This window comes from Blastococcus sp. SYSU DS0539 (assembly GCF_054050855.1).
In genome coordinates this window covers 114,261-223,962 of record NZ_JBJHAF010000007.1, presented here as the reverse complement: position 1 = coordinate 223,962, position 109,702 = coordinate 114,261, and the positions used below count along the sequence as shown (strand labels likewise).

Here is a 109,702-nt window from a genome sequence, read left to right as displayed (position 1 = left end):
ACGAGGGCATGGACCACGGCGGTGGTCACGAGGGCATGGACCACGGCGGTGGTCACGAGGGCATGGACCACGGCGGTGGTCACGAGGGCATGGACCACGGCGGTGGTCACGAGGGCATGGACCACGGCGGTGGTCACGAGGGCATGGACCACGGCGGTGGTCACGAGGGCATGGACCACGGCGGTGGTCACGAGGGCATGGACCACGGTGGTGAGGTGGCCGGGCTGCCGATGGCCTCGACCGGTCCGGATCGCGACGGGCTGGAGCTCGACGTCCTGAAGGTGGCGCTCGGGCCGGTGTTGCCAGGCTGGCCGACCGGTCTGGTGCTGCGGGGAGAACTGCAAGGGGACGTCCTCACCGCCGCCGAGTGCGCGTGGCTCGATGCCGACATGCTTCAGCCCCCGCGGCCGCACCCGGACGCCCAGGCGTCGGCGCTGGACTGCCTCGCCCGGTTCCTCGATGTCGCCGGCTGGCCGACGGCCGCCCGCGACGCGCGCCGCGCCCGGGACGGACTGCTCGCCGGGACAGACCCAGGCCAAGCGCAGCGGCTCGCCCAGGCCGTGGCGCGGCGGGTTCGCCGGTCGCAGACCCTGTCGTGGACGGCCGCTGGAATCGGGGGGATCGCGCCGAAGCACGGTGCCGGCGAGGGCGTCCTCGACCGCATCCGGCGCTGGTGCGACGTGGCGTCGGGGCACCCGGTCGACGACCGGCCCCTGACGTCGCTGGACGAGGTCGCGGCCCTCGTGGAAGGCACGGAGATCGGCAGCGCTCGGCTGATCCTGGCGAGCCTGGACGTCGTACCTGCGCCGGCCCCATGGGCGCCGGAGCACGCACATGCCTGAGCAGACCCTGGCGGACGCTTGGGGATTCGCGCCAGCCGTCCTCGGCGTCGTGGCGGTCGGCCTGCTACTGGGCATCGTGGTGGCGGGAGTCGACCGCGCTGTGGTGTCCGGCGCGCCCGGGAACGCTGTCGAGCCGGTCCGCTCGAGTGCGCGTCTGCTGGTCGAGCAGCGGCGGACCACACTGGCACCGGACCGGTTGCTGTGGCGACTCTCCTGTGGGGCAGTGCCGGCACTGGCTCTGCTGTCACTGGCCGTCGTCCCGATGGGCGGGCGGACGTTGTGGTCGACCAGTGCTGACCTCGTGTGGTTCAACGCCATGGAGGCCCTGCTGTGGGCCGCGGTCTGGCTGATCGGTTGGGGCCCGAACGCCGTCCACGCTCTGACCGGCGGCTACCGGTTCCTCGCCCAGGGGCTGGCCTACGAGCTACCGCTGATGTTCGCCCTCATCACGGCAGGCCTGGCAGCCGGCTCGCTGAGGACGACGGACATCGTCGCCGTTCAGCAGGACCTGTGGTTCGTGGTGACCATGCCCGTCGCCTTCGTGGTCTTCGTCGCGGGCGCCGCGGCCTTCGCCTTCTGGGGACCCTTCGCCGCGCCTGCTGCACCCGACATCGCCGGCGGGGTCACCTCGGAGTTGTCCGGGGTGGACCGGCTGCTGGTCGAGGTCGGCCGGGCGGTCTTCCTGGGCGCGAGTGCGGCCATGGCGGCCGCGTTGTTCCTCGGCGGTGACGCCGGGCCGTGGCTGCCCGGTCCGGTGTGGCACCTGCTCAAGACGCTTGCCGTCATCGGGGCGCTTGTGTGGCTGGGCCGGCGGCTACCCGTGCTCCGCCCGGACCGGACGGTCGAGGTCGGCTGGGTGGTGCTGGTGCCGCTCACGCTGGTGCAGGCGCTGGTCGTCGCCGTGCTCGTGCTGAACGGGTTCTACGCGTGAGGGGGGCACGATGCTGACTGACCTGTCGGGCTGGGCGACCGCCGTGGTGGGGCTGCTCGGCGTGGTGGCGGTCGCCGCGGGCATCGCGGTGTTCGTGGTGGATTCGATGGCCCGGGCGACGTTCGCGCTGCTGGGGTCGTTCCTGGCCACCGCCGGCGTGTTGCTGGCCTTCGGTCTGGTCTACCTGGCCGTGGTGACCGCGTTGATGATGACGATCGAGATGGCGATCATGGCCGTCTTCATGATCGCGTTCATGATGAACCCGGCCGGGCTCATGCCGATGACGATGGTGCATAACACCAAGGGCTCGGCCGTCGTTGGTGCCGGTGCCTTCGTCGTCCTCACCGCCGGGATCTGGACGATCGACTGGCCGACCCGCTCCGGACAGCTGCCCGCGGACAGCACCCGGCAGCTCGGCGAGGCGATCATGGGCAGCCACATGCTGGTCATGCTCCTGATCGGCATTGCGCTGTTCGCCACCATCCTGGCTGGCACCATCCTGGCCACCTCCCGCGGCCGCTACGACCGCTTCGGCGCCGACCTGGCTGCCTCGCGGCCGGACGACCCGGTGCCCGGAGGACTGCCCCGGTGAGCGCCGAACTGGTCCTGCAGATCGTGCTGACCGTCGCCGCCGGACTGATCGGGGTCGGGCTGTTCGGCGCGCTGTCCCAGCAGTCGATCGTCATGGTGATGATGGGCCTGGAGCTTGTCCTCAACGGCGTCCTGCTGGCCGGGGGAGCGGCCTGGTACTTCCTCGCACCCGAGCTGCCCGATGCCCAGGTGCTCGTCGTCGTCGCCCTGGTCGTCATGGCCGTGGAGATGGCGATGGGCTTCGCCGTCACCGTCGCTATCTACCGCGCCCGGCAGGTGGACATGGTTGACATGGCCACGGACCTGCGCGGATGACCGCCGCCCTCGCCGCCCTGGTCCTGCTGCCCGCCGTGGGCGGGGCCGGGCTCCTGATCAGCGGACGGGGGGCCGACCGCGTCGCCGGTCCGGTCGCCGCCGGTGTCACCGGCACCGCCGTCGTGCTCGCCGCCATGGTGGCGGCCGGGCGCCCGAACCTCTCGATGCCATTCCTGGGCATCGTCGAGGGCGGGGACCTGCGCCTGGTCATCGACGGCCTGTCTGCAGTGCTCGTGGTGCTGGTCGCGGGGATCGCCCTGCTGGTCACCGTCTTCGCCGTTGCGGACCTGTCGGGGGACGCGGCGCGGGCCCGCTTCTTCGGGTTCGTGCTGCTGTTCGTCGCCGCCATGCTGGCGACCGTCACCGCGGCCACGCTGCCGGCCCTGCTGCTGGCGTGGGAGGTGATGGGTGCGACGTCCTACGCGCTGATCGGCTTCCGGTGGAACGAGCCAGGCAAGCTCGCCGCCGGCACCCGGGCGTTCGTCACCACCCGGGCCGGCGACCTCGGGTTGTACGTGGCCGCCGGTGCGGCGCTGGCCGCCACCGGCAGCCTGGTGCTGGCCGACCTCGGCGCCGCGGACGGCGGCTGGGCGGACCTTGCCGCGGCCGGTGTGCTGCTCGCCGCACTCGGCAAGTCGGCGCAGCTGCCCTTCTCGGCCTGGCTCTCGGCCGCGATGCAGGGCCCCAGCCCGGTCAGCGCGCTGCTCCACTCAGCGACCATGGTCGCCGCCGGTGGCTACCTGCTGCTCCGCATGCAGCCGCTGCTCGCCGGGACCGGCTGGGCGGCGACGGCCGCGGCCTGGGTCGGCGCGCTCACCGCGCTGCTCCTGGGCGCGGTGGCCGTCGCGCAGACGGACCTCAAGCAGCTGCTGGCCGCCAGCACCGCTGCCCAGATCGGCTTCGTCGTCCTCGCCGCCGGGGTCGGCGCCACCGCCGGCGGCACCGCGCATTTGGTGGCGCACGCCGCGGTGAAGGCAGGGCTGTTCGTCGCCGCCGGCGCCTGGCTCACCGCGCTGGGCACCAAGCAGCTGTCCGGCCTGCGCGGAGCTGCGCGGCGCTACCCGGGCGTCGGCGCGGCGGCCACTGTGGCGGCGCTGGCCCTGGCCGGCGTGCCACCGCTCTCGCTGTGGGCGACGAAGGACGAGGTGCTCGCGGGCGTCGAGGGGACGGCGCTGACCGTCGTCGGAATGGCCGCCGCGGTGCTCTCCGCCGTCTACGCCGGGAAGATCCTGGCCGTCGTCCTGGCCCGGCCCACGGGGGAGGAGCCGCTCGACGAGGAGGAGGCGGGGATCCGCAGGATCCCGCTGCCGACTCGGGCGGCAGCCGGCGTCCTCGCGGTGTTCGCCGCGGGGCTCGGCGTCCTCGCGCTCCCGTCCGTGGCTGAGGCGCTGAAGACGGTGCTGGACGCGGAAGGCGAGGCCTCTCCCGGGCTCGGGGACCTGCTGCTCTCCGGTGCGCTGGCCGTGGTGGCCCTGGCGCTCACCGTGATGGTGAGCCAGGCCCGGCCGGCGCTCGGCCGGGCCGTCGAACGGAGCCCCTTGTCGTCCTGGGCCGGGCTCGGGCACCTGCTCTCCCCCCGGCCGGCCCTCGCGGTGGCCCGGGTGCTGGCCGCCGTCGAAGACCGCGGCATCGACCGCGCCGTTCATGCCGCCGGCTCCACGGCCCAGCAGGTGGCCCGCCTGGCCGCCCGGGCCGACGACGGCGGCATCGACCGGGCGGTCACCGCTGTCGCAGCCGGAACACGGTGGACGGCGGCGGCCTCCGCCCGCATCGACGCCGGGCTCGTGGACGGCGCCGTCCGGGCGACCGCGCGGGCGTTCCGCCGCGCCGGCAGCGCCGCCCGACGCCCGCAGACCGGCTTGCTGCACCAGTACTACGCCCAGGCCGCCGCCGGCCTCGGGTTCCTGCTCGTCCTCCTGCTGGTGGTGAGGTAGTCGTGCTGCTGACCGTCGTGATCTTCTTGCCGCTGCTGGCGGCGGGCGTGCTGCTGGCGGCACCCCGGCTGCGTGGCCGGGCCGCCATCGGGGTGTGGGTGGCCGCCTCCGCCGTCGACCTGGCGCTGGTGGCCTGGATGTGGTGGCGCTTCGAGGCGGGGGAGGGTGCCTCCGGCGTCGTCGACGGCCTCGCCTACGAGACGGACCTGCAGTGGATCCCCACGGTGGACGCGGGCTACCACGTCGGCGTCGACGGGCTGTCGCTGCCGCTGCTGGCGCTGACCGGCGTGCTCTTCCTGGCGTGCGCGGGCTACTCGCTGCGGGAGCCGGACCGGCCGCGGACGTACGCCGCGCTGTTCCTCTTCCTGCAGACCGCCTGCCTGGGCACGTTCGCGTCGCTGGACCTCATCCTGTTCTTCGTCTTCTTCGACCTGACGATCGTCGGGATGTACTTCGTCATCGCCGGCTGGGGGCACGGCAACGCCCGGCGCAGCGCGCTGAAGTTCTTCCTCTACACCTTCGTCGGCTCGCTGGCCCTGCTGGTCGGGTTCATCGGGCTGTTCCTCGGCAGCGAGGAGCGCACGTTCGACATGGTGGTGCTGGCGGCGAACCCGCCGCTGGCGGACTCCCCGGTGGCCGGTGGGCTCGTACTGCTGGCGATCGGGCTCGGTCTGGCGGTGAAGACGCCGCTGTTCCCCTTCCACACCTGGCTGCCCGACGCGCACACCGACGCCCCCGCCGCCGGCTCGGCCGTCCTCGCGGGGGTCCTGCTGAAGCTCGGCACGTACGGGTTCGTGCGGATCGCCATGCCGATCCTGCCCGAGGCCTGGCAGCGCTGGGCGATGGTCGTCGTCGTGGTCGGCGTGATCAGCGTGCTGTGGGGCGCCTTCGTGGCGCTGGCCCAGACCGACGTCAAGCGGATGATCGCCTACACCTCGGTGAACCACATGGGCTACGTCCTGCTCGGCCTGGGCGCGGCCGGCCTCGTCACCGCCGCCGACGAGGAGGCCCGGACCGTGGCCACGGTGGGGGCGATGTACCAGATGGTCAGCCACGGTCTCCTCACCGGCGCGCTGTTCCTCCTCAGCGGCTGGCTGTGGTCCCGCGGGCACAGCTATGCCTTCGACCGGTGGGGCGGGCTGGCCCGTCCGGCTCCGGTGTTCGCCGCTTGCTTCGCGGTGGCGGCGTTCGGATCCCTGGGCCTGCCCGGGTTCTCCGGGTTCATCGCCGAGTTCCAGGTCTTCACCGGGGCGCTGCAGGCCGCGCCGGTGGCCACGGTGATCGCCGTGGTCGGCATCCTGGTCACCGCCGGGTTGTTCCTGCTCGCACTGCAGCGGCTGCTCGCCGGCGACACCGTCGCCCCGGGCGAGGCGGACGCCGATGTCCACACGGGCGTCGACGGCCACGCGGGTACCGCCCGGGCGGGGGAGGGGTCGACCCCGCCGCGAGCGGCCGCCGCCACGGCGGTCGCCACCGAGGCCCGGACGCCGACCCGGCTCCGTGACCTGCGGGGCCACGAGCTGGTCTCGATCGTGCCGCTGCTCGGTCTCGCCGTGGTGCTCGGCCTGTTCCCCCGCGTCCTGCTCGACGTCCTCGAGCCCGCGGCGGCGGCGGTGGTGGAGCTGGTGGCCCGGTGACGGGCATGTCCGGCGGCACGGAGGCGTGGCCGGCGCTGCTGCCGGAGGGGCTGCTCCTGCTGGGGGCGGCGGGCGGGTTGCTGCTGGGGCTGTGGACGCCGCAGCGGGCGCAGTGGCGGGTGCGGCTCCTGGTCACCGCAGCCTGTCTGGGCAGCGCGGTGGCCGCAGCCGTTGCCATGTCGCGCCCCGCCGAGCGGATCTTCGAGGGCACCTGGGTCGTGGACACCACCACCGGCGTCGTCCGCATCGTCGTCGCCCTCGGGGTCGCCGTCCTCGTCTGGCTGGCCGCACCCTCGGTGGCCGGCCATCCGCGGGAGACCGAGGCCTACGTGCTGATGCTGCTCGGCGGGCTCGGCACCGTCGCGTTGGCGGCCAGCGGCGACCTGCTCCTCCTGGTGGCCGCCTACCTGCTGGCCAGCGTGCCGCTCTACGCGCTGGCCGGTTTCGCGAAGGATGCCGCCGGCACCGAGGCGACGATGAAGTACTACCTCATGGGCGCCTTCGTCGGCGTGCTGCTCCTGGTGGGCGTCGCCGCTCTGGTGCTGGCCTCCGGGACGACCGGGTACATGTCGATGGCCACGGCGCTCCCGGAGGCGTCACCGGCGCTGCTGGCCATCGGAGTCCTGGGCGTGCTCGCCGGGGTGGCCTTCAAGGCCGGCGCCGTCCCCGTCCACTTCTGGGTGCCCGACGTCACGGCCGGGACGACACCGCCGATGGCCGCCTACATCACCACGATCCCGAAGATCGGCGCCGTCGCGGCCGCCTTCCGACTGGTCGCCGAGCCGTTCGCCGATCTGCCCCTCGACGTCCCGCTGCTCGTGGCCGTCATCGCGGCGGCCAGCATGACCCTGGGCAACCTGGCCGCGTTCGCCCAGACCGACGTGCTGCGGCTGCTGGCCTACTCCACGGTCAGCCAGGTCGGCTACCTGTTCATGGTCGTCGCCGTGGCCGGCCGCAGCAGTCTCGCCATCCCCGCCCTGGCCCTCTACCTCGCCGGCTACGCGGTGACCAACATCGGCGCCTTCGCCGCAATCACCGCCACGCCGGCCGCCCGCACGATCACCGACTGGGCCACGGCCGTGGGGCGACGCCGGTGGCTGGTGGGCAGCCTCGTGGTGTGCCTGCTGGGCCTGGTCGGCACCCCACCGACGGCCATCTTCGTCGGCAAGCTCGCCGTCTTCGCTGCGGCCTGGGACGGCGGGCTGGCGTGGCTGGTCGTCGTGGCCGCGGTGAACACCGTCGCCAGCCTCTTCTACTACCTGCGCTGGATCGCCCCTGCGTTCGCCGGGGTGGCCGTGACACCGGCCCCGGCGGAGGGCCTGGGGGGCAGTGGCCCTCGCACGGCCGCCGGAACGGCGCAGGAGGTCCGGGCCGCACCTGCGGTGATCCTCCACGCCGCCGCGGTCGGATCGGTGCTGCTCGGCCTCGGCGCCGGAATGTGGCTCGGTGTGGCATCCGGCGCAGGCTGACGGGGTGTCTGCTCTGCCCCGCAGACCTGGATCACCGGAGCGAGCGGCAGCTGGTGGGAGATCGTGGGCGAGGCCCGCTAACATCGGCCCATTGCGATGAATGCGGTCGGTGCTGCTGCCCAGACCCCCGGAGTCTCCGCCAAGCCGGCTGGTGATGCGGCAGCAGTGTCCGCGGCCTCGTGCCTGTTTCGCAGCCTCGGGGACCCGACCCGTCTGGCGATCGTGTTGCACCTCGCCCGCGCCGGTGAACACAAGGTCGTGGACCTGACCGCCCACCTGGGGCTGGCGCAGAGCTCGGTCAGTGGGGCGCTGGCCTGCCTGCGGGACTGCGGGCTGGCCGAGTCCCGGCCGCAGGGCCGGGCGTCGCTGTGGTCGCTGACCGCCACGCCGCAGGTGCTGGAGCTGCTGGCGGCCGCCGAGCGGCTGCTGGCCGCGACCGGTGACCAGGTGCGGCTGTGCCCGACCTACGGCGACGCGGGCTCCCGATGAGCGCCCCGACGATGACGCCGGCCGCCCGCCGCGCGGTCCGGCTCGAGCAGCTGACGATCGGCTACAACGTCGTCGAGATGGTGATCGCCGTCGGCGCGGGCCTGGCGGCCGGGCTCATCTCGTTGATCGGGTTCGGCATCGACTCCGGCATCGAGGTCGCCGCCGCCACCGTCGTGCTCGTCCGCCTCTACGCCGAGGTGCACGGTGGGGACGTCGACGAGGCCAAGGAACGGAAGGCGCTGAGGTTCATCGCGCTGACCTTCTTCGCCCTGGCCGCCTACGTCACCTACGAGGGCATCAGGCGGCTGTTCAGCCACGAGATCCCCGATACCAGCCTGATCGGTGTGCTGCTGGTGGCCGTCTCCGTGGTGGTCATGCCGTGGCTGGCCCGGGCCAAGCGCCGCGCCGGTGAGGCACTGGGCTCCCGGCTGGTCATCGCCGACGCCGCCGAGACGCGGCTGTGCGCCTGGCTGTCGGTCAGCACGCTGGTCGGCCTGCTGGCGTTCACCGTGTTCGGCTGGACCTGGGTGGACGCGGTCGCGGGGTTCGTCATCGCCGGGTTCGCGGTGATGGAGGGGCGGGAGGCGTGGGAAGGCGAGCTGGGCTTCGAGGACGACGATGACTGCGACGACTGACGCCCCGGCCGCATCCAGCGCGGAGGTGCTGTCGTGACCGGCGTGGCGGTGGCCCTCTACGTCGTGGCGCTGGTCGTGCTGTTCGGCGTGCGCTCGTGGGTGCAGCGCCGCCGAACCGGCTCGGCCGGGTTCCACGGCATCTCCGGCACCCCGGCCGAGGCCGCTTGGTGGGGCGGGGTGCTGTTCGTCGCAGCGGTGGTCACCGGCCTCGCCGGCCCGCTGCTGGCCGTGTCCGGCGTCGTGACCGCCGACGCGCCGACCGGGGTGCAGCTGGCCGGGCTGGTGCTGGCACTGGCCGGGTTCGGCGCGACCTTGGCAGGGCAGACCGGCATGGGTGCCTCCTGGCGGATCGGTGTCGACCCGGCCGAGCGCACCGAACTGGTCACCACGGGGGTGTTCGCCCACGTCCGCAACCCGATCTTCACGGCGATGACCGTCGCCCAGCTCGGCGTGGTCCTCATGGTCCCGACCTGGGTGAGCGTCCTCGCCCTGGTTGCACTGGTGGCCGCGATCCAGCTGCAGGTTCGGGCCGTGGAGGAGCCCTACCTGCTCACCGTCCACGGCGGGACCTACGCCGCCTACGCCGAGCAGACAGGCCGGTTCCTGCCCGGCGTCGGACGCCTCACGGCCGCCGCTCGCGTCAGTGCCCAGGGAAGGAGAGCCAGATGACCGCCGGACACGACCACGAGCACGGCGGGGCCGGAGCCGACCGTCGCCGCCTGCTCATCGTGCTCGTCCTCACCGCCAGCGTGCTCGTCCTGCAGCTGGTCGGCGCGCTGGTCTCGGGATCCCTGGCGCTGGCCGCCGACGCCGCCCACGCCGCCACGGACGCGGCCGGCTTGGTCATTGCCCTGCTCGCCGCCACCCTGGCGTTGCGCCCGGCCACGGCCCGGCGCACCTGGGGGTACCGGAGAGCTGAGGTGCTCGGCGCGACCCTGCAGGCCGCCGTCCTGTTGGCGGTCGGCAGCTGGATCTGCATCGAGGCCGTCGGCCGGCTGTTCGACCCGGCCGACGTCGCCTCGACCTCCGTGCTGGTCTTCGGCGGGCTCGGCCTGGCCGCCAACATCATCGGCATCCTGGTGCTCACTCGCGGCGGCGCGCGCGACGGCAGCGTCAACATGCGTGCGGCGCTGCTCGAGGTCGTCAACGACGCCCTGGGCTCGGTCGCTGTGCTGGTCGCCGCCGCCGTCATCGCGCTCACCGGCTGGCAGCAGGCCGACGCGATCGCTTCCCTGGTCATCGTCGCGCTCATCGTGCCCCGCACGCTGAAGCTGCTGCGCGAGACGGTCTCGGTGCTGCTGGAGAGCACCCCACCTGGACTGGATCTGGACGCCGTGCGCACCCACCTGCTCGCCCAGCCCCGCGTGCTGGACGTCCACGACCTGCATGCGTCCCAGATCACCACCGGGCTTCCGGTGCTCACCGCGCACGTCGCGTCGAGGACGCCTGCTTCTACGACGGACACGCACCCCGGGTGCTCGACCGGCTGCAGGGCTGCCTCGCCGAGCACTTCGACATCAGCGTCGAGCACTCCACCTTCCAGTTGGAAGCCGCCACGCACGCCGACCACGAGCTCGCCGTCCACCGCTGACCGGGCGTACGCCGCCCCCAGGGCGGCCGACCGAGGGAGTAGCCGTGACCATCCGAACCATCCGCCGCCGGTACGACATGCTCGCTGCGGTTCGCCGACGGCGCGGTCGCCACGGGCTGAACCACAGCCTTGGGTGACTGGACGCCCACCTGACTACAGCGGCGACCTCGCCGTGCCGACGCACACGGGAAAGGCAGTGAACCACGCGGCGGCGCTGAAGAAGGGAGAGGCGTGGAGACGGACGGAAAGGTCATCAGGGGCCCGTGGGCGGGTGCCGGCGACACGGCGCCGAGGCCGAGGCCGGCGAACGTACACGGAGGGCGCGGCGACGCGTGAGCTACCGGTGCACCGATGGCCACCTCACCGAGGTGGCCGGGGCCGCGGGTTCGCTTCCTGCAGGCCGAGGAGACTCGTGTGCTGGGCTATCTGGGCAAGTTGACTCCGAGTCAGGTGGCGGGCCCCTCCGCGGCCCAGTACATCCGCTACCGGCTCTCCTACAAGACGCTCGTCTCGCCGGACAAGATCGACGATCTCTTCGTTGCCATCGGTCAGGATGCCGATGATTTGTGGTTGCAGGCAGCGATGAGCATGGGTTCCCGTCCTGAGAGGCTGAAGACCCAGACGCAACTGCAAGTCGACAGGCGCAATCAAATCGCTCACGAAGGCGACTGGGATTCCGTAGTTCTCGATTTTCGAGCGCTGGAGAACCCGCACCTCGACGACTGCGTCAACCACCTCAACGGCCTCGTCCACAGTTGGGACCGGCTTCTTCCCTGACGGCGGAGTCGCTGCCGGCGGCGACGCTCTTCCGCGTCGACTCCGCGCCGCCCGTCGTCCGGCAGCACACGCTGCGCTGCCTGCAGGCCGGTCAGCTCTAGGCGACCGAGACGTCCAAGACGCCCGTCGTCGAGCTCCGGGTGCACCGAGCCCTGCTCGGGTGGGCAGCGGCCTAGCCGTCGCGGTCGGTGTGGCCGTCAACCCGACGAAGGCCGTCTCCGACTACCTGCGGAGCCAGACCCTCCCCGTCGGCGAGCTGGTCAACATCCAGCCGGCTGGCGGCGCGGATGACCAGGCGCATCCGCGTGGCGCGAGGGATCAGACGATAGCCACCTGCCGGGCTCCGGACGTGCGTACCTCGGCCAGGAGGTCGACGAGGTCGGCCTCGGTGAGGACTTCGATGCGCTGCCCCTTGTCGCGGAGCTGCACCGCCTTCGCCGCCTTTCCTGTGGCGAAGTCCGCGGGGTCGCTGCCTGTGAAGCCGTCTCCGACGACCAGCATCGTGGTCCGCTTCGTCACGGTCATCTCCAGCACGGCACCGCAGCGAGCGGCAGCGTCCCAGGCGTCCTGCCGGCGGATGCTCAGCGCACCGGTGAAGACCAGGATCTGGCCGTACAGCGGGTGCTCGGGGTCGGCGTCGACGGCGGTCTCCGGGCGGATGAGCCCAGTGCCCCCGGAGCCGAGGGTGCTGTGGCAGCCGCGCCAGGCCGCGGCGTCCAGCCGGCCGGCCAGCACCTGCAGGTCGGTGAGGAGCTCGGCCAGGGTTTCGACGTTGCGGCGCCGCGCGATCTCGATGACGACCTGCGCGCACGCGCGCGCATCCGCACCGGCTTCGTGGTGGCGTCCGGCGTCGACACCGCACTCGGCAGCCACGATCGGCAGGCGGTAGGAGATCAGATCCAGCGCCCGCCGCGCCAGGATCAGCGAGCAGGCGTAGTCGGCGGTCGGCCACTCCTTGTCGGCGACCAAGCATGCCTCGCGCAGCGCGCCGACGTCGAAGGCCGCGTTGTGCGCGACCAGCGGCAGCCCCTGCGCAACCTCGACGAGCTGGTCCAGCCGCTCGGCGAAGGACGGCTGGTCGGCGACCATGTCCGCGGTGATGCCGTGCAGACGGACGTTGATCTTGTCGAAGGTGTCCAGGCCGGCGGACGGACGCACCAGCCACGAGTGGGTGGACACCACGACGCCGCCGCGGACGACGGCCGCTCCGATGGCGCAGATGGAGCCGCGGTGGGCATTGGCGGTCTCGACGTCGATGGCGACGAAGTCGAGGGCGTCGAGGGACACCGGGGCCGACGCTGCTGCGTCCTCCACCGACGCGCGCGGTGCCGGTACGAGGGCGGCGATCTCGGGCGCCTCCACCGACGGAGCCGGCTCGTGGCGGACCGGATCGGGCCACGTGCCGCGGTAGACGACGGGCAGCCCGCGGGTGGCGGGACCGCCGACCATGCGCATGTACGGGCGGGCGAGCCGCTGCTCCTCGATGGTGTCCCAAGCGGCGCACAGCGCGTGCAGCCATCGGGCGATGCCCAGGGCGCGAGAGGTGCGGGGGTCGCCACCGGGCGTGGACGCGGTCTCGGTGTCCAAGGGCTGCGGCAGGGTCGGCCAGCGCGGCGGCGTCAGGGTGGTCCTGCGGACCGCCTCGGCCTCTTCGTAGACGGCCTGCAGCTCGTCGCGCGTCGCGGCGGCTGCCCTGAGCGTTGCCTTGGCGTCGAGGACCCGGGCTGGAGCGATTTGTTGTGCGTCGAGCAGCGACTGCCCGGCCGTGGTGGCGACGATGGTCCGGGTGGCCGTCAGAGACCGCAGCGTCAGCTCATGACCGTCCCCGTCGAGGACCCAGGCCCCGCACAGTCGAGACATGCCGGCGATCCGCGGACCGATGTCGACCCACCAGACGACCGGAACGTTGTCGAACTGGTCGACGACCGCCAGCACCGCACTGCCCTCGTTCATGTGCCCCCCCACTCTCGGTAGCGCACCGTATCGCCGGGGTGACGGGGAGCTGGGACGTTGCGAGACGCGCGAGGCCTGATTGGCGGGTGGGTCAGACCGTCCGATCTCGATGCTCGGCCGCGTCGGGCAGTGCAGGGTGGCTCCTCAGCTCCCCGCCCGCCGTGGTCGTTCCGCCGGCGTGTTATGGCAGGTCTTCGGCTACGCGCGAACGCACATCGCCCCCCGGTCCAGAGGGACCGGGGGCGAGCGCGCGAGGCGTCAGGCTGCGACGTCGTCCTCGTCGTCGATGTCGAACTCCGGCAGCCGCTGCTCCGCTGCGGTGAGCTCGATGACGGTCGCGCCCGCGTCGTCGCGGGCGAGGACCTCGGGCAGTCGCCCGTCGACGATGTCGATCGCGCGGTCGTCGGCCTCGGTGGTGATGTGCCCGTAGACGTTCTGCGTGGTGGTGGCCGAGCTGTGACCCAGCCGGGCGGCCACCACCAGCGGGGCCACCCCGGCGGACAGCAGCCAGGCCGCGTGCGTGTGCCGCAGATCATGTACGCGCGTCCCCTTCGGCACGGTCGGCCGGCGTCCTTCACCGCCGCCTTCCAGTACCGGTTGAAGAAGTTGCCGTGGTGCAGCGGCCCGCCCTCGACCATCGTGAACACGTGGTCGTCGGCTCCCTTGTCGGCGACCAGCGGGCGCAGCACCTCTACCAGGCGGGACGGCAGCAGGATGCGGCGGATCGACGACCGGGTCTTCGGCCGGCCGAGCTTCCACTTCCTGCCGCGCCACTTCAACGCCAGCCGGATGTCGACGTACGGACGGGCGGCGTCCAGGTGCAGGTGGCGGACCATCAACCCGGCGGCCTCTCCGTAGCGGGCACCGGTGCCCACCAGGAAGTCGAGCAGGACCTGGAAGTGGCCGTGCATGGCGGCGCGGAGCGCGGCGTAGGCGGCGGCGTCGTTGAGGAAGTGCATGTCCCGGCGGTCGTGCTTGGGCAGCCGGATGCCGCGGGCGGGATTGTCGTTCGACAGCGGCGGCCGCTCGGCCACGGCCACGTCGAAGCACTGGCCGAGGACGTCGAGCACGTTGTTGATGAACTTGTGGCTGAGCACGGTACCGACGATCGGCCGGCCGACGTTGTTACGCCGCTGCTTCTTCAGCATCTCCTTGAGCCAGCCGTCTTCGACGTACACCGCGCCGGCCGGGACGTCCGCGGCGCGCAACGGCCTGGTCCGCAGGATGAGGCCGATGTCGGTGTCGGCGAAGAACGGCAAGGTGGTAGGTGCCGTAGCTGGTGTAGTCCGCGAGCGTGCCCTCCTCCACGTGGTGCTGGCGGTCGAGGAAGGTGTGCCACAGCGTCCGGAAGGTCACCCCGGTCAGTCCGGGGGTCGGCCGGTGCGGTGAGCAGCGGCGGGTTGGCCGGTCCCGCCGGCGGCGGCTCCGGCGCCGACAGCGGCATCGGGTCGGCCGGCGCGAGGCCCCGCTCGGCCAGCGCTGCCTGCAGCAGGGCGGCTGCCTCCTGTGGGTCCTCGGTGACGGTCACGCGCCGGGCGGTGTCCAGGCCGAGCCAGCTCACGAGGTCGATGAACTCCTCGGCCGCGGCGCGGCCGTAGAAGGGCAGGTAGGACCGGACGGGTGAGCCGGGAGCGCGGTTGCGCCAGTACACGCGGTGCTGGCGGCCGCGCTGCTCGATCCAGGGGCTGGGGGGCTCGAGGGACATGGTGGATGTGCTCCGTGCGGTTGGTCGGGAAGGACCAGCCGCACCGTCGGCAGGTGCGCGAGGTGCGCAGTCGCCCCGCCACTGCCCCCCAAAGTGCCCCCCAGCGAGGGGGCGCCGAGCGTGATGTTGCCCCCCAGCACGGGCCGAGGAACGGGAAAGGCCCTGGTCAGCGAACTGACCAGGGCCTCCACCGGATGGGGTGAGTGACGGGGCTCGAACCCGCGACACCCAGGATCACAACCTGGTGCTCTACCGACTGAGCTACACCCACCGTGCCTCCGCCCGGACGCAGGCGCCCGGAGGGAACGGGACAACGATACCGGAGCCCGTGCGGCGTTCCGCCGGGGGAGTCGGAGCGGTCAGGTGGTGCCGGAGTCCCCGGCCGACAGCAGCCCGGCGAACGAGCCGACCACCTGCTCGGCGGCCTTCTTCGCCTGGTCGCCGCTGGGCCCCGGCGCCGGCACGAAGAGCGTGCGCCGGTAGTAGGCCAGCTCCCGCACCGACTCGATGATGTCGGCCAGCGCGCGGTGGGCCAGCCCCTTGGGCGGCTGGGCGAAGTACACCCGCGGGAACCAGCGCCGGGCCAGCTCCTTGACCGACGAGACGTCGACCATCCGGTAGTGCAGGTGGTCGTCGAGCTCGGGCATGTCGCGGGCGAGGAAGCCGCGGTCGGTGCCGATCGAGTTGCCGCACAGCGGGGCGGTGCGCCGGTCGGGCACGAACCGCTTCACGTAGGCGAGGATCTGCTGCTCGGCCTCGGCGACGGTCAGGGTGGCACCGCGGACCTCGTCGGTGAGCCCGGACTTCGCGTGCATCTCGGCGACGAACTCCGTCATGCCGTCGAGGTCGGCGTCGTCGGCGGAGATGATGAGGTCCAGCCCCGGGTCCAGGACGTTGAGCTCGGAGTCGGTGATCAGCACCGCGACCTCGATCAGCTTGTCCTTGGTCAGGTCCAGCCCGGTCATCTCGCAGTCGATCCAGACCAGGTGCCCCGCGCTCTCCGCCACGTCGCCCGACAGTACGCACCGCGCGTCCCGGCCGCCCGGATCACCCCGCGGGTCCCCGTGTGTCCCGCGGTGCCCTCAGGGGCGACCGTCGTGGCGCGGAATCGGTGCAGATCACCGCTAGGGTCGCCGGAACGTCCTCCCGTCAGGAAGCTCTCCCGTGTCTTCTGCACCCGCCCCAGCCGCGCGTTCCGTCCCCGAGGCGCCGGGGACGCTCCGCGCCGGCCTGGCCCAGCCGATCTCCCTCGTGCGGTGGCTGTGGGCGGCGTACATGACCCCCGGCCGCCCGGGCCGGGCCACGGACCAGACCGAGCTGCGCTGGATCTACACCGCGTGGCTGGCGGCCTTCGCGCTGAAGATGCTCGGCTCCTCGTGGGACGTCTCCTGGCACTTCAAGTGGCTGCGTGACGACCTCGCGCCGCCGCACCTGCTGAACACCGTGGGCACCGCGGCCGTCGTCGTCCTGGTGCTGTTCCACAGCTACAGCGGCTACGGCGTCGACCGGCGCGCGCTGCGGCTGATGCAGGTCGGCATCGGCACCTTCCTGGTCGCCATCCCGATCGACATCGTCAACCACCGGGTCAACGGGCTGGACATCACCAGCTGGAGCCCCAGCCACGCCCTGCTCTACATCGGGACGGCGATCATGCTGGCCGGCGCGCTGCGCGGCTGGTGGCTCTCCGCGGCGCCGGGCCGTACCCGGGACCTGGTCTCGCTGGGCCTGTGGCTGTTCTTCGTGGAGAACGTCGTCTTCCCGAACCAGCACCAGGAGTACGGCGTGCTGTCGCTGGAGGCCTACGCCGCCGGGCGGACGACGGCCGAGGCCTCCCTGCTGGACTTCGCCGCCGCGCAGGGGCAGACCCCGACGATGTTCATGCTGCCGGTGCCCTCCTGGGTGCACCCGGCCTGGCTGATCTGCGCCGGCCTGCTCTCGCTCGTGCTGGCCCGCAAGACGGTCGGGCTGCGCTGGACGGCGTCGCTCCTCGCGATCGGCTACCTCGGCTACCGCGGCGTCATGTGGCTCGGGCTGGTCGCGACGGGGTTCCCGCCCTCGGTGCTGCCGGTCGTGCTGATCCTCGGGGCGGTGCTGATCGACGTCGCCGTCACCCGCCGCATCCCCGGCTGGGCGGCCGCCCTGCTCGTCACGGCGGCGGTGTACGCCGCGGCGTTCCCGCTGCACGTGCTGGGTCTGCTGCCGCCGTGGAACTGGTGGTCGGTGCTGCCGGTCGCCGTCGGGTTCGCCCTGCTGTGGGGGACGGTGGACGTGATCGAGCGCAGCGCCTGGCTGGCCCGCTGGCGCGCCGCAGATGAGCCCGACGTGGCGGTGGAGCGCGTCCCCGCCTGACCCGCCGCACCGGCGGGGACACCGGAGCCGCCCCGCCCGTGACGTAGCGTCAGGGGGCGGCTGCGCCACGGGGGCGCCTGCCGGACCCGGTGCCCGCGCCACGTCCGAGCCGGCGCAGCCCTGACCGCAGAACCCGATCGCCCCGGAGGACGACGTGCTGGCCCTGACCCCGGCGCCGCTGCAGACGGCGGGGGAGCGTGCCTTCTTCGGCGAGCTCGCGCGGTGGGACACCGGCGCGTCGGTGCGCGCCGCCGTGGTGGCCTCCCTGCCGCTGGTCGACGGCCGGCTCGGCCGGCGCCAGTCCGACGCCGTCCTGCTGGTGCCCGAGGGGATCGCGGTCATCCGCGTGGTCGAGGTGCTGCGGCAGTCCGGCGTGGTCACCGCGACGCCCGAGGGCGCCTGGACCATCGCCGCCGAGGGCGGGCCCAGCCAGGTGCTGCAGCTGGCCGGCGGCGGATCCACGCCGCTGGACGGGCTGATGCGGGCCGGCATGGACACCGCCGTCAAGCTGCGGCGGGCCGGCCTGGAACCCGGGCGGATCGCCCGGCTCACCGTGCTGGTCGGCGAGATCACCGGCTTGGTGCCGGCCGACGGCGACCTCGGCGAGGGGGACCAGGTGGCCACCCTGGACCCGCGCTCCCTGCTGCTGGCCTTCGCCCGGGCCAGCCGGCACGCCGGCGTCGACAACCCCCGGCTGTGGACCACCGCCGACGTGCGGGCCGCGCTCGAGGCGCTGGAACTGCCCGGCCGCGGTCCCACGGTCGAGGAGCTCAACGGCGAGGCGTTCCCCTACTCGCCCTACGTGCTGCGACGGCGGCAGCTGCTCACCCCGGCCGCGATGGCCGCCTCCCCGGCGGTCCCGCCGCCGGCCGGACACGACGAGGCGGCCCGCGGAGCCGCCGAGCCGGGCGCCGGGACGGATGCGCCGGCCGGCGCCGGCGACCCGCTGAGCCCCACCGACGTCTCCCGGGCCGTGGCGGCCTCGGTCGCCTCCGCCCAGGCGGCCGCGGTGGCGGCCGCCGCGCCGGCGTCCCCCGCGCCCGACCTGACGCGGCAGCGGGACACCGTCGAGGTGGACGGCACGCCGGCACCGCCGGGTGGCGATGCCGGCATCGGCGGCCTCTTCGGCGGAGCCGATCGCGACCGCGGCCGCGGCCCGGACGGCGGGGCGGCTCCGCCCGGCGGGCCCCGGACCGCCGTGCTGCCGGCGACGCCGCGAGCCGCCGACCCGCCGAGCCGGCCTCCGCTGTCCCCGGCCTGGGGCGCCACCGCCTCCGGACGGGGCGGTGGACCGCCGGCCGCGGATCGCCGCCGCTGGATCGCCGCCCTGGTCGTCGCCGCCGTCGTGCTGGTCGCGCTCCTCGGGGTCGGCGCCACGTTCCTCCTCGGCGACGGCTCCGACGACGACGTGCCCGGCAGCGGGGTCTCCCCGCCGGGCACCGCTGCGCCCGGGCCGGCGGAGGGGGACGTCCGGTCCGTCGACGGCACCGAGTTCACCGTCGAGGCGGTGCAGGTGGACGACACGTGCGCGGGCCACGCCTACGGGGCGGTGGCCGACTTCTTCGCCGGCACCGACTGCGTGGGGCTGTCCCGCGCGCTGTACTCGACCGAGCTCGACGGCGCGCCGGTCGTCGTCTCGGTGTCACGGGTGACCATGTCCGACGCCGCGGCGGCGCGGGAGCTGCGCGCGCTCACCGACCGCGACGGCAGCGGCAACGTCAACGACCTGCTGCGCGAGGGCATCGGCTACGACGGTGGCCCGGCGCAGCTGCGCTCGGCCCAGTACGCCAGCGCGGTCTCCGGGCCGACCGTGACCGTGGTGGAGAGCGCCTGGGCCGACCCGGGCGCGGCCGGCAGCGCGGCCGCGGTGGACGAGGTGGCCTCCGACGGCCTCGCCCTGCCGGTTCCGCCCCCGCCCGGGGGCTGAGACCCCCCGGCCGGTCAGCCGGTGGCGGCCGCCCACGCCATGCCGCGCAGCAGGTCGGCCATGGCGGCCCGGTCGAGCTGCCCGGCGCTGTGCGGGGTGGAGTTGATCAGCCCGAAGACGGCGTGCGCGCGGGCCCGGCAGGCGGCCGCCTCCGCGCCGGGGTGCAGCCGCGCGAGCACCGCCACCCACACCTCGACGTAGCGGCGCTGCAGCCGGCGCACCTGCCCGGCCTCGGCGTCCGGCAGGGAGGTGAGGTCCCGGTCGTGCACGACGATCAGGGCGGGGTTGTCCAGGGCGAACTCGACCTGGAAGTCGATGAGCGCGTGCAGCTGGGCCGCCGGCGCGGGGCCCGCGGCGGCCACCCGCGCCCGGCCGCCGTCGGCCAGCCGCTCGCTGATCCGCAGCAGCATCTCGGCGAGCATCGCGTCCTTGCTCGCGAAGTGCCGGTAGATCGCCGGCCCGGTGACCCCGACGGCCGCGCCGACGTCGTCCACGCCCACCGACCGCGAGCCCCGCTCGGCGAACAGCTGGGCCGCCGCCCGCAGGATCTGCTCCCGCCGGGACGGACGTCCGGCATCGGCGAGCAAGGCGGTGTCCTGGCCGGAGGGGCCCGGGTCCAGGCGCGTGCCGGCCGGCGTCATGCGAGGGATGCTAGCCCGCCGTGAACCACGGTTAACCCCTCGGACCTGTGGGCTGGACCGCCACGGTGAACGACCGTTAACCTCGGGCCCGTGGACGCACCGGTGCTTCCCCGAACCCCCTCGGCCGATCCCGGGGCGGCCGCCCGCCATGCCGCGGCGCACGCCGACCTGGTCGCCGATCTCGGCGGGCAGCTGCGGCGGGTGGCGCTCGGTGGTGGTGAGCGGGCCCGCGAACGGCACACCGCCCGCGGCAAGCTGCTGCCCCGCGAGCGGGTCGACGCGCTGCTGGATCCGGGCAGCCCGTTCCTGGAGCTGTCCCCGCTGGCCGCGCACGGCATGTACGACGGCGAGGCGCCGGCCGCCGGGATCATCACCGGCATCGGCCGGGTGTCCGGGCGCGAGTGCGTGATCGTGGCCAACGACGCCACCGTCAAGGGCGGCACCTACTACCCGATGACGGTGAAGAAGCACCTGCGCGCCCAGGAGGTCGCGCTGCAGAACCGGCTGCCGTGCATCTACCTGGTCGACTCCGGCGGCGCCTTCCTGCCGATGCAGGACGAGGTGTTCCCCGACCGCGAGCACTTCGGCCGGATCTTCTACAACCAGGCCAACCTCTCCAAGGCCGGGATCGCGCAGATCGCCGCCGTCCTCGGGTCGTGCACCGCCGGCGGGGCGTACGTGCCGGCGATGAGCGACGAGTGCGTCATCGTCCGCGACCAGGGCACGATCTTCCTGGGCGGCCCGCCGCTGGTGAAGGCCGCGACCGGGGAGGTCGTCACCGCCGAGGAGCTGGGCGGCGGCGACCTGCACTCCCGGACCAGCGGGGTCACCGACCACCTGGCCGACGACGACGCGCACGCCCTGCAGATCGTCCGCCAGATCGTGTCGACGCTCGGCCCGCGCGAGGCGCGGCCGTGGGACGTCGAGCCCGTCGAGGAGCCGCTGCACGCCCCGGAGTCGGTGTACGAGGTCGTGCCCCCGGACCCGCGCACGCCCTACGACGTCCGCGACGTCATCGCCCGGCTGGTCGACGGCTCCCGGTTCGCCGAGTTCAAGCCCCTCTACGGGCAGACGCTGGTCACCGGCTTCGCCCGCCTCCACGGCCACCCGGTCGGGATCATCGCCAACAACGGCGTGCTGTTCGCCGAGTCCGCGCTCAAGGGTGCGCACTTCATCGAGCTCTGCGACAAGCGCAGGATCCCGCTGCTGTTCCTGCAGAACATCTCCGGGTTCATGGTGGGGCGGGACTACGAGGCCGGCGGCATCGCCAAGCACGGCGCGAAGATGGTCACCGCGGTGGCCTGCGCCCGGGTGCCGAAGCTGACCGTGGTCATCGGCGGCTCGTTCGGCGCGGGCAACTACTCGATGTGCGGCCGGGCGTACTTGCCCCGGTTCCTCTTCACCTGGCCCAACGCCCGCATCTCGGTGATGGGCGGGGAGCAGGCGGCCTCGGTGCTGGCCACCGTCCGCCGCGACGGCATCGAGGCCCGTGGCCAGGAGTGGCCGGCCGAGGACGAGGAGGCCTTCAAGGCGCCCATCCGCGAGCAGTACGAGGCCCAGGGCCACCCCTACTACGCCACCGCCCGGCTCTGGGACGACGGCGTCATCGACCCCGCCGACACCCGCACCGTGCTCGGCCTCGCCCTGTCCGCCTGCGCCAATGCGCCCCTCGAGGAGGTCGGCTATGGCGTCTTCCGCATGTGACCCGGTGCTTTATCGCGATAAAGCGCGAAGGGCTCTCGGCGCAGCCGGGGCTCTCGGCGCCGGAAGTCCCTCGGGGGCGGGGGAGTGAGCGCGATGTTCTCCACCGTCCTCGTGGCCAACCGGGGTGAGATCGCCGTCCGGGTGATCCGCACCCTCCGGGGGATGGGCATCCGGTCGGTCGCCGTGTACAGCGACGCCGACGCCGGTGCGCTGCACACCCGGCTGGCCGACGTCGCCGTGCCGATCGGACCCGCCCCCGCCGCGCAGAGCTACCTGTCCATCGAGCGGGTGATCGAGGCCGCCGTCGGCACCGGCGCCGAGGCGATCCACCCCGGCTACGGCTTCCTCTCCGAGAACGTCGAGTTCGCCCGGGCCTGCGCGGCGGCCGGGATCGTCTTCATCGGCCCGCCGGTCGCCGCGATCGAGGCGATGGGCGACAAGATCCGCGCCAAGCAGACGGTGATGGCCGCCGGCGTGCCCGTCGTCCCCGGTCGCACCGAGCCGGGGATGACCGACGCCGAGGTGGCCGACGCCGCGGTCGCCGTCGGGTTCCCCGTGCTGCTCAAGCCGAGCGCCGGTGGCGGGGGCAAGGGCATGCGCGTCGTCCGGGGCAAGGACGAGCTGCCCGAGGCGATCGCCGGGGCCCGGCGGGAGGCCCGCGGCTCCTTCGGCGACGACACCCTGCTCGTCGAGCGCTACGTCGGGAACTCCCGGCACATCGAGGTGCAGGTCCTCGGCGACGCGCACGGCAACGTCATCCACCTCGGGGAGCGGGAGTGCAGCCTCCAGCGGCGCCACCAGAAGGTGATCGAGGAGGCGCCCTCCCCGCTGCTGGACACGTCGATGCGCGCCGCGATGGGCCGCGCCGCGGTCGAGGCGGCCCGGGCCGTCGGGTACACCGGGGCCGGCACGGTCGAGTTCATCGTCGACGCCGACCGGCCGCGAGACTTCTTCTTCCTGGAGATGAACACCCGGCTGCAGGTCGAGCACCCGGTCACCGAGTGCGTCACCGGGCTGGACCTGGTCGAGCAGCAGGTGCGGATCGCCGCGGGGCAGCGGCTGCCGATCGACCAGGGGGACGTGTCGCTGGACGGGCACGCGATCGAGGCCCGGCTCTACGCCGAGGACCCGGCCCGGGGCTTCCTCCCGCAGGCCGGGACGGTGCTGGGCCTGGTCGAGCCGTCGGGCCCGGGTGTCCGGCTGGACAGCTCGCTGGCCGTCGGCTCCGTCGTGGGCACCGACTACGACCCGATGCTGGCCAAGGTCATCGCGTGGGGGCCGGACCGGGAGACCGCCCGGGCCCGGCTGGTGGGCGCCCTCGGGCAGACGGCCGTGCTCGGGGTCGCCACGAACGCGGCCTTCCTGCGGGCGCTGCTCACCGACGCCGACGTCGTCGCCGGAACGCTCGACACCGGGCTGATCGAGCGCCGGGGGGACGAGCTGACGGCGGTCGAGGAGCCGGCGGCGCACGTCTACGCCGCGGCGGCCCTCGCCCTCCTGGTGGAGGCGGAGCCGGCCGGCCCCGTCGTCGACCGCTGGGCCGTGCCCGACGGCTGGCGGCTCGGCGAGCCCGCCTGGACGGTGCGCCGGCTGCAGCTGCCCGGTGCCGACCCGGTGACGGTGCGGGTGCGCGGGCGCTCGACCGACGCCGAGGTGGCGGTGGGGGACGCCGCGCCGTCGCCGGCCCGGGCGGTCCGCGACGGCGACCGGCTGACGGTCACCTACGACGGGTCCACGTCGTCGTACGCGCTGGTGCACGACGGCGGCACCGTCTGGCTGGCCGCCGACGGGCACGTCACCGCGCTGCGCGAGCACGAGCGGCTGTCGGCCGCGGCCGGGTCGGCCGCGGGCGACGGCGTCGTCACCTCGCCCATGCCGGGCACGGTGACGGTGGTGCAGGCCGCGGTCGGCGACGAGGTCGCGGCGGGCACCCCGCTGCTCGTCGTCGAGGCGATGAAGATGGAGCACGTGCTCACCGCCCCCGTCGCGGGGACGGTGACCGAGCTCGGTGTGACGGCGGGCCAGACGGTCGCGCTGGACGAGCGGCTGGCGCTGGTGACCCCGGCGGCCGAGCCCGAGCAGCAGGAGAACTGATGTTGGACTACCGGCTCAGCGACGAGACCGAGGCGCTGCGGACGACGGTGCGGGAGTTCGCCCGCGAGGTGATCGCCCCGCAGATCGGGGAGTTCTACGAGCGCGACGAGTTCCCGACCGAGATCGTCCGGCAGATGGGGCAGCTCGGACTGTTCGGCCTGCCGTTCCCCGAGGAGTACGGCGGCTCGGGCGGCACCTACTTCGACCTCTGCGTGGCGCTGGAGGAGCTGGCCCGGGTCGACAGCTCGATGGCGATCACCGTGGAGGCCGGCGTCTCGCTCGGCGCGATGCCGATCTTCCGGTTCGGCACCGAGGAGCAGAAGCGGGAATGGCTGCCCCGGCTGTGCACCGGTGAGATGCTCGGCGCCTTCGGCCTCACCGAGCCCGGGGGCGGCTCGGACGCCGGCGCCACGCGGACCACCGCGCGCCTGGAGGACGGGCACTGGGTGATCAACGGCTCGAAGGCGTTCATCACCAACTCCGGCACCGACCTGACCGGCCTGGTAACCGTCACCGCGGTCACCGGCACGCGGGCCGACGGCGGCAAGGAGATCTCCGCGATCCTGGTGCCGTCGGGGACGCCGGGCTTCGTCGTCGGCCAGCGGTACTCGAAGGTCGGCTGGAACGCCTCGGACACCCGGGAGTTGTCGTTCACTGACGTCCGCGTGCCCGAGGAGAACCTGGTGGGGGAGCGCGGCCGCGGCTACGCGCAGTTCCTCTCCATCCTCGACGAGGGGCGGATCGCGATCTCGGCGCTCTCGGTCGGGCTCGCGCAGGGCTGCGTGGACGAGTCGGTGAAGTACGCCGGCGAGCGCGAGGCGTTCGGGCAGGCGATCGGGAAGAACCAGGCGATCCAGTTCATGATCGCCGACATGGAGGTGCGGGCCTCCACCGCGCGGCTGGCCTACTACCGGGCGGCGGAGAAGATGCTGCGCGGCGAGCCGTTCAAGCGCGAGGCCTCCATCGCCAAGCTGTACAGCTCCGAGGTGGCGATGGACAACGCCCGCTACGCGACCCAGGTGCACGGCGGCTACGGGTTCATGAACGAGTTCCCGGTCGGCCGGTTCTACCGCGACGCCAAGATCCTCGAGATCGGCGAGGGCACCAGCGAGGTGCAGCGGATGCTCATCGCCCGCGACCTCGGCGTCGGCTGACGCCGCCGGCCCCCGGTCCGCCGGATGTGCACGTTCCGTCGTACCGCGGGCCGGGACACGACGGTTCGTGCACGACCAGCGCCGGGGGCGGTCAGTCCGCTACCGGCGCGCGCTGGGGGACGGCGACGCTGAGCAGGACGACGGAGTCCTCGTCGGCGTGCAGGCTGTGCCGCCGGTCCGGGATCGGGCTGATCTCGTGCGCCGCGAGGCTCACCGTCTGCTCGCCGGCGACCAGGCGCACCCGGCCCCGGATCACCAGGATCGTGGCCGCTCCGGGGCTCTCGTGCTCGCTGAGCTCGGCGTCCGCCCGGAGCGCGATCACGGTCTGGCGCAGCCCGTCCACCGGGTGCGGCAGCGTGCGGCCGGCGCGGCCGACGTCCTCCGAGGTGGCCTTCTCCAGCAGTTCGCCGGCGAGTGCGTGCAGGTCGATGGGGGCGTCGGTCGTCATGCCACCCGACACTAGGGCCGCACGGCTCACCCGGTGACGTCGACGAGCACCTTGCCGACGGCGCCCTCCTGCACCGCCTGGTGCGCCTGCGCCGTCTCGGCCAGGCCGAACACGTGCAGCGGCAGGCCGGCGTCATCCCCGACCCGGACGGCGCCGTCGGCGACCGCGGTGGCGACGTCCTCGATGCCGAGCACCTTGGCGCGCTCGGGCTCGGTGTAGACCAGCACGAACTGCCAGCGGGCGTTGGGCCCCATCTGCGCCCGCACCGGCACGGTCACCTCGGCACCGCCGTCGTCGGCGTACATGGCGACCGCCCCGTGCATGCCGATCACCTGGGCGTCGATGCCGGCGTTGACGGCCGCGGAGACCTCGACGATCGCGTCCACGCCCTGGGGCGCGACCTTCCGCACCTCGGCGACGACGTCCTGCTCCCGGTAGTTCACGACGTGGTCGGCGCCGGCGGCGGCCGCCAGCCGGGCCTTGCGCGGGCTGCTGACCGTGGCGACGATCGTCGCGTCGGCCCAGCGGGCGAGCTGGATCGCCGCGTTGCCCACGGCTCCGGCGCCGCCTTGCACCAGGACCGTGGAGCCGGTGAGCGCGCCGGTGCCCAGCCGGTCGGGGAGCGACTCGGCGACGGTGAGGCAGCGGTGCGCGGTCAGGAACGGGATGCCCAGCGCCGCGCCGAGCTCGAAGGAGGTGCTCTCCCCCAGGAGGACGACGTGCCGCGCCGGGACGACGGTGTACTCGGCGGCGGTGCCCCACGGCCGCTGCCAGGCGGCCTCCCAGATCCACACCCGCTGGCCGAGCATCGCCGGCTCCACGCCCTGGCCGACGGCGTCGACGGTGCCCGAGCCGTCCTGGTTCGGCACCTGCCCGTCCGGGCCGGGCTGCGCGTTCGTGCGCGACTTCCAGTCGGTGGGGTTGACACCGGAGAAGGCCACGCGGACGCGCACCTCCCCGGGGCCGGGCTCGGGTACCGGGCGGTCGATCAGCTGCAGGACGTCGGGGCCGCCGGGCCGGGTGTAGGAGATCGCACGCACGGGGCCGCCCTACCCGCGGGGCCGGGAAGGATGCGTCAGCCGGGCGGGGCGTCGTCGTCGGTGGGCCACTCCGGGACCGGCAGGCCGGAGGCGGTGAGCAGTCGCTCGACGGTCTGCTCGACCACCTCGTCGGTGGGCGGCACGCCGCCGGGAGATGCCATGAGCCGCCGCACCTCCGCGGGCTCGAGCTCCGTGCCCACCGCGTCGCGCACCCACCGGGCGAACCCCTCGGCCTCGGCGTCGACGTCCACCGGCACCGAGGCGTCGGGCTCGTCGAAGTAGATCCGGGGCTCGTAGCCGAGGAAGAAGCGGCCGCCGGAGGCGTCGGCGGCGCGGTAGTCCACGGTGGCGATGTCGCTGTCGTGGACGTCGACCATGAGGAACGGCACCGCGGTCGGCCGCCCCGTGCGCCAGCGCCCCTCGCTGTAGACGAGCGTGCCGAAGTACCCCATGGCCCGAGGCTAGCCGCCGGGCCGCCGCACCCTGGGGCCGCGTCGTCCCCGCAGGCGTTCCCGCGGGAACGTCCGGAGCCGCCGCCCGTGGTCCGCGCGGCCGCGAGCTACGCGAGCGAGCCCGGGGGGAGGTTCACCACGACCGCCTCCTGGCTGCTGCGCGCCAGGACGACGACCGCCTCCTCGTCGCCCGGGTTCTCCTCGCGGTGCGGAGTCCACGGCGGCACGAACACGTAGTCGCCCGGCTCCGGGGTCAGCCGGATCTCCTCGCCGTCGCGGGCGAAGACGAACACCGGCCGGCCGGAGACGACGTAGATGCCGGTCTCGGAGTCGCCGTGGTGGTGGTTGGCCGAGGCGGTGCCCGGCGCGACGTGCGCCTCGCCCATCCAGACCTTCTCCGCCCCGACGCTCTTGCCCGACACCGCTTCCCTGCGGGTCATGCCGATGCTCTGGCCGGTGTCGGTCGACAGGTCGGCGGCGCGGACGTGCCGCAGCGGGGCGTGCCAGTGATCGGGTCCGTCGGCGTGGTCGTGTGCCATGGACGGACGCTAGCGCTGGTCCGCCGCGCACGGCAGGCGGGATCATCGGGGAATGCTGCGCAGAGCGGTGGCGGGTGCGGCCGTCGTCGTCCTGCTGTGCACTGCCCTGGTGGGCCTGCTCTGGGCGTTCCAGCGCCACCTGATCTACCTGCCGGCCGCCGGGCCGGTCGCCCCGGCGGCGGAGGCCGTCCCGGGTGCGCGGGACGTCGTGCTCGAGACCGAGGACGGGCTGCGGCTGGCCGGCTGGTTCGTCCCGGGCCGGACGCCGGACGCGCCCGGGGTGCTGGTCGCCAACGGCAACGGCGGCCACCGGGGCATGCGGGCCCCGCTGGCGCGTGCGCTCGCCGACGAGGGGCTCGCCGTCCTGCTCTTCGACTACCGCGGCTACGGCGGCAACCCGGGCACCCCCAGCGAGGCCGGGCTGGCGCTCGATGCCCGTGCCGCGCGGGCGTTCCTGCTGGACCGGGCGCAGGTCCCGCCCGACCGGCTCCTGTACGTCGGCGAGAGCCTCGGGGCGGCCGTCGCGACCGAGCTGGCGAGCGAGCACCCACCCGCCGGCCTGGTGCTGCGCTCACCCTTCGTCGACCTGGCCGCGGTGGGCAGCGAGCACTACCCGTTCCTGCCGGTGCGGGCGCTGCTGCGGGACCGCTACCCGGTGGCGGAGCTGGTCCGCCGGATCCAGGTGCCCACCACCGTCGTGTACGGCGGCGCGGACTCGATCGTGCCGCCGGCGCAGAGCCGGGCGGTGGCCGACGCCGCCGCGAACCTGCACCGGGTGGTCGAGGTGCCGGGTGCCGACCACAACGACCTCGTCCTGCTCGCCGGGGAAGAGGTGGTCGCGGCCGTCGTGGAGCTCGCCGAGCAGGCCGCCGCCCCGGAGGGCGACTGAGGTCAGCGCGGGGTGATCGAGAGCGTGAGCCGGGCGCGGCCCTCCTCGGAGCGGGCGGTGGCGAGACGTTCGGCGGACGGGGTGCCGTACTCGGTGGTCCGCTGACGGGCGGGCCGGCCGATCGCGGCGGCCATCGCCTCGAGCTCGGCGATGGTCTTCAGCGAGCCGTTCTCGCTGCCGGCCATCCGGCTGATCGTCTCCTCCATCAGCGTGCCGCCGAGGTCGTTGGCGCCGCCCTGCAGCACCGCCTTGGTGCCGGCGTCGGCGAGCTTCACCCACGAGGTCTGGATGTTGGGGATCCGGCCGTGCAGCAGCAGCCGGGCGACGGCGTGGATGGCCCGGTTCTCCCGCACCGTCGGCCCGGGGCGGGCGACGCCGGCCAGGTAGATCGGGGAGTTGTGGTGCACGAACGGCAGCAGCACGAACTCGCTGAAGCCGCCGGTCCGGTCCTGCAGCGCGGCCAGGGTGCGCAGGTGCCCGACCCAGTGGGCGGGGGTGTCGACGTGGCCGTACATCATCGTCGACGTCGTCGGGATCCCGACCTCGTGCGCGGTGCCGATGATCTCCAGCCAGGTCGCGGTCGGCAGCTTGCCCTTGGTGAGCACCCAGCGGACGTCGTCGTCGAGGATCTCCGCCGCCGTGCCGGGGATCGAGTCCAGCCCGGCGTCCTTGAGCCCGGTGAGGAAGTCGCGGAACGACAGCCCGGTGCGGGCCGCGCCGTTGACGATCTCCATGGGGCTGAACGCGTGCAGGTGGATGCCCGGCTGCCGCTGCTTCACCTCGCGCGCGAGGTCGAAGTACGCCGTTCCGGGCAGGTCGGGGTGGATGCCGCCCTGCATGCAGATCTCGGTGGCGCCGGCCGCCCACGCCTCGTCGACCCGGTCACCGACCTGCGCCATCGAGAGGGTGTAGGCGTCGGCATCGGTGCGCCGCTGGGCGAACGCGCAGAACCGGCAGCCGGTGTAGCAGACGTTGGTGAAGTTGATGTTCCGGTTCACCACGTAGGTGACGTCGTCGCCGTTGACGTCGGCGCGGACGGCGTCGGCGAGCGCGCACAGTGCCTCGAGGTCCGGGCCGTCGGCACCCAGCAGCGCCAGGTACCCGGCGTCCGACAGCCCCGCCGGGTCGGTCTCGGCGTGCGCGAGCGCGGCGCGCACCTCGGGATCGCCGGCGGTCAGCGCGGTCGAGTGCCCGTCACGGGCGCTCTCGGTGCGCGACCGCAGCTCCGACCAGTCGCCGTAGACGGCGTCGAAGTCGCTGCGCCGGTCGCCGGTCCGCCCGACGGTGTCGACCTCGACGTGCAGTTCGGTACGGCCCGACCCCTCCGACAGCACGGTCCACGACTCGTCCGGCTCCTGCCACGGCAGCCCGACCGGGAGCCGGCCCTCCACCGCCAGCCCGTCGGGCCCGGCGAGCGCGGCGACGTGCGGGCGCACCCGCGGGTCCAGCCACGGCTCGGGTGCCAGCACGTACGGCGGCTGGGCGGCCAGCCGCTCGCGCAGCTCGAACCCGGCGTAATCGGTCAGCTTGGCCAGTTCGTCCAGGTTCGGCCAGGGCCTCTCGGGGTTGACGTGGTCGGGGGTCAGCGGCGAGACGCCGCCCCAGTCGTCGACGCCCGCGCGCAGCAGCAGGCCCAGCTCGGTGGAGTCGCTCAGGTTCGGCGGCGCCTGGACACGGGCCTTCGGGCCGAGCAGCAGCCGGGTGACGGCGACCGCGGCGATGTACTCCTGCAGCTCCAGGTCGTCGTGGGCCTGCATCGCGGTGCGCGGCTTGGCCCGGAAGTTCTGGACGATGACCTCCTGCACGTGCCCGTGCCGCAGCGCCGTGGCCCGGATCTGCAGGACTGCGTCCACCCGCTCGGCGTAGTCCTCGCCGATGCCCAGCAGCACCCCGGTGGTGAAGGGGACGGCGGAGCGGCCGGCGTCCTCCAGCACCCGCAACCGGACGGCGGGCTCCTTGTCGGGGCTGCCGAAGTGCGGGCCCCCGGGCTCGGACCACAGCCGGGTCGCCGTCGTCTCCAGCATCATCCCCATCGACGCCGACACCGGCTTGAGCCGCTGGATCTCCTCCCAGGTCAGCACGCCCGGGTTGAGGTGGGGGAGCAGGCCGGTCTCCTCCAGCACCCGGATGGCCATGGCCCGCAGGTAGCCCAGGGTGGAGTCGAAGCCGTGCGCCTCCAGCCACTCGGCGGCCACCGGCCAGCGGTCCTCCGGGCGGTCGCCGAGGGTGAACAGCGCCTCCTTGCACCCCATCGCCGCCCCGGCCCGCGCGATGTCGAGGACCTCGTCGGGGGAGAGGTAGGGCGCCTTGCCGTCCTTGCGCAGCTGCCCCGGCGTCGTCACGAAGGTGCAGTAGTGGCAGCGGTCGCGGCACAGGTGGGTGAGCGGGATGAACACCTTGCGGCTGTAGGTGATCACACCCGGCCGCCCGGCGCTGGCCAGGCCGGCGTCGCGCACCCGGCCGGCCGCGGTGAGCAGCCGGTCCAGCGGCTCCCCGTCGCCGAGGCCGCGGGCGTGCAGCAGGGTCTCGGCCTCGACGGCGTCGAGGGGGACGCCGCGCTCGGCGCGCACCAGGGCACGGCGGACGGCGGACTCGGACGGTGCACGGAGAGCACTCATAGCGCGTCCGACGCTAGCCCGCCGGGATGACGGCGGCGTTGCCGACCCGGTTCGAGGGTGGGGACGCCGGCGGTCCGCCCCTGCCCAGCCCGGGTGGGCAGAGGCGGACCGTCCGGGAAACAGGGCCGGCCCAGGGCCCCGGCGCCGGGATGACGGCGGCGTTGCCGACCCGGTTCGAGGGTGGGGACGCCGGCAGTCAGCCTCTGCCCAGCCAGGGTGGGCAGAGGCGGACCGTCCGGGAAACAGAGCCGGCCCAGGGCCCCGGCGCCGGCAGGACGGCGCGCGGCCCACGCGCTCGATGCCAGGGGCGTGGCAGCCGTGGCGCTCAGATGTCCCGGCGCTGGAAGGACAGCGCGGTCAGCCCCAGGATCACCGCGATCCACACCGCCGCCCACGCCAGGTACGCCGGGGTCAGCGCCGCGTCGGCCAGGAACGGGAAGCCGCCCTCGGGGCCCATCTGCACCAGCGCCGACGGGTCCTGGAAGGCGTTCATGGCGCCGCGCCACAGACCGTCGGTGGGCAGCAGCACCCGCGACACGCTGCCCACCCGCTCGACGCCCTCGTTGCCCAGCGCACCGCCGATGCCGCCGACGACGCCGGCGACCCAGGTGGCCCCGAACAGGCCGACCGCGACGATGCCCGACGCCATCGGCGAGACGACGCTGGAGAGCAGCAGGGCCAGCGTCAGCAGCACGATCGTCTCCGCCGCCAGCAGCGCCAGCCCGGTGGCGGGCGACGGCGGCCAGTAGCCGACGACCCAGCGCACGATGAGCAGCTGCGCCAGGCCGGCCAGCACCACGTAGCCGCAGCCGAAGGTGAGCAGGCCCAGCCACTTGCCGACCAGCACCGAGGACCGGCGGACCGGCCGGGCCAGCATCGCCAGCGCCTGGCCCGACTCGACCTCTCCGGCGAGAGTGGGCCCGGCCAGGAACGCCGTGCCGATCGCCGCGATGAGGCTGAAGCCGAACATGATCAGGTTGAGCAGCATCGAGGCGACCAGGCGGGCCTCGCCGCTGGTCATCGTGCCGAGCTCGGTGTCCAGGCCGATCAGCTTCGAGAAGCCCCAGCCGCTGAGCGCGAGCAGCACCGCGGTCAGCGCCAGCAGCGCCCAGACCACCTTGCGCCGGGACGCCTCCCGCAGGGTGAGCCCGGCGATGGTCAGCGCCGTCACGGCGCTGGCTCCTCGTGCCGGAGGACGGCGAGCAGCCGCTCCTCGAGGCTGATCCGCACCGGCTCGACGGCGTGCACCCGGACGCCGAGCCCGACGAGGTCGCGCACCAGGTCGGGCACGGTGACGCCGTCGTCGTCTGCGGTGAGCTGCACGGTGAACCAGTCGCCGCTGCGCGCCAGCGAGCCGGCCGATCGCAGCCGCTCCTCGACCCGCTCGTCGACGCCGGCCAGTCGCAGCCGCACCTCGCGCTGCCCGAGCAGCTCGGCCAGCGTGCCGGACGCCGCCACCCGGCCCTTGTCCAGGATCACCACCCGGTCGCACACCCGCTCGACCTCGCCGATCAGGTGCGAGTTGAGCAGGACGGCGACGCCGCGGGCTTTCAGCGCGAGGACGAGGTCGCGGACGTCGACCCGGCCCAGCGGGTCCAGCGCGCTGGTCGGCTCGTCGAGGACCACCAGCTGCGGCCGGGCGACCAGGGCGACGGCGAGCCCCAGCCGCTGCTGCATGCCCTTGGAGAAGCTGCCGACGCGGTCGCCGGTCCGCTCGCCGAGGCCGACGAGCGCCAGGCACTCGCGGCGCTCCGCGGCGGGGACGTCGAGCCGGGAGAGCCGGACGTGCAGGTCGAGCACCTCGGCCGCGGTCAGCCAGGGCTGGTAGCGGAACAGCTCGGGGAGGTACCCGACGGCGCTGCGCGAGCGGGGGTCGGACGAGGGCCGCCCGAGCAGCAGCACCTCACCGGCGTCGGGCCGCACCAGGCCGAGCAGCATCTTGATGACGCTGGTCTTGCCGGCGCCGTTGGGGCCCAGCAGGCCGACGACCTCACCGCGGCCCACGCTGAAGGAGACGTCGTCGACGGCGGTCCGGCGTCCGTAGCGCTTGCGCAGCCCGGAGCACCAGACCGCCGGGGACGGCGGCAGGTCGTCCAGCCCGCCGGCCGCCGGGGCGTTCGAGGTCACGCCGCGGGCGGTAGCGGCGTCAGCGGAGGTCACGGGCGACCGTGAGGAGCTCGTCGGTGCTGAGCGTCCCGGCCACGCCGGTCATCACGCCGTCCTCCACCCAGACCACGCCCGCGAACAGCCCGTTGCGGGAGGTGAGCACCGTCGCCTCCGACCCGTCGACGTCGGCGGTCGAGCTGGTCACCATCTCCGTTGGGACCGGCAACGGCAGCGTCGCGGCGTCGGTGGAGAGGTCGCGCAGCTGGTCGGCGAGGCCGTCGGGGAGGCCGGGCAGCGACAGCAGGTAGTCGCGGACGGTCTCGAACGGCACGCCGGACGAGAACATCTTCGGCGCGCCCACCCGGGCGACGACGAGGGTCGGCACGCCGGTCGGCTGCGACCACATCGCCGCGACCCCGGGACCGGCCTCGAACCGGATCTGGCTGCCGTCGAGACCGGCCGGCGGAGGAGGCAGGACCTCGCCCTCGGCAGCCGCGGTCTGCGCCGCCTTGTCGGCCGAGAAGGTGAAGGTGGCGCCCACGACGCCGGCCATCTGGTACGCCGGGTCGCCGGTCACGCCGTCCGGGAGCTCGGCGACCTCGGGGACGTCGAGACCGGTGCGCTCGCGCGCGGTCGCGGCGTCGGCCACCTGCTCGGGGTCGGGCTCCTCGGTGATCTGCAGGTCGCCGTAGGCCGAGAGGTCGGGCACCTGCACCAGCTCGGTGGCGGTGACCTCGACCGGGTCCACCCGCTCGGTCTGGAAGATCGGCAGCCAGTCGTTGGCGGCGGCGACCCCGGCGCCGGTCAGCAGGACCACCGCACCGAGCGCGGCGACAGCGGGACGCCGGACGGCCGTGCCCCACCGGTTCCGCGCGGCGGCGCGGGCCGGGCGGAAGGCGGTCGGGGACGCCGGCGCGGCGGCGGCCGAGAACCGGGCCCACGCCGCGTCCGTGTCGACGGCGCCGGACCCGCCGAGCGCCGCGCCGACGAGCTGCGCGTCGGCGCGGGCGTCGTCGAGGGCGCGGAGGCAGGCGGAGCAGCCGGCGACGTGCGCGCGGTCGGCGTCGGAGACCCCGGCGGGCTCGTCGATCAGCCGGCGGAGGACGCCCTCATTCGGGTGACGCATGGCGGTTCAGCTCCTTGCGAAGTGCGGATTCGGCGCGGCGGACGGTGGTGCCGACGCTGCCGGGGGACAGGCCGAGCGCGGTGGCGACCTCGGCGTAGCTCAGGCCGCTGTGGCGCAGCACGAGCGCGGTCGCCTGGGTGCGGGGCAGCCGGGCGAGGGCCGCCCGGACGCGGCTGCGGTCCTCGAGGGTGAGCACGGTGTCGGCCACGTCGGGGGTGACGACGTCGGCGGCCGACGCCACCGTCTCCTCCCGGGTGGCGCGGCGGCGCCCCGAGCGGATCAGGTTCAGGGCGGTGTGGGCGGCGGCGACCGAGAGCCAGCCGGCGGCCTCGGCGGTCGGGACCGACGAGCGGCCGAAGGAGAGGAAGACCTCCTGGGCCACGTCCTCGGCCTGGTCGCGCGACCCGAGCACCCGGGCGGCGACGCCGACGACCCGCGAGTAGTCCCGGCGGAAGACCTCCTCGAGGTCGGGCCGCACCGCACCGCGGGTCGCTGCTGCCGGCACGCCGCCCGCCCCTCCGACCCGGCCCAGCGGACCGGGAAATGTCAGGACGGCCGCCGGTGCCGGCCGCCCGTGCCGTACGAGGTCCATGTACGGATAGCACCGCCGGGGCCGCGGATGTGACACCCGGCCCGGGAACTTCGCCGACCGGGTCGCTCAGCCGCGGCCGGCCACGACCGGATCCGACGACGGACCGGTCACTCCGCCCACCTCGGGGACGTCGTCCGCGGCGGGGTCAGCGTCGCCTCGGTGACGACCAGCCGTGGCTCCCCGCTGGCGAGGGCTGCCCCCAGCGCCTCCGCCAGCGGCTCGCCGACCCCGCTGACCCGCATCGCCGGGATGCCGAAGGACTCCGCGAGCGCGGCGAAGTCCGGGCGGACGAGGTCGACGCCGCGGTGCTCGTCCCCGGCGTGGTCCTGGTCGTAGCGCAGCATGCCGTAGCCACCGTCGTCGACGACGAGGACCGTGACGGCGAGGTTCTCCTGGGCGATGGTCGCCAGCTCACCCACGGCGAACATGAAGCCGCCGTCGCCGCAGACGGCCAGCACCGGCCGGTCGCCGAGCACCCCGGGGCCCACCGAGGCAGGCAGGGCGTAGCCGAGCGTTCCCCACCCGACGGGGTACTGGAGCGTCCGCGGCCGCCGGACGGTGCCGTAGCCGCCGAACCAGTAGCCGGGGATCGCCATGTCGGCGACGACGACCGTGCCGTCCGGCATCGCGCTGTGCAGCGACTCGAGCAGCTCCAGCCCGGCCGCGGCACGGGGATCGCCGGACAACCGGTTCCAGCAGCGGTCGCGGACCTCGCTCACCCGTCCGGCCACCGCGGGGCGGGGCCCGGCCGGGAGGGCCAGCAACGCCTGCAGGGTCTGCTGGGCATCGCCGAGCACCGCGACGTCGAACGGGTAGTTCTTGGTGAGGTCCTCGGCGGCGCAGTTGATCGTCGCCATGGCCCGCGGCAGCGGCATGGACCAGTTGCGGGTCATCATCCCGTCGAAGTCGCTGCCGATGCCGATCAGCAGGTCGGCGCCCGCGACGAGCTCGGCGATCTCGGGCTCGTGCGGCGGGAGCCCCAGCAGGTACGGGGAGTCGGGCGGCAGGATGCCCCGGGCGGTGTAGGTGGTGACGACGGGGGCCTGCAGGCGCTCGGCGAGCGCGGCCACCTCCTCGGCCGCGCCGGCCTGGACGGCGCCACCGCCCACCCACAGGACGACCGACGGCGACGCCTCGATCAGCTCGTGGAGCGCCTGGACGGACGCGGCGTCCGGCGCGACCCGGGTGATCCGGTGAAGGGGAACGGCCGGACCCGGCCGGCTCAGGACGTCGGTGGGGACGTCGACGTAGACCGGTCCTCGCGGACCGGTCATGGCCGTGCGGATCGCCTCGGCGACGGCCGCACCCGCCTCCTCGGCGGTCCGAGGGCGGAACACCGCCTTCGCCAGGGGCTCGAAGATGCCTGCCTGGTCCCGGGACTCGTGCAGGATGCCCCGCGACACCCCGGGTCGCGCCAGCGCCGTCGACACCTCGCTGGCCACGAGGACCAGCGGCGTGCCCGAGGCGGCGGCCTCGCCGAAGGCGCCGGCGGCGTTCGCGGCGCCGGGGCCGGTGGTGGTCAGCGCGACTCCGAGGCCGCCCGTCGCGCGGGCGAGGCCGTCGGCGGCGTAGACCGCGGTCTGCTCGTGGCGGACCCCGACGATCCGGGGCAGGCCGGGGCCGGTCTCCCGCCAGAACGACAGGTTGTGGACCCCGGGGAGGCCGAAGACGGTCTGCACATCGGCGGCCGCGAAGGCCTCGAGGATCCGCCTCGCGACGGGGGGCGACGAACTCATCGGTGGGCCTCTCTGTCGGACGGTCCGGGATCGGGCCGGCGCGTAGGTGGCAGTCTCGCCGTGCCGAGCGGGTTCCGCGCGGTTCCTCCCTGCCCGCGGGCTCCGACGATCGTGGTCGGGATCGGCGCCCCGGCGCCCGGGGAACGGCTCAGGAGGCCAGGTAGCGGCCGCGCAGCCGCAGCAGCGGGCGGGCGTCCGGGTTGAGCACCGGCACGTCCTCCACGGCCAGCAGCGCGAGCACGTGGTCACCCGCCTCGACCAGCCGCTCCAGCCGGCAGTCCAGCGCGGCCGGCGCCTCGCGCAGGACGATGGCGCCGCTGCCCTCCGCCCTCGTCCACGGCACCGTCTCCAGCAGGTGCCGCGCGCTGGGCCGCCCGGCGGAGGCGAAGCGGGACGCCACGATGGCGTGCGGCGCGGCCAGCACGCTCAGCGCGCAGCGACCGACGCTCTCCAGCACCTCGGCGGGGTAGCCGTCGGTGGTCAGCCCGACGGCGACCAGCGGGGGTGCGGCCGACACGCTCATGACCGAGCTGACCGTCGTCCCGACGTCGTCGATGTCGTCGCGCACGGTCAGCAGGCACACCCCGGCGGCGTAGTGGGCCAGGGCAGCGGTGAACTCGCGGGCGTCGACCGGCATGGCGGCCAGTCGACCACACCGACAGGATGGCGTGCGTGACCGACCAGACCTACGACGTCGTCGTCCTCGGCGCGGGCTCGACCGGGGAGAACGTCGCCGACGTCGTCGTGCGCGGTGGGCTCTCGGCGGTGCTCGTCGAGCCCGAGCTGGTCGGCGGGGAGTGCTCGTACTGGGCCTGCATGCCGAGCAAGGCGCTGCTGCGCGGCACCGAGGTGCTCGCGGAGGCGCGCTCCGTGGCCGGCGCGGCCGCGGCGGTGACCGGGGAGCAGGACGTCGCGGCCACCCTCGCCCGCCGCGACTCGTTCACCTCGCACTGGGACGACTCGGGCCAGGTCGAGTGGGTGCGCGGCGCCGGGATCGACCTGCTCCGCGGCACCGGCCGGCTCGACGGCGAGCGCACCGTCGTCGTCACGGCGGAGGACGGGGCGACGACCCGGCTCACCGCGCGGCACGCGGTCGCCGTCTGCACCGGGTCGACCGCCTCCGTGCCGCCGGTCGAGGGGCTGGCCGACGTCGACGCCTGGGGCCCGCGCGAGGCGACCAGCGCGAAGGAGGCCCCGGCCCGGCTGCTGGTGCTCGGTGGCGGCTACGTCGGCTGCGAGATGGCCACCGCCTGGCAGGCGCTCGGCTCGCAGGTCACGGTGCTGCAGCGCGGCGACCGGCTGCTCCCGCGCCTGGAGCCGCAGGCCGGCGAGGCGGTCGCCGGGGCGCTGCGGAAGGCCGGCGTCGACGTGCGGCTCGGCACGGAGGTCACCGCCGCGCGCCGGGACGGCACCGAGGTGGTGCTGACGACGGCGGACGGCGAGGTCCGCGGCGACGAGGTGCTCGTCGCGATCGGCCGCGCGGCGCGCACCGCCGACATCGGCGCGGAGACCGTCGGCGTCGAGCCGGGGCAGTACCTCTCCGTCGACGCCACCCTGCGGGTCGAGGGCATCCCGTGGCTCTACGGCATCGGCGACGTCAACGGCCGCCGGCAGCTCACCCACATGGGCAAGTACCAGGCCCGGCAGGCCGGGGCGGCGATCGTCGCGCGGGCTCGCGGCGAGCAGGTCGACACCGCCCCGTGGTCGCCGTTCGTGGACACCGCGGACGACGTCGCGACGCCGTCGGTGGTCTTCACCGATCCGCAGGTCGCCAGCGTGGGGCGCACCGCCGCGGAGGCGGCGGAGGCGGGCCTGCCGCATCGCGTCGTCGAGTACCCGATCGGCGGCGTGGCCGGTGCCTCGGTGTTCGCCGACGGCTACACCGGGACGGCGATCGCCGTCGTCGACACCGAGCGCGAGGTGCTGCTGGGGATGACCTTCGTCGGCCCGGCCGTCGCCGAGCTGCTGCACGCGGCGACGATCGCGGTCGTCGGCGAGGTGCCGATCGCGCGGCTGTGGCACGCCGTGCCCGCGTATCCCACGATCAGCGAGATCTGGCTGCGGCTGCTGGAGACCTACCGCGGCTGACCGGAGCCGTCCGACCCCGCTGCCGGCGGCCTCGCGGGCCGTGCTGGAGTGGGTCGTGCAGTTCGACCGCTCGTCCCGTTCCTCCTGGCACCGCTACATCGCGCTCGGCGACTCGTTCACCGAGGGGCTCAGCGACCCCGACCCCGGCCGCCCCGGGGAGTACCGCGGCTGGGCCGACCGGCTCGCCGAGCACCTCGCCGCCGCGGCGCCGCACGCCGACGTGGAGTACGCCAACCTGGCCGTCCGCGGCCGGCTGCTGGGCCAGGTGCTGGCCGAGCAGGTGCCCGTGGCGCTCGACGCGGCGCCGGACCTGGTGAGCCTGGTCGCCGGCGGGAACGACCTGATGCGCCCGGGCGCGGACCCCGACGAGCTGGCCGCGCAGCTGGAGGCCGCCGTCGTCCGGTTCCGGGCGGCCGGCGCCGACGTGCTGCTGGCCACCACGGCGGACACCCGCAACACGCCGATCCTGCGCCGGCTCCGCGGCCGGATCGCGGTCTTCGACGCCAACCTGTGGTCGATCGCCGCGCGGCACGGCGCCGCCGTCCTGGACCAGTGGGGCGCGGCCTGGATCCAGGACTTCCGGCTCTGGGACACCGACCGCATCCACCTCACCGACGAGGGGCACCGCCGCATGGCGCTGGCGGCCGCGGCGGCGCTGGGGCTGCCCGGCGCCGGCGGCGAGGACTGGCGCACCCCGCTCCCACCGCAGCCGCCGCGCGAGCTGCGGGCGGCGCTGGCCGAGGAGGCCGCCTGGGTGCGCGGCTTCGTCGCGCCGTGGATCGGCCGGCGGCTGCGCGGACGGTCCTCCGGCGACGGCCGGGCGGCCAAGCGACCGGTGCCCCTCGCCCTGCCGCGCCGGTGAGACGCACGTGCCTTCGTGCACGAACGGTCGTCATCCGGAGCGGATGACGACCGTTCGTGCACGAGTGGCGGGGGCGGTCACTCGTCGGGGTCGGCGAGCTCGTCGAAGAGCGTGCGGCCGGCGAACCGGCCGGTGTCGGTGACGTCGTGCCCCTCGGGGGTCGAGGGCATCCGCTGCCGGGGAAGCGCGGGCGGGGCCGGCGGCTCGGGCAGCAGCTCGCCGGCGACGTCCTCGGCCGGCGCCTCGGTGACCTCGCCGATCAGCACCTCCGCCGGGCTGGGCAGCGGCGCGGGGCGGCCGAACGCGTAGCCCTGCGCCATGGCGCACCCGTGGTCGAGCAGCCAGGCGGCCTGGTCGAGGTCCTCGATGCCCTCGGCGATAACCTGCAGGCCCATGCCGCGGCCCAGCTGCAGCAGCCCGTGCACCAGCGCGGCGGTCGAGGGCTGGGTGACGACGTCGGCCACGAAGGAGCGGTCGATCTTCACCGTGTGGATGGGCAGCCGGTGCAGCGCGGTGATGGCGGAGTAGCCGGTGCCGAAGTCGTCCAGCGCCAGCGTGACGCCCTGGTCGGTGACGACGGCGACCGAGTGCAGCGTGGCCTCCGCGGCGAACAGCGCCGTCGACTCGGTGATCTCCAGCTCGAGCCGGTGCGGCGGGAGGCCGGACTCCGCAAGCGCCGCGGCGACGAGCTCGCTGAAGCCGTCCTCGGCGAGGTGGCGGGCGGAGATGTTGACGTGCACCCGCAGGTCGTCGGACCAGGTGGCGGCGTCCAGGCAGGCCCGCCGGAGCACCCACGCGCCGAGCTTCGAGGTGAGCCGGTTGTTCTCCGCGACGTCCAGGAACGCGCCGGGCGGGAGCAGGCCGCGGGTGGGGTGCTGCCAGCGGATCAGCGCCTCGTAGCCGAGCAGCGTCTCGTCGGCCAGGTGCACGATCGGCTGGTAGAACAGCCGCAGCTCGTCGTGGTCGAGGGCGTGCCGCAGCTCGGTCTCCAGCTGCAGCGCGTCGACGTCGTTGCGGCTCAGCGCCCCCTCGTGCACCTCGATGCGGGCCCGCTGGCCGTCGGCCTTGGCCCGGGTCAGCGCGCTCTGCGCCTGGCGGAGCAGGTCGTCGGGGGTCATGTCGGCGCCGAGGGTGAGCCCGACGCTGGCCGACAGCGTGACCTCCCGGCCGTTCACCACGAACGGCTCGTCGAGCACGCTGAGCAGGCGGTCGGCCAGCGCCCGGAGCCCGTCGAGGTCCTCGACGTCCTCGGCGACGACCAAGAACTCGTCGGCACCCAGGCGGACGGCGGTGTCCTCGACGCGGGTGCTCCAGCGCAGCCGATCGGCGAACTGGCTGAGCAGCAGGTCGCCGGCCTCGTGGCCGAGCGCGTCGTTGACCGCCTGGAAGCGGTCGATGTTGAGGTGCACCAGGCCGACCTGCAGGCCCCGGCGGCGGGAGAGCGCGACGGCGTGGCGCAGCCGGTCGGTGAGCGCGCGGCGGTTGGGCAGCCCGGTCAGCGGGTCCATGAACGCGCGGCGGACGGCGTCCTCCTCCGCCCGGCGGCGGTCGGTGACGTCGACCAGCGAGAGGACGACGAACTGCGCCGTCCCGTTGTTCTGCCGCACCACCTCGTGCGACTGGACGACCCACAGCTCCGTGCCGTCCGAGCGGCGCAGCCGGCGCTCGCCGTCGAGGAGCAGGTTCGGGTCGAGGTCGGGCTCCCCGGGAGCCGGCGCCAGCCCGAGGTCGCCCACCGGCGGGTCGTCCGGGTGGGCGAGCAGGTCGACGTGCCGGCCGGTCAGGCTCTCGGCGGTGCGGCCGGTGAGGGCGCACATCCGCGGGTTCGCCACCAGCACGTGCCCGTCGAGGGCGACGAGGGCCTTGGCGATCGGCGCGGAGAGGAACAGCGCCTGGAACAGCTGGCCCCGGTCGGCGAGCAGCGTGTCGATCGCCCGCAAGCGCTGCCCGGCGGCGCCGCCGGCAGGCGTGCCCGGGGATCGGGGCATCTCGGATGCGGGAAGGCTCACCGGGACAGCGTCACGCATCGCAGGCAAGAAGTGACGGAACCGGATCACGGAGAGTCGTGATCAGCCCGTCACACTCCGTCGCAGCAGGCCTCACCCGCCCCACCGGTCGCGCCCGCTCGGGGTGATCTGCCAGCGAGCCCGGGAATCCGGGCCCCTTCCCGCGCGCTGCTCAGCAGACATCGACGAGAGGGAAGAGTCGTGGAGAAGCGGATCGGGTTCCTGTCCTTCGGGCACTGGCAGCCCATTCCCGGGTCACAGGTGCGCACCGGGCGGGACGCCCTCGTGCAGAGCGTGGAGCTGGCGGTGGCCGCCGAGGAACTCGGGCTCGACGGCGCGTACGTGCGAGTGCACCACTTCGCCCGCCAGCTCGCCTCGCCGTTCCCGCTGCTGGCGGCGATGGCGGCGCGCACCAGCCGGATCGAGCTGGGCACCGGCGTCATCGACATGCGGTACGAGAACCCCCTCTACATGGCCGAGGAGGCGGCGGCCACCGACCTGCTCGCCGACGGTCGGCTGCAGCTCGGCGTGAGCCGGGGATCACCGGAGACGGCGCTGCGCGGCTCCGAGGCGTTCGGCTACGTGCCCGGGCCCGAGGGCAGCGACGCCGACCTGGCCCGGCAGAAGACCGCGCTGTTCCGGGCGGCGATCTCCGGCCAGCCGCTGGTGGACGCCGATCCGCGGATGACCGGGGGCATGTCCGGCAGGCTCCCGGTCCAGCCGCAGTCGCCCGGGCTGGCCGACCGGATCTGGTGGGGCTCGGGCACCCGCGCGACGGCCGAGTGGACGGCGCGCCAGGGGATGAACCTGATGAGCTCGACGCTGCTGGTCGAGGACACCGGCGTTCCCTTCGACGAGCTGCAGGCCGAGCAGATCGCCCGGTACCGCGCCGCCTGGGCCGAGGCCGGGTGGGAGCGCGAGCCCCGGGTCTCGGTGAGCCGCAGCGTGCTGCCGATCGTCAGCGACCTCGACCGGCAGTACTTCGGCGGGGACCGCGACGGGCAGGACCAGGTCGGCATCCTCGAGGGGGTGCGCGCCCGGTTCGGCAAGAGCTACACCGGTGAGCCCGACGTGCTCGCCGAGGAGCTGGCGAAGGACGCCGCCGTCCGCGAGGCCGACAGCCTGCTGCTCACCGTGCCCAACATGCTCGGCGTCGAGTACAACGTCCGGCTGCTGGAGAACATCGCGGAGCACGTGGCCCCGGCGATCGGCTGGGTGCGGTCCTGACGGCAGGCGTCGGGAGGGTGGCGGGCCGGTTCAGGCGGTGACGGGCGGCTGGGGGAGCTTCTCCTGGGCGAAGAGCGCGACCGCGTACAGGGCCACCGCCGCTCCGGCCATCTCCAGCAGCTCCTCGACCGTGGTCGCCCAGACGTAGCCGGTGCTCAGGTACCCCTGCCCGCCCTCGTAGAAGTGCCCTCCCACGGCCTCCATGCCGATCGCGCCACCGACGTAGAGGAACCCGGCCAGGAGCAGGAGCACCCCGATCCCGCGGGGGAGGTGCCAGACGAACGGTGCGTAGAAGAGCGCGAGGACGACGACCAGCGGAGCGGCGATGAGGATCCACGGGAAGGTGAAGGCTCCTTCCGCCTCCACCACCTGGGCCATGAAGGGCATCGTCTCCTCGTGCAGGGCGGCCAGTTCGTCGACCGACAGGTACAGGAAGATGACGGCCAGGAACGTCCACCGCCAGCCGGCCCCGACCCCGCAGCGCCGGAACTGCGCCGCGATACCGGCGCAGACGGCGGCGACGCCGACGAGCAGCAGCACGGTGAACCAGGTGGGGACGTTGGTCTCGCCGTCGGTGTTGAAGAGCCGGTAGAGCAGCGGGTACCCGGCGAAGGGGGCGCCGAGCTCCTCCAGCGGCGCCGGTGCGCCCGCGGTCAGCAGCCGCAGCCAGATCGAGAGGCCGTTCAGTACGGCGACCCCGACGCCTCCCGCCACGAGCAGGGTGAACGGGCGAACGGCAGGCAGCATCGAGCGTCGGACTCCTGGGGCGGACGTGGCGTGGACGGGCGCTCGCCCAGCGGCGCCCCGACGTCCCACCGTATCGCCGTCGCCCGGCCGCCGCGCTCGCACGCCGGGAGGACGACGACCGGGCCGGTGCCTCAGCCGCGCAGGTCGAAGCCCAGGTCGAGCACCGGGGCGCTGTGCGTCAGCGCGCCGACGGCCAGGTAGTCGACGCCGGTGGCGGCGACCTCGGGCGCCCGCTCGAGCGACAGCCCGCCGCTCGCCTCCAGCCGGACGCCGGTCCCGCGCACCAGCGCCACCGCCGCCTGCGTGTCGGCGAGCCCGAAGTTGTCCAGCAGCACCAGTTCGACGCCGGCCGCCACCGCTTCGCGGACCTGGTCGAGGGTGTCGCACTCGACCTCCAGGGGGACGGCGGGGGAGTGGGCGCGCACCGCCTCGACGGCCGCGGTGATCCCACCGGCGGCGGCGACGTGGTTGTCCTTGACCAGGGCGGCGTCGCCCAGCGCCATGCGGTGGTTGACCCCGCCGCCGCAGCGGACGGCGTACTTCTCCAGTATCCGCAGGCCCGGGGTGGTCTTGCGGGTGTCGCGGATCGCGGCCCCCGTGCCCGCCACCGCGTCCACCCAGCGGCGGGTCAGCGTGGCGACGCCGGAGAGCCGGCCGACGAGGTTGAGCGCCGTCCGCTCGGCGGTGAGCAGCGTGCGGGTGGGGCCGGTGATGCCGAGGACGGGAGCGTGCGGGCGCGCGGCCATCCCGTCGGCCGCGTGCAGCGCCACCTCGACGTCGCTCCCGCCGACGATCTCGAAGACCGCCGCCGCGACCGGGATGCCGGCCAGCACCCCGGCCGACCGGGGGACGACCTCCCCGGTGGCGCGGGCGCCGGCGGGCACCGTGGCCAGGGTGGTGACGTCGGGGCCGAGCGCGAGGTCCTCGTCGAGCGCCCGCCGGATCACCCGCTCCACGGTCGCCGGGTCCAGGCCGCCGTCGCGCAGCACGTCGGCCAGCTCCGTGCGCAGCGGGAACCACTCGGTGCCGGTCATGCCACTCCCTGGGTCTGCTCGGTGCCGGGCGCGCCGAGGGGCACGGTGCGGGTGTGCAGCCGGCCGGCGGCGTCGACGCGGTGCGCGAGCCGCACCTGCCACTCGGGGCGGGTGCCGGGCGCGTCCGCGCGGCGGTGGCAGCCGCGGCTCTCCGGGCGGGCCAGCGCGGCGGCGGCCAGCAGGGTTGCGACGGTGTGCACCGCCGTGGCCTCGACGGCGGCGAGGTCCAGCGGTCGGCCGGTGGGCAGCCGGGCGACGCCGGCGAGGATGCCGGTCAGCTCGGTGAGCCCGGCGGCGGTGCGGACGACGCCGGCGTGCCGGCTGGTGGCCGCGCCGATCGCCGGGCGCGCGCCGGGGTCGACCGCCCAGGAGGCGAAGGGCCCACCCCCGGTCGGCGCCGCCGGTGCGCCCTGCGGCAGCTCGGCGGTGAGCAGGGCGGCGCAGCGGCGGGCGGCGACCAGCCCCTCGGTGATGGAGTTCGAGGCCAGCCGGTTGGCGCCGTGCACGCCGGTGCAGGCGACCTCGCCGACGGCGTAGAGGCCGGGGACGCCGGTGCGGCCGTCGAGGTCGGCGAGCACCCCGCCGCAGGTGTAGTGCGCGCCGGGCGTCACGGGCACCGGCGCGGTGGCCGGGTCGACGCCGGCCTCCCGGCAGGCCCGCACGATGCCCGGGAAGCGGCGGGTCAGGAACGCAGCGCCCAGGCCGGTCGCGTCGAGGAACACGCAGTCCTCGCCGGTGGCCGCCAGGTGCGCGGCGATCGTCGCGGAGACGACGTCGCGCGGGGCGAGGTCGGCCAGCGGGTGGGCGCCCGGCATGATCCGGGCACCTGCGCCGTCGACCAGCACGGCGCCCTCGCCGCGCACCGCCTCGCTCACCAGCACCTGCTGGCCGCGCGCGCCCGGCCCCTGCCACAGCACGGTGGGGTGGAACTGGACCATCTCCACGTCGGCGACCTCGGCCCCGGCGCGCAGGGCGAGGGCGAGACCGTCGCCGGTCGCGCCGGCCGGGCTGGTGGCCGCGGCGTAGGCCTGCCCGTACCCGCCGGTGGCCAGGACGACGGCGTGCGCGCGCAGGTCCCCGGCGCCGGTCAGGCCGCCGCCGGCGGCGACGCGGGCGACCCGCAGGCCGACCACCGTGCCGTCGGCGGTGCGCAGCGCGTCGAGCGCGACGGTGTGCTCGAGGACCTCGACCCCGGCGTTCCGCAGCGCCTCGACCAGCGTGCGGGTGACCTCGGCGCCGCTGGCGTCGCCACCGGCGTGCACGATCCGGTCCCGGCTGTGCCCGCCCTCTCGGGTGAGCGCCGGGCGGCCCGCCGGATCGAGGTCCAGCCGGGCCCCGAGGTCCTGCAGCAGTGAGATCGCGCGCGGCGCCTCGGCGACCAGCGTGGCCACGGCGTCGGCGTCGCAGAGCCCGGCACCGGCGTCGAGGGTGTCCTGCAGGTGCAGCGCGGCGGCGTCGTCTGCACCGAGGACGGCGGCGAGGCCGCCCTGCGCCCAGCGGGTGCTGCCCTCGCCCAGCGCGCCCTTGGTGACGACGGCGACCCGCCGACCGGCCCCGGCCAGCGCCAGCGCCGTCATCAGCCCGGCGGCGCCGCTGCCCACGACGACGACGTCGACGCCGGTGGACCAGCCGGCCGCGGGCAACGGCAGCGCCGGGGCGACGGCGGGGGCGACCGGCGCGGTGCGGCGGGGCCCCACGGTCACTCGCCGACCAGCGAGGGGGTGCCGAGGGCGATCATCGCCTCGACGGCCGACCGGGCGCGGGCGGCGACGTCGGCGTCGACGGTGACCTCGTCGCGGCCCTCGCGCAGCGCGCGCAGCAGCTTCTCCGGCGTCGACATCTTCATGTAGGGGCACTCGGCGCGCGGGTTGACCGCCTCGAAGGCGGCCGCGGGGTTGGCCTGGCGCAGCTGGTGCAGCATGCCGATCTCGGTGGCGACCAGCACGCGCTTCGCCGTCGTCCGCTTCGCCTGGTCGAGCATCGCGCCGGTGGAGAGGACGTGCACCCGGTCCGACGGCAGGTCGCCCTGGCCGACCATCCAGAGCGCGCTGGTGGCGCAGCCGCACTCGGGGTGCACCAGCACCTCGGCGTCGGGCGCGTCCTCGATGCTCTGCCGCAGGTCGGTGGGGGAGATGCCGGCGTGCACGTGGCACTCGCCCATCCAGATACGCATGTTCTGCCGGCCGGTGACCCGCTGGACGTGAGCGCCGAGGAACTGGTCGGGGAGGAACAGCACCTCGCGGTCGGCGGGGATCGACTCGACCACCTCGACGGCGTTGGACGAGGTGCAGCAGATGTCGGTCTCGGCCTTCACCTCGGCGGTGGTGTTGACGTAGGAGACGACGGCGGCGCCGGGGTGCTCCGCCTTCCACGCGCGCAGCTGGTCGGCGGTGATCGTGTCGGCCAGCGAGCAGCCGGCGGCGGCGTCGGGCACCAGGACGGTCTTCTCCGGCGCCAGGATCTTCGCGGTCTCGGCCATGAAGTGGACGCCGGCGAAGACGATCGTGCTCGCGGTGCTGGCCGCGGCGATGCGCGACAGGGCGAGGGAGTCGCCCACGTGGTCGGCGACGTCCTGGATCTGCGCGGCCTGGTAGTTGTGCGCCAGGACGACGGCGTCGCGCTCGGCGGCCAGCCGGCGGACCTCGTCGCGCCAGTCCTGCCACTGCTCCGGCGTCCACTGCGCGGCGGGCGGGGCGGAGAGCGTTGCGGTCACCAGGGCCTCCGGTGGAGTGGGGTTTCGTACTCAGAGGCGAAAACCTCTGCTCCGAAACCTAGCATGGGTTCCGTGACATCCGTGTGGTCCTCGCCGGAGCGGCCGGCCTACCCCCACCAGGCGCTCGCCGTGGTGCTGCAGGTCCGCGCCGGCCGGCTGCACGGGATGCTCTGGCGGCGGGCCAAGGAGCCCTTCGCCGGGACGTGGGCGCTGCCGGGCGGTCCGTTGCTGCCCGAGGAGACCCTCGGGGCCTCGGTCGGCCGGCAGCTGGCGTCCAAGGTGGAGGTGGCGCAGCTGGCGCACCTCGAGCAGCTGGAGACCCGCAGCGATCCGCACCGCGACCCGCGCAGCCGGACCGTCGCGACTGCCTACCTGGGGCTGATCCCCGGCGACCTCGACCCGGTGCTGCCCGACGACACCGCGTGGCACCCGGTGGACGCGCTGCCGGAGACGGCGTTCGACCACGGCTCGATCGTGGGCTCGGCGCTGGAGCGGCTGCGGGCGAAGCTGTCCTACACCAACGTCGCCTTCGCCCTGGCCCCGCCGGTGTTCAGCATCGCGGAGCTGCGCGAGATCTACGTGGCCGCGCTCGGCTACGAGGTCACCGCCACCAACCTGCAGCGGGTGCTGCTGCGCCGCGGCGTCCTCGAGGCGACGGGCGAGACGGCGGCGTCAGGGCGGGCGGGTGGCCGGCCGGCGGCGCTCTACCGGTTCGTCACCTCGTCGATCGAGGTCACCGACCCGTTCGCCGTCCTGAAGCCACCGAACGCTCGCTGACCATCCAGCTCACGCCGTTCCGAGACGGCGACGGCGGGCGCTCGCCCGCGCCGTCGGCGGGTCGCCGCCGGACCGGCCCCGCTCGGGGTGGGGCGCGGACCTATTGACCAAGCGTGGCCGAGTCTTTACGTTCAGCCTTCATTTCTGCTCACGGGGGTTTCGTTGCTTTCTCGTTCCCTGCCGGGTGCCCGCGTGCGGAGGTCGGGCGTGGTCGTCACGCTGACCGCCGCCCTGCTCGGCCCGGCCCTGCCGTCCGCCCTCGCGGACGACTTCACCTCTCCGGCCACCGGGACCCGAAGCGTGGTCGGCGCCATCCTCGCCAACTACCGGGCGCTCGGGGGTCCCGCCGGGGTCCTCGGCTACCCGACGACGGACGAGCTGCCCACCCGCAACGGCATCGGGCGGTACAACCACTTCCAGCGCGGCTCCATCTACTGGCTGCCGTCGACCGGCGCGCACGAGGTCCGCGGTGGGATCCGCCAGGAGTGGGCGGCCACCGGCTGGGAGAACGGCCCGCTGGGCTTCCCGGTCACCGGGGAGCTCCCGACGCGCCAGGCCGGCGCCGCCTACAGCACGTTCCAGTTCGGCTCGATCTACTGGTCCGCGGGCACCGGCGCGCACGCCGTGCGTGGCGCCATCAGGGACCGCTGGGCCGCCGCCGGCTGGGAGAACGGCCAGCTGGGGTTCCCGGTCACCGGTGAACTGCCGACCGCCGACGGCCGGGGCGCGTACAACCACTTCCAGCGCGGGTCGATCTACTGGTCGGCGGGCACCGGAGCCCAGATCGTGCTCGGCGCCATCCGGGACGCCTGGGCCGAGATGGGCTGGGAGAACGGCGCGCTCGGCTACCCGACCTCCGGTGAGTACCGCTACGGCGGGGGCGTCCGCCAGGACTTCCAGAACGGCAGCCTCACGTGGACCGCGGCCGGCGGCACGGTCCCGGAGGTGACGATCCGGGGGAGCGGCACCACCGTGGTGTCCCTGGCGAAGGGGGCCACGCCGATGGTCGCAGAGCTCACGTACTCGGGTCCTTACGACAACTTCGTGGTGTGGGGGCTCGGGGCGGACTACGAGCCGCAGGATCTGCTGGCCAACGAGGTGAGCACGAGCTACAGCGCCGTGGTGCCCCTCGACTTCGCCGTGTGGGGACCCCAGCGCACCCGCGGCTTCGAGGTGGAGTCGTCGGGGGAGTGGACCATCCGCACCATGCCGCTGTCGGCGGTCTGGTCGTACGGCAAGGGCAGCCGGGTCGACGGGCACCGCAGCACGGTGTGGCGCTACTCCGGGCCCGCGGGCATCGCGCACATCACCGGCTCGTCGAGCGGCTACTTCGGCGTGAAGACGTACGACGCGTCCACCGGTTACGGCGACCTGCTCGCCAACGAGATCGGGTCGTGGAGCGGGAGCGTCCCGATCAGCGGGAACGTCTACGTGGAGGTCGAGAGCGACGGCCCCTGGAGCATCACGGTCGACTAGCGCGCGACGCCGGGGCCTGTCGCCCCGTCCCGCCCGCGAGCGGACGGTCCGCTCCTGACCGCACCACCGCCCCCGCCGGTCTCCATGACGGCGGGGGCTCGGTCGTCCACGGCGTCCCGGGACCCGGATGCGCGGCGAGGGGGCGCCAGTCGAGGAGTCGACCGGCGCGCCTCTGCCCACCGGTGGGCCGGTCTGTGCGGCGCCGATGCCGCCGGCGCCGCGCCGCGTCCGACGGCGGCAGAGCCCATGATCACGAACGGGTGAACGTCGGGAAAGCCGGTTTGGTCAGGACGTGGAGGTGGCTACCTGCCGCGCCGACTGCAGCCCGCAGGGACCGAACGGAGACGCACGTGCTCATCCTTGGCCTGATCCTGCTCTTGCTCGGCTTCTTCCTCGACATCTCGATCCTCTGGACGATCGGGATCATCCTCCTCGTCGTCGGGGCCGTCCTCTACGTGCTCGGTGCCACCGGGCGTGCCGTCGGAGGGCGGAAACACTACTTCTGACCCCGCGGTGCACGTCTCCTCGTCGAGACGTGCGCCGGTGACGTGGTGGGACGGCGAACCCCCGGCTGCACGGCGCGGCCGGGGGTTCGCCGTCGTCCGGGCGGTGGACCCGACCGGGCCCGGGCCCGGCGCGCTGAGGTCACCGCGTCCGGATCACTCGCCGGTGGCCCCGTCCAGGGCTTCGCGCAGCAGGTCGGCGTGGCCGTTGTGCCGGGCGTACTCCTCGACCAGGTGGAGCAGGATCCAGCGCAGCGAGAAGGTGTCGTCGCGGCCCCACGGCTGGTCCTCGGTGTCGAGGGGCAGCCGGCGGGTGACCTCGCCGACCGCGTCGGCCGCCGCGCGCCAGGTCCTCCATCCCGCGGCCACGTCGTCCGCCGTGACGGTGTCCGGATCGACGCGGAACTGCTCGTCGTCCTCCCGGACGACGTCGGGCCACAGGTCGTGCGGGAGGCCGCCGAAGCCGACGAGCCAGCCGGTCTCCACCGCCGCGAGGTGGCGCACCAGGCCCAGGAGCGTGAGCTCGGAGGTCGGCACGGCGGGGGTGGCCAGCTGCCGGGGCGTCAGCTCGGCGCACTTCCACTCCAGCGTCTGCCGGTGGTACTCCAGGAAGCCGGTCAGCAGCGTCGTCTCGTCACCGGTCAGCGCGGGCTCGGTGCGGTGGTCGGCAGGGGCCATGGAGACCTCTCCTACGGGTCGGGGCGCGTGTGGGCGCGCTCGCCGCGCATCCTGCGGCACGCATCCGACATCCGGGGTGCCGGTGGTCGCGCCCCGGTGCGCGCGGCCACCCGCCGCAATGTGCGCGCCCGGCAGGGATCGAACCTGCGACCAAGTGCTTAGAAGCTGTAGGGGCCCCAGCGCTGTGCGGCAAGGCATCTTTGCAGGTCGTTGACCGGCAGCTTTCAGCGTGCCGGGCACAATTATCCGGCCACTGGATCCGGACAACCGAGGTTTCCTCGCGGCCCAGAATGACCACGCTGAAGGCGGCGGGTCAAGAGGCGCTCTCGGAGGCCAAGCCAGCCACGCTCCTACCCCCGGTGGGGGTCCCTCCCCGGGTGCTCCACGACGAAGGTGGTCCCGTCGGGGCACTGGGCCTGGAGGAACCAGCCTTGGGCGCCGCCGCAGCTATAGTCGGTGCGGGCCGGTGGGCTGGCTGGCCCTGGACGGCGACCTCCTCAACCGATCCCCGCGGTCCCGTCGGCCAGGTCCCGAAGCTGCTCGGCCGAACGGCGCGGTTCCCTGGCGCCTCGCCGCTCGGGGCGGTCGCGCGGGTCAGTAGAGGTAGCGGTCGATGCCGGAGCCGTGCGCCCAGATGTGGTTCATGCGGTCGGCGGTGCGGGCGTGGGCGGCTTCCTCGGCGTCAGTGAGCACGCAGTCGGTGCCGAGCGGGGTGGTCCGCAGCCGGGTGATGAGCAGTCGGGTGTCGTCGGTGGGGGCGAGGTCGAGCAGGCCGGCCAGCCGTGCAAGGAGCGAGACCAGCTCGGTGCGGTCTGTCCGGCGGTAGCCGCTGCCGAGCTGCTCGGCGAAGGTGCTGACCAGGTCGGCGATCTCGGGGTTCAGCGCCGAATTCCCGAGTGCCGCGGCGGTTGCAGAGAGGACGTTGATGTCGGCGGTGGGGAGGGTGAGCGCGGTGAGCGGCGCGTGCTCGTGGCGGCCCTCCGGGGCGAGCAGCCGGCCGCGCCAGGGTTCTCGGGACTGGGTGGGCGCGAGTGCGCTGAGCAGGCGCTGCACGGCGGCGAGGGCGACCCGGCCGGCGAACGGCGGCGGCAGCCGCAGCGGCTCCGTGCCGGCGCTCGGGTCCTGCCGGTCGTCGTCCTCCCACGTGCCCAGACACAGCAGGATCTCCTCCAGGGCGCGCAGCGGCGCCAGCGGCTCGCCGTCGAGGTCGACGACGAGCACGGTGCGCTGCCCTGGCGGGGTTTCCTCGCTCGGTCCGGGGTGACCGGTCGGCTGCTCAGTCACGGACGGACCACCGCTCGGTGGCCGACCGGCCGGTCATGCCGGTGACCCGGCCGATGTCGGCCCACGAGGCTCCGGCGGCGAGTGCGGCGCGCACCGCCTCGTCCAGCGCCCGGGCTGCGGCGGCCTGCCGGGCGGCGGTCGCCTCGACGTCCTCGAGGGCTTGCCATCCGGCGATGTGCCGGAGCCAGTCCTGCCGCACCCGGTTCTCGTCGGCGGCTTCCAGATCGGCCCACGGGCCGGTGACGGCCAGCCGCTGCGCCGCAGGGTCGGCCAGCTCCGGTGGTACGCGGGTCCAGGGGGTGCCGCGCCAGCCGCAGGTGCAGCCGGCGACCCAGCCGACGACCGCGGCATCGGGGAGCCAGTCCTCGGCCTGCTCGGTCACCTCCAGGCCAACCTCGCCGCTGGTGGGGGGGTGCACGATCCCGTCGCCGCGTAGAAGCGTGCCGTCGGACCAGATGCCCTCGGCGGTGGAGCCGTCGCGGTAGGTCAGCCGTACCCGGTCGCCGTCGCACGGTTCGTCGCCGGGCCGGCGGGCGATCAGTACCCCGCGGGCGCTGCTGGAGCCGGCGCCTTGCGCGCCGTCGGCGAACAAGGGCACCACCCAGCCTTCGTGCTCCTGGTCGTCCACGACCGGTCCTATCCATCCCATCGCTCCTCCTCTCGGTGATGTGAGCGTCGCCGTTCCGGCGCCTGCAGTGGCCTGTCCTGTTCGGTTCTGTGGACGGCCGTCGTTGTCCACAGCCGGGGGGCCACCAGGCCGCACCGTGCGCCCGCAGTCCGATGCGGCCCCGTGTCCGGTCCAGCCGCTCTCCGCCAGGCGCGGGGCTATCGGCGCGGGGCCTGGTCGGCTTGTGCGTCGATCCAGCAGCGCAAATCGGCGCGGCGGTAGAGGACGCGCCGGCCGAGTCGGAAGCTGTTCGGGCCGGTGCCGAGGTGTCGCCAGTAGCGGAGGGTGGCGACTGGGGCGCGGAGCACGTCCGCGGCCTCGGTGATGGTGAGCAGTTCGGGCTCGTGGTCGTCGGTGGGGTCGGGCATGGCTGGCTCCCGGAGGCGGTCGGTGGTGGGCGGTGGTCTCACCACAGAAGGCGCCATTTCGGGCCCGGTGGTGACACCTCACAGCCAGCCTTGACCGGATGTCTCCGGTTGTTCTCCTGTAGCGGCCGTTCCTGGCACGTCACCTGCCAGCGATGGAGCCCCTGCATCTGCCGGCGCCGGGGGGCCGCCGGGACAGCCGGTGGACGGCCCCCGGTCCTGCGGCTGGGTTATGTCCCGTCCCGATCAGGGGGTCTCCCGGGACCACCTCCAGTTTCGGCCGGTGCCCGGTTGTCCGCCGCGGCGCTGTCCCTGGCCGAGCTGCTCCGCCCCGCGCTTGTGAGGCACGTTCTCCGGTAGGCCGACGACAGTCGGGGGACCCGTGTTCGCACAGGGACTGGAGGACCACTGGAGGTTCGCGGCTGACCTGGGGTTCCTCCAGTTGTCCTCCTGTTGTCCTCCAGTCAGCCGGTGCAGGCGCGGGCATCGGGGGGCTCGGGTGCAATTGGTCCCGGTGGACGACGGCTCCTGTCCACGACATCCGGACCGACGCCCTCGGGCGGGCGCTGGCCTGGCCACGGTCGACACATGGCGCACGACACCGCACCTCGAGCATGGCGAGACGGCGGAGCCCGTGATCGGTCCGCCAGCGGCTGGTGCCGCGTGTCGGGTGACCAGGGGTCCCTGACCGGTGAGCGCGTCAAATGCAACGTCGCGCCGCGGTCGCTGGGGGAGGGCAGGAGCGCCCTTCGGGCCACGCTGCGCGTGGCGCCGGCTGCGCCGTCGTCAAGGTCCGCCTGCGGCGGGCTGTGCTTGCTGGTCCCCCGACCCGTCCGGCAGCTCAGCGTAGGGGCCTCTCGCGCCGTCTCCTCCCGACCGGACCAAGATCCTTCCGCCCTTCGGGCGCTGCGCTGCGGAAGCAGTCTTGGTCCGGTCGTCCCCCGCCGTCGCTCCCGGCCCCTGAGCAGAGCTCTGTGCCGGACGGGCCGGGGGAATGGGTGGCAGGACACCTACTCCGTAGTCCCTCCCGTACCGGTGTCGGCTCCAGTTCCGGGAGGGTCCAGATGACCAGCACCAGCAGCACAACCAGCAGCGCGGCAAGCGGCACGAGCAGCAGTCGCACCGGCAGGGGAAGCCGGAGTCGGCGACCGCAGCTGAGTCCGGCGCAGCGGGAGGCAGCCGACGCCGCGCGGGCGGCGAAGATCGCCGCCCTGCACGACCAGATCGGCGAGCGCGTCGAGCAGCTGGCCGCCGATCCGCAGTGGCGGGCGATGCTCGATGCCGCCGCCAAGTTCCACACCTACAGCCTGGGCAACCAGCTGCTAATCGAGCTGCAGGCCGCGCGGCTCGGCTTCAGCCCCACCCGCGTGGCCGGGTTCACCACCTGGAAGGCTCTGGGCCGCAGCGTGGTCAAGGGATCCACCGGACTCGCCGTCCTGGCCCCCTGCACCTACACGCCCAAGGACACCCGAGCCGACACCGGGACCGGGCAGGACACCCGTGGGGCCGCCGCCACGACGGCGGCGGGGACGGCGGGGGAGCCGGCCGGTGGGGACGCCGACCTGTCGGCCCGGGGGCGGGTGCTGCGCGGGTTCCGGGTCGCGCACGTCTTCGACGTCTCCCAGACCGAGGGCGACCCGCTGCCCGACATCGCGCCCGAGCTGCTGACCGGTGACGCCCCCGCCGCCCTGTGGGTAGCGCTGGCCGCGCAGGTCGCCGCGCACGGCTACACGCTGAGCCGCGAGGACTGCGGGCAGGCCAACGGCCTCACTGACCCGGCCACCCGCACCGTCCGGGTCCGCCCGGACGTCGCCGACGCGCAGGCGGTCAAGACCCTCGCCCACGAACTGGCGCATATCGAGTGCGGGCACACCGCCGATGGCTATGACTACCGGGGCTGCCGCGGGCGGGCGGAGGCCGAGGCCGAGTCGGTCGCCTACATCGTCACCGCCTGGGCCGGGCTGGACGCCGGCGCCTACACCGTCCCCTACGTCGCCGCCTGGGCGGCCGGGGACGTCGACGTCGTCCGCGCCGCCGCGGCCACGGTGACCGCTGCCGCCCGCCGCATCCTCGACCACCTCGATGGCGCCGAGGGCGCCGAGGACACGCCGGGGGATGGGGAAACCGCCCCGCCTGACGGACCGGTCGCGCAGCCCGGGGGCGCCCGCGTCCTCGCCACTGCCTGACCGGGGAGAGCGCGACATGCCCGCCACCAGCACCCCCGCCGACAGCACCCCCACCGAGAGCACCGCCACCCCGCAGAGCATCGAAGGAGAACCAGCCATGACCACCGCCACGACAGTTGCCGCTCTGACCACCGGCCGGGAGGACACGCCCGACGAGCCGTCCGCGACCGAAAACGCCCGACGTGCCGGGATCGAGCAGCGCGAGACCGAGCACGTCGACCTGGCCGGCGCCGGCAGCGCAGGCGGCGGGACAGCCGACGACGGCGGGCAGGCACACCGGCTGGTGTGGCTGGACCCCCGGGAGCTGGCCGTGCACCCCCGCAACATCCGCGACGACCTCGGCGACCTGTCCGGGCTGGCCGACTCCATCGCCGCCCAGGGCGTGCTGGAGGCCCTCACCGTGATCCCGCACGCCGCCGCCGACGGGACGCCGGGCCATCAGCTTGTGGCTGGGCACCGCCGGGCTGCCGCCGCGGTCCTCGCCGGCCTCACCACGGTGCCGTGCGTGCTGCGCCCCGACCTTGCCCTCGACCGTGACGCCACCGACGGCGACCGGGCCGCCCAGGCCGGGCACGTGGGCGCGATGATGGCCGAGAACCTGCACCGCCGGGGCCTGTCCGCGGTGGAGGAAGCCCGCGGCGTGCAGGCAATGCTCGACCTCGGCGTGCCGCTGACCAGGGTCGCCAAGTCCACCGGGTTGGGCCGGCTGGACGGCGACACCGCCGCCGCGGTCGCCGCTGCCGGACTGACCCTGGACCAGGCCGCCGCCGTCGCCGTCTACGCCGGCGACCCCGACACCACCGCCGCCCTGATCGCGTCAGCGGGGGAGGGACCCGGGCAGTTCGCCCACGCACTGACCCGCGCCAAGCAGGCGAAGCAGGAAGCGGAGCAGGCAGCCGCCCTACTGGCCGAGCTGACCGCCGCCGGGCGCACCGTCCTGGACGAGGACACCGGCCGCGCCGCCACCCGGGTGGCCAACCTCGAGCACGACGGCTCGCCGCTGACCGCCGACGGCCACGCCGGCTGCCCCGGCTCCGCGGTCTACGTCTGCACCACCGGCTGGCAGGGACCGCAGCCGGTCGAGGTGTGCACCGACCCGGCCGGCAACGGCCACCGCGCCCGCTGGACGGCCACCGCCCTGCCCACCAACGCAGCAGCCGAGGAACCCAGCGAGGCCGAACGGGAGGCCGCCTCGGCCGAGCGGCGGACCACCATCGAGAACAACAAGGCGATGGCGGCGGCGGACGAGACCCGCCGGGAGTGGATCAAGGGCCTGCTGCAGCGCAAGACCCCACCCAAGGGCCCGCTGCGGTTCGCCGTCGAAACCATGGCCGCCGACCCCCGGGCACTGTCCCGGTGGCTGTCCGGGCGACCCAACCGGGCCCAGGACTCCGCCGCCGCCGACCTCGGCATCGACGCCCCCGGCCAGTGGTGGGCCACCCCGGACAAGCCCGCGCTCACGCTGACCAGCGGCGAACACGTGCCCGACGCCCGGCTCCCCGTGGCGCTGCTGGCCCACATCGCCGGCGCCATCGAGTCCGGCCTGCACCGCCAGTCCTGGCGCAACCCCGGCGCCGGTGACGCCCGCTGGCTGCGGTTCCTGGCCTCCTGCGGCTACACACTCGCCGACATCGAACAACAGATCATCGACGCCGCCGACCAACCCACCGCCGACCCCGCACCCGGCGCCAGCTGACCGTCGTCCGGCTGCCCCCGCACGCCCCGCGGGGGCGGCCACGCCGAGGCGGGGGCCGGTTTCATGTGGCCAGCCGGCGGCGGGGGGCGCGCGAGGCCCCGCCGCTGGCGCGTCGAGACCAACCGTCAGCAAGCTGCCGGCGGGCCTGCCGGCCCGACGCGCTCACCCACCCCGCGACCGCTGCCCGACACCCGCGCCGACGGCCGCGCCTGTCAGACCCCATCGGCACACTCACCCCCGACCCCCGCTGGCCGGGAGAGGGAGAACCCAGTGATCTTCGAACTCAGAGCCGCCGACCTCGACCCGGTCGGCGTGGAGAACGCCCTGCTGCGCGCCGCCCTCGGCGACTACTCCGACGAGGCCGCGATCCTCCTGCTGATCACCTCCGGCCACTGGCTGCCGCAGCTGCAGCACGCCGGGCTGATCACCATCGAAGGGGTTTCAGGCTGTCGCGGCGTACAACGATGACCTGCCCCCTGGATGGGCTTACATCACCATGTTCGTCACCGGCGGCGCTCGGGCAGAGGCACCGGAAAGGCACTCATGATCGCGACCACGAGGAACTGCAATCAATCGCCGGCTGCTGATGCTGCGTGCTGTCGTTCGCGTTAGTCCGCAGGCACGGGAGGAGCTGTACCAACCTCTATTGGCACACCCGTCTCCCGGGATAGGCGCGTTTCTAGCTCCTCGACCGTGCCGTCCAATTCGTCGGCAGCAACTTCCACGCGAATGCTGGAACCGTCGGCGCGCGGGATCGCCGCCCGCACCGCGGACTCGGTAGCAAGCAGCCGGCGTGCCGTTTCGCGGAGGATCTTCGGCGAGTACGTCGTGCTAACCACTTCGATGACCACTCCAGGGTGATCCTGGACTACCTCGTCAAGGACGCCAGCTGGCGCCTCGCCATGCCAGTAGAGCCTCAGCTTCTCGGTATCCTTGAGGAGCTCGATCGCGGAGAACTGGCGTCGATCGCCGAGTGCGTTCGTTATGGCGTGGGCCGCACTCGACAAGTCATCTGAGGTAGCCGTCCCTGGCTCACCAAATGCGGCTACTTTGATTTCTTCAGACGGAGTAGCCGGAGGTTGGGCAGAATTCTGTTGGGTGGCGCAGGCTGCTGATGACATCACTCCTGCGAGGATGAGCGCTACGGTGAATCGCGCTGTGCGTGTCCGCATGTGTTGACAGTACTCCCTTGGAGACGGGGGGAGGGGTGAGCCCGGCTACTCTGGGCCAGCTCACCCCTCCCTGTCTTGGATCCCTGTCTTGGGAACAGCCTACTGTTCGATAACGCTCCAACCGAGTTGGTTGGTGATGGAGATGACGGACGTGGCGTAGACGGTGGGGCTGCACTTCCGTCCATTCTCGGCCGTGCTGCCCGGAACTCCAAGGCATTCAGCAGGGGAGTTCATGGGGATCGCCGAGATAATTCCCACGGCGTATCGCTTGTAACTTCCCGAGTAGGTATCGTAGGTCACCTCGTAGCCGGGCCCGCCACTGTCGCCGTTGCCCGCCGCCGGGGTGCCGCTTTTTTGCTGAGTCATGAATCCTGTGATGTTGGACAGCTTGCCGTTGTCGAGCTTGTAGAGCACACCCGTTTCGGTCACGACATTTCCGCAGACGAGTCCCGAGTAAGATCCGCTGTAGCAGAGCTCTTGGTTCTTGTAGGCGTTACGGCCGCCGTTGATCTTCGTGTAGTTTGTTGTGTCATAGGCCCCGATCCACATGTACGGCTGGGAGAAGCCGCTATCGATGATGGCGCCGTCATGATCCCAATCGAATGCAACGGTCTTGCCCCAGAGGTACGTGTTGGCGCCCGAGACGACCCAGTCATTACCCAATTCGCTCGTCCCGCAGTGAGCTGCAAACATCATGCCTTGCTTGGCGGGGTCTAATTGGCTCCTGACTGCGAAGCCGGAGGTGCATCCGGATGCGCGACCGTCACCGAGTGGATGATAGATGCGGGCTCCGCCAAGGTGGTAGCTGTAGTCGTACTGGCGAGTGCTTGCAGCCACAGGGGCTTGCGTGTCGACGGTAGTCGGGAAGCCCGTCGCGGCCTGTAGTGCAGCTTGGCTCGGGCGATTCGCGAGCGGGACCGTCGGATCAAGTGACACAGCCAAGCCGGAGCCGTCGTACCGTGCGTGCGCGGATTCGACATTGGGATTCGACGCGAGCAGCCGACGAGCAGCTTCTCGCAGCAGTCCCGGCTTGAACCGGGTCTCACGGAATTCCGTGGAGACATCCGGCTTGGTGCTGATCATGCCGAGCACCGCGGCTGATGGCTTGCCGTGCCAGTAGACGATGACCTTGTCTCGCTGCAACGTGACTTCTACTGCGGCGAACTGGGGATCGTCGACGAACCTGCCTGAGAGTTCGCTGGCGAGCGCTCCCATGTTCTCCGGGACGGGTGGCAAGGTCAGTGCGGACTTGTCGATGGCACTACCTTGCGGGTCGACTCTCTCCATCTCCGCCGTTCCAGGCGCGGGGAGCGGCAGAGGTGAGGCGAGTGCTGGTCCTCCCAGGGATATCGCGAGTCCGAGGCTTGTCAGCGACGCAAGGAGGAGTCGTGTACCTGGCCGGCGCGAGCGCGTCCGGCGATGGTAGGGGGCGCAGGTAGATGAACGGTGACTCATCACTCTCCTCTGGGCTGGACGCCTTTGCGTGGCGTGATGGCACCCTTACAGTCCGTATCGACGAGCGCAAGACCCTTGGCGCCGAGACCGGAGTCGGGGTGCGGCGCTGAGACGAGGCCGCGTGCGGCCGCCGAGCTCCACGTGCAACGGACGTGACATGCGACCGTCGTCGCCGCGGAAGAAGGCCAAGACCGGTCCCGCTGGGGACGCGTCGCTAGATGACCGATTCCATGGGTTTGTCGTCTGATGCGATCAGTGATCCTGGGGTTGTGCGCCGATGTGATGGTTGCCAAATGACGGCGGTCGGCGCCAGGACGCGTTGCAGGACGCGGACCCACACACCGGTCGGGGGCCGTCGGGATGTGCCCGCCGGGATGTTCGAGGTCGAGCTGGCCTTCGAGGGTGTCGTTGATCGACTCGATCACCAGCCGCAGCGGCTTGAACAGGCGCGCTCCGGGCGGAGGAGTCTCCCCGGCGCGGGCCCGGCCGCAGCAGCGTGATGCCATGGTCGCCCAGCGTGGTCTCGAACAGCGCCGAGACCGTCCGCCGTGGACCGTGCTGGGCGACCTCGGCGCGGCTGCAACCCTCACCAGCGGCCGCCTGCCCGGACCCGGCGAAGCCATCGTCGCCGAATCGGCCGCTGGACTGCTGGGCCTCGACGGACCCGCCGGCTACGTCGCCTGGGGCGCACAGGAGGCCGCGGTGGTCGGCACATTCACCGCACGCGAGCCATTCGGTCAGCTGGACAACGGCGTGCTCATCGGCTCCCCCGCAGGGGCACTGGCACCGGCCTCGACCATGTACGTCGTCATCGGGAACCCCGATGACGTCGGCACCACTCAGGCACAGGTCCTCCAATTGGTCGACGCCCCCTCACCCACGGACCTGCAGGTCCAGCCCCCCGCGGAGCTGGCGGAACTGCAGAGCCAGGTCAGAGAGGACGTCGGAGCATTCGGGCGATCGCTGCTACTGCTCGTACTGGCCGCCGGAGCCGCGCTGACCGGGATCGTCGTCCTCTCCGACGTTCTCCTCCGGCGCACCGACCTCGGCCGACGACGCGCCCTGGGAGCCACCCGCTCGACGCTCATCGCGCTGGTCACCCTGCGCACCACCATCGCCAGCACTGCTGGTTCCATCCTTGGCGCGGTGCTTGGAGTGTTGCTCGCCATCTGGACCGGGAGCCTCGCGCTTTGGTCATTGGTTGTAGGGGCCTTAGTGCTGGCCGTACTGACCGCCACCCACAGCAGCTCTCGCCCCGGCCGCCGTAGCCGCCATGCGTGACCCGGTGCGCGTCCTCCGTACGCCGTAGCCCCTTGGACACCGGGCTAGCCCGTCGGCTCGCTCTTGCGCAACGCCATTTGCGTGAGGACCGACCTCTCGGTCTGATGACGCGTTCGCTATCGCTTCGCTTTACCTCTTCAGACATGAAGCGCTTGCCCCATCTCTAAGGTCGCAGTTTGACGGGTTAGGCCGACCAAGTCCCCGAGACCATCAATGGGCTGCCACAAAGAACCCATGAGCCGACCGCCGCGCTGACCCTGTTCTCGCAACATCCAACGCTTACCGATAGCACCCAACCCCCTCACCAAATAACGTGAATAACGGCACGCATGCTACCTTCGGAGGTAGGTCGGGCCCCGCTTCGCGGGGCCCATCGGCGTTTCTAGGGGTGACTTGTTGGTCATTGTCGGGTGGCGTTGAGAATGCATGGCGGGATGAAGGTCTACGCCGGTGCGCCGGCGGCTGCCCGGCAGTATGTGGAGGCCGACCGGGGCCGGGCGGATGACTACTACCTGACCGAGGGCGCCGGTGTGGCCCGCCGGTTCGGCGTCGCCGAGGGGCGGGTGACCGAGCTGGCGCCGCTGACCGGTGACGCCTACGAGACGTGGGTGGCCGGCCGTGAACCGGGCACCGGGGAGCCGCGGGGTCAGCTGCGTGGCGACGGGCATGCGGTGCGGTTCGTCGAGGTGGTGGTCAACGGCCCGAAGACGTGGTCGCTGGCGGCCGCGCTGCATCCGGACATCGCGACGGCGTATGACGCGGCGCAGGCCCGGGCGGCCGAGCAGATCATCGGTTGGCTCGGGCGGCACGCCACCACCCGGGTTGGTCCGCGCGGCGGGCAGGTGCAGGTGCCGGTCGAGGTGGCCGAGGCGGTGACGGTGGCGCACTACACGTCGCGGGCCGGGGATCCGCACCGCCATCTGCACCTGCAGATCAACGCCCGGGTGTTCGCGGCCGGGAAATGGCGCGGCCTGCACACCGTCGGCGTCCGCGATTCCCTCGCCGCGATCAACGGTATTGGGCACGCCGCGGTTGCCTGCGACCCGCAATTCCGCGCCGCGCTCGCCGCGCACGGGTATGCATTGGATGCCGGTGGGGAGATTCGGCAGCTTGTGGATTTCGTGGGCGCCTTCAGTGCGCGAACGGCGCAGATCGCCCGGAACATCGACACCTACGAACGGGAATGGGCCGCGGCGCATCCCGGCGAATCCCCCGGCCCGGCGTTGCGCCGCTCCTGGGACGCGAGAGCGTGGGCAGCGGGCCGCCCGGACAAGGTGCTGCCCCAGCCGGGGGAGGACCTCACCGCACGGTGGCGGGACGAGCTGGCCGCGCTGGGCTACCGCGATCGGAATGCTCCTGTCGGCCTGACCCCCACCCCGGTCGGCGGCCTGGACCGGGAGCAGGTGGCCGACCGGGTGTTGGACCGGCTGGGCGCCGCCCGCTCGGCGTGGAACGCCGCCGACGTGCGCGGGGAGGTAGAGCAGCTGCTCGCCGCCGCCGGCATCGTCACCGATCCGGCGGTGCGCATCGAGCTCGCCGAAGACGTCACCGCCCGTGCGATGGGCCGGTGTGTGCCCCTGCTGGACCGCCACAGCCCTGCCGAGGGGGTGCCCGAGCACATTCGGGCCTGGACCTCAGGACCGGTGCTCGCCGTCGAGGCGGATCTGTCCGCGCACCTCGCCTCCCGCGCCACCGATCGCCCGGCCGGCGTCCCTGGCCCCGGCCTGACACAGCCGGTCGACCTCGCAGCCGGTGGCACGCGGCTGGATGCCGGGCAGGCCGCGGCGGTCGCCGCGCTCGCCGGCCCGCGGCGACTGGTGGTGATCGAGGGCGCGGCCGGCGCCGGCAAGACCACTACCCTGGCCGCCACCAGGACCCAGCTCGCCGAGCAGGGTCGCCGGCTGGTGGTGGTGACCCCGACGTTGAAGGCGGCCAAGGTCGTCGCCGCGGAGGTCGGTGCGGTCGCCGGGTCGGCGGCCCGGCTGGCCTTCGAGTACGGCTGGCGCTGGAACGGCGACGGCGCGTGGACCCGCCTCGCCCTCGGCCACCCCGACCCGGTCACCGGCCGTACCTATGCCGGACCGGCCGACGGGGCGCGGCTGCGGGCCGGTGACCTGCTCGTCGTGGACGAGGCGGGCATGCTGGACCAGGACACCGCCAGGGCCCTCCTGACGATCGCGGACGAGTGCGGGGTGCGCGTCGCCCTGCTCGGTGACCGGCATCAGCTGCCGGCGGTCGGTCGCGGTGGCGTCCTGGACCTCGCCGCGGCCCAGGTCGACCCGGCCGAGCACCTGACACTGGTCGGGGTGCACCGCTTCATCCGCACCGACGCCACCGGCCGCACGACACCGGATACCGACTACGCCGAGCTGACCCTGGCGATGCGCGCCGGTGAGAACCCCGGGATGGTGTTCGACGCGCTGTTTGCCCGCGGGCAGATCCGGCTGCACCCCGACGCGCAGGCGCTGCGGGAGGCGCTCGCCGCCGGCGCGGCCATCTCCAACGCCGTTGACGAGCCGGTGGCGCTGGTGGTCGACACACGTGAGCAGGCCGCCGCCCTCAATGCCGTCATCCGGGACCGACTGGTCACCGAGGGCCGAGTCGACGACCGGCGCGTGGTCGTCACCGGGGCCGGGGAGCGGATCGGCATCGGCGACCGGATCGCCACCCGCCGCAACGACCGCGACCTGCAGGTCGCCAACCGCGACGTGTGGACGGTCACCGGCGTCGACCGGAACGGCGGGCTGCGCGTCACCCCCGACGGCACACCACATGTCACCCCCGCCGGGGGCGAGGAGGCCTCCGTCATCCCCACCGTCACCCCGGCCGGGACAGGGTCGCGGGTGCTGCCCGTCGACTACGTCACCGCGCACGTCGAGCTCGCCTATGCGACCACCGCGCACGGCGCCCAGGGGGACACCGTCACCGCCGCGCACCTGGCGATCGGGGAGCACACCGGCGCGGCGTCGGCCTACGTCGGGATGACCCGCGGTCGCCAGACCAACACCGCCCACCTGGTGGCCGCGGACGTCGAGTCGGCGCGGGAGCAGTGGCTCACGGTCTTCGTCCGAGACCGCGCCGACCTCGGTCCCGCCCACGCCGCCCGGGCCGCGGCCGCCGAGGCCGCGCGCTACGCCCGGTCGCGGCCGCTGGCCGAGGCCCTCGCTGAGCTGCACGCCGCGTGGACCGACCAGCAGCGCTGCCTGGACCTGCTCGCCCGCCAACAGTGGCAGCACCGGATCCTCGCCCAGGCCGTCGCACGGCAGGCCGACGACACCCGACGGCTCACCGCCCTGGAGACGAACTGCCGGCAGGCCGCGGTCGACGCCGCCGCTGCCCGCCAGGCCGCCGAGACCAGCCGCGCCCTAATCACCGCTGACACCGCCAGCATCCGGCAGGCGCTGCTGGACCGCTGGGACGCCGAGCGGGAGGCAGCCCGGCAGGCCGCCCGGGTGGTCCTCGGCGGCCCGGGTCGGCTCGGGCTCCGTCGGTCCGCTGTGGCGCGCGCCGACGAACAGCTCACCGGCTGGTACACCACGTGGGCACCGCACCTGCCGGGCCTCCCCGCCGACAACGCCCGGCTGACCCGGGCCGCCGCCGGCCCCGACGACCGTCCCGCGATGCGGGCGGCGCTGGACGCCTCCGCCCGCCGCACCGCCGAAGCCGCCCACCCCGAGAACCGCGAGCTGACCGCGGCCGCCGACACCGCACTGCGGGCCCACCAGGCCGCAGAGCGAGAGCTGGCCCGGGCCCGCCGCGACCACGACGCCGACTACGGCTCACCGGGCAAGCGCGACTACGCGCGGCAGTTGGCCGACGCCGAGCGTGCTCTCGCCGCCGCCCGCCAGCAGGTCACCGATGTCCGGGCGCGCATCGCCACCCTGCAAGCCGACCCGGCGATCCTCGCCCAGCCGCCCGAGCTTCTCAGGCAGGAGAGCAACACCTGGCGCGCCCGCCGCGACGCCGCCCAACGGGCAACCCGGACCACCCCTCGACCGACGGTCGCGTCCGACCAGGCCGTCCGTCGCCCGTACCCGGAGGACCTTCGCGACCTCACCTCACACCGCGCGCCCGACCGGGGCATCGGGCGCTGAACGGCTTTCTCCCTGCGCACCGCCTCACCCTCAGGGCATCCAAGGGGCTCTCTCGCCGGGTTGGCCGAGGAGCCCGACGGGCCCCGTGCCGTGCCGGAGGAAAACAGAAGGAAAACCGGAGGTTCTCCACAGACTCTTCCACGGCGTGTCAGCAAACGGTCCGAAACGGCGCCTTCTGTCGATGTACGGCCAGGCACACCGACCCGCTCTGGAGCCGCCATGCCCGACCAGCCCGCCGAAAACCAGCCCGCGCTGCTCACCATCACCGAAGCCGCCGAACTGCTCCGCGCCCCCGTCGCCACCCTCCGCTACTGGAGGCATCACAACACCGGCCCCCGCAGCTTCCGCCTCGGCCGCCGCGTCCTCTACCGCCGACACGACCTGCGTGCCTGGATCGACGCGAGAGCAGGGCAGACCCGTGGGCGCTGAAGAGTCCCGTTCACAGGAACAGCGCGGAGGTCACGTGGGAGACCTCGGTGCGGCTGGCCGGAGAGAACGGGACGTGCAGGCCGCGTCCTCCCCGGCCCGGCGGGCGCTGCGGGCCCGCATGGCAGCCCACCACCTGCACGCCGGGATTCCGGACGCCGCGGCGCACACAGCTCCTGCCCGCGCTGCCTTCCTGGCTCGGTTCGAGCGCGAGGTGGACCCGGACGGGACTCTGGATCCCGCAGAGCGGGCGCGTCGGGCCGAGCACGCGCGCAAGGCCTACTTCCTCCGGCTGGCTCTGGCCTCGGCCCATTCGCGCGGGAGCCGCCGGGCCGGCGGCGGACGAGCGCCCCACTGATCGCGAAGTGCGGGGGAGTGCCCTTTCGTCAGCCGAGCACCTCGAAAGGGGGTCCCAGCGACCGAGCGCACCGCGGGATCGTCGCTCAGAGACGATCGCCGAGGCCGAGACGTCGGTGGGACTCTCGAGCGCGCTCGTCGGCCATCGAGGCCCCGTACCGGCGCAACATCTGCGGGGACTTCCAGCCCATCAGCCGCATCAGATCGGTCTCGCTGCCGTTGGCCACGAGCCACTCATGGGCTGCGGTGTGCCGGAATTGGTGTGCATGCAGCCCGGGAATGCCCACGGCGAGGCCGCGCCGACGCAGCATCCGCCCGACCCCGTCGGAGGACAACGCCCCGCGGTTCTTCTCCGCCAGCCACAGCTCGGGACGGTCGGCCTGCCGCTCCTTGGCGCGGGCCCGTAGATAGCGGCCAAGCGCGAGCCCCGTCTGCTGCCCGAAGGGCAGGGCCCGCGGACGTCGCCCTTTGCCGATCACATGGGCGACGTCGTCGGTGAAGTCGAGGTCAGCCACGGCCAGCCCGGCCACCTCTGAGAGCCGTCCGCCGGTGTCCAGCAGCAGCCGGATAATGGCCGCGTCGCGGCGGTCGACGAACGAGGCGCTCTTGGCCGAGGCCAGCAGCGCGCGCAGCTGCGACTCGGTGAGCACGGGTACCGGCTTCTCCGGAACGATCGGCGGCCGCATCCGCTCCATCGGCGAGCGGTCGATCTCCTCCTCGTCCAGCAGCCACCGCATCAGCTGCTGCAGGGCGCGGTAGACGACGTTGGCCGTCGACGCGGACCGGGTGTCGATCAGGTGGGCCATGTAGGCCTCGATGTGCCGCCGGGTCAGCTGCTGCGGGCCGGGCAGCTCGCCGTCCTGCTCGAGGAACTGCACCAGCCCTTGGGCCGCGCGGCGATAGATCGTCTGGGTGTTCACCGCCCGGTTGGTGCCCTTGAGGTGGCGCACGAAGTCGCGGATCAGCGACTCCCAGGTCTCCCGCATGCGCCGAAGTTATCCGGACGCTGAGCGCTGTGCCAGACCTGCGGGACAGGATTCTCCATTGAACTAGCTGGTCAGAGGCGAGCTGCGCGCCCGGCAGGGATCGAACCTGCGACCAAGTGCTTAGAAGGCACCTGCTCTATCCGCTGAGCTACGGGCGCTCGCGCCGCCGATCATCGCATCGCCCGGCGACGGCGTGGCAGGGGTCCGCGACGCGTCGTCCACAGGGGGGAGCCCCGTCCACAGTTCGCGGAACGGCCTGCCCCGGGCGGGCCGGTGCGGCGAGGGTCGACGGCACACCGGCACCGCGCCGGCAGCGCCGACCCGGCGCCACCTCCCGAGGAGCACCGTGAACGACACCATCGTCACCGTCGTCGGCAACGTCGTCGACTCGCCCCGTCGCAACAGCACCCAGAACGGGGCGGTGACCAACTTCCGTCTCGCCTCCACCGCCCGCCGCTACGACTCCGGCAGCGAGCAGTTCGTGGACTCCGGCACCTTCTGGGTCGACGTCGAGTGCTGGAACGGCCTCAGCGGCCACGTGGCCGCCTCCATCAGCAAGGGCGATCCGGTGATCGTCCACGGTGCCCTGACGACGCACAGCTGGGAGTCGGAGAGCGGCCCGCGCAGCAGGCCGCGGATCAAGGCCTTCGCGGTCGGGTGCAACCTGGCCAAGGGCACGTCCGTCTTCCGCCGCACCCCGCCGGTGCGCACCGCCCAGCCGGCCGAGGCGGGCTCCGCCCCGACGGAGGCTCCGGCCGAGGCGGACTTCTCCGACGCCCGGTTCGACCCGGCCACCGGCGAGCTGTACGAGACCGGCACCGGCTTCGCGGACGAGGAGTCGGAGGAGGCGGCCGGGGCGCTCGTCGGCAGCTGAGCGCCGGTGGGCGCGGCCGGGCCGGCCCGGTGCCGGCCCGGCCCCCGCCCACGGGCGGACCCGATCAGTGGCCGCAGGAGTCCTCGAGCTCGCCCTCCCAGGCCTCGCGGCCCTCCATGACGGCGAAGACGGCGATCACGAACCCGGCGACCGGATCGAGCCAGGTCCACCCGACGACGGTGTAGAGGCCCAGCCCGACGAGGGTGGAGACGCTGAGCAGCACGCAGATCCAGGTCTCGGCCGCGTCGGCCAGGATCAGCGGGTCGCCGCCCAGCTGCTCGCCGACCCGGCGCTTGGCCCGGGCCAGCAGCGGCATGACCACGATCGAGGCGGCCAGCAGGACCAGGCCGACGGTGGAGGTGTCGGGCGTCTCGTCGTTCACCAGGCTCCGGATGCCCTCCACCGTCACGTAGCCGGCCAGCACGAAGAAAGTGAGGGCGACCGCGCGGAGCGCGCGCCGCTCCTTCACCTCGTCCGCGGAGCCGTGGCGCAGCCGGGCGGCCAGACGCAGCCCGACGAGCACGGCCGACGCCGACTCGATGCCGGAGTCGACGCCGAAGCCCACCATCGAGACCAGCCCCGCGAGCAGCCCCACGGTGACGGCGACGGCGCCTTCGACGACGTTGTAGGCGACCGTGAACCACGCGAGCCGGAGACCGCGCCGGGTCAGCCGCTGGGTCTCGGCCGGCGTCAGGGTGGCGGCGGTCATCGGGGCCGACCGGTTCGGGCAGTCATCGGCACGCGGCGATGCTAACGGCTGAGTCCGATCCCGTGGTGAGGTGCGCGCGGTCCACCGGGAATCCGGCGGAAAGGAGGGGCGTTGCACCGGATCGATCGATGGCAGGCCGTGACCGCACGGGCTGTCACGCGGCGCCTGCTGTCCCCTCGGAGCGGACGGCCGCCGTTCCCGCCCCCGGTAGGCTCGCCAGGCGGGATCCCCCGGAGACGACGGAAGGCTCAGCAGCCCAGTGGCTCAGTACATCTACACGATGGTCCGTGCGCGCAAGGCGCACGGCGACAAGGTGATCCTCGACAACGTCACCCTGTCGTTCCTGCCCGGCGCCAAGATCGGCGTCGTCGGTCCCAACGGTGCCGGCAAGTCCACGGTGCTCCAGATCATGGCCGGTATGCAGCAGCCCTCGAACGGCGACGCGTCGCTCGCCCCGGACGCCACGGTCGGGATCCTGCTGCAGGAGCCGCCGCTCAACGAGGAGCTCGACGTCCGCGGCAACGTGGAGGAGGCGGTGAAGCCGCTCCGCGACGCGCTGACCCGCTTCGAGGAAGTCAGCGCGGCGATGGGCGAGCCCGACGCCGACTTCGACGCGCTGATGGCCGAGCAGGGCGAGCTCATGGAGATCATCGAGAACGCCGACGGCTGGGAGCTCGACGCCCGCATCGAGCAGGCCATGGACGCGCTGCGCTGCCCGCCCGGCGACGCCGACGTCACCGTGCTCTCCGGTGGCGAGCGCCGCCGGGTCGCGCTGTGCCGGTTGCTGCTCGAGGCGCCCGACCTGCTGCTGCTCGACGAGCCCACCAACCACCTCGACGCCGAGAGCGTCGCGTGGCTGGAGCAGCACCTGGAGAAGTACGCCGGTACCGTCGTCGCCGTCACCCACGACCGGTACTTCCTGGACAACGTGGCGCAGTGGATCCTCGAGCTCGACCGGGGCCGCGCCTACCCCTACGAGGGCAACTACTCCACGTACCTCGAGACCAAGGCCGCCCGCCTCCAGGTCGAGGGCGCCAAGGACGCCAAGCGCGCCAAGCGCCTCAAGGACGAGCTGGAGTGGGTCCGTTCCGGCGCCAAGGCCCGCCAGGCGAAGAGCAAGGCCCGGCTGGCCCGCTACGAGGAGATGGCCTCCGAGGCGGAGAAGTTCCGGAAGCTGGACTTCGAGGAGATCCAGATCCCGCCCGGGCCGCGCCTGGGCAGCGTCGTGGTCGAGACCAAGAACCTGACCAAGGGCTTCGGCGACCGCGTGCTCATCGACGACCTGTCGTTCACCCTGCCGCGCAACGGCATCGTGGGCGTCGTCGGCCCGAACGGCGTCGGCAAGACCACGCTGTTCAAGATGCTGGTCGGCGAGGAGAAGCCCGACGACGGCGACATCAAGGTCGGCGAGACGGTCAAGCTGTCCTACGTCGAGCAGTCCCGGGGCGGCATCGACCCGAAGAAGACCTTGTGGGAGGTCGTCTCCGACGGCCTGGACCACATCAAGGTCGGCAACGTCGAGATGCCGTCGCGGGCCTACGTCGCGGCGTTCGGCTTCAAGGGCCCGGACCAGCAGAAGCCGGCCGGGGTGCTCTCCGGTGGCGAGCGCAACCGGCTGAACCTGGCGCTGACCCTCAAGCAGGGCGGCAACCTGCTGCTGCTCGACGAGCCCACCAACGACCTCGACACCGAGACGCTGACCAGCCTCGAAAGCGCGCTGCTGGAGTTCCCCGGCTGCGCCGTCGTGGTCAGCCACGACCGGTGGTTCCTCGACCGCGTCGCGACGCACATCCTCGCCTACGAGGGCGACTCGAAGTGGTTCTGGTTCGAGGGCAACTTCGCCGACTACGAGAAGAACAAGGTCGAGCGGCTCGGGCCCGATGCGGCTCGCCCGCACCGCGCCACGTACCGCAAGCTCAGCCGCGACTGACGCAGGACCTCGGTACGTCACCACCGACGGCCGGCCGGAGCCCCCGCTCCGCGCCGGCCGTCGGCGTCCGTGCCCCGGCGCGGCCGGCCACCTCCGTCGGGCCGCCCCTGGCCTGCCCGGCGCCGGTTGCCTAGGCTCGCCGCACCCACGTCGTGCACCCGCGCGACCGCGACAGTCTCGGCGGTACCGCGCATGGACGTGATGGCCCTGGCCAGAGCGGAGCGCGAGGACTTGCGCGACCTCCTGGCCGACCTCACCCCCGAGCAGTGGCGTGCGCCGTCGCTCTGCGCCGGCTGGTCCGTGCGGGACGTGGTGGCGCACGTGCTGAGCTACGAGAAGCTGCGGCCCCGGCAGCTGGCCGAGCGGTTCTCCCGCGGCCTGTTCATGGTCGACCGGGTGAACGCCGTCGGGCTGCGGGAGTACTCGACCCGGACACCGGCGCAGCTGATCGAACTCCTGGACGCCCACCTCAGGCCGTCCGGGCTGACCGCCGGGATGGGCGGAGCCATCGCGCTGACGGACGGGATGATCCACCAGCAGGACATCCGGCGCCCGCTCGGTCTGCCCCGCGCCATCCCGGCCGCGCGGCTGGTGCCGGCGCTCCGGACGGCCCTGTTCGCGCCGACGCTTCTCGGCGTGCTGCGCGCCCGCCGGGTCCGCCTGGTGGCCACCGACATCGACTGGACGTTCGGCCGCGGAGCGGAGGTCCGGGGGACGGCGGAGTCGGTCCTGATGACCGTGGCCGGACGCCGGGGCGTCGTCGCGGAGCTGTCCGGGCCCGGGCAGCCGCACCTCGCCCGGCAACTCGGCGGCTGAGGCCCGCGGTCGTCCTCCCGCGCGGCGCCGACCCGGCGCCATGCGGCAGGGTGCACGGTGTGAGGCACACCGTGCACGTCCCCATGCGCTGGTCGGACATGGACGCCTACCAGCACATCAACAACGTCGCCTTCCTCGGCTACTTCGAGATGGCGCGGGTCAACCTGTTCTTCGAGCAGCCGACGCACGACGAGCGCACCGGGATGCGCCGCGGGCTGGTGGTGGCGTCGCACGAGATCGTCTACAAGCGGTCGGTGGTCTACGACGCCGATCCGCTGGAGGTGCAGCTCTGGGTCTCCGGCATCCGCGCGGCCGCGTTCACCTGCCACTACGAGCTCTTCGACCACGGAACGCTCGCCGTCACCGGCAGCACGCTGCTGGTGCCCGTCGACTTCGCGCTGAACCGGCCGCGCCGGCTCACCGCCGAGGAGAAGGAGTTCCTCGCCCGCTGGACCGACGAGCCGGCCGGGGCCTGACCGGCCGCGGGTGGGCCGCAGGGAGGTATGCCCGGGGGAGGTCCGTCTCTGCCCAGCAGGGGTGGGCAGAGACGGACCGTCCCCGGAGTACTCCTGGTGACCCGCCGCTCCCGGGACGGTCGCCTCGACGGTCAGCCGGGAACGATCCGCGGCACCGGGCGGTCGGCTCCGGTCGGCGCGCCCCGCCGCGCGGCCTCCTCGTCGGGCACCGGCCGCACGACCGCGCCGGCGGTGACCACCCCGCCCCCGAAGACCGCCGCGTTGATCCCACCCCGGTGCACCATCGCCTTGACCAGCTTCCGGCCGGTCAGCCGCTCCAGGTGCGTGCACGGCGGGCAGCGCTTCATCCCGAACAGCAGCGCGTCACCGACCGCGAACCAGCGCCCCACCAGCGACGGCAGGTCCACGCCGGTGGTGACCAGGTTCCGGCGGGTGTCCGCCGTCGTGAACGGCCCGCCCACCTCGGCGGCGACGGCGGCGACGTCGTCGCGGTCGATCAGCGTGAGCTGCTTCTCCAGGTCCGGGTACTGCGTCCACGTCCCGCCGCCCAGCGCGTACCGGTCGCCCTCCAGGCCCACCCCGGGCACCAGCCGCGCCGACGGCGCGCGTCGCATCGGCGCCGCGGCCTCGGGCGTCGTCCAGATCTCCAGCAGCGAGCCGGCATCCACGGGTACCTCCACGGTCAGGCGGCGGGGGCGGGGGAGCGGCGTCCCCGGGCCGGCGGGACGTCGTCGGCGCCGCGGGCGTCGAGCGCCTCGCTGACGGTGTGCGCCATCTGCAGCAGCTGCACCAGCAGCGGGGTCACCGTCGTCCGCATGCCCCGGATGCCGCGCGCCGAGCCCCCGCGGGCGGCCTGGGCCTCCCGGATCCGGTCGGCCCGCTCGGCCAGCACCGGGATGAACCGCAGCGCCATCGAGATGACCAGGCCGATCCGCGCCGGCCGCACGCCGACCACCCGCAGCGGCGAGCACAGCCGCTCGATCACGGCCACCATCTCGGTCACCCGCGTCGTCGCCGTCACCACGGCGGCGGCGAGCACCAGGGTCAGCAGCCGTAGCACGGTGACCGCGGCCGTCGGCAGGTCGCTGAACAGGGCGTGGAAGACGAACAGGCCGGCCAGCCACCAGCGCACCGTCCGCGCCTGCCGGGCCAGCGAGGCCGCCGGCAGCCGGGCGGCACCCAGGCCCACCGCCAGCACCGCGAGCAGACCGGCGCCCACCACCGGCAGCGTGGGCACGACGAACAGCAGCACCGCCAGGGCGGCGAGGGCCAGCAGCTTCCCGCCGGCGGGAAGCCGGTGGACGGCGCTGCGCCGCGGCACGTAGAGCGCGAGGGTCATCGCCGCTCCATCAGTGCCCGGTAGGCCGCGATCGCCGGGCGGGGGGCGGCGTCCTCGACGATCCGGCCCCCGTCGACGACGAGCACCCGGTCGAAGCCGTCGAGCAGGTCGAGCTGGTGGGTCACCACGACCACCTGCTGATCCAGGTCGTCGATCACCCGGGCCACGCGCCGGGCGTTGACCAGGTCGAGCAGCGTCGTCGGCTCGTCGAAGACGACGCGGGCCGGCCGCATCACCAGCACCCCGGCGATGGCGAGCAGCTGCTTCTGGCCCCCGGAGAGCAGGTGCGCGGGATGGTCGGCGTGCCCGGCCAGCCCGTACCGCGCGAGCACCTCGGCCACCCGCTCGGCGCGCTCGGCGGCCGGCACGCCCTGGTTCTCCAGCCCGTAGGCGGCGTCCTCGGCGACCGTCGGGTGGACGATCTGGGCGTCGGGGTCCTGGAACACGAAGCCGACCCGCCGGCGCACCTCGCGCACCGAGCTGCGGGTGTCCAGGCCGTCCACCAGCACCTGCCCGGCCGTGGGCAGGACCAGCCCGTTGAGCAGCCGCGCGAACGTGCTCTTGCCCGAGCCGTTGGCCCCGACGACGCCGATGCGCGGCTCGGTCAGGTGCAGGTCGACATCGGTGAGCACCGCGCGGTCGCCGTAGCGGTGCGCGACGCCGCGCAGCTCGATCCCCCGTGCCGGGTCGGCGACGGCGTCGGCGGCGGGCCGAGCGTCCGGCCGGCGGAACCTCACCGGGCGGCGACCGCCCGCTGCGGTCGCTCGATCACCGGGTAGCTGCGGCGCACCTGGGCGGCGATCGCCGCGGCGATGAAGGCCTTGGCGGCGTCACCGGGGAGGAACGGCAGGGCCCCGGAGACGATCGCCTCGCCCAGGGACAGGTTCGCGACGGCGGCCAGAACCGGAACGCCGATCAGGTAGACGACGACCATGCCGCCGACGACGTTGAACAGCACGCCCCAGACGACGTTGTACCGGGCCCAGAAGCGCTCGGTCAGCCAGCCGATCACGAACGCGGCCACCGGCCAGCTGAACAGGTAGCCCGCCGTCGCGCCGGCGAACACGGCGAGGCCGCCGGTGCCGCTGGACAGCAGCGGCAGCCCGATGGCCACCAGCACCAGGAACAGCAGGACGGCGAGGAACCCGCGGCGGGCGCCCAGCACGCTGCCCGCCAGCATCACGCCGAGGGTCTGGGCGGTGATCGGAACGGGCCCGATGTTCACCGCGGGAAGGGTGCCCAGCACCGCGATGATGGCCGCGAAGAGGGCGATGTAGGCCAGGTCCCGGGTCTTCATGCTCAGCTCCTGCGTTGCGCCGGTGGACGGCGCCGCCGTCCCGGCGTCACCTGCGGCAAGGTACCCGAGCGCCGCGGGGCGCCCGTGAACCGGCCCGGTCGGGTCAGGCCTGCAGCCACACCGCGGCGTCGTCGGGCAGCGCTCTGCCGACGAGCGGGGCGCTGCTCAGCAGCACCCGGCCCTCCGGTACGGGGACCGGGGCGCCGGAGAGGTTCAGCAGGCAGACCAGCCCGCCGGGCCGCCGGAACGCGACGCAACGGTCGGGTGCCGGTAACCACTGCACCTCCTCGCCGGTGACGGCGGGCGACGACGACCGCAGAGCGAGCGCAGTTCGGTACAGCGACTGCATCGAACCGGCGTCCGCGCGCTGCGCCTCGGCGGTCAGCGCAGCCCAGCCCGCGGGCATGGGCAGCCAGGTCTCCGCCGCGGAGGAGAACCCGTACGACGCCTCGGTGCCCGACCACGGCACCGGGATCCGGCAGGCGTCGCGGCCCCGCTCGGCACCGCCGGAGCGGAACCAGATCGGGTCCTGCAGCACCTCGTCGGGCAGGTCGACGTCGGGCATGCCGAGCTCGTCGCCGTTGTAGAGGTAGGCCGCACCGGGCAGCGCCAGCTGCAGCAGCGCCGCCGCCCGGGCCCGCCGGGTGCCGAGTTCGCCGCCGCCGTAGCGGGTCACGTGCCGAGGCCGGTCGTGGTTGGACAGCACCCAGCAGGCCGGCGCGGGCGTGCCCTCGACCGCCGCGAGCGAGTGGGTGATCGCGTTCCGCAGCCCCTCGGGCGTCCACTCGGCGGTGAGCAGCTTGAAGTTGAAGGCCAGCTGCAGCTCGTCCTCGCGCAGGTACCGGGCCAGCCGGTCGTCGTCGGACACCCACACCTCGCCGACGGCCATCGTGCCGGGGTACTCGTCGAGGACCGCCCGGATGCGGCGGTGCACCACGTGCACGCCGTCCTGGTCGAACCGGTGGTCGCCAGGGCCGTGGTCGTCGAGCAGACCGGTGTCGTCCATCGGCACCATGTCCGGCAGGCCGTCGGGCTTGGCCATGCCGTGGGCGACGTCGATGCGGAAACCGTCCACGCCGCGGTCCAGCCAGAACCGCATCGTCTCCTCGAGGTCGGCGACGACCTCCGGGTTGGCGAAGTTCAGGTCCGGCTGCTCGGGCGCGAAGATGTGCAGGTACCACTGCCCGTCCGGCACCCGGGTCCAGGCCGGCCCACCGAAGACCGACGGCCAGTTGTTCGGCGGCTCGCTGCCGTCCGGGCCGCGGCCGTCGCGGAACAGGTACCGGGCCCGCTGCGGCGAACCGGGCGCGGCCGCCAGCGCCTCCTGGAACCACTCGTGGTCGTGCGAGCTGTGGTTGGGCACCAGGTCGACGGTGACCCGGATGCCCAGCGCGTGCGCCTCGGCGAGCAGGGCGTCGAACTCGGCCAGGTCGCCGAACACCGGCTCGACGTCGCGGGGATCGGCGACGTCGTAGCCGTGGTCGGCCATCGGCGACGGGTAGAACGGCGTGATCCACAGCGCGTCGACGCCGAGGTCGGCGAGGTAGGGCAGCCGCGACCGGATGCCGGCCAGGTCGCCCACCCCGTCACCGTTCCCGTCGGCGAAGCTGCGGATGTAGATCTGGTAGAAGACCGCGTTCCGCCACCAGTCGGCGTCGGTCGTGGACAGCGTGCGGTTCGGCTCCGGGCTCACCGGGCTCCTTGGGTGCTCTCGTGACGTTCAGGTGTGCCGGGCCGGAGGGGCCGGATGGGCAAAGGGGCGCTGCCGGCGGCTCAGCGGTTCTGCATGCTCCGCGCGGCCATCTCCAGGTACCCCCAGAGCGTGGCGTCCTGCTCCGGAGGGAGCTCCAGCGAGTCGACGGCGTCGCGCATGTGGGTCAGCCAGGCGTCGCGCTCGGCGGGGCCGATGGCGAACGGGGCGTGCCGCATGCGCAGCCGCGGGTGCCCGCGCTCCTGGGAGTAGGTCGTCGGCCCGCCCCAGTACTGCTCGAGGAAGCCCCGCAGCCGGGTCTCGGCGCCCTCCCAGTCGCCCTGCGGGTACATCGGGACGAGCACCGGGTCGGTGCGCACGCCGGCGTAGAAGCGGCTGACCAGCCGGCGGAAGGTCTCCTCGCCGCCGACCTCGTCGTAGAAGGTCCGCGCCGACGGCAGGGACCGCTTCGACTCGCTCATGCGCCTGCTGCTCCCTCGACCTCGGTGGAGACGTCCGCCTGGTCGCGGGTCCGCCGATAGGCCATCAGCGCCGGGGCGACCGCGATCATTCCGAGCGCGCCGGAGAGCGCCACCACGACGCTCGGCTCGAACGCCTCCGCGGCGAGGCCCGCGCCGAGGGCGCCGAGCCCCTGGACGCCGGCCAGCCCGCTGGCCGCCACGCCGAACGCGCGCCCGCGGTAGGCGCTGGGCACCGCCTGGACGAAGGCGACGTTGAGCGGGATCGACCACGCGGCGCCGAGCCCGGAGACGAAGAGCATCCCGACCAGCACCCAGAACGGCACCGCGCCGGGCCCGGCCGTCGCCGCGACGAGGCCGCCCACCAGCACGGGCGCGAGGGAGATCACGACGAGCGGGACGACGAGCCGTTCCCGCCGCGCCGGCGGCACGAGGCGGGCGATGACCAGCCCGCCGATGGTGACCCCGAGCGGGTTGGCGGCCAGGAGCACGCCGACCGCCGTCGTCCCCTGGCCGAGCGAGTCGACCAGCGGGGCGGCGATGCCCTCGGAGGCGTACACGAACCCCGTGGTCACCCACAGCACGCCGACGATGGCCAGCAGCCGGGGGCTGTGGCCGATGAACCGCAGACCCACCGCGGTGTCGCGCCAGAGCGAACCCGGCGTGCCGCCGCCCTCGGCCACCGGTGCCGGGCGCGGCTGCAGCCGCGCCCACAGCCAGACGGCGGAGATCAGGAAGGTCGCGGCGTCCACCAGCAGCGCGGCGGAGGGGTTCAGGACGGCGACCAGCGCACCACCGGCGAGGAACCCCGCCACCTGTGCCAGCTGCAGGGTGATGCCGGTGAGCGAGGTGGCGACGGCGTACCGGTCCCCGTCGAGCACGTCGGCCATCAGCGCGGAGCGGGCCGACTCGAACGGTGGCGCGCACAGGCCGACGACGAAGAGCAGGGCCAGCAGCACCGGCAGCGGCGTGCCGGGGATCGCCATGATCGCGACGAGCAGCGCCCGGGCGACGTCGGTGGCGATCAGCACCCGGTGGCGGGGCAGCCGGTCGGCCAGCGTCGAGAGCAGCGGCCCGCCGAGCAGCCACGGCAGGTGGCTGATCGCGAAGGTCAGCGCGGCGAGCAGCGGGGACGACGTCCGGGCGTAGACCAGCACCGTGAGGGCGACCCGCGCCAGCTCGTCCCCGGCCGCGGACAGCACGAAGGTGCCGAACAGCGGCCGGAACTCGCCGACGGCGAAGACCTCGCGGAAGGTCGCCTGCCGCACGGGGGTCCCCGGAGCGGGGTCCTGCGGCACGGGGGCGCTCAGCGGGACCCCGCCCCGGCGCCGGAGGCGCTCAGCAGGGGGACCGGGGTGCGGATGCCCTCGGCGACGAACCGCTCCTTGAGCCGCATCCGCAGCGCCCGCCCGACCCGCCACTGGTCGGCGTTGGTGGTGCGGACGGTGAGCCGCAGGAACACGCCCTCGGCGGTGATCTGCTCGACCCCGAGGGACTCCGGCTCCGCCAGCAGGACGCCGGCCCACTCGGCTTGCGCGTACATCGCGTCGGCCACCTCCTGCATGACCGCGCGGCAGCGCTCCAGGTCGGTGTCGTGCGCGACGGGCATGTCGATGACCACCTGGGCGAAGCCCTGGCTCTTGTTGCCGACCCGCAGCACCTCGCCGTTGCGGACGTACCAGACCACGCCGTTGACGTCGCGCAGCCGGGTGATCCGGAGCCCGACCGCCTCGACGGTGCCGATGGCCTCGCCGAGGTCGACGACGTCACCGACGCCGTACTGGTCCTCGAGGATGATGCCGATGCCGGCGATGAAGTCCTTGACCAGGTTCTGCGCCCCGAAGCCGAGGGCGACGCCGACCACGCCGGCGCTGGCCAGGATCGGCGCGAGGTTCACCCCCAGCTCGCCGAGCACCAGGACGACGGCGATGCCGAGGACCACCATCGACGCGAAGCTGCGCAGGACCGAACCGATGGCCTCGGCCCGCTGGGTGCGCCGTGCCGCGATCTGCTCGATGACCTCCTCGGCGGCGGGCGTGCGGCTGCGGAACGGCCGCAGGATCGTGGGCATCGCGCCGGTCGCCGTGCGGTCGGTCAGCCGGCCGATCGCCCGGTGGGCCAGCAGGCGGGCCACGGCGGCGAGCACGACGACCAGCAGGATGCGGCCGGGGGTGGCGATGAGCGTCTGGGCGTTCTCGGCCAGCCAGCCCGCGCCCGACCAGTCGTAGACCTGCTGGCAGAGCCAGTGGTCGGCGCAGTCGGCCACGCCCGCCCCGTCGTCCGCAGCGAGCACCGTGGGGGATCCGGTCATTACCGGAATCCTCTCAGGTGCTGCTGACAGTGACGGGGGAGGTGGCAGCGCGTGTCCGGATGGTGACGCACGGCACGCTCAACCGGCGAGTCCCGTGTGCGCCGCCAGGAAGGCCAGCTGGTCGGCGGCCAGGCCCACGGTGCGGCTGACCGCGCGGGCGCCGTGCCCCACCGAGGTCTCCCGGCGCAGCAGGACCGGCGCGTCGGAGCTGGTGGCGTGCTGCAGCGCGGCGGCGAGCTTGCGCCCGTGCAGCGGATCGACCCGGGTGTCGGACTCGAACGTCGTGAACAGCACCGCCGGGTACGCCGTCCCCTCGCGCACCGCGTGGTACGGCGAGTAGCCCAGCAGCCAGCCGAGCTCGACGGGGTCCTCCGCCGTGCCGTACTCGTCGTTCCAGGTCCGGCCGAGCCCGAAGCGCTCGTACCGGACCATGTCCAGCAGCGGCGCGCTGCAGACGACGGCGGCGGCGAGGCCGGGGCGTTGGGTCAGCGTGGCGCCCACCAGCAGGCCGCCGTTGGACCCGCCCATGACCGCCAGCTGCTCGTGCGTCGTCCAGCCCCCGGCCACCAGGTGCTCGCCCGCGGCGGCGAAGTCGTCGAACACGTTCTGCTTGCGCTCGCGCATCCCGGCCCGGTGCCACTCCTCGCCGTGCTCGGACCCGCCGCGCAGGTTCGCCACCACCCAGACACCGCCCGCGGCCACCCAGGCCAGGGCCTGCGCCGTGTAGGCCGGGGTCAGCGAGACGTTGAAGCCGCCGTAGCCGTACAGCACCGCCGGGCGCGGGCGGTCGGCCGTCCCCGTCCCGGAGAGCACGAACAGGTGCACGGGCGTGCCGTCCGCGCTCGTCGCGTGCGTCTCGACGACGGTCAGCGGCGGCACCTCCCCGGCGACGTCGGCCCGCTCCCAGCTCTCCAGCCCGGTGGGCGAGGCGGCGTCCCAGCGCAGCACCGACTGCGGGGTGGCGTAGTCGGTGTAGCCGACCCAGGCGCTGGTGCCGCCCTCCGGCGGTGCGCTGACGCCGGAGATGCTGCCGGCGCCCGGAGCCGCCACGTCGGTGATCCGGCCGCTGCCGTCCGCGGCCCACACCGACAACCGGTCGGTGGCGTCCACGGCGTGCACGGCGAGCACCTGCGGGGTGCCGTCCGGGGCGTCGACCAGCGCCAGGTCGGAGAGCACGGCGCCCTCCTGCTGCGGAACGACGTCGGTCCACGCCTCGGGCGCCCAGGTGGCAGGGTCCTCCGGATCGGCGACGGCGAGCCGCCAGCGCGGGGCGTCGCGGTCGGACATCAGCCACAGCCGCCCGTCGCGGGCCACCCAGGCGGCGGTCTGCGCGTCGACGCCGACCTGCAGCGCGCGCAGCTCCGGCGGCCCGCCGTCCGAGATCGTCGCGAGGTCGGCCAGCCACACGTCGTCACGCGGCGCGGTGCCCACCGACCGGGAGACGACCAGCCAGCGGCCGTCGCGGCTGGTGCGCACGCCGAAGTAGCTCGCCGGGTCGCTGCCCTCGCCGTGCACCAGCACGTCGTCGTCGGCCGGTGCGCCCACCCGGTGGCGCCATACCCGGCGGTGGAACTGCTCCTCACCCGCCGGCACCTGGTCGGGCGCGAGCCGGCGGACGTAGAACAGCTCCTCGCCGCCGGGCAGCCAGCCGACGGGGGAGTAGCGGCACCGGTCGACCGGCCCGTCCAGCAGCTCGCCGGTGGCGACGTCCAGGACGAACAGCTGCGACTCCTCGTCGCCGCCGGTGGAGACCTGGTAGGCCAGCCGGTCGCCCTCCCAGGACGGCGACCACGCGTCGAGCGTCGTCGTCCCCGCCGGGTCCAGGGCCATCGGGTCCACGAGCACCCGGACGCTGCCGTCGGCCTCGCGCACCCGCAGCACCGCGTGCTCCTGGCCGGGGTCGCGGCGGGTGGAGAAGGCGCGCTCGCCGCGCCAAACCGGGAGGCCGACGGCGCCCGCGCGCACCAGCTCGCCGAGCTTCTCGGCGAACCGGTCGCGCAGCGGCAGCGCCGTCAGCACCTCGGCGGTGAGCTGGTCCTGGGCCTGCGCCCAGGCCCGGGTGCGGGGGTCGGCGGGGTCCTCGAGCCAGCGGTACGGGTCGGCGATCCGGTGGCCGTGGAGCTCGTCGACGAGGTCCAGCCGCGGGGCGTCCGGGTAGCGCATTCCGGGCAGGCTAGTCGCCGCGGCCGACGGACGAGCCGGGGTCGGAGGTATTTCGAGTGCGCCAACCCGGCGTAGCCGGGTCAGAATGGGGCTGCCCGCGGGTCGTGCAGCACCCGGCGGTCCGGGGCGTCCGGAGGTGATCCGTGCCGCGTTCCGCGCCCGGGTCGACGCCGGCGGGTCACCCAGGCCCGCGGCGCGACCCCGTCCCGCCGCTCGTCCCCGTGCCCTCGCCCACGACCACGGGCGCCACCCTGCTGCTCAACGCGACGTACGAGCCGCTGTGTGTGGTGTCCAGCCGGCGGGCGATCGTGCTGGTCCTCGCCGAGAAGGCCGAGTCCGTCGACGTCGCCGTCGAGATGGTGCACGCCGAGACCGTCAGCCTCCCGGTGCCCGTCGTCGTGCGGCTCACCCGCTACGTCCGGGTGCCCTACCCGGCGTCGGTCCCGCTGTCGCGGCGGGCGGTGTTCACCCGCGACGGGCAGACCTGCGTCTACTGCGGCGGGTCGGCCACGAGCATCGACCACGTGGTGCCGCGCAGCCGCGGTGGCACGCACACCTGGGACAACGTGGTCGCCGCCTGCCGCCGGTGCAACCACACCAAGGCCGACCGGTCGCTCGCCGAGCTGGGCTGGAAGCTCGCCCACCCGCCGCACACGCCCAGCGGGGCGGCGTGGCGGCTGCTCGGGCACCGGACCGTCGACCCGCGGTGGCGGGAGTGGCTCGGCGTCCCGGAGAGCGTGAGCGCGTGAGCTCTGCGGCGACCGCCCGCCGGCTCTGGGCGCTGGCCGAGCCGTTCCACGCGCTGACGTACTTCGCCGCCGAGGCGCGGACCGCCTTCGCGGCGGCCGGGCTGCGCGGGTTCTGGGCGGGCTACTTCGCCGGCCGGGCCGCGCCCCTCGGCACCGTCGGCGCGGAGCTCGTCACCGCGGCGTTCGTCAACTTCGCCCCCGGTTTCGTCGCCCGCCGGGTGCCCGGCGTCTGGGCCGACGCGTCCCCGGCCGCCGCACTGCAGGCCCGGCTGGACGGCGTCGACGCGGCGGTCCGGCGGGTGCTGGGGGAGGATTGGACCACCTCTCCGGCCGCGGCCGAGGCGATGGAGCTGGCCGCGACGGCGGCGGCCGCCGTCGACCTGCCCGGTCGCCCGCTCGCTGCCGCCAACACCGCGGTGGCCGTGCCCGGGGAGCCGCACCTGGTGCTCTGGCAGGCGCTCACCACGCTGCGGGAGCACCGCGGCGACGGGCACACGGTCGCGCTGGTGCAGCGGGAGGTCGACGGCGTGCAGGCGCACGTGCTCGCCGCGGCGGCCGGACGGTCGGACCGCGGGTGGCTGCAGAAGGCGCGGGGCTGGGACGACGCCGCGTGGGACGGCGGCGTCGCGGGGCTGACCGAGCGCGGCTGGCTGGCCGGCGCGGAGCTGACGCCGCAGGGGCGGGCCGCGGTCGCCGGGATCGAGGCGGACACCGACCGGTTGGCCCGCGGACCGTGGCGCGCCCTCGGCGACCGGGGCTGCGACCGGCTCGCCGAGCTCCTGGTGCCGGTGCGCCGCGCCGTCGTCTCCGCGGGGGAGTGGCCGGCCGGCAACCCGATCGGCGTGCCCGACCCCGGGTGAGGCCGGCGGGCTAGCGTCGGCGTCCGTGACCTCGTTGCACGACCTCACCGCACTCGAGCAGGCCGCCGCCGTCCGGGCGTCGGAGGTGAGCCCCACCGAGCTGGTGGAGCACGCGCTGCGCCGGATCGACGCCCTGGACGCCGGGCTCGGCGCGTTCATCACCGTGACCCCCGAGCGGGCGCTGGCCGCCGCGGCCGCGGCGGAGGCCCGGCTGCGTGAGGGCGGGGAGCTGCCGCCGCTGCTCGGCGTCCCGACCGCGATCAAGGACCTCAACAACACCGCCGGCGTCCGGACGACGTTCGGCTCCACCGCCCTGGCCGATTTCGTGCCGCCGGTCGACGACGCCGTCGTCACCCGGCTGGCCGCTGCGGGGACGATCAGCGTGGGCAAGACGAACACCCCCGAGTTCGGCTTCCCCTGCTACACCGAGAACGGCCTGGTCGGGCCCGCCCGCTGCCCCTGGGACACCTCCCGGCTGGCCGGCGGCTCCAGCGGGGGCGCCGCGGTCGCGGTGGCCGCCGGCTTCGTGCCCTTCGCGCAGGGCAGCGACGGGGGCGGCTCGGTCCGCATCCCGGCGAGCATCAACGGCCTGTTCGGCATCAAGCCGACCCGCGGGCGGATCAGCAACGCCCCCTACGGCAGCGAGGTGACCGGCCTGGGCACCAGCGGGCCGCTCGCCCGCACCGTGCGGGACGCCGCCGCGATGCTCGACGCGATGGCCGGCCCGGAGATCGGCGACCCGTTCTGGGCGCCGCCGCTGCCGGCGGGGGAGAGCTTCCTCGGCTGGGCCGACCGGGAGCCCGGCCGGTTGCGGATCGGGCGGTACACCGAGTCGGCGATGCCCGGGGCCGAGCTCGAGCCCGAGGTCGCCGAGGCGTTCGATGACGCCGGCCGGCTGCTGGAGAGCCTCGGGCACGTCGTCGAGGACGTGCCCGCCGGCCTGCTCGACCCCGCGGTCCTGCCCTCCTTCGAGCACGTGTGGGCGCTGAGCGCCACCACGCTGCCGGTGCCGCCCGACCAGCTCGACCGGCTGCAGCCGCTCACCCGGTGGATGCGGGACCGCGGGCTGGCGCTCTCGGCCCGCGACGCGATGCAGGCGATGTTCGCCCTGCGGGTCTTCTCCCGGCAGTTCCTGCGCGCCACCGCCGGCTTCGACGTGCTGCTCGCCCCGGTGCTGACCATGACGCCGCGCCCGATCGGCTGGTTCCAGGCCGACGGCGAGGGCGGTCCGGACTTCGAGCGGCAGAAGCGGTACGCCGCGTTCACCGCCCTCTTCAACGTCACCGGGCAGCCGGCCGTCAGCGTGCCGCTGCACTGGACGGCCGACGACCTCCCCGTCGGCACCATGCTCGTCGGCCGCCCGGCCGACGAGGCGACCCTCGTCTCCCTGGCCGCTCAGCTCGAGGCGGCCCGGCCCTGGGCGCACCGGCGCCCCGCCGTCTGGACCGACAGCCGGTGAGCGGAGGAGGTCCCCGGTAAGTTGTCCGGCGTGACCGTCGCCGAGACCCTCCTCGTCTACGCCGGCATCCCGCTGGCCATCGTCCTCGTGCTGGCGCTGCTGACGCTCAAGCCCGGCGCCGGCCGGCGCCCCCGCTACAAGCCCGGCCAGTCCTGGGACTACGCCCCCGTCTGGTACGAGCCGCACCCCGCGCACACCGGCGGGCACGGCCCGGCCCCGTCGCACGGGCCGGCCGCGGTCCCGGGCAGCGGCACTGCCGCCCTGGGCTCCTCGGTCTACCCGGAGCAGCCCGGTGAGCGCGCCCTGGATGCCGCTCGCGGGGCCGGCCCCGAGGTCGTCGCCGGTTCCGGCGGCTCGCGCGGCGGCGCCACGGCTGCCCGCATCCCGCAGCCGGCCGGCCCGCTGGGCGGCGCGCGTGGGACCTGGTGACCCGGTGACCACCTACTTCGTTCCGACGACCCTGCCCGGAGGCCGGCGATGACCCGCGCGCTGCACGTCGATTCCCACGACACCGCCACCGAGGACACCGCTCCCGCCCGCACCGACGAGGGGCGGCTGGACGAGGTCTTCACCTACCGGGAGCTGGCCCGCCTCGACGAGGCGCTGACCATGTCCTCCCGCGAGACCGGGCTGCGCTTCACGCTCTACGTGGGCGAGCTGCGCACGCCGACCCGGGCACACGCCGAGGAGCTGCACGCCCGCTCCGGCGACAACCCGTCCGACGCGGTGCTGCTCGCTGTCTCGCCCGGCCAGCGGGTCGTCGAGGTCGTGACCGGTGCGGGAGCCGCCCGCCGGCTGCCCGACCGCGCTTGCGCCCTCGCCGTCCTCTCCATGACCAGCGCCTTCAGCTCCGGTGACCTGGTGGGCGGCATCGTCAACGGTCTGCGCCAGCTCTCCGACCAGGCCGGTCACCCGGCGGCGCTGCGCCCCTAGCCGACGACGACGGCGCCGCACCCTGGCAGGGGTGCGGCGCCGTCGTGTTTCCCGCGAGGCCCGAAGGCGACGGAGCCCCGTCCACCGGCTGGTGGACGGGGCTCCGTCGGGTGCGGGGTGGGTCGTCAGCGCTGCGCGGCGTCGGCGTCCCGCTCGCGGGCACGCAGGGCGCGGGCGATGCCGTCCCGGCCCTCGAACACCAGCCGGCGCAGCGCGGGCGGCTGCTCGGCGTCGGACAGCCACGCGTCGGCCGCGGCGATGGTGCGCGGCTCGACCACCGGCGGGAACAGGTACTGGACGGCGTTCTTGGCGATCTCGCCCGGACGGCGGTCCCAGACCGGACGGATCTCGGCGAAGTAGCGGTCCACGTACCCGGCGGTGAGCTCGCGCTGGGCCGGGTGCCAGAAGCCCTGCAGGGTCGCCTCGTGGACGGCGTTGGGCAGCGTCTCGTCGGTGAAGGCCCGTTGCCAGGTCTCCTCCTTGGACTCCGCCGTCGGCCGCAGCGCCCGGGCCGTGGCCGCCCGCCGGATGCCGGTGGCGGTGGCGTCCCGCTCGGCCTCGGCGTCGATCTCCGCGTCCCCGGCCGCGCCGATCGCGACCATCCCGTGCAGGAAGGCCCACCGCGCGTCCGCGTCGACCTCGAGACCGGCGACCGTCCGGGAGCCGTCGAGCAGGCCGCGCAGCGCGGCGGCGTGCTCCTCGGTGCGCGCGGCGCTGGCCAGCGTGCGCGACCACAGCAGCTGCTGGTCGCTGCCGGCCGGTGCCGACTCCAGCGCGGCCATCGCGGCGTCGGCCAGCTGCGCCCAGCCGGTGGGCGCCCAGGCCGGCTCCGCGTAGGAGGACAGCGCGGTCTGCACCCGGGCCAGCAGCGACTGGATGACGCTGCTCTCGGTCTCCGCGCCCACCCCGGCGAGCACCAGCTGCACCCACTCGCGGGCGGGCAGCTCGGCGTCCCGGGTCATGTCCCAGGCCGCCGACCAGCACAGCGCGCGGGCCAGCGGGTCGGGGATGGCCCCGATCCGGGTGCGCAGCGTCGCCAGCGACCGCTCGTCCAGGCGCAGCTTGGCGTAGGTGAGGTCGTCGTCGTTGACCAGCACCAGGTCGGCCGCCGGGTGCCCGGCCAGCTCGGGCACCTCGGTGCGCGCGCCGGCCACGTCCAGCTCCACCCGGTGGGTGCGGGCCAGCCCGTCCGGGCCCTCGCTGTAGAGCCCGACCGCCAGCCGGTGGTTGCGCAGCACGGGGTGCTCGGCGACCGCCGTCTGCTCGATGGCGAAGCCGGCGTACCGGCCGTCGTCGGTGAGCTCGTACACCGGGCGCAGGGTGTTGACCTGGCTGGTGCGCAGCCACTGGTCGGCCCACTCGGACAGGTCGCGCCCCGAGCTCTCCGACAGCGGGCCGAGCAGGTCGGCCAGCGTGGTGTTGCCGTACTCGTGCCGGCGGAAGTACCGCTGGACGCCGGTGAGGAACTCCTCCCGGCCGACGTAGGCCACCAGCTGCTTGAGCACCGAGGCGCCCTTGGCGTAGGTGATGCCGTCGAAGTTGACCTCGACCGCGGCGACGTCGGGGATGTCGGCGGCGATCGGGTGGGTCGAGGGCAGCTGGTCCTGCGCGTACGCCCACGCCTTCTCGGTGTTGGCGAACGTCGTCCACGCGGTCGTGTACTCGGTGGCCTCGGCCTGGGCCAGCGTGCTGATGTAGGTGGCGAAGGACTCGTTGAGCCACAGGTCGTCCCACCAGCGCATGGTCACCAGGTCGCCGAACCACATGTGCCCGAGCTCGTGCAGGATCGTCTCCGCCCGGCGCTCGTAGCGCGCCCGGCTGACCTTCGACCGGAAGACGTAGTCCTCCAGGAAGGTCACCGCCCCGGCGTTCTCCATGGCACCGGCGTTGAACTCCGGCACGAAGAGCTGGTCGTACTTGTCGAACGGGTACGGGTAGTCGAACACCCGGTGGTAGAAGTCGAAGCCCTGCTTGGTCACCCGGAACAGCTCGTCGGGGTCCAGGAACTGGGCCAGCGAGGCGCGGCAGTACAGCCCGAGCGGGATGCCGTCGTGCAGGTCGGTGACCTTGGCGTAGGGGCCGGCGATCAGCGCCACGAGGTAGGTGGAGATGCGCTTGGTGGGCGCGAAGTGGGCCAGCTGCGAGCCGCCCTCGCCCGCCTCGATGGTGCGGTCACCGGTGTTGGAGATGACGTGCCAGTCGAACGGCGCCGTCACGTGCAGGGTGAACGAGGCCTTGAGGTCGGGCTGGTCGAAGCAGGTGAACATCCGCTTGGCGTCGGCCGGCTCGAACTGCGTGTAGAGGTAGACCTGCCCGTCCTCGGGGTCGAGGAAGCGGTGCAGCCCCTCGCCGCTGTTGGAGTACCGGCAGTCCGCCGTCACCACGAGGGTGTTCTGCTCGGCGAGGCCGGGCAGCGGCAGGCCGCCGTCCTCGGTGTAGGTGCGCACGTCGAGCTCGGTGCCGTTGAGCGTCGCGGAGTGCACCGTCTCGGCGACCAGGTCGATGAACGTGTCCGCGCCCGGCCGGCGGCAGGTGAACTCGACGGTCGTCGTCGACCGGAAGGTGCGCTCGCCGGGATGACCGGCCCCGTCGGTGACGTCGAGGGAGATGTCGTAGCTCTGGACGGCGAGCAGCTCGGCGCGAGCGGCGGCATCGGTGCGGGTCAAGTTGGGTACGGCCACCCCGGCAGTTTGTCAGGCGGTGCCGACGGCCCGCCTGCCGTCCACCGGGGAACAACGCCCCGGCCCGGCGACTTGGCTGACCGCAGACGGTCCGGGCACCGGAGACCCGGGCACCCCCGAGCGAGGAGCACGAATGACCGACGCAGTGCAGAGCGCCCCCACCCAGGCCCGCGTGGACTTCTGGTTCGACCCGCTGTGCCCCTGGGCCTGGCTCACCAGCCGCTGGGTGCTCGAGGCGGCGAAGGTCCGCGACATCGACCTCCACTGGCACGTCATGTCGCTGGCGGTGCTCAACCGCGGGCGCGACCTGTCCGAGGAGTACGCCGAGATGATGAAGACGGCGATCGGGCCGGTGCGCGTGGCGATCGCCGCCGCGCAGCAGCACGGCGACGAGGTGCTCGGTGACCTCTACACCGCGATGGGCACTCTCCGGCACCACGAGGGCCGCGAGCTCGACGAGCTCATCGCCCCGGCGCTGGAGCGGGTCGGGCTGCCGGCGTCGCTGGCCGAGGCCGCCGGCTCCACCGAGTACGACGCGGCCCTGGAGAAGAGCCATCACGCGGGCATGGACCCGGTCGGTGAGGACGTCGGCACGCCGGTCATGCACATCGACGGCGTCGCATTCTTCGGCCCGGTGATCAGCAAGGTTCCGACCGGCGAGGACGCCGGCAAGGCCTTCGACGGCGCCGTCCTGCTGGCCAACCTGCCCGACTTCTGGGAGCTCAAGCGCACCCGCACGTCGGGCCCCGACATGGACTCCGTCCCGGCCGACGCCCTGGAGCTCACCCGCCGCTGACATCCGAGCTTTTCCGCGGAAAAGCCCCGGCGCTATACCGCGGAAAAGCGCCGGGCGACGGGGTGCGGCACCATGATCGGGTGCCGCACCCCACCCGCCAGCGCATCTTCATCTCCGGTGCCAGCTCCGGCCTCGGCGAGGGCATGGCCCGCCGGTTCGCCGCGATGGGCCGCGACCTCGCCCTGTGCGCCCGCCGCATCGAGCGGCTGGAGTCGCTGCAGGCCGAGCTGCGGGCCGCCCACCCGGGCATCCGCGTCGAGGTCGCCGCGATGGACGTCGACGACCCCGGCTCGGTGGCCACCGTGCTGCCCGAGCTCGCCGACCGGCTCGGCGGCCTGGACCGGGTGATCGTCAACGCCGGCATCGGCAAGGGCGCGTCGGTGGGCACCGGCGAGGCCGCGGGCAACCGGGCGGTCCTGGTGACCAACGTGCTCGGCTCGCACGCCCAGTGCGAGGCCGCCATGGAGATCTTCCGCCGGCAGGGGATGGGGCACCTGGTGCTCGTCTCCTCGGTCGCCTCGGTGCGGGGGATGCCCGGCACCCGCACCGCCTACGGGGCGAGCAAGGCTGCGCTGAACGCGCTCGCCGAGGGCATCCGGTCCGACGTCTACGGCTCGCAGATCGTCGTCTCGACCGTGCTCCCCGGGTACATCGCGACCGACATCAACGAGGGCCGCCGCGGTCCGCTCACCGTGGGGCTGGACAAGGGCGTCAGCGCACTGGTCGACGTCGTCGAGCGCGAGCCGGTGCGCGGCTACGTGCCCGAGTGGCCGTGGCGGCCGGTCGCCCGCCTGCTCCGCGTGCTGCCGCTCTCGGTCGTCCGCCGGGTCACCGGGTCCTGAGCGTCACCAGCAGATCCGCATCGGTCGGCCGCGAGCGTCGGACGTCCCGTCGCCGACGCACTCGCCGCGGCCCTCGGCCAGGCGTCGGGCCGACCACGCGGCGGCGCAGGCGTCCAGCGCGTCGACCATCGGCACCCGGGCCGGGGCGTTCCCCAGCGCGTCCTCGACGTCCATGACGCCGCGCAGCGCCTCGAGCCGCTGCATCGTGCCGCGGGCGGTGACCTTGGGGTCGGTCACCCGCGGATCCATCCGGCGGAACGCCAGCTCCGGGTGCACCTCGACGACCCGCTCGGACGGTGGCTCGTCCAGTGCGTCGTCGAGCTGCCGGATCGAGGGCATCAGGTTCCACGCCTGCTTGGACAGCGCCTTTCCCGACGCCGCGACCGAGATCCGGCACGCATCGACGTAGTCGGCGGCGCCGAGCACCGGCCGCAGGGGAGCGGGGAAGACCGAGCTGCCGGCGGACCCCAGGAGTCGCCGGGCCTCGACGTCGCACCTGCGGACGCCGTCGTCCGGGAGCCCGATCGGCATGTCGATGGCGATCACGTCGACGTCCGGGACGGCGAGCACGGCGGCGACGTCGTCCAGCGCCAGCAGCGTCACCGACCGGCCCGCCAGCAGCGCCCCGACCCACCGCCCGCGCCAGCCGTCGACCCCCAGCACCGCCACGGCAGCAGCCTGTCAGACTCGCGGTCATGCGCGTCTTCGTCGGAACCGACCATGCCGGCCTGGAGTTCAAGGAGCACCTCAAGCGGGCGCTGGCCGAGGCCGGCCACGAGCCGGTCGACTGCGGCGCGTTCGAGTACGACGCCCAGGACGACTACCCGCCGTTCTGCTTCGAGGTGGGCGAGCGGACGGTCGCCGAGCCCGGGTCGCTGGGGGTCGTCATCGGCGGCTCCGGCAACGGTGAGCAGATGGCCGCCAACAAGGTGCCCGGGGTGCGGGCCGCGCTGGTGTGGAACACCGCCACCGCCCGGCTCGCCCGCGAGCACAACGACGCCAACGTGGTGTCCATCGGCGCCCGGCAGCACAGCGACGAGGAGGCCACCACGCTTGTGCTCGAGTTCCTCGGGACGCCGTTCAGCGGGGACGAGCGGCACGTCCGCCGGATCGGGCTGATCACCGACTACGAGCGGGACCGGCACCGCCCGGCCGGCGGCCTGCCCACCCGCACGCAGCACCCCTGACGGCGCCGGGCGGCACGCCGTCGCGTTCCGTCCGAACCGGAGCCGGGGGAGGGGGCGCTGAATGACTATGCAACATCGTGCATACTTGTCCTCGTGTCCAAGGTGCTCACCTCCCTGCCCACCGGCGAACGCGTCGGCATCGCCTTCTCCGGCGGTCTCGACACCTCCGTAGCGGTCGCGTGGATGCGCGACAAGGGAGCGGTGCCCTGCACGTACACCGCGGACATCGGCCAGTACGACGAGCCCGACATCGCCTCGGTGCCCGGCCGGGCCATGGCGTACGGCGCGGAGCTCGCCCGCCTGGTCGACTGCCGGGCGGCGCTGGTGGAGGAGGGCCTCGCCGCGCTCACCTGCGGCGCCTTCCACATCCGCTCGGGCGGCCGCAGCTACTACAACACCACGCCGCTGGGGCGCGCGGTCACCGGCACGCTGCTGGTGCGCGCGATGCTCGAGGACGACGTCCAGATCTGGGGCGACGGCTCGACCTTCAAGGGCAACGACATCGAGCGGTTCTACCGGTACGGCCTGCTGGCCAACCCCTCGCTGCGCATCTACAAGCCGTGGCTGGACGCCGACTTCGTCACCGAGCTCGGTGGCCGCACGGAGATGTCGGAGTGGCTGGTCGCGCACGGGCTGCCCTACCGCGACAGCGCGGAGAAGGCCTACTCCACCGACGCCAACATCTGGGGTGCCACGCACGAGGCCAAGACCCTCGAGCACCTGGACACCGGCGTCGAGACCGTCCAGCCGATCATGGGCGTGCGGTTCTGGGACCCGGAGGTCCCGATCGCCACCGAGGACGTCACGATCGGCTTCGCGCAGGGCCGGCCGGTGACCATCAACGGCAAGGAGTTCGGCTCCGCCGTCGAGCTGGTGCTGGAGGCCAACGCCATCGGCGGCCGGCACGGCCTGGGCATGTCCGACCAGATCGAGAACCGGATCATCGAGGCGAAGAGCCGGGGCATCTACGAGGCGCCGGGCATGGCCCTGCTGCACATCGCGTACGAGCGGCTGGTCAACGCCATCCACAACGAGGACACCCTCGCGAACTACCACAGCGAGGGCCGCCGCCTGGGCCGGCTCATGTACGAGGGCCGCTGGCTGGACCCCCAGGCGCTCATGCTCCGGGAGTCCCTGCAGCGGTGGGTCGGCATGGCCGTGACCGGGGAGGTGACCCTGCGGCTGCGGCGCGGCGAGGACTACTCGATCCTCGACACCGCCGGCCCGGCGTTCAGCTACCACCCGGACAAGCTGTCGATGGAGCGCACCGAGGACTCCGCCTTCGGGCCGGTGGACCGGATCGGGCAGCTGACCATGCGGAACCTGGACATCGCCGACTCCCGCGCCAAGCTCGAGCAGTACGCCGGCCTCGGCATGGTCGGGGGCGGGCAGCAGGCGTCGATCGGTGCCGCGCAGGCCGCGTCGACCGGGCTCATCGGGGCGATGGCCGTCGGAGGCGCCGAGGCGATCGCCTCCCGCGGCGAGGTGTCGGCCGAGGAGGAGCTGCTCGACCGCGCCGCCATGGAGCTGGGCAACGACTGACGGCGAGGTCCTGACCGCCGCCGGACCGGAGGCGGTCAGAACTCGTCGGGGCACCAGGGGGCGACCGGCCAGCCGAACGCCGTCGAGGCCAGGGTGACCGCCCCCGGGCTCACCTCGGTGACCCGTCCGGCGCCCTGCAGGGCCGCCAGCGAGCCGCCGCCCAGGAACACCGCCGAGAGCTCCTCGATGCCGAGCACGAGATCAGGGTCGCGGTCGGTGCGGCCGCAGTAGCCGCCGGCGGGGTGCCCGGAGAGCCGCCAGCGCCCGTCGTTCCACGGGCAGAACGGGTCCCGGACCTCCAGCACCAGGTCGATGGGGGCCGGGTAGCGGCGGGCGGCCAGCGCCCGGCCGACGTCGACCAGCCGCACCCACAGCGCGTCGACCGGGTGCGCGTGCAGCGCCCGCGGATCGGTGAGCAGGTGGCGGACCGGGTCGTCGGAGGAGGCCTGCGGCGCCGCGACGGTGCGCACCAGGTCGTGCGACAGCAGGAAGCGCCACAGCGCCGCGTAGGCGGCGGGACCGGTGGCCCGCACCTCCTCGACGGTCAGCGTGCTCTCCGGCTCGCCGGCGGCGCTGAACCTGCCGGTGATCCGGTAGCTGGCGTAGCCGTCCACCTCGCCGTCGGCTCCGGAGTGCAGGGCGTACTGCCGCTCGTTCGCGCCGTGCCGCTGCTCGGGGACGTCGAGCATGCGGCGGCCCCACCAGCGGTCGTCCCGGACGAGGTTCCCGGGCACCCAGCGCCGCACCGCCTCGTGGACGCGGGCCGCGGCGGGCCGGAACTGCTCGGCGTCGACCAGCCGGACGCGGCCGTCGCCGGTGTCGACGTCGTCGCGCAGCCGCAGCCGCCCGGCCTCCCCGGTCCAGCCGCCGCGCCAGGACGCGGGCGCGTAGCCGAACCGGCCGTAGATCGAGCCCTCGGCGGCCCACAGTGCAGCCACCGGTTCGCGCTCCTGCTCGTGCAGCTCGGTGAGCTGCCGCCGCATGATCGCCGTCAGCACGCCCCGGCGCCGGTGGGTGGGGGAGACCGACACCCAGGTGACGCCGGCGGTCGGGACGACGGCGCCGCCGGGCACGCTCATCCGCAGGCTGTAGACCCCGGAGGTGGCGACGATCCGACCCTCGTCGACGAGGGCGAGCGAGCGGTCCAGCTCGGCCACCGGCGGCACGGTGTCCGTGTAGGGCCCGGTCAGCGGATCACCGAAGACGGTGTGCATGGCGCGGGTGAAGGCCGGCCACTCGTCGGCGGAGATCGGGCGGAGCTGGTCGGAGAGGTCGTCGGCCACGCGTCGTGTCTACCGGCCGCCTCCGACGGGACGCCACCGGGTTACCGGCGGCCCGTGCCGCGCGGGGACCCGGGGCCACGCGGCCGGATCGGCTGCCAGGATGCCGGGATGACGGAGCCCGAGCGTCCGGTCGGCTGGTGGGTCAAGCGGCTCGACGCGCTGCTCGAGGAGGCGGTCGACGCCGCCGTCGCGGGGGAGGGGCTCACCCGCCGGCACTGGCAGGTGCTGCACTCGCTGGCCGGGGGTGCGCTGACCGGGACGGAGCTCCGGGACGCGCTGCGCGACTTCCCCGGAGACGTCGACGCGGTGGTCTCGGACCTCGCCGCCCGCGGATGGGTGGCCCGCCCGGCGCCGGACCGCCTGCGGCTCACCGAGGACGGCGCGGCGGCCCACGACCGGGTCCGGCGCGCCGTCGGGCGGGTGCGCCGCCACGCCGCCGACGGCCTTTCCCGGCGGGAGTACGAGCGGACGATCCTGGTCCTCGCGCGGATGGTCGAGAACGTGGAGCGCGCGCTGGGCCGCGAGTGAGCCGGCCCGGCGGTCGGCCGTGTCCGCTTCGCAGGCCCGGTGCCGTCCCCCGCTATCGTCGGGGGCCGCTGGCCGCGCCGACGTCGTCGTGCCCCCGCAGGACGGGCGTGCCCGGCGGACGGAGGATGCCCGTGCGCGCTCGTGCGCTGCCGATCGCCCTGACCGCCGCGCTGTTCACCGGGGCCTGCACCGGCTCGTCGGGCGACAGCTCGGACCCCGAGGAGCAGGCGGCGCGGATCGCGACCGCGGCCCCGGGGGAGCGGCTGACCCTCGTCGCGGACGAGGACCCGGTCGCGATGGCCGCGAGCGCCAGCCGCACCTTTTTCGACGAAGCGGGCGTGGTCGTGCTCGCGGCGGAGGACGACCCGGCGGGCACGCTCTTGGGCGCCTCCGCGGCCGTCGCGCTCGGTGTGCCGCTGCTGGTGGGGGCGGACGGGCCCGGGGTGGACGAGCCGGTCCTGGCCGAGCTCGAGCGGCTGGGCACCACGACCGTGCTGGCCATCGGGGACGCGGCTCCCGCGCCCGCCGGCTCGTCGACGTCGTCGGCGGCGTCGTCGTCCCCGGCGTCGTCGTCCCCGGCGGAGAGCGACGCCGAGGTCATCGGGGTGCCTGCCGACCCGGCCGCCGTGGCGGCCCTGCTGGACCGGGAGCTCGCCGAGGCGGACCCGGTCGCCGAGGGCGGCGAGGTCGCCGCCGTGGCGGCGCTGGACCCGGCGGAGCCGGCCGCGCTGCGCCCGGAGGGCGGCCCCGGCGGCGCGGCGGCGGAGTCGTCGACGGAGGAGGACGGCGGGGCGGACGCCGAGGGCTCGCTGCCCGGGATCGAGGGCGCCGAGCCGCTCGAGGGCACGCTCGTGATGACCACCGGGACCCCGGATGCGCTGGCCGCCGCGGCCACCGCACGGGCGGCCGGCGCCCGGGTGCTGGTCACCGGCGGGACCACCGACCCGCGGGCCTCAGAGGAGCTGGTCAGCGCCCTCGCCGAGGACGACGCCGAGCACGTGGTCGCGCTGGGTGCCGGCTTCGGTGCGGAGGACGGCCTGGACTGGAAGCTCGCGACGGCGGCCACCGGGACCCAGCTGCCCGGCGGCGGCCAGGTCCTCTTCCCGGGCCGGATCATGGTGGCGCTCTACGGCCACCCGGAGACCGGCGCGCTCGGCGTGCTGGGTGAGCAGCCGGTCGAGGCGGCCATCCAGCGCGCCCGGGACCACGCCGCCCCGTACGAGCCGCTGGTCGACACGACCGTCGTCCCGACCTTCGAGATCATCGCGACCGTCGCGTCGGCGTCCGCGGGGCCGGACGGCAACTACTCCGCCGAGGGCGACGTGGAGATGCTGCGGCCCTGGGTCGAGGCGGCCGGGGACGCCGGGCTCTACGTCATCCTCGACCTGCAGCCGGGCCGCACCGACTTCGTCACCCAGGCGGAGCTCTACCGGCCGCTGCTCGAGCTGCCCTACGTGGGCCTGGCGCTGGACCCGGAGTGGCGGCTGGGCCCGAACGAGGTGCACCTCGTCCAGATCGGCTCGGTCGGCATCGAGGAGGTCAACCGGGTGGTCACCTGGCTGGCCGACCTCACGCGCGAGAACCAGCTGCCGCAGAAGCTGCTGGTGCTGCACCAGTTCCGGGTCGACATGATCCCCGGCCTCGAGCAGCTGGACACCTCCCGGGACGAGCTGGCGATCATGGTGCATGCCGACGGCCAGGGCGGGCAGGGCGCCAAGCAGTCAACCTGGCAGGTGCTGCACCGCAACGCCCCGGAGGGGCTCTTCTGGGGCTGGAAGAACTTCTACGACGAGGACATCCCGATGCTGACCCCGGCGCAGACGATCGAGCAGGTCGACCCCCTGCCGGAGCTGGTCACCTACCAGTAAGGCTCTCGACACCCGCGCCGGCGCGTCGGACGTTACGGTCGATCCGGATCCCCTGCGCCCCCGTCACGGGGACCATGCGATCGAGAGGACGACCCCATGAGACGGCGCACCACGCTGTCCGTGGCCGCCGCGGTGGCGGCGCTGACCTTGGCGCCCCTGAGCCCGGCCGGCGCGGCGCCGAACACGGCGCACGACCTGACGCTGACCATGCTGGCCACGACCGACCTGCACGGGCGCGTACAGAACTGGGACTACTTCGCCGACCGGTCCTACTCCGAGCGCGACGGGTTCGAGACCGGGCTGGCCAAGGTGGCCACGGTCGTCGACTCCGTGCGCGAGGCGCGCGGTGAGGACAGCGTCCTCGTGGTCGACAACGGTGACTTCCTGCAGGGCACGCCGCTGAGTTACTACTACGCCAAGCAGGAGCCGGTCACCGAGACCGGCATGGAGCACCCGATGGCGGCGGCGTACGACGCCATCGGCTACGACGCCCAGGTCGTCGGCAACCACGAGTTCAACTATGGCCTGGACCTGCTGCGGGCCTACACGGAGGACGTCGACCACCCGGTGCTCGGCGCCAACGTGCTGCGCGCCGGCACCGAGCAGCCGTACCTGAGGCCGTACACGATCGAGAAGATGCACGTGCCCGGCCACAAGCCGGTCAGGGTCGGCATCATCGGCCTGACCACCCCCGGCTCCGCCATCTGGGACAGGGGCAACGTCGAGGGCCGCGTGACGTTCCAGGACATGGTCGAGGCGGCGGAGAAGTGGGTCCCGATCGTCGACCGGAAGGCCGACGTCGTCGTCGTCCTCTCGCACGCCGGTGTCGGCGGGACGTCGTCCTACGGCCCCGAGGTGCCGACCGAGAACCCGTCCGACGTCATCGCCCGCACCGTGCCGGGCATCGACGCGATGGTGGTCGGCCACACGCACCGGAACGCCCCGTCCCAGGTCGTCGTGAACGAGGTCACCGGGAAGGACGTGCTGCTCACCCAGCCCTACCGCTGGGGCGCGACGGTCTCGCAGGTCGACATCGAGCTGGAGCTGGACCGCGGGCGGTGGGACGTCGTCGCCACCTCCGCGCAGGCGCTGAGCACCGCGGGGGTCGAGGAGTCGCCCGAGGTGCTGGCCGCCACGGCCGAGGCGCACGCGACCACGGTGGCGTACGTCAACCAGGTCGTGGCCACGTCGGCGGCGGAGCTCTCCGCGCGGACCAGCCGGTACGAGGACACCGCGATCCTGGACTTCATCCAGGACGTGCAGACCGACACGGTGGCCGCCGCGCTGGAGGGCACCGACCGGGCCGACCTGCCGGTGCTGTCGATCGCGGCGCCGTTCAGCCGGGACGCCGTCTTCCCGGCCGGCGACGTCACGATCCGCGACATCGCCGGGCTCTACATCTACGACAACACCCTCGAGGCCGTGGAGCTCACCGGAGCCGAGCTGCGGGAGTACCTGGAGTTCTCCGCCCGGTACTTCACGCAGGTGCCGGCGAGCGGCCCGGTGGACGTGGAGACCATCACCAACGCGGTGGTGGAGGGCGCCCCGAACGGGATCCCGGACTACAACTTCGACATCCTCTCCGGAGTCGACTACGCCATCGACGTGTCGCAGCCGGGCGGGTCGCGCATCGTCGGGCTCTCCCACGCGGGCGCGCCGGTGGCCGACGACGACCGGTTCGTCGTCGCGGTGAACAACTACCGGCGCAGCGGGGGTGGCGGCTTCCCGGCGATCAGCACCGCGCCGGTGGTCTACAACGAGCAGCTGGAGATCCGGCAGCTGCTCATCGAGCGGGCCCAGGAGGTCGGTGTGATCGACCCGGAGCAGTTCTTCGTGGAGAACTGGCGGCTGGTGCGCAACGGGGAGCCGCTGCTCCCGTGACGCACTGACACCGACCCGCCCGACGACGGCGGGAACGACCGGGAGCCCCGGAGGTCGTCCTCCCGGGGCTCCCGTTCTGTCGGTGGACTGTGGTCTGCTGACGCACATCGCCTCCCCGAGGAGTGGTCTGCAGTGACCAGCGTCGCCATCGGCCCCACCGACCAACTGGACCCCCGGCTGCTCGAGCACCGCCGCGAGCTCACCGGGTACTGCTACCGGATGCTCGGCTCGGTCTTCGACGCCGAGGACGCGGTGCAGGAGACGATGGTCCGCGCCTGGCGGGGCCTCGCCGACTTCGAGGGCCGGTCGGCGGTGCGGTCCTGGCTGTACCGGATCGCCACGAACGTCTGCCTCGACCAGCTCTCCGGCCGGCAGCGCCGGGCGCTGCCGATGGACCTCGCGGGCTCGCCGTCGCCGCCGGTGGCGGCCTCGCTGGCCGGCCGCCGGCCGTCCACCGCGTGGGTGGAGCCGGTCCTCGACCGCCAGGTGCTGCCCGAGGACGGTGACCCGGCCGAGCAGGCGGTGGCCCGCGAGTCGGTGCGGCTGGCGTTCGTCGCCGCGCTGCAGCACCTGCCGCCGAAGCAGCGGGCGGTGCTGATCCTGCGCGAGGTGCTCCGCTGGAAGGCCGACGAGGTGGCCGACCTGCTCGACACCACGGTCGCCTCGGTGAACAGCGCGCTGCAGCGGGCCCGGGCCACGCTCGCCGACGCCGGTGGCCGCCCGGCGCCGCGCACGCTGGACGACGACGACCGCGCGCTGCTGGCCCGCTACCTCGACGCGTTCGAGCGCTACGACATCGACGCGTTCGTGCAGCTGCTGCACGAGGACGCCACCCAGCACATGCCGCCGTTCGAGATGTGGCTGCGCGGCCGCGAGGACATCGGCGTCTGGATGACCGGTCCGGGCGCCGGGTGCAAGGGCTCCCGGCTGATCGAGACGTCGGCCAACGGCACGCCGGCGATCGCGCAGTACCGCCCGGCCGAGGGCGGTGGTCACCTGCCGTGGGGTCTGCACGTGCTGGAGATCGAGGACGGCCGGATCGCCCACATCTCCAGCTTCCTCAACCTCGACTGCGAGCTGTTCGCCGCGCTGGGGCTGCCCGCGGGCTTCGACTGATCGCCCGGCGGTCCGTCCCGTGAGCCCCGTTCGGGGAGGTGCCCGGTATCGGGGCTCCGGGCTGGCGGGCTCCGGTCAGGCGGGGTCCGGGCGGTCGGCGGCCGGAGCGGGGACGGGTGCCGGTGCGGGTGCCGGCTCCGGTGCCGGTGCATCGTCGCCCAGGGGACGGCGCACGAACGCCACCGAGACGAGCGCGCCGGCGGCGAGCAGGCCGGCCAGGATCAGCATCGCGGTGCGGAAGCCGTCGGCGAACGCCGCCGGGTCGGTGTAGTCCGTTCCGCCGATGCCGGCCGCGACGGGCACGACGGCGACCGCCAGCAGACCGGCGGCCCGGGCCACGGCGTTGTTCACGCCCGAGGCCACACCGGCGTACCGGTCCTCGGCGGAGGCCAGCACGGTGGCGGTCAGCGGGGCGACGAGCAGGGTGAGGCCCGCGCCGAAGATCGCCACGGCGGGCAGCACGTCGCGCAGGTAGGAGGCGTCGGCGCCGACCCGGAGCATCAGCAGCACGCCCCCGGCGGACACCAGCGGCCCCGCGGTGAGCAGGGCGCGCGGCCCGATGCGCTGCGCCAGCGCCCCGACCCGGGCGGAGAACAGCAGCATCAGGGCGGTGACCGGGAGCAGCGCGGTGCCGGCCAGTAGCGGGCTGAACCCGGAGACCACCTGCAGCTGCAGCACCAGCAGCACGAAGAGCGCGCCGAGCGCGGCGTAGACGAACAGGGTGGCGGCGTTGGCGGCGCTGAACTGCCGGTCGGCGAAGAGCGACGCTGGGATCAGGGGATGCCGCGACCGCCGCTCGACCGCGACGAAGGCGACCAGGGCGAGAACTCCCGCCGCGGCTCCCAGCCACACCACCGGCCCGGCTCCCCGGTCCCCGGCGGCGGTGAGGGCGTAGGTGAGCGCGCCGAGACCGGCGGCGACCAGCGCCGTCCCCGTCCAGTCCAGCCGGGCGGCGGCGCCCGGGTCCCGGGACTCGGGGACGTGCCGGGCGGCGACGACGATGACCAGGGCGGCCAGCGGCAGGTTGATCAGGAAGACCGCCCGCCAGCTCCACTCCACGAGCCAGCCGCCGACGAAGGGCCCGACGGCACCGGCGACGCCGGACAGCCCGGACCACGCCCCGACGGCGGCGGCCCGGTCGGACCCGGCGAAGGACGCCGAGATGATGGCCAGGCTGCCCGGGGTCAGCAGGGCTCCGCCGACGCCCTGCAGGGCGCGGGCGGCCACCAGGGTGCCGATGTCGGGGGCCAGGCCGCACAGCGCCGAGGCGGCAGCGAACCAGACCACGCCGACGATGAACACCCGGCGGCGGCCGAAGCGGTCGCTGAGCGATCCGCCGAGCAGGATCAGCGCGGCGAGGGTCAGCGTGTAGGCGTTGACCGTCCACTGCAGCCCGGCGAAGTCGGCGTCGAGGTCGGACCCGATCCGCTCCAGGGCCACGTTGACGACCGTCGCGTCCAGCATGGCCACGCCCGAGCCGAGGACGGTGGCGAGCAGGACCCAGCGCCCCTGGGGCGTGCCCATGCGCAGGCCGGGGCCGGCCGCGGGCGGCACAGCCATGAGCGTTCCTCCTCCGCCGGCTGCACGCAGCATCGGCTCGCTGCAGTCCAACGCCCGCAGCCGTCGGGGATTCCCGGGCGCCGCGTGCCGCGCGCGGCCGTGGGCACCGCCACCGGCGGCGCGCAGAATGAAGCCCATGGCACCCGAGGCAGACCTCGTCACCGCGGCCGGCTCGGTGCCGGGATACCTGGGGCCGACCGCGGCGCTGGTCGTGGCGGCCGCGGTGATCGGCTACCTGTCGGCCCGCGCGCGGGTGGTCCCGATCGTGGGCTTCCTGGTGGCCGGCGTCCTGATCGGCCCGGCGCAGCTCGGCATCGTCGAGAACGGCGAGGCGGTCGAGGCGGCCGCGGACATCGGCGTCATCCTGCTGCTGTTCACCATCGGGATCGAGTTCTCCCTGGCGCGGCTGGCCCGGGTCTGGACCTGGATCGCCGTCGCCGGCGGCCTGCAGCTGCTGCTGGCGACCGGCGCCGGCCTGGGGCTGACCCTCGCCGTCGGCGGCGGCTGGCACGACGGGCTGTTCACCGGGTTCCTGCTCGCGCTGTCGTCCACGGCGATCGTGCTGAAGCTGCTGGGGGAGCGGCGGGAGAACTCCGCCGTGCGGGGCCGGCTGGCGCTGGCCGTGCTCATCGCCCAGGACCTGGCGGTGGTCGCCATGGTGCTCGTCGTCCCCCTGCTGGGCTCGGGTGCCGACGGCGAGGGGTCCGGCGGCGGGTCGCTGCTGTGGGCGCTGCTCACCGCGGTGGCGGTCATCGCCGGCGTCCTCGTGCTCGCCCGCCGGGTGATGCCCACGGTGCTCGACGTCGTGGCGCGGACCTGCTCGCCGGAGGTCTTCCTCCTGGCGATCGTGGCCATCTGCTTCGGCACCGCCTACCTGACCGCGCTCGCCGGGGTGAGCGTCTCCCTCGGCGCCTTCCTGGCCGGCCTGGTGGTGAGCGAGAGCCGGGCCAGCAGCCAGGCGTTCGCCGAGGTGCTGCCGCTGCAGATCGTGTTCAGCGCGGTCTTCTTCGTCTCGGTCGGGATGCTGCTGGACCTGGGGTTCATGCTCGCCAACCTGCCGCTGGTGCTGAGCGCGGCGGCCGTGGTGCTGGTGGTCAAGACGGTGACCACCGCCGCTGCGGCCAGCGTTGCCCGCATCCCGATCCGCACCGCCGTCGCCACCGGCCTGCTGCTCGCGCAGGTCGGGGAGTTCTCCTTCGTGCTGCTCACCGTGGGCACCGCCGCGGGGCTGGCCCCGCTGGGGCTGGGGGACGACGGCGCGCAGGTGGTCGTCGCGACGACGGTGCTGCTCATGCTGCTCACCCCGCAGCTGGCCGCCGCCGGGGCCCGGATCGACCGGGCGCGGCGGGCGTCCCCGGCCGACGACGCCGGGCAGGACGGCGGCCCGCCGCGCGACCACGTCGCGATCATCGGCTGGGGGCCCACCGCCCTCGACCTCGCCGCGTTGTTGCGCGGCCGGGGGGTGGACGTCGTGATGACCACCCTCAACCCGGACGGTGCGGCGCAGGCGCAGGCCGCCGGCCACACCGTGGTGCGCGGCGATCCGACGAAGGGGGAGATCCTGCGGACGGCGGGGGTGCCCGAGGCGCGGCTCGCCGTGGTCGCCGAGGACGACCCGGAGCAGGCGGTGCGCGTGGTGGCCGCGGCCCGGGCGGTCACGGCCGCCCCGATCCTGGCCCGGCCGCTGGGCGAGGTCGACGTCGCCGAGCTGGCCGACGCGGGCGCCGACCACATCCTCGACCGGGACCGGCTCTCCGGGCAGGCGCTGATGCGCTCGGTGCTCGCCGAGCTGGGGCACCCGGTCGGACAGGCGAGCCGGGGGCGGACCGTCGTCGACACCGCCCGGGTGGTGCGGTACGCGTGGCCGGAGGGGAGCGGGTGCGGGCACGGCGCGGCGTCCCGGCCGGTGCTGCCCGTGGCGTCCGGCTGCGTCGGGTGCCTGCAGGAGGGCACCGAGTGGGTGCACCTGCGCACCTGCCTGAGCTGCGGCTACGTCGGCTGCTGCGACTCCTCGCCGCGCCGGCACGCCCGCGCGCACGCCGCCGCCGACGACCACCCGCTGATCGCCTCGGCCGAGCCGGGGGAGAGCTGGGGCTACTGCTTCGTCGACGAGGTGACCGTGCCGGCGCCGGCCGGTGCGGCACCGGAGGCGGAGTCCTCGCCCGCGCCGCAGTGACGCCGGCGCCGGGGCGCGGGGCCGTGCCTCGGCGTGCTGGTCGTCCGAAAGCGAGCCGGCGCGAGAAAGCACACGGCCGACCGCGGTGGGGCGCTAGCGTCCCGAGATGAGCCCGACACGGCCGAGTGCATCGAGGATCAGCCAGGCCCCTCGTCGAGAGGCGATGTGCGTCGATCGCACGGGGGACCGGGAGCACTGGCGGTCGACGCGGTGAGGGGTGCTGCGGGGCGGAGCGAGGCCAAGCCGGCTCGCGACCACTTCGACCGGTGGACCCTGGCCATCGCTCTGGCGGCCTTCGTCGTCTCGTTCGGCGGCGTAGCTGTGGCGTTCAGCGTGAAGACGGCGGAGGACGAGCGTCTGCGGATGGAACTCGCCCGGCAGGTCGTCTTCGTCGTGGTGGAGGGCGAGCCGCAACTCGGCGCGCCCGGCAGCAAACCGCCGGTCGGGGAGGCCGGCTACGTCGTCGCCAACTTCGGCCCTTTTCCCGTCGAGGAGGTGGTGATCGAGACCGGGCCCGAATCCGTGGTGGCGCCGGTTCCCGGGGTCACGGAGACGCTCGACCCCGTCGTCGAAGCCGTCCGCATCGGAACGCTCGGCCCCTGCCAGTCGGCGAGCATCTCCGGCCGGGAGTACCGCCGGGTCCTGTTCACCGACGTGGAGGGCGTGCGCTGGAGCCGTGGTCCGGCTGAGCCACCCACCGAGCAGCTGCCGGACGAGGACGTCCGGCGCAACTACCCCGACATCCGGACGCCGGCGCAGTGGGAGCTCGGCGCGCTGGACCACTGCGGATGACGAGACCGAGGCTGCGGGGCCCCTGACTGCTCCGCCGGCCCGAATGCGCGATCACCGCCGGCTCGAGGACGTCGCGGTGGAACGACCGGGACCGCGGCGGATAAGACGGAGCGCTGACCTCGGAGCCCGCCCGTCGCTAGACGGACGGGTCACCCTCCGGCACCTCGGTCGCGATCACCTCTTCCACCTCCGCGTCTTCGCCGGACAGCCCCTCGGCCTCCTCGTGCTTGTCGTGGAAGGCCAGCCACTGCATCCCGAGAGCCTCGCGCTGCTCCTCGTCGACGGCCTCCTTGAAGGGCGGGAAGAAGTCCGTCTCCTCCTCGGCCATGTGGTCGGCGTTGACCTGCCGCGCGTTCCGCACCGCCTCCCACCAACCATCGCTGCCGACCTCGTGCTCCCCGACGGCGGCCGCGGCGTGCCGGATCTCGTTGTGGTCGTGGACGCCCTCCGCGGTCTCCTGCTCGCCGTCCGCCTCCTGGGCGAGCAGCGGGTAGAACAGCTGCTCCTCGGCCACGGCGTGCACCTCGAGCTTGGCGTGCAGCGCCTCCCAGGCGGCGGCGAGCTCCTCGGCGGGCAGGTCATCGAGCGCGGTGAAATCCCGCCGGAAGACCTCGTGCTCGGCCAGGACCAGGGCGGTGATTTCGAAGTCGGACATACCCGACCCCTTACCCGTCCGACTGCGCGTTAGCCCGGCTCTTTTGGTCCTGCCGCCGGTGATCGTCGGGATGCGTCTGGTTGGGCCGTTGATGTGCAGTTTTGGCGAACGGGTACGACAGGTCGGCCGAGGTCGCTCGGGTGGGCGCCGGCTGTGTCGACGGACCGCGGCCCTGGAACTCGCCCCACGGCCGTGCCACGAAGAGCAGTCGATGCCAGTGGTTGGCGACGAACAGGGGTCGGCATCACTGACGCGCGGAAGCGGCGCCGACGTCCTTCTGAGCCGGACAGGCAGGCGGCACAAGGCTGGTCACTGCGTGGAGCGGGTGACCGGGATCGCACCGGCATGGCCAGCTTGGAAGGCGGGACGTTGCGGGACGGTCAGCGCTGGTCAGCGGCACATTCGGGTGTCTGGACAGGCACGCGTGACCACTATGTGACCAAACGCGTCTCGGGCTACTGCGGCCGCTCGTTGTCGTCGGGCGCCGCGGTGATCGCACCCAGCATGGCGTCGAGCGCGCGGGCGATGTCGGCGTCGCGGTCGTCGGCGGCATGCTGATACAGGAGCGCAGCGGCGGGGGAGGAGTGACCCAGCCGGCGCATTAGCTCCTTGGTCGTCGCGCCGGTCGCCGCGGCCAGCGTGGCGCCGGTATGGCGGAGCTCGTGTGGTCGGACCGCCGGTAGCCCGATGGCGTCTGCGGTGCGGCGGAAGGTCGAGTTCCAGTTGCTGCGGGCCAGGTAGCCGCCGGAACTAGTGGAGAACAGGAGGGCGTCTGGAGAACTGGGGACGTGCTTCTCCAGATGCTCTTCGAGCACGGCCGTGATGGCAGCAGGAAGGGTCACGGTCCGTCGTCCGGCGTCGGTCTTAGGTTCGCCAACCACCCACCGGCCGCTGACGCGACGGACCGAGCGTTCGATGCGCACTTGACCACCGGGCATGACGTCGGACCGGCGAAGCGCAGTGGCTTCACCGAACCGCAGACCGCCGAAGGCCAGGACGAGCAGAAGTGCGCGGTAGCGCTCGGTCCTCCGGTCTTTGCCCAGTTGCTCGGCCAGCTGCAGGGCATCTGCGGCGGTGAGTGCGCGGGAAGGGCGGGAGGCCTTTGGCGTGCCGGCACCGCGCAGCCTGCACGGATTGGCGGACATGACCTCGTCGGCGACCGCGACGTTGAGGATGGCGCGCAGGAGCCGGTAAGACTGAGCTAGCGCTGTCGGGCCGGTAGTTCGGCTCGCCTTCGCGTGCCACGAGCGGACGGCGGCCGGGCGGATCTCATCGACAGGGACGTGGGGTCATGCCTCGGCGAGGTGGTGGCGCCACAGTCCGGCGTAGAGCACGCGGGTGCTCTCGCGGAGGTCGTTGCGGGCGAGGTAGTCCTCGGCGTACTCGCCGACGGTCCGGCCGCTGGCGCTGGGAGCTCGCCAACTCTTACGGAGGAGGTCGGTCTGCTCGCTCGCGAGCCAGGCCCAGGCGTCGGCCTTGGCCACGAAGATCTTGGTGTGGCGTCGCCCGTCGGGGCCGAGGTAGCGAGCGCGAAAGCGGCCGCTTGGGAGCCGGTCGACCGACCCGAACGTCCGCTTGGCCACGTGCCGACCTTGGCGGGTGGATCAGCGGTCGTCTGCCGGGATCACCGCTGGCTGTGGACGCGGCCGGCGTCCACAAGGGCGTCTAGCGCCGATCGCTCCAGGCGCACATACTTGCCGACTTTGACGTAGCTGATCCGGCGCTCCGTGATGAGCCGACGGATGAACCGGTCACCGGTGCCGAGGTACTCGCCGGCCTGCGCGACGCTCATCAGCGGCTCGCGATCGCCGTCGTTACCCCGGGCCGCTCGCGTCATCATGTCCTCGACGATCGTCGAAGATCTTCAGTACGTCTCCAGATCCTATCTACCCACTCGTCGGTGACCGCCCATCCGGCGAGATCCGACAACTGTGAATCCGTGGCGCACCGCGGGTGTATCGGAAACCGATGGCACACTGCGCCGATGTCCATCCTCGCCCGTCTGGCGCACAAGGTTGTCGGCTTGAGCGGAGAACTGGCTGCAACTGATGCTCTGGGGGTCTTGCTGGAAGACCCAGTCGGCGCCGCCGCGCTGACGGCGGCTGTGCGTCTCGGCAGCAGCCACCTCCCAGAGGAGATCCGATACAGCACCCAGGCGGCAGACGCCGACGGCCGCCCCGACGTGGTCGGACGCGACGCCATCCGTGAAGTGATCCACGTAGAGGGCAAGTTCTGGGCGGGACTCACCGAGGCGCAGGCCGACGGCTCTTACAAGCGCCGGCTGCAAAAGCAATGGATGGAGCTTGCCCCAAATCATCCTCACAGTGGTGTGCTGGTGTTCGTTTGCCCACCGCGACGACTGTCATCCCTGTGGAGTGACCTCGAGGGCCTCTACGACCTGAAGCCTCGAGCCATCACGGCGTCCTGGCGCTTCGGCGAGTCCCCGGACGGCTTCGTCGTCGGAGCGACCTCTTGGCGAGCGTTGCTCGACCCGATAGAGGCTGTTGCTGCCCAACCGCTCGCAGAGGACGTACGTCAACTTCGGGCACTGGTAGACCAGGTCGACTCACAGTCGTTCGTCCCATGGACGACCGAGCAGCTGACGGATCAGGAGTCGGCTCGCCGTGTAGTGCAGCTTGCCGACTTGGTTGAGTCCATCTGGGACAACGCCTTGAAGAAGGAAGTGGCCAGTCCCTACGGCCGACGCCAAAGCACAACCAAGATCGGCGTCATGGCCTACGGAAAGCTTCTCAAACTGGGAGGCGTCGCCGCGACGCTGAAGGTCAGCCCTTGGCTGTGGGCGGAACATGGACGCAGCCCGCTCTGGCTAACCTTCACCGGCGGCGCCCAAGCAGCCCGTAAGGCGTTTCCCGAGGAGACGGTGGAGATCTACGGCGGACGGGCCCTGTCCGTACCCCTACGCCCAGGGGCACTAGAGCACGAGATCGTCTCCCAGGTGACGACCTGGCTCGGTGAAGTAGGCCAGAAGCTCGAACATGCAGTGTTAGCCGGTGCCTCGTTGTCGCCTGAGGTAGTGGAGGACGTCTCGGAAACTTCTGAGCCCCACGAGTAACCAGACCAGTCCGCAAGGGCTAGTGCCTTCACGTTGACGGCGCCGCCGTGGTGGACGGTGTGCAGTTCATTTCGATCTTGATCGCAGCCCTTGGTGATGTGAATGCGCCCGCGACGACATGCCGGCGCCCTGCGCCCACTCATGGTCATCAGCCAGAGCCCCATGACTTACGTCAACGGCTGCCGAGGACACGACAGCGTGATCAGGCCGGACGTGCCATCCGCGTCGATCACCGAGCGCTCTGTCACAGGAGGAGCCACAAGATCAAGTGGCACACACCTCTTGCATCTTGGCGTCCGCCGACTCGTTGTTACAACTTCCGAGGGTGGCGCGAGGCGCTGGAGCGGCAGTAGGTCGCGGCTGCAGACTCCTCGAGGCAAGAGGTGTGACCCGTCGCGATCTGTGAGCGCACCCTCCGCCGATGAGCCTGCTGCTGTCGTCCGGCAACGTTGCCCGGTAAAGACTGCGCGCACGCCCGAGAGTGCTTGGTGGGAGCTTCTCGGGTGCTGCTGGCGGTTGCCTTGAGTGGGGCCGGCTCACAGCAGTTTGGTCACGCGCGCAGGACATGTCGGGGACGGCCGATGGATGCCCCGGAGCTTCGAGCAGCCACCACCGCCACGTTGGAGCGCTGACGGCAGTCAACGTCCACCCGGGCGTTGACTCCTGCATGCCGACGCGTGGTGTGCCCCATCACCACCATGGGCAGCGGCGGTTGGCGACAGTGGGAAGAGGCCCGATCAGCCGACTGGCCGCTCCGCACACGGCTCGGGGCACCGTGGTCTCTGACCAGGTTGCGCTCCTCCGCCTACCGCGGCCTGCCCTCTGCAGCGCCTCGTGGCAGTCTTGGCGTCAAAGCTGGGCTGGGAGTCTCAGCGCTGAGACTGTCGTCTCCTCCCCTTAAGGTTCCGTCGGAGATGTCGATCTAGAGGACGAGTACGCTGAGAATCAGCAGAGGAGGCGACGGTGGCGACAGGGGAGCTCGTAACTGAGCTCGTGCGCGCCCATTTCGCTTCTGATTCCACGCGCTTCTCCAATCTCCTCAACCAGCTCATCGCAGCAGAGAGTCGATTGGGGCACATACACGTCGCCCAACGCCTTCGAGAATTGAAAGCGGAGGGGAATCAAGACAGACGCTCAGCCAAGGCGACGCCTATAGCCCGAGCCCCCCGCGATCTACAACGGGTTCTGTCCCTCACGTATGAGCGGGCTAGTTTGCAGGATTTGGTCTTGCCGGACCGAGTGAGTCACAGTCTGCAGCAGTACGTGATCGAGCAGCGAGCCGCCGACCGCCTCGCTAGTCACGGTTTGAAGCCTCGTCGCCGAATGCTTCTTCACGGCCCCCCTGGAACCGGGAAGACGATGACGGCTCGAGCTTTAGCAGGGGATTTGCAACTTCCACTAGCCCGCGTGCGGTTGGAAGTTCTCTTCAGTCGCTATCTGGGCGAAACCGCTTCGGCGCTATCGGACATCTTCGACGAAGCGTCAAAGACACGGGGCGTCTACTTGTTTGACGAGTTCGATGCGCTGGGAAGCAGTCGTTCTGAGCAGGGTGACATCGGCGAGATAAAGCGGGTCGTTGGAACCTTCTTGCAACTGCTCGACGCAGACGAAAGTGACAGCATCTTTGTTGCGGCGACTAATGTGGCCGGTGCAGTTGATGCGGCGCTATTCCGACGTTTTGATGACGTCTTAGAGTACGAGCTTCCCGATGATGCGGCCATCGCGGAACTTCTTTCTCGCTTGCTGCACAGGGTTGGGGCACCTTCCTCGCCTTCTCAGGTCATGTCATTGGCGCAAGAAGCTTCTGGCCTAAGCTTGGCCGACGTATCCACGTCCTTTCAAGATGCCCACAAAATAGCAGTTCTTGCTAACGCAGACTGCCCTTCCTTCGCGGAGATCACGCAGGCACTGGCGAAGAGGCGTGTCAGGCCGCTGGTGCTTTGAGGTTATGATTACCACGTGATATACAGCCGGTTGTGATTCGTTACGGGCTCCCGCTACTGAACCTCAGGTCCGGGACGTCGCAGCCATATCGCAGTGCGGGGCGAGCCATACCGACCCCGACGCCAGTGCGGGAGCGGCGGGAGCACGCCGATCGGTTGTTGCGGAACCTCGAAGGCCTTGCAGACCAAATCTCGGCACAGCGAGTCGCGCTACCGCGCGTCTCCTCGGCCATCGTCGCCGTGGAGGGGCAAAACCTGGGCGATGCTGGAGAGGAATTGGCCGCCGTGGGGCAAGTCTTGTCCTTCGATGCGGAGCGAGATGTCGCGACAATCAGAATCTCAGACCAAGGTCGTGGGCTTCGAGGAACGGTTCTGCAGTACCGCGACCAGGAAACTAGTTTTGGCAACCCGCGGAACCGGAACCTGGTTAACCGGGTCGATCGGCTAAGACTGGCCAGCTTGGCGGACCTCAGTCTCGGGGAAATTGAAGAGGCTGCGATATCTCCGGATTTCCACTATTGGGTGGAGGTGTGGGTACCAAACGCTGGCGATCCAAATGGGGCAGCCTTCATTGACCGACGCGCAGAGGTCGAGGCGCTTGCGAGCTTAGTGGACGAGCCAGATAGAGTGCCCGTGTCAATTGGTCCTGAGCGGAATGTCTATCTAGTGAGAATCACGGGCGAGATTCTGCGCGAAGTGCCCGCTCTACTCGCCGACATCGCTGTGGAAGTGCACATAGCTCAAGCTGCTCGACTGGTTGAACTGGCGGAGAGATCAGACGACCTCGGCCAGCCCGTGGTCGTCAACCCAGCTCCTATTGAGGCGAATGTCGTCGCTGTTCACGATACGGGCGTTCGGTCGGCGCACCCCTATATACGCGCAGCGTTGCTGGGAGTTGACTCAGCGGTTCCTGGTGTCGACGGCGAGGATCGGCACGGGCACGGTACGGAGATGGCGGGACTTGCCCTGTATGACGATCTGGCCGCGTCCATCGTCGCGGAATCGATAACACCAGAGCATTGGCTGGTCGCAATCAGGCTGCTGGACGATTCGGCGGACGGCGTAGAACTGTGGGCCGAACGTCAGACCCTCGCGGTTCAGTTGGCTGAATCGTACGCCGAAGGTCGCGAGGTGGTACATAATGTTTCGATCGGCGCATATAACCCTCGACCAGGCCAGCGTACGTCCTGGTCTGTTTCAATAGACCAAGCAGCTTGGAATGAGGGTCGGGGCCGTTTGCTTGTGGTGGCTGCAGGAAACGCTAGCGCCATCGCCGATCCAGCGCTCTATCCGTCAACTAACTTGGCGGAAGTCCATGAGCAGCCAGCGC

The 109,702-nt window shown here is 73.4% G+C and carries 98 protein-coding genes, 2 tRNA genes and 1 pseudogene (1 of these 101 running past the window's edge); 52 read left to right on the top strand and 49 right to left on the bottom strand.

Features of this window, described 5'->3' with window-relative positions; translation table 11 throughout:
• Window positions 1-191, bottom strand: a 191-nt coding sequence (locus ACI790_RS11285) for a hypothetical protein (RefSeq protein WP_456569870.1), incomplete at its 3' end; no start/stop codon positions are given.
• A gap of 24 nt (window positions 192-215) precedes the next feature.
• Between ACI790_RS11285 and ACI790_RS11280 the strand changes: the two genes are divergently transcribed.
• From ACI790_RS11280 to ACI790_RS11225, 12 genes are all read left to right on the top strand, one after another.
• A complete protein-coding gene (locus ACI790_RS11280) occupies window positions 216-842 on the top strand; it encodes a hypothetical protein (protein WP_456569869.1) in 627 nt (208 codons plus the stop codon).
• Window positions 835-1,773 carry an NADH-quinone oxidoreductase subunit H gene (locus ACI790_RS11275; protein WP_456569868.1) on the top strand — a complete coding sequence of 313 codons (939 nt, stop codon included), beginning with the start codon at window positions 835-837 and terminating at the stop codon, window positions 1,771-1,773. Before ACI790_RS11280 ends, ACI790_RS11275 begins: the two co-directional genes overlap by 8 nt.
• A gap of 10 nt (window positions 1,774-1,783) precedes the next feature.
• Window positions 1,784-2,365: an NADH-quinone oxidoreductase subunit J gene (locus tag ACI790_RS11270; protein ID WP_456569867.1), complete on the top strand. Its 582-nt coding sequence runs from the start codon at window positions 1,784-1,786 to the stop codon at window positions 2,363-2,365.
• Window positions 2,362-2,679, top strand: a complete 318-nt coding sequence (locus ACI790_RS11265; protein ID WP_456569866.1) for an NADH-quinone oxidoreductase subunit NuoK — start codon at window positions 2,362-2,364, stop codon at window positions 2,677-2,679. The genes ACI790_RS11270 and ACI790_RS11265 overlap by 4 nt, the downstream gene beginning before the upstream one ends.
• Window positions 2,676-4,613, top strand: a complete 1,938-nt coding sequence (locus ACI790_RS11260; protein WP_456569865.1) for a proton-conducting transporter transmembrane domain-containing protein — start codon at window positions 2,676-2,678, stop codon at window positions 4,611-4,613. The genes ACI790_RS11265 and ACI790_RS11260 overlap by 4 nt, the downstream gene beginning before the upstream one ends.
• A gap of 2 nt (window positions 4,614-4,615) precedes the next feature.
• Entirely contained in the window at window positions 4,616-6,250 is a 1,635-nt protein-coding gene (locus ACI790_RS11255) for a complex I subunit 4 family protein (protein WP_456569864.1), read from the top strand.
• A 5-nt stretch (window positions 6,251-6,255) separates the two neighbouring features.
• Window positions 6,256-7,719 (top strand): NADH-quinone oxidoreductase subunit N, encoded by a 1,464-nt coding sequence (locus ACI790_RS11250; RefSeq protein ID WP_456569863.1) that lies wholly within the window; start codon window positions 6,256-6,258, stop codon window positions 7,717-7,719.
• Window positions 7,720-7,815: 96 nt separating this feature from the next.
• Window positions 7,816-8,208 carry an ArsR/SmtB family transcription factor gene (locus tag ACI790_RS11245; RefSeq protein ID WP_456569862.1) on the top strand — a complete coding sequence of 131 codons (393 nt, stop codon included), beginning with the start codon at window positions 7,816-7,818 and terminating at the stop codon, window positions 8,206-8,208.
• On the top strand, window positions 8,205-8,843 hold the full coding sequence (locus ACI790_RS11240) for a cation transporter (protein WP_456569861.1): 639 nt from the start codon (window positions 8,205-8,207) through the stop codon (window positions 8,841-8,843). Before ACI790_RS11245 ends, ACI790_RS11240 begins: the two co-directional genes overlap by 4 nt.
• 33 nt (window positions 8,844-8,876) lie before the next feature.
• The gene (locus ACI790_RS11235; RefSeq protein ID WP_456569860.1) at window positions 8,877-9,512 is read left to right on the top strand and encodes a methyltransferase family protein; all 636 of its coding nucleotides are present in this window, start codon (window positions 8,877-8,879) and stop codon (window positions 9,510-9,512) included.
• Window positions 9,513-9,592: 80 nt separating this feature from the next.
• Window positions 9,593-10,873 (top strand): cation diffusion facilitator family transporter, encoded by a 1,281-nt coding sequence (locus ACI790_RS11230; protein WP_456569859.1) that lies wholly within the window; start codon window positions 9,593-9,595, stop codon window positions 10,871-10,873.
• Entirely contained in the window at window positions 10,849-11,211 is a 363-nt protein-coding gene (locus tag ACI790_RS11225) for a hypothetical protein (RefSeq protein ID WP_456569858.1), read from the top strand. Before ACI790_RS11230 ends, ACI790_RS11225 begins: the two co-directional genes overlap by 25 nt.
• Before the next feature lie 318 nt (window positions 11,212-11,529).
• Here ACI790_RS11225 and ACI790_RS11220 read toward each other — a convergent pair whose 3' ends face one another.
• The 4 genes from ACI790_RS11220 to orn form a co-directional block, all read right to left on the bottom strand.
• Window positions 11,530-13,164 carry an exonuclease domain-containing protein gene (locus ACI790_RS11220; RefSeq protein WP_456569857.1) on the bottom strand — a complete coding sequence of 545 codons (1,635 nt, stop codon included), beginning with the start codon at window positions 13,162-13,164 and terminating at the stop codon, window positions 11,530-11,532.
• Between the two features lie 258 nt (window positions 13,165-13,422).
• Window positions 13,423-13,722 (bottom strand): tyrosine-type recombinase/integrase, encoded by a 300-nt coding sequence (locus ACI790_RS11215; protein ID WP_456569856.1) that lies wholly within the window; start codon window positions 13,720-13,722, stop codon window positions 13,423-13,425.
• 1,342 nt (window positions 13,723-15,064) lie between these two features.
• Window positions 15,065-15,140: transfer RNA gene (locus ACI790_RS11210), tRNA-His, on the bottom strand.
• A gap of 88 nt (window positions 15,141-15,228) precedes the next feature.
• Window positions 15,229-15,876, bottom strand: coding sequence for an oligoribonuclease (gene orn / locus ACI790_RS11205; RefSeq protein WP_456569855.1), 648 nt, complete (start codon window positions 15,874-15,876; stop codon window positions 15,229-15,231).
• A gap of 157 nt (window positions 15,877-16,033) precedes the next feature.
• On the opposite strand from orn, the gene ACI790_RS11200 reads away from it, so the two are divergent.
• A complete protein-coding gene (locus ACI790_RS11200) occupies window positions 16,034-17,218 on the top strand; it encodes a hypothetical protein (protein WP_456569854.1) in 1,185 nt (394 codons plus the stop codon).
• A 154-nt stretch (window positions 17,219-17,372) separates the two neighbouring features.
• The gene (locus ACI790_RS11195) at window positions 17,373-19,145 is read left to right on the top strand and encodes a hypothetical protein (protein ID WP_456569853.1); all 1,773 of its coding nucleotides are present in this window, start codon (window positions 17,373-17,375) and stop codon (window positions 19,143-19,145) included.
• Window positions 19,146-19,159: 14 nt separating this feature from the next.
• On the opposite strand, the gene ACI790_RS11190 is transcribed toward ACI790_RS11195, so the two are convergent.
• Entirely contained in the window at window positions 19,160-19,786 is a 627-nt protein-coding gene (locus tag ACI790_RS11190; protein WP_456569852.1) for an SACE_7040 family transcriptional regulator, read from the bottom strand.
• Between the two features lie 90 nt (window positions 19,787-19,876).
• Here ACI790_RS11190 and ACI790_RS11185 point away from each other — a divergent pair, with 90 nt between their 5' ends.
• From ACI790_RS11185 to ACI790_RS11175, 3 genes are all read left to right on the top strand, one after another.
• Window positions 19,877-21,490 carry a carboxyl transferase domain-containing protein gene (locus ACI790_RS11185; RefSeq protein ID WP_456569851.1) on the top strand — a complete coding sequence of 538 codons (1,614 nt, stop codon included), beginning with the start codon at window positions 19,877-19,879 and terminating at the stop codon, window positions 21,488-21,490.
• 93 nt (window positions 21,491-21,583) lie between these two features.
• On the top strand, window positions 21,584-23,584 hold the full coding sequence (locus tag ACI790_RS11180) for an acetyl/propionyl/methylcrotonyl-CoA carboxylase subunit alpha (protein ID WP_456569850.1): 2,001 nt from the start codon (window positions 21,584-21,586) through the stop codon (window positions 23,582-23,584).
• The gene (locus ACI790_RS11175; protein ID WP_456569849.1) at window positions 23,584-24,738 is read left to right on the top strand and encodes an acyl-CoA dehydrogenase family protein; all 1,155 of its coding nucleotides are present in this window, start codon (window positions 23,584-23,586) and stop codon (window positions 24,736-24,738) included. Before ACI790_RS11180 ends, ACI790_RS11175 begins: the two co-directional genes overlap by 1 nt.
• 91 nt (window positions 24,739-24,829) lie before the next feature.
• Here ACI790_RS11175 and ACI790_RS11170 read toward each other — a convergent pair whose 3' ends face one another.
• The 4 genes from ACI790_RS11170 to ACI790_RS11155 form a co-directional block, all read right to left on the bottom strand.
• Complete coding sequence (locus ACI790_RS11170; RefSeq protein ID WP_456569848.1) at window positions 24,830-25,186, bottom strand: LuxR family transcriptional regulator; 357 nt, start codon at window positions 25,184-25,186, stop codon at window positions 24,830-24,832.
• Between the two features lie 26 nt (window positions 25,187-25,212).
• Entirely contained in the window at window positions 25,213-26,226 is a 1,014-nt protein-coding gene (locus ACI790_RS11165; RefSeq protein WP_456569847.1) for an NADPH:quinone reductase, read from the bottom strand.
• Between the two features lie 35 nt (window positions 26,227-26,261).
• Entirely contained in the window at window positions 26,262-26,678 is a 417-nt protein-coding gene (locus tag ACI790_RS11160) for a hypothetical protein (protein WP_456569846.1), read from the bottom strand.
• 107 nt (window positions 26,679-26,785) lie between these two features.
• Window positions 26,786-27,217 (bottom strand): cupin domain-containing protein, encoded by a 432-nt coding sequence (locus ACI790_RS11155; protein ID WP_456569845.1) that lies wholly within the window; start codon window positions 27,215-27,217, stop codon window positions 26,786-26,788.
• Window positions 27,218-27,269: 52 nt separating this feature from the next.
• Between ACI790_RS11155 and ACI790_RS11150 the strand changes: the two genes are divergently transcribed.
• A complete protein-coding gene (locus ACI790_RS11150) occupies window positions 27,270-28,106 on the top strand; it encodes an alpha/beta hydrolase (protein ID WP_456569844.1) in 837 nt (278 codons plus the stop codon).
• 2 nt (window positions 28,107-28,108) lie between these two features.
• Here the strand turns inward: ACI790_RS11150 and ACI790_RS11145 are convergent, their stop codons facing one another.
• The 7 genes from ACI790_RS11145 to ACI790_RS11115 form a co-directional block, all read right to left on the bottom strand.
• Window positions 28,109-30,724, bottom strand: a complete 2,616-nt coding sequence (locus tag ACI790_RS11145) for a bifunctional FO biosynthesis protein CofGH (protein ID WP_456569843.1) — start codon at window positions 30,722-30,724, stop codon at window positions 28,109-28,111.
• A gap of 325 nt (window positions 30,725-31,049) precedes the next feature.
• On the bottom strand, window positions 31,050-31,895 hold the full coding sequence (locus ACI790_RS11140) for an ABC transporter permease subunit (RefSeq protein ID WP_456569842.1): 846 nt from the start codon (window positions 31,893-31,895) through the stop codon (window positions 31,050-31,052).
• Window positions 31,892-32,851, bottom strand: coding sequence for an ABC transporter ATP-binding protein (locus tag ACI790_RS11135; RefSeq protein WP_456569841.1), 960 nt, complete (start codon window positions 32,849-32,851; stop codon window positions 31,892-31,894). Before ACI790_RS11135 ends, ACI790_RS11140 begins: the two co-directional genes overlap by 4 nt.
• Before the next feature lie 19 nt (window positions 32,852-32,870).
• The gene (locus ACI790_RS11130; protein ID WP_456569840.1) at window positions 32,871-33,956 is read right to left on the bottom strand and encodes a hypothetical protein; all 1,086 of its coding nucleotides are present in this window, start codon (window positions 33,954-33,956) and stop codon (window positions 32,871-32,873) included.
• Window positions 33,940-34,461 (bottom strand): sigma-70 family RNA polymerase sigma factor, encoded by a 522-nt coding sequence (locus ACI790_RS11125; RefSeq protein WP_456569839.1) that lies wholly within the window; start codon window positions 34,459-34,461, stop codon window positions 33,940-33,942. Before ACI790_RS11125 ends, ACI790_RS11130 begins: the two co-directional genes overlap by 17 nt.
• 194 nt (window positions 34,462-34,655) lie before the next feature.
• Window positions 34,656-36,284, bottom strand: a complete 1,629-nt coding sequence (locus tag ACI790_RS11120) for a thiamine pyrophosphate-binding protein (protein ID WP_456569838.1) — start codon at window positions 36,282-36,284, stop codon at window positions 34,656-34,658.
• A gap of 148 nt (window positions 36,285-36,432) precedes the next feature.
• The gene (locus ACI790_RS11115; protein ID WP_456569837.1) at window positions 36,433-36,921 is read right to left on the bottom strand and encodes a flavin reductase family protein; all 489 of its coding nucleotides are present in this window, start codon (window positions 36,919-36,921) and stop codon (window positions 36,433-36,435) included.
• A 35-nt stretch (window positions 36,922-36,956) separates the two neighbouring features.
• Here ACI790_RS11115 and ACI790_RS11110 point away from each other — a divergent pair, with 35 nt between their 5' ends.
• Together ACI790_RS11110 and ACI790_RS11105 are read left to right on the top strand one after the other, a co-directional pair.
• A complete protein-coding gene (locus tag ACI790_RS11110; protein WP_456569836.1) occupies window positions 36,957-38,372 on the top strand; it encodes a dihydrolipoyl dehydrogenase family protein in 1,416 nt (471 codons plus the stop codon).
• A gap of 55 nt (window positions 38,373-38,427) precedes the next feature.
• Window positions 38,428-39,234 carry an SGNH/GDSL hydrolase family protein gene (locus ACI790_RS11105; protein WP_456569835.1) on the top strand — a complete coding sequence of 269 codons (807 nt, stop codon included), beginning with the start codon at window positions 38,428-38,430 and terminating at the stop codon, window positions 39,232-39,234.
• Between the two features lie 77 nt (window positions 39,235-39,311).
• Here the strand turns inward: ACI790_RS11105 and ACI790_RS11100 are convergent, their stop codons facing one another.
• Window positions 39,312-41,243 carry a putative bifunctional diguanylate cyclase/phosphodiesterase gene (locus ACI790_RS11100; protein WP_456569834.1) on the bottom strand — a complete coding sequence of 644 codons (1,932 nt, stop codon included), beginning with the start codon at window positions 41,241-41,243 and terminating at the stop codon, window positions 39,312-39,314.
• Window positions 41,244-41,441: 198 nt separating this feature from the next.
• Here ACI790_RS11100 and ACI790_RS11095 point away from each other — a divergent pair, with 198 nt between their 5' ends.
• Complete coding sequence (locus ACI790_RS11095; protein WP_456569833.1) at window positions 41,442-42,467, top strand: LLM class flavin-dependent oxidoreductase; 1,026 nt, start codon at window positions 41,442-41,444, stop codon at window positions 42,465-42,467.
• Between the two features lie 30 nt (window positions 42,468-42,497).
• Here the strand turns inward: ACI790_RS11095 and ACI790_RS11090 are convergent, their stop codons facing one another.
• The 4 genes from ACI790_RS11090 to nadA form a co-directional block, all read right to left on the bottom strand.
• Window positions 42,498-43,214 carry a hypothetical protein gene (locus ACI790_RS11090; RefSeq protein ID WP_456569832.1) on the bottom strand — a complete coding sequence of 239 codons (717 nt, stop codon included), beginning with the start codon at window positions 43,212-43,214 and terminating at the stop codon, window positions 42,498-42,500.
• 131 nt (window positions 43,215-43,345) lie between these two features.
• On the bottom strand, window positions 43,346-44,248 hold the full coding sequence (gene nadC, locus ACI790_RS11085; protein ID WP_456569831.1) for a carboxylating nicotinate-nucleotide diphosphorylase: 903 nt from the start codon (window positions 44,246-44,248) through the stop codon (window positions 43,346-43,348).
• Window positions 44,245-45,951, bottom strand: coding sequence for an L-aspartate oxidase (locus tag ACI790_RS11080; RefSeq protein ID WP_456569830.1), 1,707 nt, complete (start codon window positions 45,949-45,951; stop codon window positions 44,245-44,247). Before ACI790_RS11080 ends, nadC begins: the two co-directional genes overlap by 4 nt.
• Window positions 45,948-46,961: a quinolinate synthase NadA gene (gene nadA, locus ACI790_RS11075; protein WP_456569829.1), complete on the bottom strand. Its 1,014-nt coding sequence runs from the start codon at window positions 46,959-46,961 to the stop codon at window positions 45,948-45,950. The genes ACI790_RS11080 and nadA overlap by 4 nt, the downstream gene beginning before the upstream one ends.
• 63 nt (window positions 46,962-47,024) lie before the next feature.
• Here nadA and ACI790_RS11070 point away from each other — a divergent pair, with 63 nt between their 5' ends.
• The 3 genes from ACI790_RS11070 to ACI790_RS11060 all read left to right on the top strand — a co-directional run bounded on the left by ACI790_RS11070 (window position 47,025) and on the right by ACI790_RS11060 (window position 49,720).
• Window positions 47,025-47,738 carry an NUDIX hydrolase gene (locus ACI790_RS11070; protein WP_456569828.1) on the top strand — a complete coding sequence of 238 codons (714 nt, stop codon included), beginning with the start codon at window positions 47,025-47,027 and terminating at the stop codon, window positions 47,736-47,738.
• Window positions 47,739-47,945: 207 nt separating this feature from the next.
• Entirely contained in the window at window positions 47,946-49,214 is a 1,269-nt protein-coding gene (locus tag ACI790_RS11065) for an LGFP repeat-containing protein (RefSeq protein ID WP_456569827.1), read from the top strand.
• Window positions 49,215-49,564: 350 nt separating this feature from the next.
• On the top strand, window positions 49,565-49,720 hold the full coding sequence (locus ACI790_RS11060) for a DUF6131 family protein (protein ID WP_456569826.1): 156 nt from the start codon (window positions 49,565-49,567) through the stop codon (window positions 49,718-49,720).
• Between the two features lie 153 nt (window positions 49,721-49,873).
• Here ACI790_RS11060 and ACI790_RS11055 read toward each other — a convergent pair whose 3' ends face one another.
• From ACI790_RS11055 to ACI790_RS11040, 4 genes are all read right to left on the bottom strand, one after another.
• On the bottom strand, window positions 49,874-50,395 hold the full coding sequence (locus tag ACI790_RS11055; protein WP_456569825.1) for a DinB family protein: 522 nt from the start codon (window positions 50,393-50,395) through the stop codon (window positions 49,874-49,876).
• A gap of 594 nt (window positions 50,396-50,989) precedes the next feature.
• On the bottom strand, window positions 50,990-51,679 hold the full coding sequence (locus ACI790_RS11050; RefSeq protein ID WP_347059915.1) for a LuxR family transcriptional regulator: 690 nt from the start codon (window positions 51,677-51,679) through the stop codon (window positions 50,990-50,992).
• Window positions 51,672-52,328, bottom strand: a complete 657-nt coding sequence (locus ACI790_RS11045; protein ID WP_456569824.1) for a hypothetical protein — start codon at window positions 52,326-52,328, stop codon at window positions 51,672-51,674. The genes ACI790_RS11050 and ACI790_RS11045 overlap by 8 nt, the downstream gene beginning before the upstream one ends.
• 176 nt (window positions 52,329-52,504) lie before the next feature.
• Window positions 52,505-52,714: a helix-turn-helix transcriptional regulator gene (locus tag ACI790_RS11040; protein ID WP_347059917.1), complete on the bottom strand. Its 210-nt coding sequence runs from the start codon at window positions 52,712-52,714 to the stop codon at window positions 52,505-52,507.
• Between the two features lie 1,061 nt (window positions 52,715-53,775).
• Between ACI790_RS11040 and ACI790_RS11035 the strand changes: the two genes are divergently transcribed.
• The 3 genes from ACI790_RS11035 to ACI790_RS11025 all read left to right on the top strand — a co-directional run bounded on the left by ACI790_RS11035 (window position 53,776) and on the right by ACI790_RS11025 (window position 57,061).
• Complete coding sequence (locus ACI790_RS11035) at window positions 53,776-54,897, top strand: ArdC-like ssDNA-binding domain-containing protein (protein WP_347059918.1); 1,122 nt, start codon at window positions 53,776-53,778, stop codon at window positions 54,895-54,897.
• A gap of 16 nt (window positions 54,898-54,913) precedes the next feature.
• A complete protein-coding gene (locus ACI790_RS11030; protein ID WP_347059919.1) occupies window positions 54,914-56,593 on the top strand; it encodes a ParB/RepB/Spo0J family partition protein in 1,680 nt (559 codons plus the stop codon).
• Between the two features lie 270 nt (window positions 56,594-56,863).
• Window positions 56,864-57,061 carry a hypothetical protein gene (locus tag ACI790_RS11025; RefSeq protein WP_347059921.1) on the top strand — a complete coding sequence of 66 codons (198 nt, stop codon included), beginning with the start codon at window positions 56,864-56,866 and terminating at the stop codon, window positions 57,059-57,061.
• 140 nt (window positions 57,062-57,201) lie between these two features.
• Here ACI790_RS11025 and ACI790_RS11020 read toward each other — a convergent pair whose 3' ends face one another.
• The 3 genes and pseudogenes from ACI790_RS11020 to ACI790_RS11010 all read right to left on the bottom strand — a co-directional run.
• On the bottom strand, window positions 57,202-57,600 hold the full coding sequence (locus ACI790_RS11020) for a hypothetical protein (protein ID WP_456569823.1): 399 nt from the start codon (window positions 57,598-57,600) through the stop codon (window positions 57,202-57,204).
• A 264-nt stretch (window positions 57,601-57,864) separates the two neighbouring features.
• Complete coding sequence (locus ACI790_RS11015) at window positions 57,865-59,052, bottom strand: chymotrypsin family serine protease (RefSeq protein WP_347059924.1); 1,188 nt, start codon at window positions 59,050-59,052, stop codon at window positions 57,865-57,867.
• 382 nt (window positions 59,053-59,434) lie between these two features.
• Window positions 59,435-59,748: pseudogene (locus tag ACI790_RS11010) on the bottom strand (hypothetical protein); the annotation flags it as partial.
• Between the two features lie 330 nt (window positions 59,749-60,078).
• Between ACI790_RS11010 and ACI790_RS11005 the strand changes: the two are divergent.
• The 3 genes from ACI790_RS11005 (at window position 60,079) to ACI790_RS10995 (ending at window position 65,024) form a co-directional block, all read left to right on the top strand.
• Window positions 60,079-60,501, top strand: a complete 423-nt coding sequence (locus tag ACI790_RS11005) for an ABC transporter permease (RefSeq protein WP_456569822.1) — start codon at window positions 60,079-60,081, stop codon at window positions 60,499-60,501.
• Window positions 60,502-60,935: 434 nt separating this feature from the next.
• Window positions 60,936-64,595, top strand: a complete 3,660-nt coding sequence (gene mobF, locus ACI790_RS11000) for a MobF family relaxase (RefSeq protein WP_347059927.1) — start codon at window positions 60,936-60,938, stop codon at window positions 64,593-64,595.
• A gap of 219 nt (window positions 64,596-64,814) precedes the next feature.
• On the top strand, window positions 64,815-65,024 hold the full coding sequence (locus ACI790_RS10995) for a helix-turn-helix transcriptional regulator (protein WP_347059929.1): 210 nt from the start codon (window positions 64,815-64,817) through the stop codon (window positions 65,022-65,024).
• Window positions 65,025-65,464: 440 nt separating this feature from the next.
• Here the strand turns inward: ACI790_RS10995 and ACI790_RS10990 are convergent, their stop codons facing one another.
• Together ACI790_RS10990 and ACI790_RS10985 are read right to left on the bottom strand one after the other, a co-directional pair.
• On the bottom strand, window positions 65,465-66,364 hold the full coding sequence (locus ACI790_RS10990; RefSeq protein WP_347059930.1) for a tyrosine-type recombinase/integrase: 900 nt from the start codon (window positions 66,362-66,364) through the stop codon (window positions 65,465-65,467).
• A gap of 85 nt (window positions 66,365-66,449) precedes the next feature.
• Window positions 66,450-66,522: transfer RNA gene (locus tag ACI790_RS10985), tRNA-Arg, on the bottom strand.
• A 188-nt stretch (window positions 66,523-66,710) separates the two neighbouring features.
• Here ACI790_RS10985 and ACI790_RS10980 point away from each other — a divergent pair.
• Window positions 66,711-67,238, top strand: a complete 528-nt coding sequence (locus ACI790_RS10980; RefSeq protein WP_456569821.1) for a single-stranded DNA-binding protein — start codon at window positions 66,711-66,713, stop codon at window positions 67,236-67,238.
• Window positions 67,239-67,302: 64 nt separating this feature from the next.
• Here ACI790_RS10980 and ACI790_RS10975 read toward each other — a convergent pair whose 3' ends face one another.
• Window positions 67,303-67,947: a cation diffusion facilitator family transporter gene (locus ACI790_RS10975; protein ID WP_456569820.1), complete on the bottom strand. Its 645-nt coding sequence runs from the start codon at window positions 67,945-67,947 to the stop codon at window positions 67,303-67,305.
• A gap of 259 nt (window positions 67,948-68,206) precedes the next feature.
• Between ACI790_RS10975 and ettA the strand changes: the two genes are divergently transcribed.
• From ettA to ACI790_RS10960, 3 genes are all read left to right on the top strand, one after another.
• Window positions 68,207-69,877, top strand: a complete 1,671-nt coding sequence (gene ettA / locus ACI790_RS10970) for an energy-dependent translational throttle protein EttA (RefSeq protein WP_456569819.1) — start codon at window positions 68,207-68,209, stop codon at window positions 69,875-69,877.
• Between the two features lie 192 nt (window positions 69,878-70,069).
• Window positions 70,070-70,693: a maleylpyruvate isomerase family mycothiol-dependent enzyme gene (locus ACI790_RS10965; RefSeq protein WP_456569818.1), complete on the top strand. Its 624-nt coding sequence runs from the start codon at window positions 70,070-70,072 to the stop codon at window positions 70,691-70,693.
• A 59-nt stretch (window positions 70,694-70,752) separates the two neighbouring features.
• Window positions 70,753-71,169: an acyl-CoA thioesterase gene (locus tag ACI790_RS10960; protein ID WP_456569817.1), complete on the top strand. Its 417-nt coding sequence runs from the start codon at window positions 70,753-70,755 to the stop codon at window positions 71,167-71,169.
• A 131-nt stretch (window positions 71,170-71,300) separates the two neighbouring features.
• Here ACI790_RS10960 and ACI790_RS10955 read toward each other — a convergent pair whose 3' ends face one another.
• From ACI790_RS10955 to ACI790_RS10915, 9 genes are all read right to left on the bottom strand, one after another.
• Window positions 71,301-71,837 (bottom strand): MOSC domain-containing protein, encoded by a 537-nt coding sequence (locus ACI790_RS10955; RefSeq protein WP_456569816.1) that lies wholly within the window; start codon window positions 71,835-71,837, stop codon window positions 71,301-71,303.
• A 14-nt stretch (window positions 71,838-71,851) separates the two neighbouring features.
• On the bottom strand, window positions 71,852-72,508 hold the full coding sequence (locus ACI790_RS10950; RefSeq protein WP_456569815.1) for an energy-coupling factor transporter transmembrane component T family protein: 657 nt from the start codon (window positions 72,506-72,508) through the stop codon (window positions 71,852-71,854).
• Entirely contained in the window at window positions 72,505-73,245 is a 741-nt protein-coding gene (locus ACI790_RS10945; protein WP_456569814.1) for an energy-coupling factor ABC transporter ATP-binding protein, read from the bottom strand. Before ACI790_RS10945 ends, ACI790_RS10950 begins: the two co-directional genes overlap by 4 nt.
• The gene (locus tag ACI790_RS10940) at window positions 73,242-73,805 is read right to left on the bottom strand and encodes a biotin transporter BioY (RefSeq protein WP_456569813.1); all 564 of its coding nucleotides are present in this window, start codon (window positions 73,803-73,805) and stop codon (window positions 73,242-73,244) included. The genes ACI790_RS10945 and ACI790_RS10940 overlap by 4 nt, the downstream gene beginning before the upstream one ends.
• 103 nt (window positions 73,806-73,908) lie before the next feature.
• Window positions 73,909-75,498 carry a glycoside hydrolase family 13 protein gene (locus tag ACI790_RS10935; RefSeq protein ID WP_456569812.1) on the bottom strand — a complete coding sequence of 530 codons (1,590 nt, stop codon included), beginning with the start codon at window positions 75,496-75,498 and terminating at the stop codon, window positions 73,909-73,911.
• A gap of 80 nt (window positions 75,499-75,578) precedes the next feature.
• Complete coding sequence (locus ACI790_RS10930) at window positions 75,579-75,977, bottom strand: globin (protein ID WP_456569811.1); 399 nt, start codon at window positions 75,975-75,977, stop codon at window positions 75,579-75,581.
• Window positions 75,974-77,242: an MFS transporter gene (locus tag ACI790_RS10925; RefSeq protein WP_456569810.1), complete on the bottom strand. Its 1,269-nt coding sequence runs from the start codon at window positions 77,240-77,242 to the stop codon at window positions 75,974-75,976. Before ACI790_RS10925 ends, ACI790_RS10930 begins: the two co-directional genes overlap by 4 nt.
• A gap of 38 nt (window positions 77,243-77,280) precedes the next feature.
• A complete protein-coding gene (locus tag ACI790_RS10920) occupies window positions 77,281-78,285 on the bottom strand; it encodes a mechanosensitive ion channel family protein (protein ID WP_456569809.1) in 1,005 nt (334 codons plus the stop codon).
• Window positions 78,286-78,363: 78 nt separating this feature from the next.
• The gene (locus ACI790_RS10915; protein ID WP_456569808.1) at window positions 78,364-80,448 is read right to left on the bottom strand and encodes a prolyl oligopeptidase family serine peptidase; all 2,085 of its coding nucleotides are present in this window, start codon (window positions 80,446-80,448) and stop codon (window positions 78,364-78,366) included.
• Between the two features lie 221 nt (window positions 80,449-80,669).
• Here ACI790_RS10915 and ACI790_RS10910 point away from each other — a divergent pair, with 221 nt between their 5' ends.
• Genes ACI790_RS10910 through ACI790_RS10890 form a run of 5 tightly spaced genes read left to right on the top strand, consistent with a single transcriptional unit; the run spans window position 80,670 to window position 84,449 of the window.
• Window positions 80,670-81,197: an HNH endonuclease gene (locus ACI790_RS10910; RefSeq protein WP_456569807.1), complete on the top strand. Its 528-nt coding sequence runs from the start codon at window positions 80,670-80,672 to the stop codon at window positions 81,195-81,197.
• Window positions 81,194-82,057: an SCO6745 family protein gene (locus tag ACI790_RS10905; protein WP_456569806.1), complete on the top strand. Its 864-nt coding sequence runs from the start codon at window positions 81,194-81,196 to the stop codon at window positions 82,055-82,057. The genes ACI790_RS10910 and ACI790_RS10905 overlap by 4 nt, the downstream gene beginning before the upstream one ends.
• A 25-nt stretch (window positions 82,058-82,082) precedes the next feature.
• Window positions 82,083-83,516 (top strand): amidase, encoded by a 1,434-nt coding sequence (locus ACI790_RS10900; protein WP_456569805.1) that lies wholly within the window; start codon window positions 82,083-82,085, stop codon window positions 83,514-83,516.
• Window positions 83,517-83,546: 30 nt separating this feature from the next.
• Window positions 83,547-83,945 carry an aa3-type cytochrome oxidase subunit CtaJ gene (gene ctaJ, locus ACI790_RS10895; RefSeq protein ID WP_456569804.1) on the top strand — a complete coding sequence of 133 codons (399 nt, stop codon included), beginning with the start codon at window positions 83,547-83,549 and terminating at the stop codon, window positions 83,943-83,945.
• A gap of 48 nt (window positions 83,946-83,993) precedes the next feature.
• A complete protein-coding gene (locus ACI790_RS10890; RefSeq protein WP_456569803.1) occupies window positions 83,994-84,449 on the top strand; it encodes a DUF5130 family protein in 456 nt (151 codons plus the stop codon).
• Window positions 84,450-84,574: 125 nt separating this feature from the next.
• On the opposite strand, the gene pepN is transcribed toward ACI790_RS10890, so the two are convergent.
• On the bottom strand, window positions 84,575-87,130 hold the full coding sequence (pepN, locus tag ACI790_RS10885; RefSeq protein WP_456569802.1) for an aminopeptidase N: 2,556 nt from the start codon (window positions 87,128-87,130) through the stop codon (window positions 84,575-84,577).
• Between the two features lie 133 nt (window positions 87,131-87,263).
• Between pepN and ACI790_RS10880 the strand changes: the two genes are divergently transcribed.
• Both ACI790_RS10880 and ACI790_RS10875 read left to right on the top strand, forming a co-directional pair.
• Window positions 87,264-87,926: a mycothiol-dependent nitroreductase Rv2466c family protein gene (locus ACI790_RS10880; RefSeq protein WP_456569801.1), complete on the top strand. Its 663-nt coding sequence runs from the start codon at window positions 87,264-87,266 to the stop codon at window positions 87,924-87,926.
• An 80-nt stretch (window positions 87,927-88,006) separates the two neighbouring features.
• Complete coding sequence (locus ACI790_RS10875; RefSeq protein WP_456569800.1) at window positions 88,007-88,768, top strand: SDR family oxidoreductase; 762 nt, start codon at window positions 88,007-88,009, stop codon at window positions 88,766-88,768.
• A gap of 3 nt (window positions 88,769-88,771) precedes the next feature.
• On the opposite strand, the gene ACI790_RS10870 is transcribed toward ACI790_RS10875, so the two are convergent.
• Window positions 88,772-89,437 (bottom strand): DUF429 domain-containing protein, encoded by a 666-nt coding sequence (locus ACI790_RS10870; protein WP_456569799.1) that lies wholly within the window; start codon window positions 89,435-89,437, stop codon window positions 88,772-88,774.
• A gap of 26 nt (window positions 89,438-89,463) precedes the next feature.
• Here ACI790_RS10870 and ACI790_RS10865 point away from each other — a divergent pair, with 26 nt between their 5' ends.
• Entirely contained in the window at window positions 89,464-89,955 is a 492-nt protein-coding gene (locus ACI790_RS10865) for a ribose-5-phosphate isomerase (RefSeq protein WP_456569798.1), read from the top strand.
• A gap of 93 nt (window positions 89,956-90,048) precedes the next feature.
• The gene (gene argG, locus ACI790_RS10860; protein WP_456569797.1) at window positions 90,049-91,497 is read left to right on the top strand and encodes an argininosuccinate synthase; all 1,449 of its coding nucleotides are present in this window, start codon (window positions 90,049-90,051) and stop codon (window positions 91,495-91,497) included.
• Between the two features lie 35 nt (window positions 91,498-91,532).
• Here the strand turns inward: argG and ACI790_RS10855 are convergent, their stop codons facing one another.
• Window positions 91,533-92,780 (bottom strand): GNAT family N-acetyltransferase, encoded by a 1,248-nt coding sequence (locus ACI790_RS10855; RefSeq protein WP_456569796.1) that lies wholly within the window; start codon window positions 92,778-92,780, stop codon window positions 91,533-91,535.
• Between the two features lie 108 nt (window positions 92,781-92,888).
• Here ACI790_RS10855 and ACI790_RS10850 point away from each other — a divergent pair, with 108 nt between their 5' ends.
• The 4 genes from ACI790_RS10850 to ACI790_RS10835 all read left to right on the top strand — a co-directional run bounded on the left by ACI790_RS10850 (window position 92,889) and on the right by ACI790_RS10835 (window position 98,173).
• Entirely contained in the window at window positions 92,889-93,308 is a 420-nt protein-coding gene (locus tag ACI790_RS10850; protein WP_456569795.1) for a MarR family winged helix-turn-helix transcriptional regulator, read from the top strand.
• Between the two features lie 131 nt (window positions 93,309-93,439).
• A complete protein-coding gene (locus tag ACI790_RS10845; RefSeq protein ID WP_456569794.1) occupies window positions 93,440-95,176 on the top strand; it encodes a hypothetical protein in 1,737 nt (578 codons plus the stop codon).
• A 96-nt stretch (window positions 95,177-95,272) separates the two neighbouring features.
• Window positions 95,273-97,057 (top strand): bifunctional metallophosphatase/5'-nucleotidase, encoded by a 1,785-nt coding sequence (locus tag ACI790_RS10840; protein ID WP_456569793.1) that lies wholly within the window; start codon window positions 95,273-95,275, stop codon window positions 97,055-97,057.
• A 132-nt stretch (window positions 97,058-97,189) separates the two neighbouring features.
• On the top strand, window positions 97,190-98,173 hold the full coding sequence (locus ACI790_RS10835) for a sigma-70 family RNA polymerase sigma factor (protein WP_456569792.1): 984 nt from the start codon (window positions 97,190-97,192) through the stop codon (window positions 98,171-98,173).
• A 75-nt stretch (window positions 98,174-98,248) separates the two neighbouring features.
• On the opposite strand, the gene ACI790_RS10830 is transcribed toward ACI790_RS10835, so the two are convergent.
• Window positions 98,249-99,733, bottom strand: coding sequence for an MFS transporter (locus ACI790_RS10830; RefSeq protein WP_456569791.1), 1,485 nt, complete (start codon window positions 99,731-99,733; stop codon window positions 98,249-98,251).
• A gap of 136 nt (window positions 99,734-99,869) precedes the next feature.
• On the opposite strand from ACI790_RS10830, the gene ACI790_RS10825 reads away from it, so the two are divergent.
• The gene (locus ACI790_RS10825; RefSeq protein ID WP_456569790.1) at window positions 99,870-101,909 is read left to right on the top strand and encodes a cation:proton antiporter domain-containing protein; all 2,040 of its coding nucleotides are present in this window, start codon (window positions 99,870-99,872) and stop codon (window positions 101,907-101,909) included.
• Between the two features lie 210 nt (window positions 101,910-102,119).
• Complete coding sequence (locus ACI790_RS10820) at window positions 102,120-102,701, top strand: hypothetical protein (protein ID WP_456569789.1); 582 nt, start codon at window positions 102,120-102,122, stop codon at window positions 102,699-102,701.
• A gap of 136 nt (window positions 102,702-102,837) precedes the next feature.
• On the opposite strand, the gene ACI790_RS10815 is transcribed toward ACI790_RS10820, so the two are convergent.
• The 4 genes from ACI790_RS10815 to ACI790_RS10800 all read right to left on the bottom strand — a co-directional run bounded on the left by ACI790_RS10815 (window position 102,838) and on the right by ACI790_RS10800 (window position 105,196).
• A complete protein-coding gene (locus ACI790_RS10815; RefSeq protein WP_456569788.1) occupies window positions 102,838-103,356 on the bottom strand; it encodes a hemerythrin domain-containing protein in 519 nt (172 codons plus the stop codon).
• 455 nt (window positions 103,357-103,811) lie between these two features.
• Window positions 103,812-104,501 carry a site-specific integrase gene (locus tag ACI790_RS10810; RefSeq protein ID WP_456569787.1) on the bottom strand — a complete coding sequence of 230 codons (690 nt, stop codon included), beginning with the start codon at window positions 104,499-104,501 and terminating at the stop codon, window positions 103,812-103,814.
• A gap of 144 nt (window positions 104,502-104,645) precedes the next feature.
• Entirely contained in the window at window positions 104,646-104,939 is a 294-nt protein-coding gene (locus ACI790_RS10805) for a hypothetical protein (RefSeq protein WP_456569786.1), read from the bottom strand.
• A gap of 41 nt (window positions 104,940-104,980) precedes the next feature.
• Entirely contained in the window at window positions 104,981-105,196 is a 216-nt protein-coding gene (locus ACI790_RS10800) for an excisionase family DNA-binding protein (RefSeq protein ID WP_456569785.1), read from the bottom strand.
• A gap of 144 nt (window positions 105,197-105,340) precedes the next feature.
• Here ACI790_RS10800 and ACI790_RS10795 point away from each other — a divergent pair, with 144 nt between their 5' ends.
• The 3 genes from ACI790_RS10795 to ACI790_RS10785 form a co-directional block, all read left to right on the top strand.
• The gene (locus ACI790_RS10795) at window positions 105,341-106,429 is read left to right on the top strand and encodes a hypothetical protein (RefSeq protein WP_456569784.1); all 1,089 of its coding nucleotides are present in this window, start codon (window positions 105,341-105,343) and stop codon (window positions 106,427-106,429) included.
• A gap of 1,263 nt (window positions 106,430-107,692) precedes the next feature.
• Entirely contained in the window at window positions 107,693-108,373 is a 681-nt protein-coding gene (locus ACI790_RS10790; RefSeq protein ID WP_456569783.1) for an AAA family ATPase, read from the top strand.
• Between the two features lie 155 nt (window positions 108,374-108,528).
• Window positions 108,529-109,702, top strand: the 5' portion of a protein-coding gene (locus ACI790_RS10785; protein WP_456569782.1) for a S8 family peptidase. The gene runs 1,058 nt beyond the window's last position; the window shows 1,174 of its 2,232 coding nt (coding positions 1-1,174); its start codon is at window positions 108,529-108,531; its stop codon lies off the right edge, out of view.

What these genes read in the sequence shown, in the direction of transcription:
- ACI790_RS11275 (WP_456569868.1), top strand. Translation starts at nt 835, where the DNA reads ATGCCTGAGCAGACCCTGGCGGACGCTTGGGGATTCGCGCCAGCCGTC.
- ACI790_RS11270 (WP_456569867.1), top strand. Translation starts at nt 1,784, where the DNA reads ATGCTGACTGACCTGTCGGGCTGGGCGACCGCCGTGGTGGGGCTGCTC.
- ACI790_RS11260 (WP_456569865.1), top strand. Translation starts at nt 2,676, where the DNA reads ATGACCGCCGCCCTCGCCGCCCTGGTCCTGCTGCCCGCCGTGGGCGGG.
- ACI790_RS11250 (WP_456569863.1), top strand. Translation starts at nt 6,256, where the DNA reads ATGTCCGGCGGCACGGAGGCGTGGCCGGCGCTGCTGCCGGAGGGGCTG.
- ACI790_RS11245 (WP_456569862.1), top strand. Translation starts at nt 7,816, where the DNA reads ATGAATGCGGTCGGTGCTGCTGCCCAGACCCCCGGAGTCTCCGCCAAG.
- ACI790_RS11240 (WP_456569861.1), top strand. Translation starts at nt 8,205, where the DNA reads ATGAGCGCCCCGACGATGACGCCGGCCGCCCGCCGCGCGGTCCGGCTC.
- ACI790_RS11220 (WP_456569857.1), bottom strand. Translation starts at nt 13,164, where the DNA reads ATGAACGAGGGCAGTGCGGTGCTGGCGGTCGTCGACCAGTTCGACAAC.
- ACI790_RS11190 (WP_456569852.1), bottom strand. Translation starts at nt 19,786, where the DNA reads ATGACGCCGGCCGGCACGCGCCTGGACCCGGGCCCCTCCGGCCAGGAC.
- ACI790_RS11180 (WP_456569850.1), top strand. Translation starts at nt 21,584, where the DNA reads ATGTTCTCCACCGTCCTCGTGGCCAACCGGGGTGAGATCGCCGTCCGG.
- ACI790_RS11175 (WP_456569849.1), top strand. Translation starts at nt 23,584, where the DNA reads ATGTTGGACTACCGGCTCAGCGACGAGACCGAGGCGCTGCGGACGACG.
- ACI790_RS11170 (WP_456569848.1), bottom strand. Translation starts at nt 25,186, where the DNA reads ATGACGACCGACGCCCCCATCGACCTGCACGCACTCGCCGGCGAACTG.
- ACI790_RS11160 (WP_456569846.1), bottom strand. Translation starts at nt 26,678, where the DNA reads ATGGGGTACTTCGGCACGCTCGTCTACAGCGAGGGGCGCTGGCGCACG.
- ACI790_RS11155 (WP_456569845.1), bottom strand. Translation starts at nt 27,217, where the DNA reads ATGGCACACGACCACGCCGACGGACCCGATCACTGGCACGCCCCGCTG.
- ACI790_RS11150 (WP_456569844.1), top strand. Translation starts at nt 27,270, where the DNA reads ATGCTGCGCAGAGCGGTGGCGGGTGCGGCCGTCGTCGTCCTGCTGTGC.
- ACI790_RS11145 (WP_456569843.1), bottom strand. Translation starts at nt 30,724, where the DNA reads ATGAGTGCTCTCCGTGCACCGTCCGAGTCCGCCGTCCGCCGTGCCCTG.
- ACI790_RS11130 (WP_456569840.1), bottom strand. Translation starts at nt 33,956, where the DNA reads ATGCGTCACCCGAATGAGGGCGTCCTCCGCCGGCTGATCGACGAGCCC.
- ACI790_RS11120 (WP_456569838.1), bottom strand. Translation starts at nt 36,284, where the DNA reads ATGAGTTCGTCGCCCCCCGTCGCGAGGCGGATCCTCGAGGCCTTCGCG.
- ACI790_RS11115 (WP_456569837.1), bottom strand. Translation starts at nt 36,921, where the DNA reads ATGCCGGTCGACGCCCGCGAGTTCACCGCTGCCCTGGCCCACTACGCC.
- ACI790_RS11090 (WP_456569832.1), bottom strand. Translation starts at nt 43,214, where the DNA reads ATGCTGCCTGCCGTTCGCCCGTTCACCCTGCTCGTGGCGGGAGGCGTC.
- nadC (WP_456569831.1), bottom strand. Translation starts at nt 44,248, where the DNA reads ATGACCGGCACCGAGTGGTTCCCGCTGCGCACGGAGCTGGCCGACGTG.
- ACI790_RS11070 (WP_456569828.1), top strand. Translation starts at nt 47,025, where the DNA reads ATGGGTTCCGTGACATCCGTGTGGTCCTCGCCGGAGCGGCCGGCCTAC.
- ACI790_RS11055 (WP_456569825.1), bottom strand. Translation starts at nt 50,395, where the DNA reads ATGGCCCCTGCCGACCACCGCACCGAGCCCGCGCTGACCGGTGACGAG.
- ACI790_RS11045 (WP_456569824.1), bottom strand. Translation starts at nt 52,328, where the DNA reads ATGGGATGGATAGGACCGGTCGTGGACGACCAGGAGCACGAAGGCTGG.
- ACI790_RS11040 (WP_347059917.1), bottom strand. Translation starts at nt 52,714, where the DNA reads ATGCCCGACCCCACCGACGACCACGAGCCCGAACTGCTCACCATCACC.
- ACI790_RS11035 (WP_347059918.1), top strand. Translation starts at nt 53,776, where the DNA reads ATGACCAGCACCAGCAGCACAACCAGCAGCGCGGCAAGCGGCACGAGC.
- ACI790_RS11030 (WP_347059919.1), top strand. Translation starts at nt 54,914, where the DNA reads ATGCCCGCCACCAGCACCCCCGCCGACAGCACCCCCACCGAGAGCACC.
- ACI790_RS11015 (WP_347059924.1), bottom strand. Translation starts at nt 59,052, where the DNA reads ATGGAGAGAGTCGACCCGCAAGGTAGTGCCATCGACAAGTCCGCACTG.
- mobF (WP_347059927.1), top strand. Translation starts at nt 60,936, where the DNA reads ATGAAGGTCTACGCCGGTGCGCCGGCGGCTGCCCGGCAGTATGTGGAG.
- ACI790_RS10995 (WP_347059929.1), top strand. Translation starts at nt 64,815, where the DNA reads ATGCCCGACCAGCCCGCCGAAAACCAGCCCGCGCTGCTCACCATCACC.
- ACI790_RS10990 (WP_347059930.1), bottom strand. Translation starts at nt 66,364, where the DNA reads ATGCGGGAGACCTGGGAGTCGCTGATCCGCGACTTCGTGCGCCACCTC.
- ACI790_RS10975 (WP_456569820.1), bottom strand. Translation starts at nt 67,947, where the DNA reads ATGACCGCCGCCACCCTGACGCCGGCCGAGACCCAGCGGCTGACCCGG.
- ACI790_RS10965 (WP_456569818.1), top strand. Translation starts at nt 70,070, where the DNA reads ATGGACGTGATGGCCCTGGCCAGAGCGGAGCGCGAGGACTTGCGCGAC.
- ACI790_RS10950 (WP_456569815.1), bottom strand. Translation starts at nt 72,508, where the DNA reads ATGACCCTCGCGCTCTACGTGCCGCGGCGCAGCGCCGTCCACCGGCTT.
- ACI790_RS10940 (WP_456569813.1), bottom strand. Translation starts at nt 73,805, where the DNA reads ATGAAGACCCGGGACCTGGCCTACATCGCCCTCTTCGCGGCCATCATC.
- ACI790_RS10930 (WP_456569811.1), bottom strand. Translation starts at nt 75,977, where the DNA reads ATGAGCGAGTCGAAGCGGTCCCTGCCGTCGGCGCGGACCTTCTACGAC.
- ACI790_RS10920 (WP_456569809.1), bottom strand. Translation starts at nt 78,285, where the DNA reads ATGACCGGATCCCCCACGGTGCTCGCTGCGGACGACGGGGCGGGCGTG.
- ACI790_RS10915 (WP_456569808.1), bottom strand. Translation starts at nt 80,448, where the DNA reads ATGCGCTACCCGGACGCCCCGCGGCTGGACCTCGTCGACGAGCTCCAC.
- ACI790_RS10890 (WP_456569803.1), top strand. Translation starts at nt 83,994, where the DNA reads ATGACCCGCGCGCTGCACGTCGATTCCCACGACACCGCCACCGAGGAC.
- ACI790_RS10880 (WP_456569801.1), top strand. Translation starts at nt 87,264, where the DNA reads ATGACCGACGCAGTGCAGAGCGCCCCCACCCAGGCCCGCGTGGACTTC.
- ACI790_RS10865 (WP_456569798.1), top strand. Translation starts at nt 89,464, where the DNA reads ATGCGCGTCTTCGTCGGAACCGACCATGCCGGCCTGGAGTTCAAGGAG.
- ACI790_RS10850 (WP_456569795.1), top strand. Translation starts at nt 92,889, where the DNA reads ATGACGGAGCCCGAGCGTCCGGTCGGCTGGTGGGTCAAGCGGCTCGAC.
- ACI790_RS10840 (WP_456569793.1), top strand. Translation starts at nt 95,273, where the DNA reads ATGAGACGGCGCACCACGCTGTCCGTGGCCGCCGCGGTGGCGGCGCTG.
- ACI790_RS10830 (WP_456569791.1), bottom strand. Translation starts at nt 99,733, where the DNA reads ATGGCTGTGCCGCCCGCGGCCGGCCCCGGCCTGCGCATGGGCACGCCC.
- ACI790_RS10825 (WP_456569790.1), top strand. Translation starts at nt 99,870, where the DNA reads ATGGCACCCGAGGCAGACCTCGTCACCGCGGCCGGCTCGGTGCCGGGA.
- ACI790_RS10815 (WP_456569788.1), bottom strand. Translation starts at nt 103,356, where the DNA reads ATGTCCGACTTCGAAATCACCGCCCTGGTCCTGGCCGAGCACGAGGTC.
- ACI790_RS10810 (WP_456569787.1), bottom strand. Translation starts at nt 104,501, where the DNA reads ATGTCCGCCAATCCGTGCAGGCTGCGCGGTGCCGGCACGCCAAAGGCC.
- ACI790_RS10800 (WP_456569785.1), bottom strand. Translation starts at nt 105,196, where the DNA reads ATGATGACGCGAGCGGCCCGGGGTAACGACGGCGATCGCGAGCCGCTG.
- ACI790_RS10795 (WP_456569784.1), top strand. Translation starts at nt 105,341, where the DNA reads ATGTCCATCCTCGCCCGTCTGGCGCACAAGGTTGTCGGCTTGAGCGGA.